130 protein-coding genes (1 of these 130 cut by a window edge) are annotated in these 108,622 nt (G+C 69.8%); 46 read left to right on the forward strand and 84 right to left on the reverse strand.

The features are described 5' to 3' along the window. The first annotated feature begins 160 nt into the window (after positions 1-160). The 4 genes from AB0C25_RS15465 (at position 161) to AB0C25_RS15480 (ending at position 2,152) form a co-directional block, all read left to right on the forward strand. Positions 161-1,117, forward strand: a complete 957-nt coding sequence (locus AB0C25_RS15465; RefSeq protein ID WP_357373519.1) for a helix-turn-helix transcriptional regulator — start codon at positions 161-163, stop codon at positions 1,115-1,117. A 3-nt stretch (positions 1,118-1,120) separates the two neighbouring features. Continuing rightward, positions 1,121-1,354, forward strand: coding sequence for a DUF397 domain-containing protein (locus AB0C25_RS15470; protein ID WP_357373521.1), 234 nt, complete (start codon positions 1,121-1,123; stop codon positions 1,352-1,354). A 298-nt stretch (positions 1,355-1,652) separates the two neighbouring features. Further along, complete coding sequence (locus AB0C25_RS15475) at positions 1,653-1,850, forward strand: hypothetical protein (RefSeq protein WP_357373523.1); 198 nt, start codon at positions 1,653-1,655, stop codon at positions 1,848-1,850. Further along, positions 1,847-2,152 carry a flavin reductase gene (locus AB0C25_RS15480; RefSeq protein ID WP_357373524.1) on the forward strand — a complete coding sequence of 102 codons (306 nt, stop codon included), beginning with the start codon at positions 1,847-1,849 and terminating at the stop codon, positions 2,150-2,152. The genes AB0C25_RS15475 and AB0C25_RS15480 overlap by 4 nt, the downstream gene beginning before the upstream one ends. Positions 2,153-2,460: 308 nt before the next feature. On the opposite strand, the gene AB0C25_RS15485 is transcribed toward AB0C25_RS15480, so the two are convergent. From AB0C25_RS15485 to AB0C25_RS15505, 5 genes are all read right to left on the reverse strand, one after another. Next, positions 2,461-2,706 carry a hypothetical protein gene (locus tag AB0C25_RS15485; protein ID WP_357373526.1) on the reverse strand — a complete coding sequence of 82 codons (246 nt, stop codon included), beginning with the start codon at positions 2,704-2,706 and terminating at the stop codon, positions 2,461-2,463. A 95-nt stretch (positions 2,707-2,801) separates the two neighbouring features. Next, the gene (locus AB0C25_RS15490; protein WP_357373528.1) at positions 2,802-4,835 is read right to left on the reverse strand and encodes a cell division protein FtsK; all 2,034 of its coding nucleotides are present in this window, start codon (positions 4,833-4,835) and stop codon (positions 2,802-2,804) included. Positions 4,836-4,915: 80 nt separating this feature from the next. Then, positions 4,916-5,359, reverse strand: coding sequence for a DUF3307 domain-containing protein (locus AB0C25_RS15495; RefSeq protein ID WP_357373530.1), 444 nt, complete (start codon positions 5,357-5,359; stop codon positions 4,916-4,918). Further along, a complete protein-coding gene (locus tag AB0C25_RS15500) occupies positions 5,356-6,306 on the reverse strand; it encodes an ABC transporter permease (RefSeq protein ID WP_357373532.1) in 951 nt (316 codons plus the stop codon). The genes AB0C25_RS15495 and AB0C25_RS15500 overlap by 4 nt, the downstream gene beginning before the upstream one ends. 17 nt (positions 6,307-6,323) lie before the next feature. Then, on the reverse strand, positions 6,324-6,734 hold the full coding sequence (locus AB0C25_RS15505) for a hypothetical protein (RefSeq protein WP_357373534.1): 411 nt from the start codon (positions 6,732-6,734) through the stop codon (positions 6,324-6,326). Positions 6,735-6,911: 177 nt separating this feature from the next. Between AB0C25_RS15505 and AB0C25_RS15510 the strand changes: the two genes are divergently transcribed. The 3 genes from AB0C25_RS15510 to AB0C25_RS15520 all read left to right on the forward strand — a co-directional run bounded on the left by AB0C25_RS15510 (position 6,912) and on the right by AB0C25_RS15520 (position 8,180). Continuing rightward, positions 6,912-7,139: a hypothetical protein gene (locus AB0C25_RS15510; RefSeq protein ID WP_357373536.1), complete on the forward strand. Its 228-nt coding sequence runs from the start codon at positions 6,912-6,914 to the stop codon at positions 7,137-7,139. A gap of 135 nt (positions 7,140-7,274) precedes the next feature. Beyond that, positions 7,275-7,427, forward strand: coding sequence for a hypothetical protein (locus AB0C25_RS15515; RefSeq protein WP_357373538.1), 153 nt, complete (start codon positions 7,275-7,277; stop codon positions 7,425-7,427). Positions 7,428-7,583: 156 nt separating this feature from the next. Next, a complete protein-coding gene (locus AB0C25_RS15520; protein WP_357373540.1) occupies positions 7,584-8,180 on the forward strand; it encodes a hypothetical protein in 597 nt (198 codons plus the stop codon). Between the two features lie 102 nt (positions 8,181-8,282). On the opposite strand, the gene AB0C25_RS15525 is transcribed toward AB0C25_RS15520, so the two are convergent. The 39 genes from AB0C25_RS15525 to AB0C25_RS15715 form a co-directional block, all read right to left on the reverse strand. Next, positions 8,283-8,621 carry a hypothetical protein gene (locus AB0C25_RS15525; RefSeq protein WP_357373542.1) on the reverse strand — a complete coding sequence of 113 codons (339 nt, stop codon included), beginning with the start codon at positions 8,619-8,621 and terminating at the stop codon, positions 8,283-8,285. 829 nt (positions 8,622-9,450) lie between these two features. After that, positions 9,451-9,744 carry a hypothetical protein gene (locus tag AB0C25_RS15530; RefSeq protein WP_357373543.1) on the reverse strand — a complete coding sequence of 98 codons (294 nt, stop codon included), beginning with the start codon at positions 9,742-9,744 and terminating at the stop codon, positions 9,451-9,453. A gap of 28 nt (positions 9,745-9,772) precedes the next feature. Continuing rightward, entirely contained in the window at positions 9,773-10,630 is an 858-nt protein-coding gene (locus AB0C25_RS15535) for a hypothetical protein (protein WP_357373545.1), read from the reverse strand. Next, a complete protein-coding gene (locus AB0C25_RS15540) occupies positions 10,630-11,478 on the reverse strand; it encodes an SGNH/GDSL hydrolase family protein (protein ID WP_357373547.1) in 849 nt (282 codons plus the stop codon). Before AB0C25_RS15540 ends, AB0C25_RS15535 begins: the two co-directional genes overlap by 1 nt. Further along, positions 11,463-11,924 (reverse strand): hypothetical protein, encoded by a 462-nt coding sequence (locus AB0C25_RS15545; protein ID WP_357373548.1) that lies wholly within the window; start codon positions 11,922-11,924, stop codon positions 11,463-11,465. Before AB0C25_RS15545 ends, AB0C25_RS15540 begins: the two co-directional genes overlap by 16 nt. Next, positions 11,921-13,024, reverse strand: a complete 1,104-nt coding sequence (locus AB0C25_RS15550) for a hypothetical protein (RefSeq protein WP_357373550.1) — start codon at positions 13,022-13,024, stop codon at positions 11,921-11,923. Before AB0C25_RS15550 ends, AB0C25_RS15545 begins: the two co-directional genes overlap by 4 nt. Continuing rightward, the gene (locus AB0C25_RS15555) at positions 13,021-14,109 is read right to left on the reverse strand and encodes a hypothetical protein (RefSeq protein ID WP_357373552.1); all 1,089 of its coding nucleotides are present in this window, start codon (positions 14,107-14,109) and stop codon (positions 13,021-13,023) included. Before AB0C25_RS15555 ends, AB0C25_RS15550 begins: the two co-directional genes overlap by 4 nt. A 9-nt stretch (positions 14,110-14,118) precedes the next feature. After that, positions 14,119-14,982, reverse strand: coding sequence for a hypothetical protein (locus AB0C25_RS15560; RefSeq protein ID WP_357373554.1), 864 nt, complete (start codon positions 14,980-14,982; stop codon positions 14,119-14,121). Continuing rightward, positions 14,982-16,829, reverse strand: a complete 1,848-nt coding sequence (locus AB0C25_RS15565; RefSeq protein WP_357373556.1) for a hypothetical protein — start codon at positions 16,827-16,829, stop codon at positions 14,982-14,984. The genes AB0C25_RS15560 and AB0C25_RS15565 overlap by 1 nt, the downstream gene beginning before the upstream one ends. After that, the gene (locus AB0C25_RS15570) at positions 16,822-17,280 is read right to left on the reverse strand and encodes a hypothetical protein (protein WP_357373558.1); all 459 of its coding nucleotides are present in this window, start codon (positions 17,278-17,280) and stop codon (positions 16,822-16,824) included. Before AB0C25_RS15570 ends, AB0C25_RS15565 begins: the two co-directional genes overlap by 8 nt. 147 nt (positions 17,281-17,427) lie before the next feature. Further along, positions 17,428-17,739 carry a hypothetical protein gene (locus tag AB0C25_RS15575; RefSeq protein ID WP_357373560.1) on the reverse strand — a complete coding sequence of 104 codons (312 nt, stop codon included), beginning with the start codon at positions 17,737-17,739 and terminating at the stop codon, positions 17,428-17,430. Next, the gene (locus AB0C25_RS15580) at positions 17,739-18,149 is read right to left on the reverse strand and encodes a hypothetical protein (protein WP_357373562.1); all 411 of its coding nucleotides are present in this window, start codon (positions 18,147-18,149) and stop codon (positions 17,739-17,741) included. The genes AB0C25_RS15575 and AB0C25_RS15580 overlap by 1 nt, the downstream gene beginning before the upstream one ends. Position 18,150: 1 nt before the next feature. Beyond that, positions 18,151-18,492: a hypothetical protein gene (locus AB0C25_RS15585; protein ID WP_357373564.1), complete on the reverse strand. Its 342-nt coding sequence runs from the start codon at positions 18,490-18,492 to the stop codon at positions 18,151-18,153. Further along, positions 18,489-19,046: a hypothetical protein gene (locus AB0C25_RS15590; RefSeq protein ID WP_357373566.1), complete on the reverse strand. Its 558-nt coding sequence runs from the start codon at positions 19,044-19,046 to the stop codon at positions 18,489-18,491. The genes AB0C25_RS15585 and AB0C25_RS15590 overlap by 4 nt, the downstream gene beginning before the upstream one ends. 39 nt (positions 19,047-19,085) lie before the next feature. Beyond that, the gene (locus AB0C25_RS15595) at positions 19,086-19,574 is read right to left on the reverse strand and encodes a hypothetical protein (RefSeq protein ID WP_357373568.1); all 489 of its coding nucleotides are present in this window, start codon (positions 19,572-19,574) and stop codon (positions 19,086-19,088) included. A gap of 37 nt (positions 19,575-19,611) precedes the next feature. Next, positions 19,612-22,704: a phage portal protein gene (locus AB0C25_RS15600; RefSeq protein ID WP_357373569.1), complete on the reverse strand. Its 3,093-nt coding sequence runs from the start codon at positions 22,702-22,704 to the stop codon at positions 19,612-19,614. A gap of 57 nt (positions 22,705-22,761) precedes the next feature. Next, positions 22,762-24,393, reverse strand: a complete 1,632-nt coding sequence (locus tag AB0C25_RS15605) for a terminase (RefSeq protein ID WP_357373571.1) — start codon at positions 24,391-24,393, stop codon at positions 22,762-22,764. Next, on the reverse strand, positions 24,326-24,736 hold the full coding sequence (locus AB0C25_RS15610) for a hypothetical protein (RefSeq protein WP_357373573.1): 411 nt from the start codon (positions 24,734-24,736) through the stop codon (positions 24,326-24,328). Before AB0C25_RS15610 ends, AB0C25_RS15605 begins: the two co-directional genes overlap by 68 nt. A gap of 87 nt (positions 24,737-24,823) precedes the next feature. Continuing rightward, on the reverse strand, positions 24,824-25,009 hold the full coding sequence (locus tag AB0C25_RS15615) for a hypothetical protein (protein WP_357373575.1): 186 nt from the start codon (positions 25,007-25,009) through the stop codon (positions 24,824-24,826). Continuing rightward, on the reverse strand, positions 25,003-25,314 hold the full coding sequence (locus tag AB0C25_RS15620; protein ID WP_357373577.1) for a hypothetical protein: 312 nt from the start codon (positions 25,312-25,314) through the stop codon (positions 25,003-25,005). Before AB0C25_RS15620 ends, AB0C25_RS15615 begins: the two co-directional genes overlap by 7 nt. Before the next feature lie 7 nt (positions 25,315-25,321). Beyond that, entirely contained in the window at positions 25,322-26,164 is an 843-nt protein-coding gene (locus tag AB0C25_RS15625; RefSeq protein ID WP_357373579.1) for a hypothetical protein, read from the reverse strand. A 15-nt stretch (positions 26,165-26,179) separates the two neighbouring features. Next, on the reverse strand, positions 26,180-26,704 hold the full coding sequence (locus AB0C25_RS15630) for a hypothetical protein (RefSeq protein ID WP_357373581.1): 525 nt from the start codon (positions 26,702-26,704) through the stop codon (positions 26,180-26,182). Further along, a complete protein-coding gene (locus AB0C25_RS15635; RefSeq protein WP_357373583.1) occupies positions 26,701-27,009 on the reverse strand; it encodes a hypothetical protein in 309 nt (102 codons plus the stop codon). The genes AB0C25_RS15630 and AB0C25_RS15635 overlap by 4 nt, the downstream gene beginning before the upstream one ends. A 172-nt stretch (positions 27,010-27,181) precedes the next feature. Beyond that, complete coding sequence (locus AB0C25_RS15640; protein ID WP_357373585.1) at positions 27,182-30,073, reverse strand: hypothetical protein; 2,892 nt, start codon at positions 30,071-30,073, stop codon at positions 27,182-27,184. Positions 30,074-30,157: 84 nt separating this feature from the next. Continuing rightward, positions 30,158-30,973: a DUF2303 family protein gene (locus tag AB0C25_RS15645; RefSeq protein ID WP_357373587.1), complete on the reverse strand. Its 816-nt coding sequence runs from the start codon at positions 30,971-30,973 to the stop codon at positions 30,158-30,160. Next, on the reverse strand, positions 30,973-31,338 hold the full coding sequence (locus AB0C25_RS15650) for a hypothetical protein (RefSeq protein ID WP_357373589.1): 366 nt from the start codon (positions 31,336-31,338) through the stop codon (positions 30,973-30,975). Before AB0C25_RS15650 ends, AB0C25_RS15645 begins: the two co-directional genes overlap by 1 nt. Before the next feature lie 74 nt (positions 31,339-31,412). Further along, positions 31,413-32,051, reverse strand: a complete 639-nt coding sequence (locus AB0C25_RS15655; RefSeq protein ID WP_357373591.1) for a hypothetical protein — start codon at positions 32,049-32,051, stop codon at positions 31,413-31,415. A 29-nt stretch (positions 32,052-32,080) separates the two neighbouring features. Next, a complete protein-coding gene (locus tag AB0C25_RS15660) occupies positions 32,081-32,995 on the reverse strand; it encodes a hypothetical protein (protein WP_357373593.1) in 915 nt (304 codons plus the stop codon). After that, positions 32,992-33,201, reverse strand: coding sequence for a hypothetical protein (locus AB0C25_RS15665; RefSeq protein ID WP_357373595.1), 210 nt, complete (start codon positions 33,199-33,201; stop codon positions 32,992-32,994). Before AB0C25_RS15665 ends, AB0C25_RS15660 begins: the two co-directional genes overlap by 4 nt. Next, positions 33,198-34,571 (reverse strand): AAA family ATPase, encoded by a 1,374-nt coding sequence (locus AB0C25_RS15670; RefSeq protein WP_357373597.1) that lies wholly within the window; start codon positions 34,569-34,571, stop codon positions 33,198-33,200. Before AB0C25_RS15670 ends, AB0C25_RS15665 begins: the two co-directional genes overlap by 4 nt. After that, a complete protein-coding gene (locus AB0C25_RS15675) occupies positions 34,568-34,813 on the reverse strand; it encodes a LuxR C-terminal-related transcriptional regulator (RefSeq protein ID WP_357373599.1) in 246 nt (81 codons plus the stop codon). The genes AB0C25_RS15670 and AB0C25_RS15675 overlap by 4 nt, the downstream gene beginning before the upstream one ends. Further along, positions 34,810-35,238: a hypothetical protein gene (locus AB0C25_RS15680; RefSeq protein ID WP_357373601.1), complete on the reverse strand. Its 429-nt coding sequence runs from the start codon at positions 35,236-35,238 to the stop codon at positions 34,810-34,812. Before AB0C25_RS15680 ends, AB0C25_RS15675 begins: the two co-directional genes overlap by 4 nt. After that, complete coding sequence (locus AB0C25_RS15685; RefSeq protein WP_357373603.1) at positions 35,235-35,825, reverse strand: hypothetical protein; 591 nt, start codon at positions 35,823-35,825, stop codon at positions 35,235-35,237. Before AB0C25_RS15685 ends, AB0C25_RS15680 begins: the two co-directional genes overlap by 4 nt. Beyond that, entirely contained in the window at positions 35,822-36,175 is a 354-nt protein-coding gene (locus AB0C25_RS15690; protein WP_357373605.1) for a hypothetical protein, read from the reverse strand. Before AB0C25_RS15690 ends, AB0C25_RS15685 begins: the two co-directional genes overlap by 4 nt. After that, a complete protein-coding gene (locus AB0C25_RS15695; RefSeq protein WP_357373607.1) occupies positions 36,172-36,366 on the reverse strand; it encodes a hypothetical protein in 195 nt (64 codons plus the stop codon). The genes AB0C25_RS15690 and AB0C25_RS15695 overlap by 4 nt, the downstream gene beginning before the upstream one ends. Before the next feature lie 34 nt (positions 36,367-36,400). Further along, positions 36,401-36,748, reverse strand: a complete 348-nt coding sequence (locus AB0C25_RS15700; RefSeq protein WP_357373609.1) for a hypothetical protein — start codon at positions 36,746-36,748, stop codon at positions 36,401-36,403. Then, entirely contained in the window at positions 36,745-37,359 is a 615-nt protein-coding gene (locus AB0C25_RS15705; protein ID WP_357373611.1) for a hypothetical protein, read from the reverse strand. Before AB0C25_RS15705 ends, AB0C25_RS15700 begins: the two co-directional genes overlap by 4 nt. Positions 37,360-37,436: 77 nt before the next feature. Continuing rightward, positions 37,437-37,709, reverse strand: a complete 273-nt coding sequence (locus tag AB0C25_RS15710; RefSeq protein WP_357373613.1) for a hypothetical protein — start codon at positions 37,707-37,709, stop codon at positions 37,437-37,439. Further along, positions 37,706-37,918 (reverse strand): helix-turn-helix domain-containing protein, encoded by a 213-nt coding sequence (locus AB0C25_RS15715; RefSeq protein ID WP_357373615.1) that lies wholly within the window; start codon positions 37,916-37,918, stop codon positions 37,706-37,708. Before AB0C25_RS15715 ends, AB0C25_RS15710 begins: the two co-directional genes overlap by 4 nt. Positions 37,919-38,086: 168 nt before the next feature. On the opposite strand from AB0C25_RS15715, the gene AB0C25_RS15720 reads away from it, so the two are divergent. Continuing rightward, the gene (locus AB0C25_RS15720; RefSeq protein WP_357373617.1) at positions 38,087-38,479 is read left to right on the forward strand and encodes a helix-turn-helix transcriptional regulator; all 393 of its coding nucleotides are present in this window, start codon (positions 38,087-38,089) and stop codon (positions 38,477-38,479) included. Here the strand turns inward: AB0C25_RS15720 and AB0C25_RS15725 are convergent. Beyond that, complete coding sequence (locus tag AB0C25_RS15725; RefSeq protein ID WP_357373619.1) at positions 38,470-39,882, reverse strand: site-specific integrase; 1,413 nt, start codon at positions 39,880-39,882, stop codon at positions 38,470-38,472. The two genes, AB0C25_RS15720 and AB0C25_RS15725, sit on opposite strands and share 10 nt — an antisense overlap. A 268-nt stretch (positions 39,883-40,150) precedes the next feature. Here AB0C25_RS15725 and murF point away from each other — a divergent pair, with 268 nt between their 5' ends. Then, on the forward strand, positions 40,151-41,548 hold the full coding sequence (gene murF, locus AB0C25_RS15730; RefSeq protein WP_357373621.1) for a UDP-N-acetylmuramoyl-tripeptide--D-alanyl-D-alanine ligase: 1,398 nt from the start codon (positions 40,151-40,153) through the stop codon (positions 41,546-41,548). Between the two features lie 3 nt (positions 41,549-41,551). Here murF and murC read toward each other — a convergent pair whose 3' ends face one another. After that, the gene (gene murC, locus AB0C25_RS15735; RefSeq protein ID WP_357373623.1) at positions 41,552-42,997 is read right to left on the reverse strand and encodes a UDP-N-acetylmuramate--L-alanine ligase; all 1,446 of its coding nucleotides are present in this window, start codon (positions 42,995-42,997) and stop codon (positions 41,552-41,554) included. Between the two features lie 950 nt (positions 42,998-43,947). Here murC and AB0C25_RS15740 point away from each other — a divergent pair. Both AB0C25_RS15740 and AB0C25_RS15745 read left to right on the forward strand, forming a co-directional pair. Continuing rightward, positions 43,948-45,237, forward strand: coding sequence for a helix-turn-helix transcriptional regulator (locus tag AB0C25_RS15740; protein WP_357373625.1), 1,290 nt, complete (start codon positions 43,948-43,950; stop codon positions 45,235-45,237). Positions 45,238-45,244: 7 nt separating this feature from the next. Beyond that, a complete protein-coding gene (locus tag AB0C25_RS15745) occupies positions 45,245-45,586 on the forward strand; it encodes a PPC domain-containing DNA-binding protein (RefSeq protein ID WP_357373627.1) in 342 nt (113 codons plus the stop codon). Between the two features lie 84 nt (positions 45,587-45,670). Here AB0C25_RS15745 and AB0C25_RS15750 read toward each other — a convergent pair whose 3' ends face one another. Further along, entirely contained in the window at positions 45,671-46,267 is a 597-nt protein-coding gene (locus AB0C25_RS15750; protein ID WP_357373629.1) for a hypothetical protein, read from the reverse strand. A gap of 45 nt (positions 46,268-46,312) precedes the next feature. Further along, complete coding sequence (locus AB0C25_RS15755; RefSeq protein ID WP_357373630.1) at positions 46,313-46,792, reverse strand: hypothetical protein; 480 nt, start codon at positions 46,790-46,792, stop codon at positions 46,313-46,315. Between the two features lie 468 nt (positions 46,793-47,260). Between AB0C25_RS15755 and AB0C25_RS15760 the strand changes: the two genes are divergently transcribed. Next, positions 47,261-47,545, forward strand: a complete 285-nt coding sequence (locus AB0C25_RS15760) for a hypothetical protein (RefSeq protein ID WP_357373632.1) — start codon at positions 47,261-47,263, stop codon at positions 47,543-47,545. Then, positions 47,542-48,000 carry a DUF2335 domain-containing protein gene (locus tag AB0C25_RS15765; RefSeq protein ID WP_357373633.1) on the forward strand — a complete coding sequence of 153 codons (459 nt, stop codon included), beginning with the start codon at positions 47,542-47,544 and terminating at the stop codon, positions 47,998-48,000. The genes AB0C25_RS15760 and AB0C25_RS15765 overlap by 4 nt, the downstream gene beginning before the upstream one ends. A 516-nt stretch (positions 48,001-48,516) precedes the next feature. On the opposite strand, the gene AB0C25_RS15770 is transcribed toward AB0C25_RS15765, so the two are convergent. From AB0C25_RS15770 to AB0C25_RS15790, 5 genes are all read right to left on the reverse strand, one after another. Beyond that, on the reverse strand, positions 48,517-49,020 hold the full coding sequence (locus tag AB0C25_RS15770; RefSeq protein ID WP_357373635.1) for a hypothetical protein: 504 nt from the start codon (positions 49,018-49,020) through the stop codon (positions 48,517-48,519). Between the two features lie 54 nt (positions 49,021-49,074). Beyond that, complete coding sequence (locus tag AB0C25_RS15775) at positions 49,075-49,944, reverse strand: hypothetical protein (RefSeq protein WP_357373637.1); 870 nt, start codon at positions 49,942-49,944, stop codon at positions 49,075-49,077. Then, entirely contained in the window at positions 49,928-50,899 is a 972-nt protein-coding gene (locus AB0C25_RS15780; RefSeq protein WP_357373639.1) for an S-4TM family putative pore-forming effector, read from the reverse strand. Before AB0C25_RS15780 ends, AB0C25_RS15775 begins: the two co-directional genes overlap by 17 nt. Positions 50,900-51,531: 632 nt before the next feature. Beyond that, complete coding sequence (locus tag AB0C25_RS15785; RefSeq protein WP_357373641.1) at positions 51,532-51,720, reverse strand: hypothetical protein; 189 nt, start codon at positions 51,718-51,720, stop codon at positions 51,532-51,534. Positions 51,721-51,888: 168 nt separating this feature from the next. Then, positions 51,889-52,398: a hypothetical protein gene (locus AB0C25_RS15790; RefSeq protein ID WP_357373643.1), complete on the reverse strand. Its 510-nt coding sequence runs from the start codon at positions 52,396-52,398 to the stop codon at positions 51,889-51,891. A gap of 195 nt (positions 52,399-52,593) precedes the next feature. Between AB0C25_RS15790 and AB0C25_RS15795 the strand changes: the two genes are divergently transcribed. After that, positions 52,594-53,217, forward strand: a complete 624-nt coding sequence (locus AB0C25_RS15795) for a hypothetical protein (protein ID WP_357373645.1) — start codon at positions 52,594-52,596, stop codon at positions 53,215-53,217. A 142-nt stretch (positions 53,218-53,359) separates the two neighbouring features. Further along, the gene (locus tag AB0C25_RS15800) at positions 53,360-53,704 is read left to right on the forward strand and encodes a hypothetical protein (RefSeq protein WP_357373647.1); all 345 of its coding nucleotides are present in this window, start codon (positions 53,360-53,362) and stop codon (positions 53,702-53,704) included. A gap of 128 nt (positions 53,705-53,832) precedes the next feature. On the opposite strand, the gene AB0C25_RS15805 is transcribed toward AB0C25_RS15800, so the two are convergent. Next, entirely contained in the window at positions 53,833-54,135 is a 303-nt protein-coding gene (locus AB0C25_RS15805) for a MerR family transcriptional regulator (protein WP_357067091.1), read from the reverse strand. A 674-nt stretch (positions 54,136-54,809) separates the two neighbouring features. On the opposite strand from AB0C25_RS15805, the gene AB0C25_RS15810 reads away from it, so the two are divergent. After that, on the forward strand, positions 54,810-55,307 hold the full coding sequence (locus tag AB0C25_RS15810) for a SigE family RNA polymerase sigma factor (RefSeq protein ID WP_357373649.1): 498 nt from the start codon (positions 54,810-54,812) through the stop codon (positions 55,305-55,307). Continuing rightward, positions 55,307-56,356, forward strand: a complete 1,050-nt coding sequence (locus AB0C25_RS15815; protein WP_357373651.1) for a hypothetical protein — start codon at positions 55,307-55,309, stop codon at positions 56,354-56,356. The genes AB0C25_RS15810 and AB0C25_RS15815 overlap by 1 nt, the downstream gene beginning before the upstream one ends. A gap of 52 nt (positions 56,357-56,408) precedes the next feature. On the opposite strand, the gene AB0C25_RS15820 is transcribed toward AB0C25_RS15815, so the two are convergent. Next, complete coding sequence (locus AB0C25_RS15820) at positions 56,409-56,759, reverse strand: STAS domain-containing protein (protein WP_357373653.1); 351 nt, start codon at positions 56,757-56,759, stop codon at positions 56,409-56,411. Positions 56,760-57,055: 296 nt separating this feature from the next. Then, complete coding sequence (locus AB0C25_RS15825) at positions 57,056-57,802, reverse strand: GAF and ANTAR domain-containing protein (RefSeq protein ID WP_357373655.1); 747 nt, start codon at positions 57,800-57,802, stop codon at positions 57,056-57,058. Between the two features lie 430 nt (positions 57,803-58,232). Here AB0C25_RS15825 and AB0C25_RS15830 point away from each other — a divergent pair, with 430 nt between their 5' ends. Further along, positions 58,233-58,556, forward strand: a complete 324-nt coding sequence (locus AB0C25_RS15830; RefSeq protein WP_357373657.1) for a plasmid stabilization protein — start codon at positions 58,233-58,235, stop codon at positions 58,554-58,556. Between the two features lie 65 nt (positions 58,557-58,621). Here the strand turns inward: AB0C25_RS15830 and AB0C25_RS15835 are convergent, their stop codons facing one another. Together AB0C25_RS15835 and AB0C25_RS15840 are read right to left on the reverse strand one after the other, a co-directional pair. Beyond that, the gene (locus AB0C25_RS15835; protein ID WP_357373659.1) at positions 58,622-59,335 is read right to left on the reverse strand and encodes a GAF and ANTAR domain-containing protein; all 714 of its coding nucleotides are present in this window, start codon (positions 59,333-59,335) and stop codon (positions 58,622-58,624) included. 235 nt (positions 59,336-59,570) lie between these two features. After that, positions 59,571-60,572, reverse strand: a complete 1,002-nt coding sequence (locus AB0C25_RS15840; protein ID WP_357373661.1) for a hypothetical protein — start codon at positions 60,570-60,572, stop codon at positions 59,571-59,573. 99 nt (positions 60,573-60,671) lie between these two features. Between AB0C25_RS15840 and AB0C25_RS15845 the strand changes: the two genes are divergently transcribed. The 6 genes from AB0C25_RS15845 (at position 60,672) to AB0C25_RS15870 (ending at position 65,588) form a co-directional block, all read left to right on the forward strand. Continuing rightward, entirely contained in the window at positions 60,672-61,142 is a 471-nt protein-coding gene (locus AB0C25_RS15845) for a hypothetical protein (protein ID WP_357373663.1), read from the forward strand. 78 nt (positions 61,143-61,220) lie between these two features. After that, the gene (locus AB0C25_RS15850) at positions 61,221-61,616 is read left to right on the forward strand and encodes a VOC family protein (protein ID WP_357373665.1); all 396 of its coding nucleotides are present in this window, start codon (positions 61,221-61,223) and stop codon (positions 61,614-61,616) included. A gap of 117 nt (positions 61,617-61,733) precedes the next feature. After that, positions 61,734-62,909 (forward strand): ATP-binding protein, encoded by a 1,176-nt coding sequence (locus tag AB0C25_RS15855; RefSeq protein WP_357373667.1) that lies wholly within the window; start codon positions 61,734-61,736, stop codon positions 62,907-62,909. Then, positions 62,899-64,107 (forward strand): hypothetical protein, encoded by a 1,209-nt coding sequence (locus AB0C25_RS15860; RefSeq protein ID WP_357373669.1) that lies wholly within the window; start codon positions 62,899-62,901, stop codon positions 64,105-64,107. The genes AB0C25_RS15855 and AB0C25_RS15860 overlap by 11 nt, the downstream gene beginning before the upstream one ends. Further along, the gene (locus AB0C25_RS15865) at positions 64,080-64,793 is read left to right on the forward strand and encodes a response regulator transcription factor (RefSeq protein WP_357373671.1); all 714 of its coding nucleotides are present in this window, start codon (positions 64,080-64,082) and stop codon (positions 64,791-64,793) included. Before AB0C25_RS15860 ends, AB0C25_RS15865 begins: the two co-directional genes overlap by 28 nt. Before the next feature lie 72 nt (positions 64,794-64,865). After that, positions 64,866-65,588, forward strand: a complete 723-nt coding sequence (locus AB0C25_RS15870; RefSeq protein WP_357373673.1) for a hypothetical protein — start codon at positions 64,866-64,868, stop codon at positions 65,586-65,588. A gap of 102 nt (positions 65,589-65,690) precedes the next feature. On the opposite strand, the gene AB0C25_RS15875 is transcribed toward AB0C25_RS15870, so the two are convergent. From AB0C25_RS15875 to AB0C25_RS15915, 9 genes are all read right to left on the reverse strand, one after another. After that, positions 65,691-66,446, reverse strand: coding sequence for a lysophospholipid acyltransferase family protein (locus tag AB0C25_RS15875; protein ID WP_357254693.1), 756 nt, complete (start codon positions 66,444-66,446; stop codon positions 65,691-65,693). 84 nt (positions 66,447-66,530) lie between these two features. Continuing rightward, on the reverse strand, positions 66,531-68,591 hold the full coding sequence (locus AB0C25_RS15880; RefSeq protein WP_357373675.1) for a glycogen debranching N-terminal domain-containing protein: 2,061 nt from the start codon (positions 68,589-68,591) through the stop codon (positions 66,531-66,533). Further along, positions 68,591-68,962 carry an SCP2 sterol-binding domain-containing protein gene (locus AB0C25_RS15885; RefSeq protein WP_357254697.1) on the reverse strand — a complete coding sequence of 124 codons (372 nt, stop codon included), beginning with the start codon at positions 68,960-68,962 and terminating at the stop codon, positions 68,591-68,593. Before AB0C25_RS15885 ends, AB0C25_RS15880 begins: the two co-directional genes overlap by 1 nt. A 196-nt stretch (positions 68,963-69,158) precedes the next feature. Then, positions 69,159-69,575 (reverse strand): CBS domain-containing protein, encoded by a 417-nt coding sequence (locus tag AB0C25_RS15890; RefSeq protein WP_357373677.1) that lies wholly within the window; start codon positions 69,573-69,575, stop codon positions 69,159-69,161. Positions 69,576-69,647: 72 nt separating this feature from the next. After that, entirely contained in the window at positions 69,648-70,337 is a 690-nt protein-coding gene (locus tag AB0C25_RS15895; protein WP_357373679.1) for a TMEM175 family protein, read from the reverse strand. A gap of 117 nt (positions 70,338-70,454) precedes the next feature. Next, positions 70,455-70,928, reverse strand: coding sequence for a PPOX class F420-dependent oxidoreductase (locus AB0C25_RS15900; protein WP_357373681.1), 474 nt, complete (start codon positions 70,926-70,928; stop codon positions 70,455-70,457). An 86-nt stretch (positions 70,929-71,014) separates the two neighbouring features. Further along, positions 71,015-72,040: an aspartate-semialdehyde dehydrogenase gene (locus AB0C25_RS15905; RefSeq protein WP_357373683.1), complete on the reverse strand. Its 1,026-nt coding sequence runs from the start codon at positions 72,038-72,040 to the stop codon at positions 71,015-71,017. Between the two features lie 203 nt (positions 72,041-72,243). Continuing rightward, positions 72,244-73,581 (reverse strand): pitrilysin family protein, encoded by a 1,338-nt coding sequence (locus tag AB0C25_RS15910; RefSeq protein WP_357373685.1) that lies wholly within the window; start codon positions 73,579-73,581, stop codon positions 72,244-72,246. Beyond that, positions 73,578-74,867 carry a pitrilysin family protein gene (locus AB0C25_RS15915; RefSeq protein ID WP_357373687.1) on the reverse strand — a complete coding sequence of 430 codons (1,290 nt, stop codon included), beginning with the start codon at positions 74,865-74,867 and terminating at the stop codon, positions 73,578-73,580. Before AB0C25_RS15915 ends, AB0C25_RS15910 begins: the two co-directional genes overlap by 4 nt. 100 nt (positions 74,868-74,967) lie before the next feature. On the opposite strand from AB0C25_RS15915, the gene AB0C25_RS15920 reads away from it, so the two are divergent. Beyond that, complete coding sequence (locus AB0C25_RS15920) at positions 74,968-75,705, forward strand: phosphodiesterase (protein WP_357373689.1); 738 nt, start codon at positions 74,968-74,970, stop codon at positions 75,703-75,705. Here AB0C25_RS15920 and AB0C25_RS15925 read toward each other — a convergent pair. Further along, complete coding sequence (locus AB0C25_RS15925) at positions 75,672-75,890, reverse strand: hypothetical protein (protein ID WP_357254715.1); 219 nt, start codon at positions 75,888-75,890, stop codon at positions 75,672-75,674. The genes AB0C25_RS15920 and AB0C25_RS15925 overlap by 34 nt on opposite strands. A 274-nt stretch (positions 75,891-76,164) precedes the next feature. On the opposite strand from AB0C25_RS15925, the gene AB0C25_RS15930 reads away from it, so the two are divergent. The 3 genes from AB0C25_RS15930 (at position 76,165) to AB0C25_RS15940 (ending at position 78,043) form a co-directional block, all read left to right on the forward strand. Next, positions 76,165-77,259 carry a 3-deoxy-7-phosphoheptulonate synthase gene (locus AB0C25_RS15930; protein ID WP_357373691.1) on the forward strand — a complete coding sequence of 365 codons (1,095 nt, stop codon included), beginning with the start codon at positions 76,165-76,167 and terminating at the stop codon, positions 77,257-77,259. 289 nt (positions 77,260-77,548) lie between these two features. Then, a complete protein-coding gene (locus AB0C25_RS15935; protein WP_357254719.1) occupies positions 77,549-77,773 on the forward strand; it encodes a hypothetical protein in 225 nt (74 codons plus the stop codon). 75 nt (positions 77,774-77,848) lie between these two features. Further along, complete coding sequence (locus AB0C25_RS15940; RefSeq protein ID WP_357254720.1) at positions 77,849-78,043, forward strand: hypothetical protein; 195 nt, start codon at positions 77,849-77,851, stop codon at positions 78,041-78,043. Positions 78,044-78,101: 58 nt separating this feature from the next. Here the strand turns inward: AB0C25_RS15940 and AB0C25_RS15945 are convergent, their stop codons facing one another. Genes AB0C25_RS15945 through AB0C25_RS15955 form a run of 3 tightly spaced genes read right to left on the reverse strand, consistent with a single transcriptional unit; the run spans position 78,102 to position 79,366 of the window. Then, positions 78,102-78,644 carry a DUF1360 domain-containing protein gene (locus AB0C25_RS15945; RefSeq protein ID WP_357373693.1) on the reverse strand — a complete coding sequence of 181 codons (543 nt, stop codon included), beginning with the start codon at positions 78,642-78,644 and terminating at the stop codon, positions 78,102-78,104. Between the two features lie 54 nt (positions 78,645-78,698). Then, the gene (locus tag AB0C25_RS15950; protein WP_357373695.1) at positions 78,699-79,031 is read right to left on the reverse strand and encodes a hypothetical protein; all 333 of its coding nucleotides are present in this window, start codon (positions 79,029-79,031) and stop codon (positions 78,699-78,701) included. Continuing rightward, positions 79,031-79,366, reverse strand: coding sequence for a DUF6158 family protein (locus tag AB0C25_RS15955; RefSeq protein ID WP_357373697.1), 336 nt, complete (start codon positions 79,364-79,366; stop codon positions 79,031-79,033). The genes AB0C25_RS15950 and AB0C25_RS15955 overlap by 1 nt, the downstream gene beginning before the upstream one ends. A gap of 131 nt (positions 79,367-79,497) precedes the next feature. Here AB0C25_RS15955 and AB0C25_RS15960 point away from each other — a divergent pair, with 131 nt between their 5' ends. Together AB0C25_RS15960 and AB0C25_RS15965 are read left to right on the forward strand one after the other, a co-directional pair. After that, positions 79,498-79,920 (forward strand): hypothetical protein, encoded by a 423-nt coding sequence (locus AB0C25_RS15960; RefSeq protein WP_357373699.1) that lies wholly within the window; start codon positions 79,498-79,500, stop codon positions 79,918-79,920. 25 nt (positions 79,921-79,945) lie between these two features. Then, positions 79,946-80,275 carry a DUF3817 domain-containing protein gene (locus AB0C25_RS15965; RefSeq protein ID WP_357254729.1) on the forward strand — a complete coding sequence of 110 codons (330 nt, stop codon included), beginning with the start codon at positions 79,946-79,948 and terminating at the stop codon, positions 80,273-80,275. A gap of 39 nt (positions 80,276-80,314) precedes the next feature. Here the strand turns inward: AB0C25_RS15965 and AB0C25_RS15970 are convergent, their stop codons facing one another. Further along, a complete protein-coding gene (locus AB0C25_RS15970) occupies positions 80,315-80,797 on the reverse strand; it encodes a DUF6232 family protein (protein WP_357373700.1) in 483 nt (160 codons plus the stop codon). 526 nt (positions 80,798-81,323) lie between these two features. On the opposite strand from AB0C25_RS15970, the gene AB0C25_RS15975 reads away from it, so the two are divergent. Beyond that, on the forward strand, positions 81,324-82,301 hold the full coding sequence (locus tag AB0C25_RS15975) for an NlpC/P60 family protein (RefSeq protein ID WP_357373702.1): 978 nt from the start codon (positions 81,324-81,326) through the stop codon (positions 82,299-82,301). A gap of 72 nt (positions 82,302-82,373) precedes the next feature. On the opposite strand, the gene AB0C25_RS15980 is transcribed toward AB0C25_RS15975, so the two are convergent. The 4 genes from AB0C25_RS15980 to AB0C25_RS15995 form a co-directional block, all read right to left on the reverse strand. Further along, positions 82,374-83,363: a sigma-70 family RNA polymerase sigma factor gene (locus AB0C25_RS15980; RefSeq protein WP_357254735.1), complete on the reverse strand. Its 990-nt coding sequence runs from the start codon at positions 83,361-83,363 to the stop codon at positions 82,374-82,376. Positions 83,364-83,815: 452 nt separating this feature from the next. Beyond that, positions 83,816-84,772: an N-acetylmuramic acid 6-phosphate etherase gene (gene murQ / locus AB0C25_RS15985; RefSeq protein ID WP_357373704.1), complete on the reverse strand. Its 957-nt coding sequence runs from the start codon at positions 84,770-84,772 to the stop codon at positions 83,816-83,818. Continuing rightward, complete coding sequence (locus AB0C25_RS15990) at positions 84,769-85,683, reverse strand: MurR/RpiR family transcriptional regulator (RefSeq protein WP_357254739.1); 915 nt, start codon at positions 85,681-85,683, stop codon at positions 84,769-84,771. The genes murQ and AB0C25_RS15990 overlap by 4 nt, the downstream gene beginning before the upstream one ends. Positions 85,684-85,758: 75 nt before the next feature. Next, positions 85,759-86,775, reverse strand: coding sequence for an NAD-dependent epimerase/dehydratase family protein (locus tag AB0C25_RS15995; RefSeq protein WP_357373706.1), 1,017 nt, complete (start codon positions 86,773-86,775; stop codon positions 85,759-85,761). Positions 86,776-86,928: 153 nt separating this feature from the next. Here AB0C25_RS15995 and AB0C25_RS16000 point away from each other — a divergent pair, with 153 nt between their 5' ends. Further along, a complete protein-coding gene (locus tag AB0C25_RS16000; RefSeq protein WP_357373708.1) occupies positions 86,929-87,621 on the forward strand; it encodes an SDR family NAD(P)-dependent oxidoreductase in 693 nt (230 codons plus the stop codon). On the opposite strand, the gene AB0C25_RS16005 is transcribed toward AB0C25_RS16000, so the two are convergent. Next, positions 87,606-88,295 carry a thymidylate kinase gene (locus AB0C25_RS16005; protein ID WP_357373710.1) on the reverse strand — a complete coding sequence of 230 codons (690 nt, stop codon included), beginning with the start codon at positions 88,293-88,295 and terminating at the stop codon, positions 87,606-87,608. The two genes, AB0C25_RS16000 and AB0C25_RS16005, sit on opposite strands and share 16 nt — an antisense overlap. Before the next feature lie 162 nt (positions 88,296-88,457). Here AB0C25_RS16005 and AB0C25_RS16010 point away from each other — a divergent pair, with 162 nt between their 5' ends. The 5 genes from AB0C25_RS16010 (at position 88,458) to AB0C25_RS16030 (ending at position 90,894) form a co-directional block, all read left to right on the forward strand. Continuing rightward, entirely contained in the window at positions 88,458-89,042 is a 585-nt protein-coding gene (locus tag AB0C25_RS16010; RefSeq protein ID WP_357373711.1) for a nucleotidyltransferase, read from the forward strand. Then, positions 89,039-89,317, forward strand: coding sequence for a hypothetical protein (locus AB0C25_RS16015; RefSeq protein ID WP_357254748.1), 279 nt, complete (start codon positions 89,039-89,041; stop codon positions 89,315-89,317). The genes AB0C25_RS16010 and AB0C25_RS16015 overlap by 4 nt, the downstream gene beginning before the upstream one ends. 11 nt (positions 89,318-89,328) lie before the next feature. After that, positions 89,329-90,105 carry a metallophosphoesterase gene (locus AB0C25_RS16020; protein ID WP_357254750.1) on the forward strand — a complete coding sequence of 259 codons (777 nt, stop codon included), beginning with the start codon at positions 89,329-89,331 and terminating at the stop codon, positions 90,103-90,105. Then, on the forward strand, positions 90,096-90,239 hold the full coding sequence (locus AB0C25_RS16025) for a GPGG-motif small membrane protein (protein ID WP_007464364.1): 144 nt from the start codon (positions 90,096-90,098) through the stop codon (positions 90,237-90,239). The genes AB0C25_RS16020 and AB0C25_RS16025 overlap by 10 nt, the downstream gene beginning before the upstream one ends. Positions 90,240-90,399: 160 nt before the next feature. Further along, positions 90,400-90,894, forward strand: coding sequence for a TspO/MBR family protein (locus tag AB0C25_RS16030; RefSeq protein WP_357373713.1), 495 nt, complete (start codon positions 90,400-90,402; stop codon positions 90,892-90,894). Positions 90,895-90,943: 49 nt separating this feature from the next. Here the strand turns inward: AB0C25_RS16030 and AB0C25_RS16035 are convergent, their stop codons facing one another. Beyond that, positions 90,944-91,717 (reverse strand): peptidoglycan DD-metalloendopeptidase family protein, encoded by a 774-nt coding sequence (locus AB0C25_RS16035; RefSeq protein WP_357373715.1) that lies wholly within the window; start codon positions 91,715-91,717, stop codon positions 90,944-90,946. A gap of 250 nt (positions 91,718-91,967) precedes the next feature. Between AB0C25_RS16035 and AB0C25_RS16040 the strand changes: the two genes are divergently transcribed. The 5 genes from AB0C25_RS16040 to AB0C25_RS16060 all read left to right on the forward strand — a co-directional run bounded on the left by AB0C25_RS16040 (position 91,968) and on the right by AB0C25_RS16060 (position 98,226). Next, the gene (locus AB0C25_RS16040; protein WP_357373717.1) at positions 91,968-93,314 is read left to right on the forward strand and encodes an ABC transporter substrate-binding protein; all 1,347 of its coding nucleotides are present in this window, start codon (positions 91,968-91,970) and stop codon (positions 93,312-93,314) included. Positions 93,315-93,384: 70 nt separating this feature from the next. Next, positions 93,385-94,431 (forward strand): sugar ABC transporter permease, encoded by a 1,047-nt coding sequence (locus AB0C25_RS16045; protein ID WP_357373719.1) that lies wholly within the window; start codon positions 93,385-93,387, stop codon positions 94,429-94,431. 1 nt (position 94,432) lies between these two features. Then, complete coding sequence (locus tag AB0C25_RS16050; RefSeq protein WP_357373721.1) at positions 94,433-95,401, forward strand: carbohydrate ABC transporter permease; 969 nt, start codon at positions 94,433-94,435, stop codon at positions 95,399-95,401. A 68-nt stretch (positions 95,402-95,469) separates the two neighbouring features. Beyond that, the gene (locus tag AB0C25_RS16055; RefSeq protein ID WP_357373723.1) at positions 95,470-96,516 is read left to right on the forward strand and encodes a LacI family DNA-binding transcriptional regulator; all 1,047 of its coding nucleotides are present in this window, start codon (positions 95,470-95,472) and stop codon (positions 96,514-96,516) included. A 30-nt stretch (positions 96,517-96,546) separates the two neighbouring features. Next, positions 96,547-98,226 carry a glycoside hydrolase family 13 protein gene (locus tag AB0C25_RS16060; RefSeq protein WP_357373977.1) on the forward strand — a complete coding sequence of 560 codons (1,680 nt, stop codon included), beginning with the start codon at positions 96,547-96,549 and terminating at the stop codon, positions 98,224-98,226. Between the two features lie 179 nt (positions 98,227-98,405). On the opposite strand, the gene AB0C25_RS16065 is transcribed toward AB0C25_RS16060, so the two are convergent. The 4 genes from AB0C25_RS16065 to xylA all read right to left on the reverse strand — a co-directional run bounded on the left by AB0C25_RS16065 (position 98,406) and on the right by xylA (position 103,765). After that, on the reverse strand, positions 98,406-99,005 hold the full coding sequence (locus AB0C25_RS16065) for a hypothetical protein (protein ID WP_357373725.1): 600 nt from the start codon (positions 99,003-99,005) through the stop codon (positions 98,406-98,408). 589 nt (positions 99,006-99,594) lie between these two features. After that, positions 99,595-101,049, reverse strand: coding sequence for an MFS transporter (locus AB0C25_RS16070; protein WP_357373727.1), 1,455 nt, complete (start codon positions 101,047-101,049; stop codon positions 99,595-99,597). A 91-nt stretch (positions 101,050-101,140) separates the two neighbouring features. Beyond that, the gene (xylB, locus tag AB0C25_RS16075; protein ID WP_357373729.1) at positions 101,141-102,568 is read right to left on the reverse strand and encodes a xylulokinase; all 1,428 of its coding nucleotides are present in this window, start codon (positions 102,566-102,568) and stop codon (positions 101,141-101,143) included. A 9-nt stretch (positions 102,569-102,577) separates the two neighbouring features. Next, entirely contained in the window at positions 102,578-103,765 is a 1,188-nt protein-coding gene (gene xylA / locus AB0C25_RS16080) for a xylose isomerase (RefSeq protein ID WP_357246204.1), read from the reverse strand. A 78-nt stretch (positions 103,766-103,843) separates the two neighbouring features. Here xylA and AB0C25_RS16085 point away from each other — a divergent pair, with 78 nt between their 5' ends. The 3 genes from AB0C25_RS16085 to AB0C25_RS16095 all read left to right on the forward strand — a co-directional run bounded on the left by AB0C25_RS16085 (position 103,844) and on the right by AB0C25_RS16095 (position 105,622). Then, positions 103,844-105,082: an ROK family transcriptional regulator gene (locus AB0C25_RS16085; RefSeq protein WP_357373731.1), complete on the forward strand. Its 1,239-nt coding sequence runs from the start codon at positions 103,844-103,846 to the stop codon at positions 105,080-105,082. 127 nt (positions 105,083-105,209) lie between these two features. Continuing rightward, a complete protein-coding gene (locus tag AB0C25_RS16090) occupies positions 105,210-105,356 on the forward strand; it encodes a hypothetical protein (RefSeq protein WP_357373733.1) in 147 nt (48 codons plus the stop codon). Then, the gene (locus AB0C25_RS16095) at positions 105,338-105,622 is read left to right on the forward strand and encodes a SpoIIE family protein phosphatase (RefSeq protein ID WP_357373735.1); all 285 of its coding nucleotides are present in this window, start codon (positions 105,338-105,340) and stop codon (positions 105,620-105,622) included. Before AB0C25_RS16090 ends, AB0C25_RS16095 begins: the two co-directional genes overlap by 19 nt. Before the next feature lie 25 nt (positions 105,623-105,647). Here AB0C25_RS16095 and AB0C25_RS16100 read toward each other — a convergent pair whose 3' ends face one another. Continuing rightward, positions 105,648-106,313: a MarR family transcriptional regulator gene (locus AB0C25_RS16100; RefSeq protein ID WP_357373737.1), complete on the reverse strand. Its 666-nt coding sequence runs from the start codon at positions 106,311-106,313 to the stop codon at positions 105,648-105,650. Positions 106,314-106,371: 58 nt separating this feature from the next. On the opposite strand from AB0C25_RS16100, the gene AB0C25_RS16105 reads away from it, so the two are divergent. After that, a complete protein-coding gene (locus AB0C25_RS16105; RefSeq protein ID WP_357373739.1) occupies positions 106,372-107,502 on the forward strand; it encodes a PP2C family protein-serine/threonine phosphatase in 1,131 nt (376 codons plus the stop codon). Between the two features lie 10 nt (positions 107,503-107,512). Here AB0C25_RS16105 and AB0C25_RS16110 read toward each other — a convergent pair whose 3' ends face one another. After that, a protein-coding gene (locus AB0C25_RS16110) for a sugar transferase (RefSeq protein WP_357373979.1) crosses the window boundary here: on the reverse strand, positions 107,513-108,622 show its 3' portion. 357 nt of this gene lie beyond the right edge of the window; only the last 1,110 of its 1,467 coding nucleotides appear in the window; its start codon lies beyond the right edge, outside the window; the stop codon is at positions 107,513-107,515.

Raw genomic sequence — 108,622 nt, forward strand, 5'->3', positions numbered from 1 at the left:
CCCACAGGATCCGGGGATCCGGGGGTCCGGGGATCCCCGGCACGTGACGGAGGGTCCGGTGACGCGTACCGGACCCCCCGCCGCACCCGACCCGCGTCGAGGGGCAGCCCCAAGGGTATCGGGACGCACCGACGCCGGTCACTACGCCGCAGCGTGCACGATGAGTACGCTCGATGCCGTGCCCAACGGCATCATTCGATTCGGCAAGGAGGCAGCCAGGGTGACCCCCAACCCGCTGGCCAGGACTCGCAGGCTCGGCGCCGCGTTGCTCGCGCTACGCACCGAGCGCGGCTACAGCCACGCTGAGCTGAGTCGCAAGAGCGGCGTCAGCGCATCCGTCATCAGCCGAACCGAGAACCCGCTCGGCGACCCGGGCCGCAAGCCCGGCTTGCTCTCCGTGCGGCGGCTACTCGACGCCCTGGACGTCAGCCGTGGAAGCCGAGAGTGGACGATCATCGAGGGCTACGCCGAGGACGCGGCCAACAGTCGATGGTGGGACGCAGCGACGTACACGCGAATGGGCGACGGGCAGCGCACCTACGCGCTCGTCGAGGCCGGCGCGAGCACCATCCGGGAGTACGCCGGACTGCTGCTGCCGGGCCTTGTGCAGACCGCCGCGTACGCCCGGCATCGTGTGCTGGCCGTTACCGGCGACACCCCGGTCACCGACCCGGACCCCATCGTGCGAGGACGCCTTGAGCGGCAACGCCAGGCGGTGGGAGCCGGCCTGGCCCGGTACCAGCTGGTGCTCGAAGAGCAGGCGATCCGCCGGCGGCCGGTGCCAGGGGACGTGATGCTGGAGCAGCTGCGTCACCTCCTGGCCCTGATGGACGGCGACGCCGTGAGCGTGCGGGTGGTACCGGTCGACGCGCAGCTCACCGCCGGCTTCGCGCCGCGGGCGCCGTACGCCCACATGACCTACCCCGACATGGACGATCCGCCGATCGTGGTGGTCGACAACGTCACCAAGGCGTTGCTGATCACCGACTCGGCGGACGTGTCGGGGTACGCGCAGCTGCACCAGCGGCTGCGTGAGGCCGCACTGTCTGACGCGGACAGCGCGGCGTACATCCGCGAGTCGGCGGCCGAGCTGGCCGCCGCGACCCGAGAGGGATAACCAATGTCCGACCCGCAGCTCAACACTGATCCCCGCTTCGTTACCTGGATGAAGTCGCCGGAGTCCGGGGGCAACGAGGGGTGCCTGTACGTCTCCGTCGCGAACGACGGCTCGGGCGATGTCGCCCTGTCCGAGAGGAGCGACGCCAGCGTCGACGCCCCGATCCAGGTTGTCCCGAGGAAGTCGTGGGACGCGTTCCTGGCGGGCGCGCGCAAGGGCGCGTTCGACCACATCTGACCTAGTTCACCGCGAGGGCCGGCACCGGGTTGGTGTCGGCCCTCTTCTATATGGCTGCACGTGTCGGCCTTGTGACCTTGGGCGAACGATGCCAGGCTGACGGATGCCGGATCGAATGATTCGGCACCGGATGCGGCGGCACGGACCCTCAGCACACACCCCGGCTGCGGTCGCGTCCATCAGCAGGGCGTGGCGTGAGCGACGGTCCCCCCGTCCGCGAGCACCGCGTCCAGGGCAGGGGGCGGCCGTGCCGGACGGGGCCGGCCGCCTCCAGTCCCCGAGGCGAGAGGGCACCGCGATGAGGAATCCGTTCCGCCGCCGGCGTCGCCGGCAACCCCCACAGCTCGACCAGACCGGCCCGGCCACCTGCTACACCGGACGCGTCGGCGCGCACCCCGCTGAGCGGCCGTCGTGGGCCGGCCCGACACTCATCACCACCGTGAGCCCCCTGATGACTCCCGGGCAGCAGCGCCGGGGCGGCGGCGGTGACCGGTGATAGAGGAACCCACCACCGTCCGGGCAGCCCGCGCGAACATCGCCCAGCGGTCGGTCAAGGCCCTGCCTGAGCGCCTGCAGGGCGAGCACCTGCCCAGCCAGCCGACGTGGGACTGCGCAAGCTGTGAGGGGCAGATCCCGTGGCCGTGCGACCCGGCGCGTGCTCGGTTGGCGGAGGCCTACGGCGAGAATCGGATCAGCCTGTCGATGTACCTGGCGTCGCTCCTGGACGCCGCGCTGGTCGAGATGCCGGACACCTCGCCGGCCGAGCTGCACGAGCGGTTCGTGTCCTGGACTCGGTGAGGGACGACCGGTGATGAACGGGCCGATCGACACGTCACCCGGTCGACCCCTTCCGACCGGCGACTCTCGATGCCTCGGGTGTATGCCCCGAATCATCGCCGGATCCCAGCACACGTGTGGTGGCAACCGCATCCCGACGGAAGAGTTGGGCTGGCGCTGTGTCTGCCCCGAGCCGGAATGCCGCCAGCGGCAGGAGGGGATTTGGCCAGCGGGGCCGCCACCGACAGCCCGCGGCAAAGGGCGAGCCCGCCCCTGATCGACGAACCGCCCCCGACCAGATGGTCGGGGGCGGTTCCCTGTCGTGGGGTCTACTGGCCGGCTTGGCGGCGGCGTTGGATGAAGTTCCACACCCGGCGGCCAACGCGCAGCTGCTTCCCGGTGCCGCCGCACCGACGGCACGGCCGCCAGTGCTTCCCCGCGGGGGACATGTTCTTGCCGGGCGTGCCGTCGCAGCGGGAGCACTTCCCCCACGGCCAGATGGCGCACTCGAGGTAGTAGGCCAGGGCCAGCCCGAGCAGCGTGGCGGCGACGATAGCGGACGACTTGAGGGTCACAGGGGCCTCCAGGGCCTGATTTCGGCGGTCAGGGGTGGTGCCCGGCTATCGGCTATCCCGGCTATCTCCGCAGGTCAGAACCGATAGCCGGGCGGCTATCGACCGATAGCCCCGATAGTCGGATCGGCGGCGTCGATTGCCGCAGTGACCGCCTCGATGCGAACCCCGGGACGGGTGTGGCCCTTGCCCTCGATCTTGCGGTGGAGCTTCACCACCTCGACGCTGGCAGCTCGCAGCGCGGCGCCCAGGGCGACAGCGTCCAACTCCCCGTACACATCAGGGCGCAGACCCTGAAGTAGCTGGAGCAGGTCCGCCAACCAGACCCCGGTCTGCCCGGCGGGCCACACCGCGCGGGCGTCCTCAGCGAGGTTGTACGACCGGACCCGCTCGGCCTGCGGTCCGACGAGCCCAGCCCGCATCTCGATCGCGCGTGCACAGATCCGCTTCGCGTCTTCGTTGTTCAGGTACGCCGCCCGCACCGGGGCGACCATGCCAGTCAGGTACGCCCAGCCCGCGTCGCGTCCGGGCCGGAACGAGGTGGGGCGGGCACCCCGCGAGTAGGCGCCGGTGCCGAGGATCAGGTCCGTCTCGATGTGCGACGTCACCGCCAGGGCGACCCGGTTGACGATGTTCGAGCTGATCGCCTTCGGGACCGACTCCTTGTCGATGCGCTGCGTGGACAAGATGAGGTGGATGCCCAGAGACCGGCCTCGCTTGACGATGCTGGTCAGCATCGCGGCGGCAGCCTTACCCAGCTCAGGATGGGTGATGAGCTCTTGGATCTCGTCGAAGATGCCCAGCAACGGGCGCAGCCGAGGGTCGGCCTCGGCGATGCGCCGGTTCAATTTGTTGTCGACGCCGTAGCCACGGGCCACCCAGCCCTTGATGAGGGGGCCCCGGGTTTCGCACTCCTGGAGCAGAAACTCCAGGATCGCCATGGTCCGGTGTAGGGATCGCTCGTCGGCGCCGGACACGTACATGCCCTCAGGGCACAGCGGCTCGAACGCGTCCAGGTCGCCGGAGCCCTTCAATTCGCTGACCAGCGGAACGACCAGCGGGTCCAGCACCGCGCCGAGTGCGACGGTGCGGGCCGCGAGGGTCTTTCCGGATCCGGGCACACCGCCAAACAGGCTGTTCCGCTCGGCGAGGACCCACGACACCGGCCGCAGCCGCGGGTCAAAACCATAGGGCAGCTCGCCGAAGAAGTCGGTAATGCCGTCCTCCAGCAGCGGCCACGCTGGCTGCTTCATCGCGCTGACCGGCTTGTCTGCCACCCAGATGGACAGCACACCGGGGTGCTCGCCGTCGACGGGGTCCGGCCACACCTGGTCGACGGGCAGTCGGAACCCTGCGGCAAGGTATTCCCGCTTGTCGACCACGTCGGTAGCGATGACTCCGGACGGCAGGGATACGAGCGCGGTGTGCCCGGGGCCGTCTCGGTAGATCTCTCGGTTGAAGCTGACCTGCCCACCGTCCTTGATGCCGGCACCGCTGGCTACCAGGGCCGCGCGGGTGAGTTCGGCTGTGAGCCTGATGAACCGGCCACCCGTGGTGACCCGGTCGATGATGGGTTTGTCGGCTGGCCGTCCCAGCCACCCGGCCAGCAAGAACAAGGCGGCCACGAGGGACCACTTCCCGCCCGGGGCGACGTTGGCGAACACGGCACCGGACACGGCGACGGCGAACCCGAGGGTGAGGACGAGGGGCCACCGCCAGGTCGCCTGCTTCATGCGACGGGCGTCGAGCTGGAGCCAGGCGCCGTAGTCGTCGCGGTTCGCGGCTTGCTGCCGCAGGTTCCAGTTGCCCTCCTCGGCGCTGGCCCATTTGCCCGGCAGGTAGAAGGCCCGCACCAGGCCACGAGGGGCCCACTTCGCCATGCGGGCCAGGTAGACCGGCATGTGCCAGACGTGATAGGCGGCGTAGTAGCCAGCGAGCCGGCCGGTGTCGACGACCAGGGAGCGTCGGCCGGCGGCAGATCGCAGGCTGGCGGGCACGATCGGCCGGAGGTGCCGGTCCTCGGTGATGTCGGCGAACGTGGTCGGGTGCGGTGGCGGATCGACCGGGCCGCCTTCGCGGGTGGCCTCGATCGCGACCGTCTCGGCGTCGTCCCGGTGCGTCAGGTCCGTCATGCTGGTGTGGCTCTCCTTCGAGGGTGGCGGTGCCCGGCCGGGCTGTGGAGGCGTTGGCCGGGCACCGCGCTTGTGTCGGGTCAGACCGCGATGATCAGGGCGGCCACGAACAGCCACCCGACGTGCCAGGACTGGTCAAGGGCGTACGCCCCGGTGCCCAGCGACGGGTTGTCGTCGCGGTCGGCGCGCGGTGCGTCGAGCATCCAGAACGCTCCCGAGCCGGTGGCCAGGGCCAGCCGAAACAGCGGGGTCCGCCGGTCAGCGATGTAGTGGGTGGCCAGGTTGACGGCCATGCCGAGCACCATCGGGGCCAGCGCCGGCCGCCACCCGGTGACCGCGGCGAGCAGGGCCAGGGCGACGAGCTGCGTCACGCCGTACGTGGCCACGTGCTTGACGCAGTTCCACCGACCCACCCAGCCGGCACGGCCCTTGCAGTCCGCCTGGTGCTGAGTCTGGATCCAGTGGTCGGCCACCTGGTGAGCGGCGTAGAGGGCGACGAACACCGCCGCGAAGGTGCCGCTCATCGCTTGACGTCCTCTCGCACCAGGTGAGCCAGTGCAGCGCCCATGCCGAGCACCGCCACCGGCAGGCACGAAACAAGGGTGGTGATCCACCACGGGGCCGAGGTGACCCCGTAGGCGACGAGCAGGTGATAGGCGACCTGGCCGAGCGCGCCCACCGCGAGGGAAGCCAGCGCCGACCACTTGGCGAACGTGCGCGCCCGGTCCGGCACCCGGCCCGACAGCCACACGTACAGCGCGTACGCCGCGTACGCCTCCACGCCGATCGGCAGGGTGATCGCGCTGTCGATGGTGGCCCACGAACCTGGCTCGACGATGCCGGGCAGCAGGTCCACCATGCCGAACCCAGTGAGCTTCCCGAGGCCAACCCACCCCGACCAGACGGCTACGAAGGCGCCCAACGCCATCAGCACGACGGGCCACACGACTGCCTTGCGGGCCGGCTCGTCCGGGGTGGTCGTGCCCGGGTGACTGACCGGCGCGACCTGCTCGACCGGCTCGGCAACCACCGGCGTAACAACGGGGGTCGGATCCGGTGCGACCATCGGCGCGGACTCGGGCACGACCGGGTCCGTCCACGACGCTCCGGCGGGCGGGAGGAGCGCACCCCGGGAGATCATCGCCGCACGCAGCGTCTCCACCCGCTCCGACTCAACCGGTGCCGGGTTCGGGCCGATCGGCTCGGCGTAGTCCCACGGGTCGACGGCCCGCTCGTCGGTCCGCTCGTCCGGCGGGGTGTAGTCGAACTGCTCGCGCATCCGGCGCCGCATGTCCTCTTCGGTCAGCAGGTTCCGCAGCTCGCCGGCCTTCGGCGCACCGATCCGGAACCGGCGCATCAGCTCGTTGCGGGCCGGCACCTCGCCCAGTTCCTTGAGGATCTTCCGAGCCTCCGGCAGTAGGGCCTCGACGGGCTGCGGGTACTTCGTGCCGTTGACGGCAGGTGCGGTCATCGTCGTCGTCCCTTCGGTCAGTGGTGGCGGCAGCCAGGGCCGTGCATCGTCACGCACACGACCCGGGATCGGGCGGACCCGGACAGGGTCGCGACGAGAGCAAGCACGGCCAGGACGGCGAGGATGGCGGGCAGGGCGTCAATGAGCGCGTCGACCAGGCGGATGAGCGCGTAGACGCCCATCCCGCCGGCGGTCACCGCGGTGGCCACGCCGGCGACGACGGGCCAGCGTCGACGACGACGGGCCAGCGTGGCCACGGTCGGTCGAGGCCGGTCGAGGATCCGGACGACGACGGTCACGCCCTCGGGCGCCCACTCCGGCTTGCTCGAGTAGACGAGGCGGGCGTTGTTGCGCAGGTGCGCGATGACGCCGGCGACGTGGGCGGGGGTGCCGGTGACGCGCCGGTCGAGGTACCTCCGGTGTACCACGGCTGGACTACGATCTTGCATGGGTCGGGCTTCCTCCCGATCAAGGCCCTCGGTCAGCGGCGGAATCGCGGACCGGGGGCCGACTTCGTCTCTCTGGCAGCTTGCGAGTTTGTGTCTCTAGTGAGACGCTAACCCCCTCACCGACCGTGTGTCAACTGAGACAGGGGAGCTGCTACCGTGACCGACGTGGTCCGCCCAAAGAAGGTCCTCACCGAGGAGCAACATGCCCTCCTCGCCCAGGCCGTCGCCGACGCCAAGGTGGCCGACGCCGCGGTCGAGAAGGCGTGGGCGTCGATCAAGAAAGCCAGGGATGCGGGAGTCGGCGACACGCTGCTCTGCGATCCCAGCCAAACCGGCTGGAGTCGGGCCACCCTGAACCGTCGATACGGCCCCCGCACCGACTAGCCCAACCAGCACGAAAAGGCCCCATCAACCCCGTGCGGGATCGATGGGGCCTTTTCCGCGTCTCACTTGACACACCATCCTTGGAGACATTAGTGTCTCAGGTGAGACAAGAACTGGCGAGCAGGGGAGATGGAAATGACCTACACGGTGAGCATCGAAATCGAGTCGGCCAAGGGCACCACCCGCCGGACCGTCCGCAACACCACCTCCGAGCACGTCGCGCACCTGCGGATCTGGGCCCGGAACAACACCCCGGCCGGCGCGAGCGCCACCGTCACCGTCAACTGACCGAGCCGGGGGCCGGGCAACCGGCCCCCGCCCCCTGAGACGAACAGAGCCCCCCTCAGCCGGAAGGCCAAGGGGGCGGCGCTCTTCGGTCGGTTTCGCGGTCACCTACCCGACGATCTTGATGGCCTGTCGCCGCTGGTCGATACGGTGCCCGACATGATCCGTACCCGCCTGAGCGTCGCCGCCGTTGCGCTCGCTGTCGCCCTGACCGGTTGCGGTGGCAACAGTGACCCTGAGCCGGCCGCCGCCGCCGTAACGAGCGCGCCCCCGTCACCCACGGCCGCGTCGCCCTCAGCCTCGCCATCGGTCAGCCCCAGCCCGACCGTGGACCCGAACGCACCCCTGACCCTGGGCAAGAGCAGGGAGTCCCCGGACGGAGCCGTCGTCTCCACCGTGTACGCCTACAAGCAGCCCGTCGCGAAGACAGCACCCCGCCCCGATGAGCAGAAGGGCTTCGAGTGGGGCGCCGTCGACGTGAAGGTGTGCGTGAAGAAGGACTACACCGCCAACAAGATCGCGGTGTCCCACTCGCCGTGGGTGCTGGTGTACGCCGACGACACGCAGATCGAGCCGTCGAACACCGGCTACGGCCAGTTCCCGCAACCGGAGTACCCATGGGGTGAGAAGGTGCTGGCGCCCGGCCGGTGTGTGCGCGGTTGGATCACCTACCCGGTGCCGGCGAAGTCGCGGCCGGTGGCGGTGGAGTACGCGGCGGAGAGCGAGCCGGTGCCGCCTCGGTGGGTGGTGAAGTAGTTCGGCAAGCACGAATGCGCCCCACCTGGCCAGCCAGGTGGGGCGCATCTGCGTCTGGTCGGCGCTGCCCGGGACGTCACCGGGAGCACCGCGCCGACGATCCTACCGACGGGCCGCCGGGTCGGACGCGGGGATCACCTGCGGGCGGATGCCGAACAGGGCGAACCCGGCTAGCACCGCACCGGCGAGCGCGCCCGTTACACCGTCGGGCACGTCCATGCCGTACTCGGCGACCAACGCCACGCCTGCCGCGATCACCGCCGTGAACAGGGCCGGAGCGACTGGCCGGGTGGTGATGGCGATGATGCTCGCGGCGACGAACGCGGTGATGGCCGCCGCGGCGCCGGCGTCGAGGCCGGGCACGTTGAGGCTGGCCAGCACGGTGAGCAGCGCACCGACTGCACCGATGACGAGAGCGGGCTCACGACCGAAGATCTTCACTGGGTCTCCTAAGGTTGAGGTGTGCAGGAGTACGTGCGGACGCCAGCCGGTGAGCTGGCGGAAGTCCCCCGGCCGTGCCCGGCTGGGCACGCCGAGACGAATCCCGGGTGGGGTGCCTGCAAGGTGCACGGCTGTTGGGAGATGGGCAGGCAGTGGCGCTGCAGACGTCCCGACTGTGGGCTGACCACGCAGCATGACCACCGACACCGGACGGTCTAGTCGACGACGCATGCCGCAATCTCCTGTACGCCATCGGCCGTGACCACGGTGAGCGTCTGAGCGGTCGTCCCCTCCGGGCACTGAGCACCAGCCGGCCCCGCTTCACCCTGCGGTCCGGCCGGACCAACCGGCCCGGTCGGGCCCGTCTCGCCGCGAGGGCCTGCCTCGCCGGCGGGACCCTGCGGTCCAACCGGCCCAACCGGGCCCGCCGGGCCATCGGCTCCGGGCTTCCCGTCCGCCCCGGGCCTGCCGTCGGCTCCCGGCCCGCCCTGGCCGCCAGGAGCACCAGGTGCGCCGGAAGGCCCCGGCACGCCCGCCACACCGAACCCGTCGGCGCCGTCCCGCCCGGGCGGACCTGGAGGCCCTGACGGACCCGCCGGGCCAGACACGACCTGCGGGTCGCGGATGATGTCCTCGGGTGCCGGCGCGACCGGCTCTTGACCGGCGTCCTGCGCTTGGCGCCGCTGCTGCTCCAGCGCCGTGGCCAAGGCGTCGTTCTGGGCACGGATCAGACCGATGTGGTACGTCGACCAGGCGATCGACACCGCCAACGTGATCGCGCCGGCGACGACCGCCCAGTCGCGCCAGCCGCCCCACCGTGCCAGCCGGATCATGTCGGCCCCATCAGGTTGAGCACGACCGTCGCGACCAGGGCGACCGTCGGGATGATGACGGCGGAGATCAGCCAGCGGGACTGTGCCCGCCGCTGCTCGTCGCCCTGGTCGACGCGCCGCTCCAGTACCCCGATGCGGGTCTGGTCGGCGAGCCGTTCGGCCTGGTACACCTCGCGCAGCACGTAGGCGTCCATGCGGCGCGAGATGTCGGACAGGTCGTCGTGCACGTCTCGCCGGAACGCGTCGAGGCGGCGTGCCAGCTCGGCGTTGGTGATGTCGTCACCGGACACCGGCGGACCTCCCCCGTGTTGTGGTGAGTCAGGAGGCCAGTCGACGGGTCAGCTCGTCGACGAGCGCCTTGGCCTGATCGGCGGGGAGCGCCTTGACCACCTCGTCGGCGATGGCCGCCGGGGTGAGCGCCGCCATCGCTGCGGTCGCCGCGTCGGATGCACCCTCACGGGCAGCCGCGGCGATGGCCGCCAGCTCGCCCGCGTCGACGCCCACCTCGTCGGCGACCTTGCCCATCCACGCGGCGAAGTACGCCCCGGAGCGGTCAGGGCCGTTGACGATCGGCCACGCCATGTGCCGGAGCACCTGGTGCAGGGCCGTCGGGGTGCCGCCGACCTTCATCCCCAGGTCCGGATTCAGCAGCTGGTCGGCCATTTTGGCCGCCTTCTCCAGCCAGTTGCGCTCTTCGGGGGTCAACTCGGCCACCTCTCCCATCTGCTCGATCCCCGCCCAGGGAGACGAGTCGTTGTCGTACGCCGGATCGCCCGAGAAGTGGGCGTGGTGGTCGTGCGGGTTGCTGCCCGTGTAGGGCCGCTGCGCCCAGTCCGAGGACGCCGACCAGATCCGCCGGTTGTAGATCACGTAGATCAGGCGGCGGCGCAGCGCCGGGGTACGCACGACCTTCTGCACGACGGCTTCCATGTCGTCGCCCGGGATGTGGTCGATACGCAGGTCCCGGTCGACGTCGCCCGCGCGGACCTCCGGGATGCTGTCGGCGTCTTGCCGTTCGGCCTTCACCCCCGGGGTGTCGTCGGGGTTGTGGCCCGACGTTCCGGTGGAGTGGGCCAGGTCGCCGACCGTGCCGTCGGTGGTCCGGTCCCGCTTCGGGGCGATCTTGTTGATGGAGGCGAACAGCGCCTTGATGTTGGGCGCGACCACCCAGGCCATCAGAGCACCATCCGCTGGCACGGCGTCCAGTCGCGTGTCAGCGCACCAGGACGCCGCCCCGTCAGCCCACACGGCAGCGGTGCCTGCGGGACGCCCAGCCGAGGGGCGATCGTGTTGTAGGCCAGCCGACCCATCACGTCGTAGCCGCCGGGGGTCGGGTGCACCCCGCACGCATCCAGGTAACCCTCAGGGATGACCTGGTAGTCAGCGACGGCGGGGATCCGGTGCCCGGACTCCGGCAACGGCGCGAACGCCCTGTGGACGCGATCGTTGACGATCGCCTCGTAGCCGGGCTGCCACGCGGGCGACGACCCCTGCCACGACGGGCACCCGCTGCCCCGGACACCGGTGGAGTACTGGACCCACGCGGGGTAGACCAGCACGTCCGGGTCGGCGGACAGGGCCGTGGTGAGCAGCGCCCGGTACATGCCCTCCCACGCGGCGACCTGCTCCGGCGTCTTGTCGTCGAGCCGGTCGTTGGTACCACACGCCAGCAACACCACGTCGGGGCGGTGGGTGGCCATCAGCCCGGCCAAGCGGTCCGTCCAGTAGGTACACGGCGACCCGTTCAGTGCCGCGTTGACGAGGGTGTGCGGCACGCACGCGGCAGTCAGCAGCCTGCCCAGCTCCGCTCGATATCCGGCGGTCGGCGTCTGGTCGATGATGATGCCGTCAGTGATGCTGTCACCGACCGTCATGATCACCGTAGGGGGCGGCGCCGGGCTCGGACACTCCACTGTGGCCGCGGCGCCCGCCGGGGCCGACGACGGGATGCCGGTCACCATGCCGGCCGCCAGGACCACCAGGACTGCCACGACCAGACCACGCCTACCTACTGCTGCGTCCATGCCCCTGCCACCATCGCTCTCACAGATCCGCTGCCCGCCGTGCGACGGGCATCAACAGTTAGGCCGACCACGGCCGCGTACGTGCCCGATGGAAGGGCTACCGGCCCGATCGTGGTCGTAGCTGCACCGAAAGTAACCGCCACGGTCGAGTCCAGCGGCTGGCCGTTGGCCATCACCCGCAGCTCGCCGAACGTCCCAGCCAGTTCGGTGGTGTGCCGAATCCGCACGGTGATCCGGGGCTGCTGGCGCGGCACCGATGCCTCCAGCAGCGACACGAACGCGCTGGATGTGGTGCCGGGCCACAGCGTGCTATCGGAGGCCACCCAGGCGAGCGGGGTCGCGGGTGGCTGCCGCCCGGCCAGTAGCTCACGCACCTGCCGATCCAGGTCAGCGAGCCGCCTCGCGATCCAGTCGGGGCCGGGTGGCAGCTGGTCAGAGGGGATCACTCGATCACATCCTCACCATCAGCGAGCAGGATCGGCGACACGGTGCCCATCGTCGGGTCGAGGGTCCAGCCGAGTGCCCGCCTCACCCCGACCAGCCCGGCTGGGTGCCGGTGCCCGGTCAGCTCGTGACGGACGTCGTCGCCCGCCGACCAGTCTCTGCCCAGCAGCGGATACGCATCAGCGCGGGCGGTGATCGTCAAGGCGCGCGCCCCATGGGCCATCAGCGCCAACGCCCGCTGGGCATGGCCGTCGAGGGTGGCCACCTCAGTGATCGAGCTGCCCGGGGAGTAACGGTGCTCCCAGCGCGGCCACCCGGCGGCGAGCAGGGGCTCCTCGCGGGCCGGCGCGGACTGCGGCCGGACCTCACCCTCAGCGGTGCTGGTGGCGACCACGTGGTCCGCGCCGCGGCCGGCGGTGTAGTCCTCGCTGTACTCGTAGCGGGCACTCGACGTCCCGCCGCTGGAGAACACCGCGTTGGGTGTGGCGGAGGCGACGCCGATCCGCTTGCGAACCCGCACCGTCTTGGTGACGGCGGTCTGCGTGGCGCTGGACCAGCCCAGAGCCACTGTCCACTCCGGGCCGTCGATGACGCCCATCAGCTCCCGCAGCCGCGAGTACACGGTGGCGTCGTCCTGGTCGGTATACGTGCGGTCCCGCAGCGTGCCCGTCGACGGGGCGTCGACCAGCAGGCCGATCCCCTCAACCGCGGCATCCGCGAGCAAGCCTGCAGCGATCACCGACGACTCGTCCTGCTGCGCCCACGTGTGCGTGCCGACGTACCGGCGGTCCAGGTAGCCCTCGGGCGACACGCAGCCCAGGCGCACGGTGGCGTCGGTGCCGCCGCTGCGGGTGAGCACGATGCCCGCCCAGATCGGTGTCTCACCGAGGACGGCCACGATCATGCTGCGGCCCGGCTCGGTCGCCGACTGCCAGTTGCGCGGCGGCGCACCGTGCCCGCCCAACGGGATCGGCAGCGCGAAGCTGGCGCTCGTGTATGCGCCGAGCAGGGCACCGATCGTCCCCGACGGCACCAGTTCAGGCAGCTCCTCCACGATCTGGCCGCTCACCAGATCGCAGCCCAGCCACTGCACGACGGTCACGGCACCACCGTCAGCAGCGTCGGACCGATGTCGATCACCTCAGCGACCACGGGGGATGTGGCCGAGCCCGCGTACCACTTGTGGCCGCCAGACAGGGTGGTCCCGGTCAGGATGAAAGTCCTGCTCTCGGTGACCGTGGCGTCGAAGTAGCCGAGGATCTCGTTCTCCCAGGCCGGGCTGGCGTTCGCTGGCGTCTCCACCGCTTTCGCGCCGCGCTCCGTGCCCGTCACCGCGCCGAGCCCAGCGTCATCCCGCACCCGCATGATCAGCGCCGCGCTGGCGCTGGTCACCACACGACCCGACATGCGGATGTGATACGACCGGCCAGCCACCACCGGCACGCTGCCGGTATGCACGTTCGTGACAGCCTCCGAACCTGTGTTATCCGCGAGGAGCACGCCGCTGCCCGCCTGGTACCGGCGCCCACCGACCCGACCCCACGACGACCACCAGTCGGCCCTCCGCCACACCGTGCCGGTGTCCTGCTCCAGTTGGCCCGTGGCGAGGTTGTGTCGGTACCGGCCAGCGACGGCTGCGCTGATGTCCGCATCCGCCGCGACCGGCACGATGCCCCCGGCGGCGGCGGTGTACCGGCGGCGGTCGGTGACCGCCGGCGACCCGCCCCCCACCTTCGGCACATCGATCGTGGCCAGCCGGGTCGCCCCCGCAGGCACGGACGGCTCCGCCGGGGACGGGTTGGCCACCCCAGCGATGTACTCGGTGCGCGCCAACCGCAGCCCTGACGAGTCTTCGACGGTGTCGTACACCCTGGCCACCACAATGTCTTTGCGGGGATTGCTCGCGTCGGCCGCGGTGAGCGTGTGCGTCTCGGCCGCCGGGATCGCCACCCAGTACGGGCCTTGCGGTGTGGACAGGCCCGGGTCAAGGCACAGCACGCCCGGCTGCGCGGTGATCGTCGACCCGGCCAGCGAGACCAGCAGCTGGTTGCCGCCCGGGCGCACACCGGCCCGGGCGCCCATGTTCCGACCGTCGAACATCAGCGCCAGCGCCATGTTCTGCCTCAGCTCCGCCGCCGAGTACGCGGGTGCACCCGACGACGCATCGATCCACAGCGGATCAGGCATCTCGTCTCCTTAGTTCCATGCGTCCCGCCACCTGGCGGTCAGCAGCGCCGACGAGTTGTAGGCGGTCGCGTCGAAAGCCAGCTCGCCGGGCAGGCCGCCCGGCAGCACCGGCCAGCCGATGCCCTCCACCGAGGTCAGACCACGCCGCGACACGCTGCCCTGCAGGTAGACGGTGCGGGCGTCGGTGTCGATGTCCAGCCACTGGCCGGCGTCGAGCATCAGCCAGAACCGCAGGATCGCCGTGCCGAAAGACGTCAGCAGTGAGATCCGCGGTTCGACCACCGGACCGTCGATGCGCAGTCGCAGGCCGGTCGCCTTCGTGCCCACGTTGGTGATCGTCTGTCGGCCCGAGGTGACCGTCGCCCCGATGCTGAACGGGGTGGTCAGCGGCACTGTGAGGCCGCCGGTGGTCGACGGCAGACCCATCGTCACCGAGTGCTCAGTGCCGGAGTAGATCGTCGGCGTGAGCGCGGCGAACGCGCACTTGGTGTACGTCCAGCCGGCGGGCGCGGTGTCGACGTTGGGCTCCACCATTCGCGGCCGACCGACCATCACGTACTCGGTGCCGCCGGTGCACCACCGCAGTTCGAGGTCGGTGTGCGACGGGGCGAACGCGGCGGCCAGGCGCTGATGCGCGGCCAGCCACCCGCCGGGCGACCGGTTAGCCGCGTCCTTGACCCGGACCGGGATCGGCACGACCGCCTCAGCGGTCCACTCCGCGCCCGACCACGACCCGTCACCCCACGCCCGAGGGTCGCTCTGCTCGACGCGCGCCTGGCGGCTGTACGGGTCGAAACCCCGCAGCGTCTCGTACATGGTGCCGGGACCCATCACCAGGTCCCGCACCATGATCTGGCCCTCAGTCAGCGGCATCAGTGCACGCCCTGCAAGGCCAAGTCCTGCATCACCTGGCGCAGAGAGAAGCGGTCGCTGTACGCGGTGACCGCGACGTTGACGGTGGTCGGACCCCCGCGGGCGCCACCACCGCGGCGGTCACCCCAGGCGACCTCACCGCCCAGCCAGTCCCGCACCACCGTCTCGGCGATCGACCGGGACCGGCCCAGGTCACCCACCCGCGGGATGTACGCCTCGCCGCCAGTTTCCCGTTCCCCGTAGAGCACGGTGGGCGCCTTGGCGAAGTGGGCCTGGATCGCGCCGCCGCGGGCCATGGCGTAGTCAATGCCACCCCATCGGCGCACCTGCGTGCCCTGCCCGACGATGCGGTGGTCGCCGTTGGACTGCACCGTCACGGTGACCGTTTTCCCCCGAAGTCCGTTGATCTTCTTCTGGAAGGTCTCCAACTTCGAGGACGCATTCTCGGTGTTCACGCCGACGTCGGTGTGCACATTCGCCGGGATCCGGAGCAGCGACGCGGCGAGCTTCTCGGCCTCAGCCTTGGAGAAGTTGGCCTTCTCCGCCATCTTGATCAGGGCTTCGCGGTTCGTCGAGTACGCCGCGCTGGCCTTTCCGGCACCGAGGCCCGACTTCTCGCCAGCGATCGTCTCCTGGTTGAAAGCGTCGGCCATCGACAGCAGCGCCAGCTTGTTGGCGTCGGCGCGCTGCTGGTTGGTGAGCTTCTCTTTGCTGTTCTCTTTGATCGACTCCGCCGCCTGGCGGGTCGCGTCCCGCGAGGCGATCTGCGACCGGGCGAGCCCAATGTTCGAGTCGACCAGTTCGTCGGCTTTCTGCTTCGCGTTCGTCAGCCCGGCGGCGGCGGCATTGGCGTCTCCGGCCAAGGCTTGGAACCCGCCGGACAGGTTCAGCGCCGACGACTTCGCCCCGTCCTGCGACTCGGTCATCGAATCGAGCAACTTTTTGCCGCCCGGGATTTTGTTGACGAAGTATTCGAACGCCTCGGTCAGAAAATTGAGGACCATTCCGACGTTCTTGATGCTGGATTCGATGAGGAAGAAAACGCCTTTTAGCGCCAGGGCCATGGAATTGCCGTTATCCGACAGGCTGGCAAAGGCTTTGCCGACTTCCCGGCCAATGCCCTCAACCCCCTTGCCGATGACCGTGATGATGGGGCCGGCTTTGGTGATCGCCTGAGTAATGCCAGCCAGGGCAAGCTGGGCACCTCGGCCTACGGATTGAGTGAATGGGGCAAGCCACGTCGCGGAGACGTCAAAGATCCTTTTCAAGTCCGGGAGCATCCCGGCGAACGCGCTCTTGGCCACCTTGATCGCTTCGAGAGAGGCAGGCACGAACCGGCCCGCCGCCTCCTGGAGCTGCTTGCCCGCCTTCTCCTTCAGGTCACCGAAAGCCGCAGCGACCCGGGCGTCCTTCGACGCGATCATCACCCCGCCGACGAGGCCACCCAGACCAGCGCCACCAACCACGGCGGCGCCGATCGCCGGAGCGGCGGCGAGCGCCGCACCGACGAGCACGGCCGACACCGCCAGCGCCACCTGCGGGCCCGCCGCGGTGACCGCCTTCGAGATGCTGCCGCCGACCGCACCACCCAACTCGGCGACCTTGCTGAGTCCGTTGCCGATACCTCGGGCGAACCGCTTCCCCGCCGAGTCGCCAGAGTTGGCCCACTTGCTGGTCGCCGATCCCAGCTTTTGGAAGCCACGCCCCCACTGAGCGGCGCCCTCTTTGAGGGCCGCGGTCATCTTGTTGGACTGGTCGGCGGCCTTCTTGAGATTCCGCTCAACGGACTGGATACCCGGGCCGGTCTTGTCCCGGACGAGGATGTCTGCCTCAACGTCCCTAGCCACGGCGGATCACCTCCAGGGCGTCGTCGAGGGCAACGTCGGCGGCCTGCCGCCACTGATCGACCTCGGTCGCCGGGTCGCTGAAGAAGCCCGGCGTCACCGCCTGAAAGTGCCAGCTCGCGGCCGTGCGGTGGCCCCACGACGGAGCGGCAGCGCGGCCCTGATCAATGCGCCGCAGGTCGACCTTCGGGTCCTTGTCCGGGTAGCCCTTGCGTCGGCCGACCAGCTTGACGCCGGCGGCCCGCCCCTGCAGCTTCACCCGGGCGGTGATGGACAGCTTGGACACCCACTCGCCGAACCCACCGCCCTCGGGCAGCACGGCCAGGGCACGGTTCCGGATGAGCTGCCGCACGGCGGGGACCGGCTTGCGTAGCTCGCGCGCCAGCCGGTTGGTGACCTCCTTGCGGTTCTCGAACGCGCGCAGGTCACGGATCAGGTCGTCGAGCGAGCCCATCCCGTCACCCCCTCTGCGCCCGCCGCCGGGCCGCTGCCTCTTCAATGAGCAAGTCGGTGAGGGTGGCCACGTCCCTCGGATGCCACGACTCCAGCCCGGCCGGCCCCGTCAACGGCTGACCCGTACGCCAGGCCAGCACCACGAGGTCTAAGCGGACGGAGCCGGCTGGCCAGGGTCCTCGGCATCAGCCGGCACGGCCGACTCCTCGTCGTCGGGCATGTCGATGACCTCGACGCAGGTGGCATCGAACTCGGTCCACTTGAGCTTGATCTCGCCTCGGCGGGTCAGCGCTGACCAGGCCATGAACCGGTAGGCGGTGGCGACCCGGGACATCAACTCCCGCGCGGAGCAACCGAAGTCCTGGACCTCGAACCGAGCTGCGTCGCGCTGGTCGGCGACCACGTCGTACGTGGTCTCGTCCTCCATCACCGCACGCAACTCGAACCGGCTGGTGGCCATCAAGCACTCACCCCGAAGACGGGCTGACCGACAACCGGCAGCGACAGTTCCGAGGACAACCAGTTGCCCTGCTCGCCGCCGAACGCGGGCATGAGCGCCCTGACCGTGAAGGTAGCGGTGGCCTGCGCGGAGCCCACCTTCGGCTGAAGGATGATCTCCAACTCGCCGCCGTCCGCGTCCCGTAAGGCCTTCGCGAGGCCGCCGGCGATGTTGATCTGAAGACCCGAGATCTCGAACATCCAGGTGGCGGTGTCGACGTCCTGGAGGGTGCCAGTCGGGTCGAGCGTGCGCATTGTCTGCACCGGCTGATCCGGCACCAACCGGGCAGTCGTCAGTTGGTTGGCGTACTCCACTTCGTCGATCTCGACGGAGGCGTTCCGGTAGATGTGGGCACCCGCAGCAGCCGGCATGTCACTCACTCCTCATGGTGATCTGTACGGCCAGCTGGTCGCCGGCCTCGGTGGTCACGGCCACCGGCAGGAACTGGTCGACGAAGCCCACGGGCAGTAGCGCGTCGACGAGCGGCTCTACGTGGCTGTCGAGCCACTCGCTGGCTGTGACCTCGTCCTGAGGCAGGACCAGGAACACTCGCCAGGTCGCGGTGAACGACATTCCGCCGGCGCGGTCGAGCGGTCCGAGCAGCGGCCACGCGTCACCGGGCCGGAGGATCTTCGGTTTACTCGCGTACCCGGTCACCTCGTCCACCGTGGTCAGCGCGGTTGCGATGGCAGTGCGGTCCCCAACGAGGCTCATCCGATCGGCATCCTTCGGTGCGGTGCCTCCAGGCGGCGGACCTCAGGGTCCCGGCCCGGCAGCACGGTCGTCCCGGCCTCGGCGTCACCGCGCAGCACCGCCAGGGGCAGGCTGCGCAGCGCCAGGTTGCGGGCCACCCGGCGCAGCAGCGCCTCCCGCAGATCCGGCGGGTACACCGCGCGCACCCGGCACACACCACGCTGCGCGGCCAGCTCGGCGTCGAGCGCGTTTTGGACCTCGTCCTCGGTGGCGCTGGTCTCGCCGAGGTACTCGACGACGGCCGGCACGTCGGGCATCTCCGCCCCGGTGGTGACCGCCAAGACCTGCGCGACGAAGTCGACGACGTCCTCGTCGACGACGGTGGCCCGGGCGACGTAGCGGCCGGGAGCCAGCACGAGGTACGTCGCCTGCCACCGCCCGGCGGCCGTCTGCGCAGCCAGGACCGGGACTGGCTCACCGGTGGGAGGGGTGACCACCACAGTCGGGACGGTGTCGGCATCGACGTCCAGCCGCCAGTATCCGCCGACCGGCAGCAACACTGACGTCGACGACACCGCCCGCATGATGGTCACCCCCTTTCCCCTCCGCCCGGATTACTGCTTGTCGCGCGCCGGCGCCTGTTGCTTGGCCGGCGTCTTCGCGTGCTCGGCGGCCGACACCGCCCGCGGCTTCTCGCCCGGCTTCCCGGTGCCGAGCTGCGGCGTGCCGGTGAACGGGCTGGTCGTCTTGCCGGTGGCGAGCAGCTCCTGCCGCTGCCCCTCGGACAGCCCGAACGACGGCTCGACCGGGCGGTTGGTCAGCCGACCCGCCGCCCGCAGCCGACGCTCAACGTTCTCCGGCACCGTGGCACCGTCGGCCAGGGCGTCGACGAGCGCGGCGACGTAGGCCGGCTCACCGCCTTCGCTCGTCTTGGGTTCCCGGGCCTCGGCCAGCTGCTCGCGCAGCTGCTCGACCTCCGCCTCCAGCTCGGCGACCCGGCCGGCGTCCGCCGACTGCTCCGGCTGCGAGACCGGGATGGTCTCCGTCTTGGCGGTCGCCGGGGTGCTCTGCGCCCCCGCCGACCGCGATCCTGCCTGCGCCATCTGCGCCTCCTGCTCGATTCGGTCAGTCCGGTTCGGCTCACGCCACCGGGTCGTAGGTGATCTCACGGACACCGGCCAGGTCGGAGATCGCGGTGGCGCCGTAGCCCCAGATCGCGATGTCGATGTGGGCGACCTGGTACTCGAAGTCGAGCCGGTTTGGCGCGGACGCCCAGCCGTGCACGCTCTCCGAGTCGAACAGGTACGAGGAGGCGACGACCGCCCCGGACGCCGCGAGCGCCCACGCGGGCAGCGCGGCGATGCCGTTGATGTCCAGCGCCGACCAGCGGGCCCGCGAGGTGCCGGACGCGTTTGCAGGGCCGAGCGCCGGGAACAGCGGGCGACCGGTGGTGTCCTCGGCGGCCGCGAGCGCCTTGTAGAGGTCGACCTGCGTGAACAGGTTGTCCATCGAGAACCCGCCGCGGACGAACTGAAGCAACACCATGGCCGCGGTCAGCTCGTCGGCGAGGACGTCGTCCTTCACCCCGGCGGTCAACGCGATGGCCGTCGGCGTGGCGGCGTCGAGAACAGCAACGGCGCGGGCCTCCAGGGCCTCGTACCAGCCACGCTCCATCTGCCGCCAGATCAGGCCGGACACCTGCGGGTTACCGCCCTGGTCCCACACCTCACGGGTGATCTCGGCCTTGCCCGACACGGCGGTCGGGGTGACGGTCTGCGTGGTGATCGTCAGCGTTCCGGGGGTCGGCTCGACGCCCTCGGTGTGGTTGTTGACCAGGCCCGACGCGGTGTTGAACTTGGGGAACACGAAGGGGGTGACGTCAGTAAGGGTGCCCTTGTTGATGGCCTCCCAGACCGGGTACCGGTACTGACGCTGATCGACGTACATGTCCGGCCGCTGCCGGGTCGGGTTGAGGCCGGCGGTGTCCGCCCGGTCGGTGTCGAACGACGCGACGTTGCTGACGTCGAACCGCTCCTGCACGACGGAGAGCGCCCGGTCGTAGGCGGCCTGGTCCTTCCCCTTCAGCCCGAGGATCAGGTCCGAGCTGAAGTCATGAGAGCCGCGCATGATGTTGCCGCGGCTGTCGAACCGGTACGGGGCCGGCTCGGTGACCGAGGCGGTCAGCGACACGGCGCGGGTCGGGTCGACGGTCTGCCGCTGCTCCGGAGCCGGCGCGGCGGGCGCCGCCGGGGCCCCGGGCGTGAGCAGCGCGGCCAGGCCGGCCAGCCCATCCGGGCGACTGAGCAGGACGGCCAGCTGGTCACTGGACAGTGTCAGGCCGCCCGGGGCTGGCGCCACCGGCGTGGCCGGTGCGGCGTTCATCTCGACGGCGGTCGGCTGGGTGGCCGGCGCGGTGGTGGGAGCGGTGCACGACGCCACGCCCTCCGCGTGGACCTGCCCGCAGGTGGCACATGGCATTGATCGATCTCCGTTCCCTCGCGACGCCGCCACCTTCGTGACCCTCGCGTCGTCAAATGCAGGCATGGGCGTCGACGACGTCTCGCGCCAACTGGCACGCAGGACGTCGTAAACCTTGTCTTTCTCGTTCCACTCGACGTCGCCAACGTTGGGGTCGAGGCTGAAGTCGACGCCGATGGACAGGCCGTCGTACAGGCCGTGCTCCGCGTCGTAGAGCAGCTGGTCGCGTTCGAGCTTCGCCGGGGAGCCCTCCGGGCCGTCGAGAACCTTCAGCTTGACGACCGGGCCCCGCTTCGTCTCCTGCACCGACTCGTGCACACCGACCGGGACGTAGTGGTCTTTCAAGTGCTTGATCCGGGAAACGTCGCTGTACTGAAGGCACCCAGGTCGGAACCGGAACGCCAGGCCGTACTTGCGGGCGATCTTGTTGTAGGGCACAGCCAGGCCGGTGATGGTGCGCTTCCCCGCATCGACCCTGGCCGGCTCGCTGTCGCCAGCGAAGTCGAAGATGGAGAACGTCATGCCCGCGCCCTGGTCGTCAGCGAAGGTCATCGGGGCGCCATGAGCGGCCACAGCACCGGCCGTCTCCTTCGGTGCGGGCTTGGCCGAGGTGGGTAGCGGAGGCTGCCGCTCGTCGTGGCGTACCTCGTCGGCCGTCTTGGTACCGGTGCGGATGCGGATCTCGTCGACCTCGGCGCGGGTCTTCGGGTCGGCGCGCAGGTAGTCGTTCAGCTGGAAGCGCACGAGGTGCCCCTTCTTGGTGACGTCGCCCATCGACAGCCGATCGGTGATCGCACTCATGTACGGCGAAAGCACCTCATTGATCCGGTCCTGCCTCCGGTCCGTCGCGTTCTGGTACGTCCGCGACGTGGTGCTGATCCCGAGGTCTTCCGGGTCCAGGCCGAGAGCGTTCGCGATGTCCAGCGCCGCCCGCTTCTGCTGCTCCACGATCTGGAGATCTGCGGGGGTGGGCACGTCAACGGTGTTGTACTTCAACGCGGCCGGCACATAGCCCGTGGCGCGTTCCTTCCGGGCTGCGATCCACTTCCGCAGGATGCCCTCGACCTCGTCGTCACCGACAGGATCGGCGCCCTCGGTCGGGGTGAAGTAGTCCAGCGGCCGGGGGTCGTCGGCATATAGCTCTGCGGCCCGGTCGAGCAGGATGGCCCGGCGAATCGCCCGTCCGGCTGTCTTGAGCAGGCCCGGGTTCGGACTGTCAAAGCGGATGATCTTCGACGCAGGAACCTTCTCGCCGGCGACGTACACCACCGCGCCACGCGGTTCCTCCCCCGACGGCAACGGCGCCGGCGGCGGCCGGTTCCCTGGCGGGTTCAGCGACACACTGTTGACGTCCAGGTGCCGTGCGGCGGTCGGGAAGCCCTGGTCGTCGGAGGCGGTGATGAGCCACCAGGAGATGGCCTCGAAGAGCAAGTCCTCAACGGTCTGCGAGAGGGTCACGACGTTGGGCACATCGGGGTCGATCTGCTCCAGCAGCAGCAGTTCCTCGACCCGCCAGTCTCGTGCGTACTGCACAAGCGGCAACGTCGAGATTGAGCAGATCAGGTTCCGCCCCCGCAGGACCGCCGGCACCGACAGTGCCGCCTCACGGTCGACCTTCGGAACGGCGCCGCGGCCCATCATCTTGACGATGACCCGGTCGAGCGGCTCCGGGTCGGTCTCGGCGGCGAACTGGCTGTACCCGGGCGGCAGGGAGGGCAGCCTGAACAGCTCCCTCACCTGCGCCCACAACCCCATGACCGGCAGAATACTCGACAGTCAAGAGGTTCAACACTCAACCGTTGAGGTGCTTAACTACTTCGTGACGACCACCACGCGCGGCTTACCCACCGGTGCCGGCAGCGTCCGCGCGAGATGCACCGCGCCGGCCGCCGCGTACACCGCGTTGACGTGGCCCTCGCCCTTGCGGCTGAACACCTTCGTGTTGCCTCGCGCCAGCCACTCCGCCCCGGCGACCTGAGCGTTCAGCAGCGGGTCGTTCGTGTGCAGGATCTGGAGCGCGTCGACCAGGTCCGCGAAGCCCATGCACACCGCGCCGGTCCCGGCAGTGCGGATCTCCTCGACCTTGACGCCACGGGGCGGCCACTCGGCGCGGCCAGGGGTCGGGTTGCCCTTCTTCGCCGGGTCCGCCAGGTCGGCCGCGAGCGCGGCGGCCGGTCCGTCCGGTAGCCAGCCGAAGGCCTGCGGCCGGGTCCGCGCCAACAGCTTCGGCAGCTCCCGCCGGACCTTCACTGTGCAGCCTTGCCCCTCCCAGGACTGGACGAAGTCGATGGTTACCCGTCCGTCGGGCAGCACAGCTGCGGCCCACAGCACCGCGTGCCGCAGGTCCGGCGCGACGTCCAGGACCATCGCGACCCGCGACCGCACCTCGTCGAGGCCGGTGCCCGTGCCGCAGTCCCGCCAAGGCTTGGGGTCGATCGCCGGGTTGAGGTTCCTGACCCGGATGCACATGACCTCGGTCTTGAACTCGGTCAGCGCCTCCCCGCCGGCCTTGACCGCGCGCCGCGCATCCGCCAGCAGATCGCGGGACTTCTGCCCGCGCCGGTTCATGTTGGGGTTGGCCTGCGCCAGGGCGTACACGTCTTCCGGATCGGCGTCCTTCGCCGACGAATACTCGGCGAGGAACAGGTCGGTGTCCGGGTCGTCGACCGCCACCTCGGTGCCGTCGGGCAGCTCGGTCACCGCGGCGTCGCGTAGGTCGTTGAGCACGATGCTGCGGTCCGAGCCGGCGTTCGAGAGCAGCCAGGCTTGCGCGTTGTCGACGGCGCCCATCGTGCGGACGAGAGCACCCCATGCCGAGTAGTCGTAGTGGTGGCGCAGCTCGTCGATGATCAGGCGTTCGATGCTGAGGCTCCGGCCGCCCTCCTCGTTCGACGCGTCGATGCCGTAGTGCGAGTCCCACGGCCTGCCGTCTGCGGTCTGCTCGGGGGTCCACATCTCCACTTCGCCGTTGGCCTCCCGGTACCAACGGCGGTCGAGCAGCTCCTCCAGCCCCGAGGACGACACCAGCTTCCGCGACTTCAACCACAGCTTCTTTGCCATGTTGACCTTGGTCGACGTCGCGAGGGCCTGCCCGACCTTCTCGACGAACAGCCAGTACGGCACCAGCCCGACGGGGATCTCTGACTTGCCGTTCTGCCGGGACGCCAGGATCAGCCGGTACCGGAACCGCTGCGAGCCGTCGGGCAGCAGCTCACCACCGTGGATGACGCACCAGCGTTGCCACGGGTCGTACGGATGGTTGAGGACCTCGTCGGCGAACCGGACCTGGTCGAAACCGACGGTGGTGTCCTCAGTGAACGCGCACCCGCACCCACACGGCCCCGGCGGCCCCTTGACCAGCGGTGGCGTGAAGAGCCTAGGAACCGTGCTTCCGAGTACGACGCTCGGTGAACTCGTCGAGCTTGCGAGCAACTGGACTGACACTCTGGCCACCTCCCCCCTTCACGCCGCGGCCCGCAGCCGTCATGCCCAACGACGTCAGCACCGCGAGCAGCTTCGGGCCAAGATCCGACATCACCGAGTGTGCCGCCAGGGCCTCCTCGACCTTCGTCATCGCCCGCTCGACCGCCGGGTTGTCGACCATCTCGTCGTCCAGGGCGTTACGCAGCGTCCGCAGGTGCTCGGCGTACGTGGCCTTCGGCACCGCCTCGTCGATCAGCGCCGCGTACCGCCGAGCCAACGCCCGAGCCCCGCCATCCTGCTTCGACACATCCGCGTCCCGTAGCGCCGCCGCAACAGCCCGCAACATCGGCCCCTGAGCCACCATCGCGAAAACCTCTCAATCAATCGGGGAGAGAGAACGGACACGTACCTCGGGGTGTCCAGGCCTCCCCCATAGGGGAAAAATCGGACATCATGACTCGTCCTCGAAGCCGAGGTCGCGGAGTTCGTTGCATCGGTCGCACGAGTCGGGCGCGTACTCGTGCACCTCCAGCTCGAACGTGTCGCGGTCCCAGTGCTGGACGATGCCCGGCTCCGGCCCACCAGTCACCTCGCCTGTGCTCATGTCGACCACGTACATCTGCGGCTCGATCACCATCGGGTCACGCTCCTGCCTGGTGGGTCGGGTGCTTGGGTGGGGTCTCCGATGTGGAGGTTGCAGGGGGCGCACGCTGCCACGATGTGGGTGGGGTCGTCGCCTGTGACGGTGCGGCCGAGGGTGTGGTGGGCGTGGCCTGCGTCCGGGCCGGCCAGCAGTGCCAGGCCTGTGCAGGTGTGGTCGCCGGGTACGTGGTCGCACCATCCGTCGGTGTGGGCGCGGCAGCGGTAGAGGTCGCGGGCGAGCACCAGGGCGCGGGTGTTGCGCCACGCCCTGGTGCTGCCCTTCGCCCACGTCTTGCTCATCGCTGAGTCAGCCCTGCTCCGGGACCTCGGTGATGGTGACGCCGGGGGTGTCGTCCCGGTCGGTCAGCGCGCCCTCGATCCACTCCCGCAGCACGTCGACGCGCTCTTCCCGGCCGTAGTAGTCGCCGTGCCACTCGACGACGACCAGCAGCCGCGTCACCTCGGCCTGCGCGCTAGGCGACATGGGGCCGAGGTGCGGTTGGTCGCCTCGGCCGATCTTCTCGGCGAGGGCCTGGAGCAGTTCGGCGTAGCTGGTCGGTAGGGGCTGGCAGGTGGTGAGCCAATCGCGGAGCAGTGGGGGGTCGGCGGCGAGCATGGCGATCTGGCGGGCGATGTCGCGGTTGGTGTCGGCCTTCGCGGTGTGGAGGTCAGCTGCGGTGCGGTCGCGCTCGTAGGCGAGGCGGCTGATCAGCTCACCTACTCCGGCGACCGGGTCGCCGAAGCCTGCGGCGTTGAGTGCAGCCCAGGCGGCGGTGATCTCGGCGCGAGTGTCGTCCAGTTCGCGGTTGAGTCGCCGGCACTGGGCGTTGGCTTCATCCCGCTCGGTCCGGGTGCGAGTGAGGTGTTCCCGGAGCCGAGCCGACTCCTCGACAAGGTGAGTCTTGAATCGGATAGCGTCGGCGTTCGCCTGGTCGCGTTCGGCCTCCAGCTCGCGGATCGCCTGGTCTTTGCTGCGGTCGTCGGCGGCCTGGCCGTCGTCGTTTCGGTGCTGCTCGGGGGTGTGGCCGCAGCCGGGGGCGGTGGTGATCCGCTCAGCCATGGTGGGCACCCGGCGGGGTGTGGCGCGGTCCTCGTCGTCGGTGTCACGGAGTGCGCCGAGGAGTTCCTGAACGTCGCGGTCGTTGGGCATGGCGATCCTTCCGGGTCAGCTGGCGGTGTCGAGGACGAGCGGCCACTTCACCGCGGCGAGGGCTTTGCGCTGGCTGGCGGGCATGACGGTGTCGGGGTGGCCGAGGTGGTCGAGGCCTGCGGCCCGTAGCCAGAGGGCGTCTACCTGGTTGTCGTCGGTGAGCTCGCGGCCGAGCCGCTTGTAGAGGGCGACGGCCATCGCTGGCTTGCCGCAGTTGCCGTTGCCGGTGGCGTACTTCTTGAGGCTGGCCGGTGCGGCGAGGGCGTAGGGCACCTGGTGGTGGCGGAGCCAGGCGCGGACCACGCCTTGGACCATGCCGGTGATGCCGGCGGACTTGGCGTTGGTGGGCAGGTCCTCGATGACGACCAGGTCGATGGCGCGGCCTTCGATTGCGCGAGCGATCTCGGATTCAATCTCGAACAGGCGGGCGTCGCCGTCCTTCTTCGGCTTGATGGTGTAGGTGGTTCCGTCGCACCAGGCGATTCCGGTGGCGGTCATGGAGAGGTCGAGTCCGACTACGCGTGGAATGGTGGCGCTCATTTGGTTCCCATCATGTCGTCGAGGGTGAGTTGGGTGGGGCCGTTGCATTTGTGTTCGGCGTGGGTGGTGCCGCGTAGCAGTCCGGCGGTGATGCGTTCTGGTGTGCGGACGACGAGGTGTCGGTTGTTGGTGTGGGTGTAGGTCCATTGGCCGTTGAGGAGTGCGGCGATTTCGGCCTGGCGGTCGGGCAGCGGGGTGGCGTCGACGCGGGCGGCGAGGCCTTCGTCGAGGGCCGTGAGGAGCGGCGCGTGGCAGCGTTCGCATCGGGTGGGGGTGGTGGCGGTGGACTTGAAGGTGTCGGGCATCGGTGCCGCCTCGTTTGAAGATCATCCGGGTTTCCGGGTTTCCCGGGTTTTCTGCGGCCATCTCGGGTTGGCCGCTCCACGATTTCGTTACGCTCTGTAGCTGCTTGGTTTTTCGCGGGCGCGCGGGGGACCCAGAGAAACCCGGAAAACCCGGAAACCCGGATGATCATGGTCATGGGGTGTCCGTTCTGCCCTGACCCACATGGATTTGCCACTGCTGGACCTTGTGGACGTCGACCCCGGCTCGCCGGACCGCCAGACCGCCGGCCCACCGGCCCTCCCGGTTGCGCAGCCACCATCCGAGGCTCTTGCTGATCCCGGCCGGCCCCTTCGGGTGCTTGGCAGCCTTGGCCGCGAGCTCGTCGGGCAGCGCCTCCAGGGGCACTTTGCCGGGGGTGATGAGGATGCCGGTGTCGACGTCGGCGAGCAGTTCCTTGGCGGTCCATTCGCGGCCCTGGTACGCCTTGTGCGCGGCTTCGAGGAACACCGACCATTCGTCGTCATCGGTGCCGACATCAACCTGAGTGGAGGCGTGGTCGAATTGGCCGCCGATTCCGGCGTTGCCGAGAATGCCTTCGACGGTGCGGACCCAGAGCGCGTAACTGTCACTGGCCCGCTCGACCGGCAACGGTCTCCCGGCCGCCACCCACGCGCGAACGAGCGTGAGTAGCGCGTGGAGGAGATCGCCGCGCCGCTGCGTTACCCAGCCTTCAAGATTGCCAATGGCGAAACCGGTGCGCAATTCCGGATTCGGCTGTCCGGGGTCGATGACGGTGCGGATGGTGCGGCGCGGGAGGTCGCCGCCGATGCTGATGTTGTTGCCGGTGACGGTCCACAGGCGGTCGTTGGTCGACCGGGTCCAGGAGGTGGAGCCCAACGGCCGGTCGTCCCACAGTGACGTGGTGAGCAGGCCGGCAAGGGTGCTGCTCTTCAGCGCGCCGGAGACGTTGTCGAGGATGACCACGGGCCCGGTGGTGATGGACAGGATGGCGGTGATCTGCTTGCGCAGCTCGGCGTCGTCCTCGGGCAGCTCGGCCCTGAATACACCGCCGTGGATGAGTCGGGCGAGCTGGGCGAGGAGGGTCTTCCCGGATCCGGGCTGGTGAGCCTCGATGGCGTGCAGCTTGTACGGCGGCGGGGTCAACGACCGCAGCAGCGGGGTGAGCAGGGCGCCGAGGTAGTTGGCCCGGTAGTGCTCGGACACGAACGGGAACCCGTCGATCATCTCCATGAGCAGCTTGACCGCGTCGGCAACGTCGCTACTGGTGGGCTGCTCCGGCACCCGGGGCACGATCAGGCCGGGCTCCGGGAGGTGGAGTAGTCCGGTGGCCGGGTCGTATCCAGGTTCCTCGAGGAGGCTGCCGTCGGGGCGGACGATCGGGGTGTGGACGACACCGCGCAGCGTGCGGAGGTTCGGCAGCATGTCGGGCACGTCGAGAGGGATCCGGGCGGCCGTCCTGGGGAACGTGGCCTGGACCGGCTCCCAGTCCTCCCCCTTCTTGACCATCCGGTAGCAGCCGTAGGTGTAGGTGATGCGGCTGGCGAGGGTGGAGTCAGTGACGGGGCGAATCTGGGCGGGGCCGTCGTCGTTGGCGGCGTCGTCGGTCAGCGGCACGTACCCGTCCTCGCCGACACGGGGGGTGTGCACGACGGCGTCGACGCGGCGGAACATGCCGGACAGCCGGCCGCGGCCGAGTTCCTCCCGTAGCCAGTCGGCGGCGACGGCCGGGTTGGTCACTTCCTGCTCGGGTGCCCAGATGCGCAGCGGCGGCGTGTTGGGCGGTGCCGCGGCCGGTGGCTGGGTCGGGGTGGCCGGCGCCGCGATGCCCACCGAGGCGTCCGGGTCGTGGCCGAGAATGCCGCGGATCAGCTCGGCTTGGTCGTGGCCCGGCTCCGGCAGCGGCGAGCCGTAGCCCTGGTTGCCGAGCGCCTTGGCCGCCTGCTTGTGGTCGCCACCGAAGTGCAGCGCCGCGTACGCGCCGAACTTGGAGTACGACTCGTCGCCTTCGAGGGGGCTGGCCGAGGTGGTGAAGACGTGGAGCTTGTCCGTGCCGAGGGCGTTGGTTGACGCGCTGATGCCGGTGGGTTTCCCGGGGCGGGTCCAGTAGGTGACGTCGTCGTCGGATCGGTAGTGCTCCCGCCAGCCGGCTGGCGTCAAGATCTGCGACCACTCGGCGCGGACGTTGAAGTCTTCGCCGGGGGCGACCTGGCCGGCGGCCCGGGTGCCGGTCGGCGCGGCGATCAGCGACGTACCGACGGCCGGGGCGGGCTCGGGCGGGGCGATACGAGCCATGACGGTGTCGAGTGCGGCCTGGAGCTGGGCGACGGTGTACCGGTGCGGGCTCGCGCCGACGATGCGGCATGGCCGGGCCAGGCTTTCCTTGCGGTTGACGGTGCCGGGGATGCGCAGGACGCGGGCGAGGTCACCGACGCCGCGGCCGTACCACCATCCGTGTGACGCGGCGGCGTGCTCGATCACGGCCTGCCACCGCTTGGCGAGGTCCTTCGCCTGGTCGAGGTTGGTGCCGTCGAGGTGCCACGGTTGGTCGAGGAGCCAGATCGGGTAGAGGCCGCCGCCGGAGTGGACCCAGATGGTGGGTTCGGGCAGGCCGGTGGCGGCGATGACGGCGCGGCCGGCGGCCTCGTCGGGCGGCAGTTCCCGGGTTGTGTGGCTGTGCTCGGTGGCGCAGTCCGGTGGGCAGATGTGGACGTGCGCGGTGGTGCAGTCGGGCTTGCACCACAGGTTGTGGCCGGGGCCAGCGAGGTCGAGGTCAGCCCAGAGGGCGGGGAGCGCGGCGGAGTCTGCGGCGCCACCACGGCCGCCGATGGTGCGGTCGGTGGCGAGGCTCGTGATCCGCAGGTAGATGCCCTCGCGGCCTTCCGCGTCGAGGTGCTGCACGTAGCGGGTGGCGGCGTCGAGGTCGCCGAAGATGCGGCCGGCCCAGTCGCCGGTGGAGCAGATGTGCACGTGACCGGGCGAGTCCCCGTGGAGGATGCCGAGCCAGCGGCGTACGGCGGTGAGGTCGAGGGTGACGTCCACGCCGTGGCCTGCCGTGACGGTCATCGATGCTCCGATCTTGGTGGGCCGGCCCCCACCCCGACAGGCGGGGCGGGGGCCGGTGTTGAGCGGGTTGGGCAGGTGGAACGGTCAGGCCGGGGTGCCGCGAAGAACGGGCACGGGCACCTGGGCGTCGATCTCGCTGATCACGCCTTCGAAGGCCGTGGCGATCACGTCGGTGAGCTGGTCGAGGATCACGCCGATACGGAGCCGGCCCTCGCCGTCGATGCGGTACCGCAGTCGGGCGGTGACGGTGTCCGCGACGGTGGCGCCTTCGTAGACCGCGATGGCCAGCTGGAGGTAGTCGGGGATCAGGAGGTCGCCGCGCTGGCCGCCGGCGGCGTCGATCTGCTCGACGTAGGCGAGCTGCCGCTGACCCGACTTCAACATGGTGCTGCTCTTGAACGACACCTTGGTGGTGGCCTGGAAGGTTTGGGCCAGTTCCAGGAGGTCCGCGGCTGTGGGGTCGTGCACGTCGGCGCGGTGATCTTCGATGAACTCGGCGAACTGGGTTTGCGTCAGCAGGTTGCCGCTGATGCCCTGCCACGCCTTGAAGGCGTCGCTGTGGCGCAGGGTGAGGGTGACCCGGTGCTGTTGCCACTCCGGTTGCCCGCCGTGCGCGGTGTGGGCGTCGAGGATGGCGGTGATGGTGTTGCGGTCCCGGTCGGCGTACACCTCGGCGGTCGGGCTGGCGTGCTTGTCGTAGTAGGCCAGGAACGACGCGGCGTCGCGGACGTTGACGGTGCCCTTCTTGCGGCGGGGCTGGTCGCGGTGCTGGTCGCCGGTGAGGTCGATGTGCTCGACGCCGTGCGGGGTGTTGACGATCCAGTAGGTGCCGAGGGCCAGGGCCTGCGGCATGGCGGCGGTGCGGGCGTTGTCGATGATGGCCTGGGCTTCGGTGGACATCAGGCGCTGGCCCTTCCGGGGGTGTCGAGCCCGCGCAGCGGCAGGCTGGGCTGGTTGGGGTCGTTGCGGGTGAGGTTGCCGGTGGCGTCGGGGAAGAACACCGACGACGGGGCTGCGTCGTCGCCTTCCGGTGCCTTGCAGGTGGTCTTCCCGGTGACGATGAGGGTGCTGGTGTTGCCGGCCTTGATGGGCGCGACCGTGACCTGGAGGGTGAGGGTGCCCTTCTTGCCGGTGGAGGTGACCGCCTCGACCAGGTCGGCGAGCTGCTCGGAGAGCCGGTTGTGGGTCTTACCGCCGCCAATTTCCTGGAGCACGGCGCCGAACGGGCGGATGGTGCGTCCGTCGGCGGGGGTTGCGTCTGTCACGTGCGTTGTTCCTTCCTGCGTGCCCACGCCGCCGGGTGACGGCGTGGGCTCCTCTACTGGGCGGGTGGGGTGGGTCAGAACGGGACGGGCTGGTTGGCCGGCTGCGCCATGGCGGCGGCGATGGCCCGCTGCTGCATCTCGGGCAGGGCGGCCCACTTGACCGGGTCCATGCCGGGCGGGCAGGGGATGCCGACGGCGGCGGGCTGGGTGATGCCGAGGGACTGCGCCGCCGACGGAGCAGGGGCCGCCGGTGCCGCCGGCTGGGCGGCGGTCGGGGCCTGGCCGCCGAGGAGACTGCCGGGGTCGACGGTCGGGGCGCCGTACTCGGCGGCGAAGGTGTACGGGTCGCCGACCGCGCCGGTGCCGCCGATGCGGCGCACGGCGAGCCGGCCGCCGATCTCCAGGCCCTTCGCGCCGATCTTCTGGATGGCCTCGCGGACCGGCGTCATCATGCGCGGCGAGATGTGCAGTCGCCGCTTGCCGTCGTCGTCGGCGTTGGCCGGGTCCCGCTGGTCGGTCTGGAGGGTGACGATGATCTGCATCTTCGGGTCACCCGACGGCCAGAAGTCCAGCTCGTCGGAGTTGTACTTCTTCATCTGCTCGACCTTGGGTGTCTCGGTGATCGAGCCGACGACGGTGTAGCCGACCGGGTTGTCCTTCCAGTTGATCGACTTGATGCCGCCGCCCATGAGCAGAGCGTTCGCTGCGTCCATTGCTGGTGTTCTCCTTTGAGTGAGGTGGGCTACGCGATCAGGCCGCGAAGCTGCGTGTTGATCTTTTGGTCGGTGTCACCCGGGCAGCCGGTCGCGTCGGCCGGACCGCCGACGCGGCGGAACGGGCACCAGTCGCAGGCCTTGCCGGGGGTGGCGGGTACGGCGGGCCACCGGTCGGGGTTGGCGGCCAGGTCGAGGCCGTATGGGCCGATCAGGTCGTGGGTCGCGTAGTAGCGATCCACCGCCCAGTCGGCGATTTCGGGCCGGTACTCTTCGGTCCACTCGGCGCTGTCGGAGTAGTCGTGCGACCGGGCCAGAAACACCAGGCGCACGTAGCGGACGTCGCGGCCGGCGCGTTCGTGCCCGCGGCCGTAGAGGTGGGCTTGCACCCTGTACTCGGGCTTGACCAGCTGCTCGTTGGGCACGGTCTTCCGCTTGACCTGGCGTAGCGCGGTGACGCCGGTGTACTTCCAGTCGACGACGGTCGCGTAGTCGGTGTCGAACGCGTCGCCGTGGCCGGTGATCGGGTCCACCCCGGGCAACCCCGGGTCGACCGTCAACGTCTCCTCGACCACCCACCGGTCGCGGCCGAGCTGCCGGTTGTGGTGGTGCAGCGCCTCCTCCATGAGCGTGTGCATGGCGGTGCCCTGCATCGGCGCCCACGGTGGCCGCTTGTCCTCCGGCTGGCGCACGATCCCGACGAGCTTCATCGCGATCTGCCGCTGGCATGGGGTGCCCAGCTCGGACGGTCCGAGGCGGGTTTGCTTGCTGCGGGCCCGGGAGGCGTCGAGGGTGGCGAGGACCTCGCGCATCTCTTCGACGGTCGACGGCGGCGGCCCGGCCGGCACGGTGACCCGTGGTGCTGGCTCGGCCGCCGGTGTCGGGGTGATGCGGAGGTCGGCGATGAGCGCGGCTAGCTCGGCGTCGGACACGGCGGCTGTCACGCTGCACCGTCCGTGTCGATCGGGATCTGGCAGTCGTAGGTGACGTCACGCGCGTCATCGATTGCCTGAGCCAGGGTCCCGAGCGAGCTCAGGTTGCGGCGGTGTTCCCGTGTCTGGATCCAGATCGCTTCGAGCGCCATGTCGTTGAACTCGGCGCGCAGTGCCGCCACGAGCGCGACGTAAGAGGGCCGATGCTTCGCCGTCATGCGAGCACCCCGTTCAGGGACGGAACGATGACGGCGCGCTCGGCGGCCCGGGTGACGGCGGTGTAGAGCCACCGGCGACCGTTGACGTGCCCTTCGATCGACGCGACGGCCGACCCGAGGTCGCCTTTCATGGCCTCGCGGTACGCGGCGCCGTAGAAGACGGACGCCTCGTCGACGACCAGGACGCGCGGCCACTGCGACCCCTGGGACTTGTGGGTGGTGATGGCGTGGGCGTAGGTGGCGGCGACGACGGTGCCGCGGCCGTCCCGCTTGGCCTGCTTCTCCCCCTCCAGATCGGTGAACCCGGACGCCCACGCGGTGAGGGTCCGCTCGTTGCCTTCGTCATCGCGGACAACCAGCTGGTACCGGTCGGTGCGGGTGTCCTGGTGGGCGTCGAGGACCTCGAACTGTTGGCCGTTGAACACCTCCGCCTCACCAGAGTTGGCCAGCACGATGATCCGGTCGCCGGCCTGCGGGCCACCGATCAGGCCGCGCAGTGCCCGGAGCAGGTGCACGGCCTGCCAGCGGGTGGCGTTGCGGCCGACCAGGATCTGGTCGAAGTCGAGCAGTTGCGGGATCGTCAGCCGGTCGACGCGGCCGGAGTCACCGTCGCGCCCCGGCACCCCGTAGGTGCGTTGCCCCGGGGCGCTGTTGCGGATGGCGGTGGCCATCCGGGTGACCGGGCTGTCGAGGGCCGACCGGTGAATCTCGGTGAGCAGGTGGTCGGCCGGGGCGTTGATGAAGTAACCGCCACCGTCCACGGGCGGGAGCTGCGCGGGGTCGCCGAGGCACAGGATCCGGGTGTTGTAGGAGAGCAGGTCTTTGGCCATGCGTTCGCCGACCATCGACACTTCGTCGAGGACGAGGAGGTCGGCGTACTCCAGGTCGCTGTCTTCGCGGAGGATCCAGTCCGGGGAGTCGACCTTCGACTGCTCGCGGCGGATCTCGGCGAGCAGCTCCTCACGCTCGGCGGGGTCGTCGCTCTCACGCATCTGCTTCCTGAGCTTCTGCAGGTGCTCGCGGACCTTTTCCACAGGCTGGTAGATCAGGCTGTGGACGGTGCGGGCGTCCTCGCAGCCCTTGCCGCGCAGCACGTACGCGGCCTTGCCGGTGAACGCGGCGTAGAGCACGTCACGGACGCCGAGCTGGTCGACGATGTGTCGGGCGAGGGTGGTCTTGCCGGTGCCGGCGTACCCGAACAGGCGGAACACCTGCTGGTCGCCGGACCGGTACCAGTCGGTGATCTTCTCGATGGCTTCGGTCTGCTGCGGGGCGAACTCGAGTTCACCGGACCGGGTCGGCACCGGGTCCACCGCGGGGGTGGTCTCGGTGCCGACCAGGTCGGCGAGCCTCACGTCGAGGTCGGTCATGCCGGGCCTTCCGGGGCGGGGTGGGTGGGGAGCAGGCCGGCGCGGATGGCGATGGCCACGGCGTGCGGCGCGTTGCGGGCTCCGATTCGCTGGTACAGGACGTGGAGCCGGTGTTCGACGGTGCTGCGGGTGATGCCACGGAGGCGGCCGATGGCGGCGTGGGTGTGCCCGTCGGCGATCTGCGTGAGGAGCGCGAGCTGCTCGGCGGTGAGCGCTGGGCGGGTCGTCGTGGGCGCGTTCACCGGTCGGCACCGGTCAGGTCGGGGCAGCCGGCGGCGGTGAAGATCTCCGCGACGACGGCCGCCGGGTCGCCGAGGTCGCCGCGCATCTCGGCGAGGACCTGGTCCCGGTCGGCGGGTTGCTCCGTCGGGGGCTGGCCGTGCGCGAGGACGACCTTGGTGTCCATGCGGCCGGTCAGCTCTTGCTCGGGCGCGGGGAGGTGCCGGTCGGGGTCGGCCCAGTGGTGCGGGGCGAGGCCGACGCGGACGGAGGAGTGCAGCGGGTTGTACGCCGGCGTGACCGGGTTAGTGATCTGCTTGCGGCCGTTGGTGACCGGGCCGCCCTTGTCCCAGCGGTGCCGGCCACCCTGACGGGGCTGCCCGGTGGTGGCGGTACCGGTGGCGGTCCAGGCGCCGGCTCGACCAGGGTTGTTGAGGTCGGTGGTCACTGGATCACCGCCGGGCCGTCGATGCGGTCGCCGATGAATACCCGGTCCCAGAGGCCGTTGGGCTGCACCTCGTACTGCCCGGCCGGGATCTCGGCGGTGGCGCTGGCCATGGCGGTGTGCATGAGCGCGAACATCGGGCACTCGCCAGTGCAGCTGTCCGGGTGGCGCAGCTTCCACACTGCCGGCTCGGTGACGACCAGGACGTGCTGGGTAACCGGCCCGCCGGTCTGGTTGGCGTACTCGGTGAGCCCGCGGCGCGCGGAGCGGAGGTCGGCGGCCGTGCCGTCAGCGCGCCGGTTGGTGGCGGTGAGCTGGGCGCGGACCTTGGTCAGTTCGTCGAGCAGGTCGTCGCACCGCCGGTTGGCCTGGTTGAGGCGGATGACGGCGAACGCGGCCACGCCGGCCAGGGCCATCCGGCCAAGGATGTTGGCGTTGAGGTCGGCCGCGAGCTGGGCGCCGTAGACGGGCTCGCCGACCGCCGCGAGCCGGCGGGTGGTTTCCGGGTCGGCGGCGAGCTGGTCGACGTCGGCCAAGGCTTCGGTCGCGGCCTGCTCCAGGCGCCGGATGTCGTCGGGGCTGAGGTTCACCGGTTGTCCTTCCGGTCGAAGTCGGCGGGGCTGGCGGCGTTGCAGATGTCGCGGAGGGTGCGGTAGCCCCAGCGCGGCCAGGGCTTGTCCGTGGCGGGTGTGAGCCCGGCGGCAGCGTTCTCGGTCAGCTGGCGGTTCGCCGCGATGACTTCGTCGAGGGCCTCGGCGAGCAGCTTGTTTTCGGCTGTCTTGTCGGCCAGCTCTTCGCGGTAGTGGCGGATCCGGTCGGCCTGGTGGTGCAGCCGGACTGCCCGGGACTTGAGCGTCCGGTCGCAGATGACGAGCACCCAGGTGAGTGCGGTGCACAGGAGTAGCAGCACGGAGATGGCGGTGAGGAGGAGGGCGATCACCGGACCTCCCCGCGGACGGTGCGGCGGACCGGCGGGGCGGACTCGACGAGCCCGAGGATCTCGGCGACGTCGGCCAGGTCCCGGTCGAGGAGGAACTTGCGGGCCTTGGCCTGCCGCTCCTCGCGGTAGGCCTTGTCCTGCTCGGCGGCGGAGAGGTGGACGGCGGAGGTGTTGCCCTGAATCTGGCTCACTCGACACCGACCCGGGTCTTGGTGGGGTGGAGACTCATGCGGCACCCCGCTCCTGGTCGGCGGCGGTGCGGTGCTGCGCGAGCAGTGCCCGGAGGTCGAACGCGGGCATGATGATCACCGGCTTGCGGCGGAGCTGCCGGCGCATGGCCCGGCAGTCGCACCGCTCCTTGACGAGGACGGCACCGCAGCACGCCTTCGTCTTGACGGTGATGCCGCGGCCGGTGACCGCCCACCCGTCGCGGCCGGCGGGCAGGCCGGTGGTGGGCTGCTCGTCGAGGTCGCCGCGGTCGTAGCGCAGCCCGGTCGGGTCGTCAGTGGTGCGGGGGCCGGTCGGGTACGGCACCGGGAACGGATCGGCGGGGGTCGGTCGCGGCTGCGTCATCGGGTCGCACCACCCTCGGCGAGCTGCGCCTGGAGCAGGGCGTTCTCGGCCCGCAGCCGCTCCAGCTCCGACTGCTCCGGCGGCATGTACGTACCGATGTGGGCGTGGAGTTTGGCGAAGTTCCGATCGGCCTTGTAGACCGAGTCACCAGCGGGGAACGTGTGGGAGAAGGCCGAGACGCCAAAGGCCACCGCGGCCGCGTCAGTCAGCGCGCTGGCGGAGCGGTCAGTGTTGCCCGGGTACGCGCCGGTGATATCCAGCGTCGCCTTGACTGGCGCGGTGGTGCCGGCGAGGGTGGCGAGCAGGTCGGCGGCCTGGCGCAGGTCGTCGGCGAGGGTCAGCCAGTAGTCCGGCTCCGGCGCGGGGCCGACGCCCGCCCCCTCGATCCGGGCACGCTCGATGACGTCCCCGTCCGTGTCCTCAACCGCAACGGTGCCGGCGGTCAGGTTGATGTCGATCTCCCCGACGGTGATGTCGATGGCGTCGAACGCCTCCTGGATGCGGTCGGCGATCTCGGAGGTCTTGGCCGGGGCGGGGATCTTCAGCGGGTCGACGCCGGCCAGCGGGTCGAAGGTGACGAGGAAGCTCTGCGGTACGGTCTGGTCTTGCATCGGGACTCCTAGCTGGTAGGTGGGTGTCCGGGTGGGAAGCCCCTGAGCCGTTCGCGGCGGCCGGGGGCTTCGTTCGTTCAGGCCGCCGGGCGGCGGCGTCGACCGACCCGCGCGGCCGTCGCGGCGAGGTCTTCCTCGCGCTGGCTCTGCGCCTTGCCGACGACCGTGGAGCCCTGGAGCAGGCTCAGCACCTGCTCGTCGGTCAGGAAGCGCTGCTTGCCGATCTTGATGTGCGTGAAGCCCTTCGCGCGGGCCTTGCGCCGCAGGCCGATCAGCGACAGCCGGTACTTCGTGGCGACCTCTTCGAGCAGGTGCAGTTGGGGCAGGGCCGGGGGTGCCTGGGTGGTCATCGCGTCCTCTCTTCCGCGCTGACGGTGTGGTTCTCGATGTAGGCGTTGAGGCTGCGGAGCGGGATCCGGACGGGGCCGTTGCGGCCGTCGCCTTTGATCGCGTGGAGGGCGCCCGACGTGATGTAGCGGCCGACGCTCCAGCGGGAGACCCGCAGGACGCTCGCGACCTCGTCGACGGTCAGGTAGCGATCCGTCTCCAGCTCCGTCACCAGCAACCACCTTGTATCGAGTCGTAGCGTGTCCGTGCGTTAAGAGACGCTAGACGACGAACGGAGACGATGCAAGACGCTACAACGGCGGATTCGGCGAAGTGCGTTGACCAGCACATTGCGCACCGGGTCTATGTCCGGATCGTGCAGTCGTGCTACAACATGCACGTGACTGAACGGGGCGTGGCGTACGACTTTTGGGTGCGCGTGCGCGCCGAGCAGAACGCTCGTGGGTGGACGGACGATGAGCTGCGCGACCAGTCCGGCATCGCGCGCACGACGGTCGACCGACTCCAAGTCGGCAAGCGGCCACCCACCGCCCGGACGGTCAACGCTCTGTCCCGCGCTCTCGGTATCGACGAGACCGAGGCACATCAACTGGCGGGACGGCTCCCCCGCGATACGCCAGCCAGCGGCACGGCGACCCCATTCCAGCAGCCCCGGACGCCGTCAGTGCGCGAGGCGATCCTCGCGGACCCGATCTACGACGACGACCAGCGGCGAGCCATGCTCCAGCTCATCGACATCTTCGAGCAGGCCAACCGCAACCGTCAGGACTGACTACGGCCGCCGCGCTGGGCCTTCTTCGCGGCACCCTTGGCCTTCCGCCGGCCAGCCTTGCGCGCGTCGGCGATCACGTCGACCACCGACTCCTCCAGGTCCGGCATGAGGTCGCCGTAGATGTCCGAGGTGATCGCCAGCGTGGCGTGACCGAGCCGCCGCGAGACCATCAGCGGAGTCATCCGCCGATCGGAGAACATCCACATCGCGCAGCTGTGCCGCAGGTCGTGCCACGACGGCGGCTGATCGACGACCAGGAGACCGGGACAGCCGCAGGTCGATACGGCGTCACGAGCCGGCCCGAAGTGACTGGCGCAGCGATCGGTGCCACGAACCAGCCGCGCACCGCACGGCTTGCCGTGGTCCGTGGTGCCGCCGTAGTCCCGGCAGCGACCAGACGGGGCAGCCTCCAGCAGGGACCCGCGGTTCGGCGGCGGGTGTTGCTCACACCGCCGGGCGCGGGTCAGTGACGGCGCCCACACGTCGTTGTACATGTCGCTGTAGTCCAGCTCCCGACCGTCCGCGCGGCGGAAGATGAACGTGTCGTCGGGCTGGTCGTCGACGAGCGCGAGCAGGACTTTGTACAGGTCACGGCCGATCGGCAGGGATCGTTTCTGGCGGCCCTTGGTGGTGCCGAGGTACCGCTCGCCGCCCTTGCCGCGTTTCCACGCCCGCCACACCCGCACCCGGGCCGGCTTGCCCTTGCCGGGTGCCACGAGGTGCATCTTCGCCAGAGCGGTGACCTCACCCCACCGCACGCCGGTTTCGATCAGTGTGTCCAGCAGGGCGCGCCAGCGCTCGTCGAAGCCGAGGCGCAGCTGCTCGAACTGCTCCGGCGTGAGGTAGACGGCGGCGTGCTCGCCGGTGTCGTCGTCGGCGCGCTGGTCGCGCTTGAAGTCGGTGCCTCTGCAGGGGTTGACGGGAATGATGCCCTGGTCGGCGGCGGCCTTGAGCGGGGAGAACAGAGCGCTGTAGTAGCGGGTGACGGTCTTCTCGGAGCCCACCACGGTTCGCATGTGGTTGACCCAGGTGCCGACCGCGATGGAGGTGATCTCGCCGATCGGGGTGTCGCCGAACTCGGGGAAGATGTGGTCGCGCCACTGCTGTTCGTACCGGTCTCGGGCGCCGGGGCCGAGGCGGGTCTTCGACGCGAGCCACTTCTCGGCCCACTCGCGGAAGGTTGGCCAGGATGGTCCGGCGGGCGCCGGTGGCTCGTCGAAGCCGGGCATGCCCATGTCGGCGTAGACCCGCTCGGCGGTGATGTGGCCCCGGTGTCCCTCGACGATGGCACGGGCCTGCTCGGCGTAGTCCTCGGTCGGCCAGGTGGTGTACTCCTTGCCTGGGTTGCCCGGGATACGCCACACGACCCGGACGGAGCTGGCACGGTGCTCGATGCTGGCCATGACGGAGAACGTATGTCCCCTTGGGGACAGGGATCAAGCGTTCTCGGGTCGCCCAGGGCATGCAGCGTCACGCAACGCACAACATGAATCCGGACAACATCGGACACCGCAGGTCAGGCCAAGGTGACGAAGTCGACTTCTAATCCCAAGGCCGCAGGTTCGAATCCTGCCGGGCGCACCCTGAAGAGACGAGCCTGACGTCAGCGACACCGGCCAATGGATCGGGTGCGGTATCTGCTCGGCACGATAGGTTCATCCCGTGCTCCCAATGACCCTGGAAGAGATCACAGCTGCGATCGGCGGAGCCGTCCATGATGCCCCTGACGCGGTGATCGTCACGGCCCCGGCGGTGTTCGATAGTCGGCGCGTGGAGCCCGGCGGGATGTTCGTGGCGCTGCCGGGTGAGCGCGTCGACGGGCACGAGTATTCCGGTCAGGCGATCGAGGCCGGCGCGGTGGCGGTGCTGGCGTCCCGTGCGGTCGGCGTGCCGGCGGTGGTCGTCGAGGACGTTCCTGCCGCCTACGGACGCATCGCCCGCGCGGTGATCGACCGGCTTCCGCAGACCACGGTTATCGGTGTGACGGGCTCGGTAGGCAAGACCTCAACCAAGGACATCCTTGCCCAGGTGCTTTCCGGCTGGGGCGAGACGGTTGCTACCCGGGCATCCAACAACAATGAGCTTGGGTTGCCGTACACGGTCACCCGCGCCACTGCCAACACCCGCTATCTCGTCTTGGAGATGGGCGCACGCGGGATCGGGCACGTGGCCTATTTGACCGGGATTGCCCCGCTCACCGTCGGCATCGTCACCCGCGTCGGGCACGCGCACCTTGGCGAGTTCGGATCAGTGGCAAACATCGCCCAAGCCAAGGGCGAGATCGTGGAAGCCCTGCCAGACGCAGGCGACGGCGGATTGGCAGTGCTCAACGCCGACGATGAGTTGGTGGCCGCGATGGCGAGCCGCACCCGCGCCCGCGTACTCACCTACGGCATCGACAACCCGGCCGACGTGCGGGCCGAGAACGTGACGTTGGACGAGCTGGGCCGGGCTGGCTTCCGGCTCGTGCACGGGGGCCAGGCCGCCGAGGTGCGGTTGCGCCTGTACGGATTGCACCAGGCGTCGAACGCGCTCGCCGCCGCGACCGTCGCTCTCGGGCTGGGCCACCCGATCGAGGCCGTGGCCGAGGCCGTGTCGCAGGCCGAAGCGGTGTCGCCGGGCCGGATGCAGGTCACCACCCGCGCCGATGGGGTGACGGTCATCAATGACGCCTACAACGCTGCGCCGGACGCCATGCGCGCCGCACTACGCGCCCTGCACGCGATGACCGGCGATGGTCAGCGGGCGGTCGCGGTGCTGGGCGAGATGAATGAGTTGGGCGAGCACGCCACAGAGGTGCACCACGAGATCGGTCAGCAGGTAGCCGAGATCGGGGCCGGGTGGCTGGTGGCGATCGGCGGGACGAACGCCGACCAGTACGCGGCCGGGGCCGCCGGCAACGGCACGGCGGTTGATCGGGCGGCGGACGTGGCCCAGGCGTGGGAACTGCTGCGCGGTGGGCTACGGCCGGGCGATGTGGTGTTGGTGAAGGCATCGAACAGCGCCGGGCTCCTCGCGCTCGCGGACAAGCTGATCGAGGAACCCGGCGCCGTCACCGCCCAGGCTTAGGGATCACGCGGACAACGCGACCTCGGAACGCTGGCTCAGGGCGTCCAGGATCGCCGCACCGTAGCCGGTCACATCACCGGTGCCCATCGTCAACACCACGTCACCGCGACCAGCCATCCCCCCGACGATCCGGGCCACGTGATCCGCGCCAAGCGGCAGGCAGTACTGGCCGTCACGCAAGTGGGTCACGATCACTGTTGCGTCGGCCGCCGGTCGCCCCTGAGGCACGGTGCCGTGCACGTCGAGCAACAGGACGTAGTCGGCCTGGTCCGCCAGGAGTTGGCCGATCCGCCTACCGAAGGCCAGCACCCGGGCATGTCCGGACGGCTGGAACACCACGATGACCCGGCCGCGTGCCAAGGTGCGCGCGGCTTCCAGGTCAGCGGCGATCTCCTTCGGGTGATCGGCGTAGGAGTCGATCACCGTCACCCCGGCCCGAGTGTCGACGTGCTCGAAGCGACGGCGTACCCCCGAGAAGGTGCATGCCGCTCCCGCCACGTCGGCGGGGTCCAGGCCCAGGGCCACCGCACACGTCACGGCCGCAACCGCGTTCTCCAGGTGGTGCGCCGCCGGGGTCGGCAGAGTCAGCCGCACCGTCGTCCCGTTCGGCATCCGGACGGTCGCCGAAACGCTCCACCCCTCGGCGTGCACGTCGAGCAGGCAGATATCGGCCGTGCGGCTCCGGCCGTAGCGCAGCACCGTCAGGTCAGGTCGCTCGTCAGCGATGACCTCGGCGGCCACGTTCGCGCCCACGCAGTCGGCGTTCGCGATCAGGAACCCGCGAGGAGCGATCCGGCAGCCGAACTCGACGTAGGCGCGCATCACCGCGGCATGGTTGACGAAGTTCTCCGGGTGGTCGTCCGTGACGTTGGTGATGACCGCGATCGACGGGGTGAGGAAGTGGAACGACCGGTCCGACTCGTCGGCCTCAGCGACCAACAGCCGGGACCCGCCGAGACGGGCGCCAGAGCCCGGCCCGGTCAGGTCAGCCCCGATCAGGTAGGTCGGGTCCTCGCCGAGGGTGCGCAGGATGTGGGCCAGGATGCCGGTCGTGGTGGACTTGCCATGCGAGCCGGACACCGCGACGAGCCGCCGGTTGGCGCTGAGCGCGTCGAGAACCTGCGCCCGGTGCACCACCGGGATACCGGCGGCACGGGCCACCTCGATCTCCGGCGCAGTCTGGGCAACGGTGGTGTAGACGACGCAGCTCGCGCCCTGCACGTGGGAGGCGTCGTGCCCGACGTGCACGCGCACGCCCGCAACGCCCAGAGCCGCGAGTGTGGCGGAGTCGTTCAAGTCGCTGCCGCTGACCTCATGGCCCAGTTCGGCCAGCAGCCGGGCCAGGCCAGACATCGCCGACCCACCGACGCCCACGAAGTGCGGGCGGGACAGGTCAATCGGGCCGGTGTGAGCCTCGATCGTCGGGTTACCAGTGATCGTGTCGGTCATGGTGCCGTGTCTCCTTCGAGGTAAGGGCTGACGGGGGTCGCGCCGTGAGCTGACATGCGGGGGCTCTGCTCCTTCCGACGGGTGCGATTCCTTGCGCGCGGTCGAGGTGTCCTCGGGTCACCGCCTCGGCCGCGCGGGTCCAATCGATCTGCGTCGGCTCGTCGGCCTGCCCTGTCCCAGCCGGCCAGGTTGCAGGGGCGGGCGCCGAGCCGGGCCAGACCGCCGCAGACCCGCGAGGTGAGTGCTTTTCGTTCCGGGCGGTACGGCACGCCGGGCACGCGCATGGCCGACCGCCGGGGAACCGGCGGGATCGATGCGGTCGATGCCGAGGCCGGATCAGATCAGCGTCGTCATCCATGAACAACTTCGTTCGGCCCATTGCCGTGGCCTACCGAGCTGAGAACAGCGTCGGCATAGCTACGCGACGCGCGCCGATCAACTCGGGACGAGTTGCCCCGGGCCGTCGACTCGGCAGGCGAAGCGTTCGCGTGAAAACCAGTACAGCGGCCTCTCGCTGAGCGCACGGCCCAGTCGATCGGCAGCCCAGGCACCGGCCATCCGCGCTCGACACCGCGTGCCGTTCAAGCACGTTCTGCGCGGCATCGACCTGTTCACCACCGGGGTAGATCGCCATCTTCAACTGCCTTCCAGGCTGCATCGGCCGAGCACGCCGCACGAGGAGACTTGCCAGCTGCCCCGGTTCGTGCGGCGAGCCAGCCGTCACCGGTCCGCACGGAGTTCGCCACTCGCGTACGGACAAGGAGCTTGAGCGCCGTAATCGAACGATCGCCTATCGTTAGCGACACGATGCCGGTGATTCGACCTTGAACGACATGCCAGAGGGCAGGTATCGATATGCGCCCGATGCATGGCCAGAGCCAGCACTCGAATGGGATATTGGAGTGGAACCACCTACCATCGAGGCTCGGCAGCCACACAAGGACGCCAAGATGACAGCTACCCGCAAGGCCCGCTATTGCCGCTGCGGCGCACGGCTCGCACGCGACAACAAGGCCGGACGCTGTTCGCCCTGCTCGGCCTATGACCGGCACCACTCAGGTACGGCACCCGAGGTCCCAGCCGACTTCTGGGACGAGGTTGTTTTAGCCCAAGCGCTGCAAAGCCGCCACATGGGTCGGGTCATCCGGGCTTGGCGAACGCATCCCTACCATGGCCGACATCCGATCTCCCAGGGCCAGGCCGCCGCATGGGTCGGCATGAGTCAAGCGCAGCTAAGCCGAGTCGAGACCGGTCCACCCATAGTCCACCTTGACCGCCTAGCGCAGTGGGCAGCAGCGCTGCACGTCCCGGAAGACCGGTTGTGGTTCGCCCTCCCTGCTGCTGACGGCGAGCTGGACAAGAAAGAAGCCAACGTGAATCGCCGCCACTTCTTCACCTCGGCCCTAGCTACCGCAGCCACTGGTGTCCTTTATGATCATTCCGGCCCGGTGGAGCTAAGCGCCGGGCACGAAGCCGTCCAATGGCTAGCGTGGAACCTCTGGCAGCAACGCAAGGACGAGCTGGATCCCTCTCTCATCCCAGGGTCAATTACCCGATTGCTGAACATGCATCCACACGTCATCAGGACAGCAGACGGCGCATATCGCTTCACTGACCCCGCACTGACAGACGTTCTGGTTGCCCATCGAGTATTCGGCGATATAGCGCAGGGCAGCGGCCACCTCCTCGCGACCGCGCAGACCAGCCACGCCACTGATCTCACCATTGGCGCGCTGGCAGCCGAGCACGAGACGGCTCGACGGGGTTTGTCCGCCTGGATGCGGACCGGCGCAACGGCAGTCCTCAGGGTCAACGCAGCCGGCATCCTCGCGAAGGTGGGAGCGGCCGACCTGGGTGACGCAGCAATTACCGCACTCCGCGCCGACCAGGACGCGCGACAACTCTACCTAACCGCCGTTGCCAGCCGGGTACTGGAACTGCCATGGGAACCAGCAGCACACCTCTCCGGCGCTACAAGCACGCAGGCCACCAACTGGGCACCTAACGAGAGCAGCGACCTGAGAGGACGGGTATCGCAAAGACTTGCGAATGAGCTAACCAACAACCGTGATGCCGCCGCCCGATGGTGCAGCGCCGTACTGCTCGGCAACTTCGTTGATGCCGGCGACACTAGAACCCGGACCACCCTGATGCTTGCTGTAGAACAAGAAAAGTGCCGCGAGAACTTACGGGCATATGCGGCAGTACTAGCCGGCGTCACCCCTCTAGCGATCGGATAGACAACAGATGAAGATGCTAACAGTCACGCCAGGGGAAGAAGTAATAGAGACGCTTACCAAGCAGGCCGCAGATCAAGGAATAACGGACGGAGCGATTGTCTCTCTCATTGGCGCTGTCGATGCGTGCGCAATCAGCAACATGCTCGCCGAGGACGCCGGCACAGACATCGTCAGCGAGTACCGACAACCGTTCGAGCTAAGCGGCACTGGCGAGATCCGCAACGGAAAGGTTCACGTCCACGTGGTTCTTGGTCGAGAAGGCGACAGCGCACTCACCGGCCACTTGCACTGGGCGCGTGTCGAAACCTTCTTCGTCCACGCATACACGCTCGCGCTGGAGGACGGGTGATGTGTGCGTGACTGGTTAGCGTGGAACATTTGACGACCAATCACCGAACCGTTGATCTTGTTGCGTGGATTGCCAGAAAGCCAACTAGCGACGCAACCGAAGCTCCTTGATTAAAGCCGTCAACGGCCTTCCATCTAGCTGCGCATCGAAGAAGCGGAGCGCCCAGTCCGCCTTCCCCACCGCTCCTGTCATTGCGTTCACGTACTTGCAACATAGTGGATCTGAAACGCTAAGCAGCACGCGGCTAAATCTGCCGGTCTGGCAGTCATCTAATGCCTCGTTAACAAAATCCAGCTCTTGAGACAAGGCGGGATGCAGGAACGGGCTGTGAATCAGATCAACCTGGGTTACCTCATCCCGAAGGGACTTGAAATCCAAATCACCGGTAGTCGGGTCGGGACAAGTCCCGTGCTCATCTTTCGTGGTGTGATCGCGGTGTAAGTCTTGGAGGTCCCAGAACATGTGGAGCTGCCTGTGAAGCAGCGGATAATGTGCCTTAATCGCTTCGTACTCGCGCTCTTCGCGACGGAGTAGCCGTTGACCCTCCAGCGACTGTTGCGCCTGGATCTTTGACAAACGGATAGCGCCGCGCACTTGGATCCAGGCTGCAAGCCAACTCGCTGCTCCGCCAACAACCGCACCTACCAGAGCGCTGACCGCTCCGCTCCAGAAATCATCCACCGCTCGATGATGGCAGGACGAAGCAACGACACCACTCCACTCCTGCTACACCGCCCGCCTACGAAGTCGGCCCCGAGTACGCATATCGATAGCGAGCAGCAATTCCATTGTTAGCTCTACTCGCAACTGATCCTGCGGTGTTTCCTCTACTGCGTAATGCCGATGCAAAAATTCAGAGAATACCCTCGGATCTTTCTCACGACACATCTCTGACCACACAAGCAATTCATCTCGCCTCCTTATCAGTGCAACTCTTGCCGAGATGCCTTTCTCTACACAGGCGCGGTTGGGATTAGCCAAGAGCTTCGGCAGAATCCCTGGTTCTTCAATCCGATTTTGCAGTTCGCGCAAAATTTCAAGCTCAAAGGCAACGCGCCCTGCATTCTTAGCGGCACGATATGCAACCAATGCGACCACAAGAGCCAACAAGGTTCCTGAAGCGGCAACGACATCAATTCCAAGGGAGAGCCAATCCCGTTCCACAGTCCCGCCCTGGGCTAAGTATCCCGGCAGTTCAATTAGCACAGATCAAGTGAAGCACCCCTGCGCCAGTGACTTGCCATCCCGTCTGCACTCGACCCGCCCTCCTGGGGAGCCGGCCGCCGCCCGACCCGCCACGTCAAGCGGAGCATGACAGGCCAGCGCGAGGGCCACGGCAGTCAGCCCCGTGACCAGCCAGACAGCGGGGGACGTTGCGATGTGGCGCTGGGCGTTATCATCAGCGGACGACCGAGCGGGAGGTGAGGGTTGGCGAAGCATCGTGGGGGCGTGCACTCGGTGTTCGAGGGCGTCCAGTGGCTAGCAGACTTCTCTGGCGCTCGCTATCGGTCACGTCGTCCTCGTGGCACGATTCGTGCAACATCCCCGAGCCGGGATCGGGCATCAATCAGGGGTGATTTCCGGGCATTACGGCGCGACATCCTTGAAGGAATCCGCCTAGTTATCGGTGAACGCTGGCTACGGACGACCGCAGCGGAGACTTCCGGTTCATACATGCGTGAATTCCTCGACCAGGGCGGAAACTACGAACTCGCGATGCGCTGGACGGACCGCGAGGGGAGGGTCTGGTACACGGGTATCGATCCGCCGCCAGCCGATGACCGAACGCCTATGTTCGATGAACTCGAACCAAATTATACAAGAATTGAAAATTCTTATCAGCAGTCGTTCATGACCCGTGAATCGTTCGAGGGCCGCCGAATCAGCGGAGAAACTCCGCCGTCGGCAGATTACGGAGATACCGGCCCCGGAAATGGCCTACGCGGAGACCAACCATGAGGCCAGAAGAGGTTACATCGCCCGATACGGCTAATGGACAGCTTGAGCCCACAATCCCGGCCCAGCGAGAGCCGGTGGAGCTTCTAGACCTCCGAGTCAGCCGCGAGCAACTTGAGCAGTGGTCCTCTCCTTTCGTCCCCTCTCATGAGCTACAGCGCTTGGGCGCCGTCGTGGACAACGGGGCCGAGCGGGCATTCAAGTACGCCGAGCGGGAACAGGAACATCGCCTCAGCATGGACGACCGGCAGGCGAAAAGGTTGGAGCGGGCCGACTCGCGCGAGTACGTATTGGCCTGGGCTGGCATGGGTTTCGCCTTCGTGCTTGCTCTACTGGCAATTGGCGCTGGCGTAGTTTTGGGCCTGAAGGGTCAGCCGATCGCTGGGACCATCTTGGGCGGCGGCGGGCTTGTCTTGATCGTCGTGGCGTTTCTTCGCAGGCCAACGCAAGAGCCGTAACCTCGCGCTCAGCTATTCCGTATGCCATCGCCCCCTCGCCAGTAGCTAGCGAGCCGATGCCCGGCCCGACACGTCAGCTATTGCAGCCATCTATCAGCTCACCGGCGCGCCAGCACCCGGACGCCCTAACCGGCTCGCGTCCGGCTGACCGCTAAGCAGTGCCGCAATGCCGTCTCCCAATTTCACCATAGCGTTGGCGTACCGGCGGTGGTCGTCGAGGACGTGCCCACCGCCTACGGACGCATCGCCCGCGTGGTCGTGGACCGCTGCCGCAGACCACGGTGATCGGTGTGACCGGCTCGGTAGGCAAGACCCCCACCCAGCCCTCCGATCCCGCTGCTCCATCAGACGTCAAGATCCGCTTGGCAGTCGCGTTGGTGAAGCTTGGGCGGGGCATAGTCGAAGGGCGTGCTATCGCCGCGAGCACGACCTACCTAGTACGAGCCATGCTGTAATCGCCTGCAGGCGCGTCGTCGCTGGCAACGACCGAGGAAGGTTCTATCCGTTGTCTGCGCACTAACCCTGTGGAGTTGAGTCGGAACGGTTTCGCCCAAGATCGCTGAACAGCGATGGCAAGAATTGACCGAAGCTTTCCCGCACGTGTTTCGGCAGGGGTCCCTGAAACAGCGGAAGACCAAGCTGCACCCCATTCTCGTACTGTGCCAGGACTCGTCCGTCTGGTGGCCAATAAGGGTCCCGCATGTCCCCCCAAGCCTCGTGGTCACCACCATCCACGGAGAGAACACGGAGTTCCGAGCGAGGAAAGGCAGTTACGAAAGTGCCGCCGCTTGGTTCGCTGTTTCGCACGGCCCGCACCACCGCATTCTTGGTAAAGACCACCACGTCAAGTTGCGGGCCAGGAGAGCCTACATGCGCCGAGCCCCAGACGATCACTTGTCCAGCGGTTATGGCCCCAACCCTCATTAGGACGTCGAGTGGCGTCCGTGCGTAACCGACATCTCCGCCTTTAAGCAGTTCGGAAAGCTCCGCCAGGTGCCGCTCGTAGCTCTTGGCGTCCATGACTTATCTCCTCTCGTCTCACCCGGCTACTCGCTCTTGGCCGACTGCTCGTGGTCAGCTCGGAAACGAATCACCCAAAACCATCCGCCAGAGCCTCTTCGCCTCGTCATGATCACCTGAGCTCTCAGCGTCGATCGCCCGGCTCGCCTGGTCAGCAGCCGTATCGAAGGACCTGCGCACGTCGTCCCGAGTGCTCCCCGACAGATAGCCGCTTATGAGACCTGATTGGCCACCTGGGTCGTACACATCAAGGTGACTACCTGCCCACTCGAAGAACTTCTGCAGCCCGGCACGACGATTTGAGCCCAATGCGCCGAACGTGTGTCCAGCGATCGTTTCCAAATGGAAAGATCTCAAGCGCTTGGAGTGGGCACCGTTCCACTTCTTCAGCATCCGCACCAATGGCGCTAGGTTGTAGCTCAGCTCTGCATTCTTATCCGCAAACCATTTGTTGGCGATGAACGGCGAGGTCAGAAGCCACGAACCGTCGCCGCTCGGTAAATGGAACACGTCGGCGGATTGTCGGAATACCGGGGCCACGTCAACGTGGCCTCCCGTCTTGAAGAAGACGCGGACTGCCTGCCCCCGTGCGCCGACTTGCACTGCCTCCAGACCGTCGTACGCCCGCCTGATTCGGTAAAGAAAAGGCTGTGAGTCGTATTGGTACCTGCTCCAGGCTTTGTTCTCGTTGGAGAAGACGGCGAGCACGTCGATGTCATCGAGAGGTCTGATAATTGTCGCTTTCGATGCCGATCCGATTAGCTTTGCCTCTAAGAAAGGCAGGTCCGACGTCTTGGGGAAGGCAGCGGTTAGGTTCTCGACTACCGAGTCCTTGCGCCCTTGGACGATGCTTGTCTTCTGATAGTCAGTGATCGTGATGTCGGTCAAAAACTGCTCAAAAGCCTGGTTAGTAGTCAGCCCCATCAATTCCCCCTGATAGAGTGCCGTCCCGATGCGCCGAACGTAGCGCAGCATCAGCCAGTTCGGCAGCTGCGGCCTTCATAGCCTGCTCGTTGCGCGCCCTAGTCCGCTTATAAACAAGATTTGGCACCTGCGGTGACCCACGGCGCAACTCGTAGAGCCGATCCTGCCAGAGCAGCAAGTCTTCGGGGGCCATGCCGCGCTTGGCCTGGCCTCTTACGAAGCGCTCGATATCCTCAGCCATCGAGCGACGGATAGCGCCGGCCCTCTTGGTCGATCGATACTGCTCCCAGACATCGAGCAGCGCAGGCAGTAGAGGCAACGCGACACCGAGCAGGAAAGACGGCAGACTCAGTCCGACCATGAGACCGGCGATTACCGCCACGCCGACCCATAGCAGTGTGGCCGAAATCCACGCCTGGGCGTTCGCATTCAGCAAGCGCTCTGAGTAAGCCGCATTAGCGCGTTGCGCAATAGCGATGGAGAACATGCCATCGAGCCGATCATCGAACGGATACCAGCCCTTTAGTGCCTCTTTCTCGGCCTGCCCAACAACGGCGGCATCATCTCCGACTAGTGTCGCGACCTCCTCCATCGTTGCTGAGGGCGCCCTAGTAACCTCCGGCATGCCAAACACCAGCTGATCGAACTGCTCCTGAATTCCAGCAGCCTTCGCGGCCAGCCTTTGCTCAGCACCGCTGAACCAGGTGCGCGAGAGAAAAATCCACACACCCGCGAGCGCGCCAACCATCACCGACGCCTTAGGTACGATCACCGTTAAGATGGGAGCTGCTACGCCGATGATGCTGAAGCCGACCCAGCGTAGAAAGCTCCATCTCTTCGCACGGTTGTAGAGCCTCCGCTGTGCAACCAAGAGCCGAAGGGCTCGTAGATCGTCTTGGGCGATGAGCATCGACGAGGTTGCTCGTGGTCGGTAAACCGGAGTCTGGCGATTCATGGCGCGATTAGCTCCCTGCTTCGGAGGCAAGTTCGCCAGACACGCAGCAAAATCCCTACAGTCGGTGACGCAACAGGGTGTCAACGTAACGGCATCAATCCATTTACGGGCTCAACCATACGGCCAGAGCGACCGAACCCCTGGCTGACATCGATACCGCTGCAGAGGTCCGTCGCCATCCTCATGTCTGCCGTCGACCCGGTCTTCCGGGGAGCAGGGCACCGCGCGACCCGTCACGTCAAGCGGACCTTGACGCGCGTTCAGACGCTGGCGGGTTCGGGCGGCCTGCGTGGATTCGAATCTCACCCCTTCCGCCCTCTGGGCAGGCAAAATCCCGACCGGCGCGTTCGCCGGTCAGGGGTCGACCGCTGGATGGCAAACTCGGGGAAGCTAATGCCTGCCTAGCCAGGTCGACCCGTGGTCGTTGGACAGCAAGCTCATCCGCTGGCTCAGCTCACTCGTGTCAACCCCCCATGAATACGCTGATCTCTGGGGAGGGTGAGCCCGCGGCGAGCCCGGACGCCTCCGGATCCGGCGTCACGACCCGACATGGATCGACAGGGATAGGGGTGTCTACCTGGACAGATAGACACCCCTAGCAACTCACGATCACGAGCTAACCCGTATCCGATTCAACTTCTAATCCCAAGGCCGCAGGTTCGAATCCTGCCGGGCGCACCCACCGCACCGCAGGTCAGCGGCTTGCCGTGCCCGGTCGGGTCGATCACCTGTTCCAGCCACTCCCCGGCCGTCCGAGGAGCGGCGGCGAGGATCTGCCCCTGCTCCTGGCGGCGGCGAAGGTCGACCAGCTTGCCGAGCACTTCTCGCTCCGTCTTGCCGTCGACCCACTTCCGCGACCGCTTGCCCGCGCCCCAGCCCTCATCAAGGCATCAACAACCCGGGCGTTGCCCCGGGCCCCGGCCCTCTCTCGGAGATCAGGGAAAAGGGAGCAGGGGCGGGAGCGGGATCTCCTCGCTCGTGCGGCCTCTTCAGCCGTCGCACACCGTCTTGGCGTAGCGGGCAAAGCCCCCGAGCGTATGGAATGTGGCGACGTAGCCGCCGTGCTCCTCGCCCTCCCACCGCTTGGTGAGGATCACGGCGGAGCCGGTCCGGCCGCGCATCTCGCTGATCCGAAACGGGAAGTCTTCCACTGGCCCACCGCCCTCGTTCCACGAGCGCAGGTCGTAGATCTGGTCGTCGTCCAAGGTGGGTGGTGCCAGCTTCGTCTGCCAGCCGGCCGCCGGGTCGAGCAGGACGACTTCCTCTGCGGTACGGGCGTTGCGGCCGGGATCCCGATCGAGCTGAATCACCTTGTCGGTGACCCCGCCGTCTTCGTCGCCGAGATAGAGGGTGATCCGGTCAGTCCCCTTGCCCCGGCACCAGTCGAACACCCCAACCAGCCGTCCGTCGGCGTCCAGCCGCACCCCGACCGCGCCCTCTTTGACCGGGCTGCAGCCGGTCAGCCCTGCCAGCACCAACGCGCAGATCAGTCCCAGCATCCACATCCGTCGCATCCCTTCAGCGTGAGCACCGACGGTCACCAGGTGGTCACGACGAGAGGACGGCTTGACGGCATCGAGGATCGGCTTCCACCGGAAGGGAGTGCCAGTCGCGTGCCCTGCCGAACGAGAGGATCCGGCTCTAGGTCGGTGCGTGCCGTAGGTGAGCCCTCGGTGTCGTGTTGAATGCGGGCCATGTCGCTGATCATCGGGGCCGCCTTCACGATCCCCGGCTACACCACAATGGCCGCGCCGGACTACGACGTTGAGTGCGATGCGACCGTGTACGAGGCGGACGGTGTGGTGAGACACCCCGCCTTCTGGTTGCACTACCTGTCCGGACCGCTGGGTGCCCACCGGGAGGCGGAGATCGCCTTCGCCGTGCAGGCTGCGGATCACCGCGCGATGTGGGCCATCCTCAACGACCCGGAGCATTGGCCGGTCGTCTCGGTGCGGCTTGACGGAGAAGCGTGGCTACGGATCGTGTACCGCAACGTCGAGGATGAGCAGGGACTCGACTTCGTGGAGGAGTGGCCGGGTCGGTCGGCCGAGGTGGTTGCCTCGGTCGAGGGTCACGGTTTCTCGTCCGCGCTGACCTGGGCGGAGCTGTTGGCCGCGGCGGCGCTGCCGGATGAGCGGCTGACCTGGGCGCAGCGGCTCATCCTGATGCTGCCGATGCTGGGTCCGCAGGAGATGCCCGAGGACGCCCCGGAGGTTGTGCACAGGGCACTGGACGGGATCGGGGCGACGAACCGGTCGGCCCTGGTCGGGGGCCTGCTCGACGCCATGGGTTGGCGTACTCACCGAACTGGAACCTGACCAGCCTGCCACCGGGTGCCGACCGAAGGTGAGCCGGGCGGCGGTGATCCAGTCTTGGCCTCCGACACCGACGCACCTCCGTCGGGGAGTCGGCCCGAGGCTGCGCTCCGCCCGGGACGCGAGCCGACTGAGTGGAGGAAACATGGGGTACGAACTGCACGTCACCCGGGCTGCGGAGTACTACGACAGTGAGGAGCACCCGATCGCTCTGGACGAATGGCTCTCCTACGCCGAACGCAGTCCGACGCTCACCCAGGGCGGATGGATCTGGTGGGACGAGGACCGACACCCCTTCTATGTGTTCACCTGCGCCGACGGAAGCGTTGTCTCCTTGACCTGGTTCGAGGGTGCCATCGACATCAAGGGCCACTTCGACGGTGACGCCTACCGGGAATTCGGGAGCCTCGCCGAGGATTTTCAGGCACACCTTCAGGGCGACGACGGCGAGCGGTACACCCCGAGTGGTGTCCTTCCCCGCAGTGCTTAGAGGTGCGGGCGGATCCTCTTGATGCCAACGAGGTCCACCCCGTGGACGACGAACGGTCCCTGCCCTGGCGGGAGGGACCGTGTGACGCTCGGCGTACCTGTGCGGGCGATCGCAGCGTGGGCGTGTGTTCAGCCCTGCTGGTAGCGCTCGTTACGTCGAAGAGCCTCTTCGAGTTGGTCCTCAAGAATGATGATCCGGCAGGCCGAGGCGATGTCGGTGCCCTGGTCGCACATCTCCCGGGCTCGCGCGGCAAGGCGCAGCTGATAGCGGGAGTAGCGGCGGTGCCCGCCACTGGAGCGCTGGGGGTCGATCAGTTTGGCGTCGCCGAGCCGACGGAGGAAGTCCTGCGAGCAGCCGAGGATCTCGGCGGCCCGGCCCATGGTGTAGGCGGGGTAGTCCTCGTCGTCGAGCATGTCGTCCGATTGGGTCAATGAAACCTCCATCACGAGGGCCCCGGTGCTCGAAAGCACCGGGGCCCAAGGGTTGTGGGTCAGGAACACCATCTGCCGACAGAGCGTCGGCTTGTCTTGTCCGCACCGGCCGTCAACGACGGCATCGGGTGCGAGGATCGCATATGCGTGACCGGAGACCACCTCTCGTTCGATGGAAACTGCGGTGTCCGCGCCCAGCCCACGACTGCGGCTGGCTGCGGGCGATCCAACGGTGTAATGCCCTCCCTTGCCTCTGATTTCCTCTGCCATTCCTCGTGCTGTCCGTCGGTGTCCGAGCCCCACGCGACTTCCTGGCCCTGACACGTACGACGAACCCTTCGGGTGAAGCCCTGAACGAGCCTCGGCCTCACCCGCAACTCCTGGTACGTACTACCCAACTGAGCGGGCCGACGAGCTTCCTGGCCCAGCTCCTTCGCCCTCGGGTGGGGCGGCACGTCAGCGTCTTTACTTGCTCCGTCTTCGACCTCAGGAACGTTAGCGCACGACAGCAAGAATATCTAGCGCTTCGCACAGAGATTTTCTCTGCCGACGTGAGCAACCCCGTCGGCCGTGCGGCGGAGGGCGACGCCGGCGGGCCGGGCCGACGCCGCGCGGCCGACCAGAAACACCCGGCGGATGTCTACGGGCCGGCCGACCAACGACGTTAATAGGGCGTGACGTTCGAGGAGTACGCGTTCGCTCGCACTTCGGCGCTGATCCGGCTCGCCCGGCTGCTGACCGATGACGAGCACCGAGCCGAGGACCTCGTTCAGGAGGTCCTCGCCATGGCGTACGCCCGGTGGGGGCGCATCTCCCGGACGGACCGACCGGACGCCTACGTCCGTCGGATGCTCGTCAACGCCCACCACTCGTGGTGGCGTCGGCGCAGTAGCCGGGAGGTCTCGGTCGCCGCCGTGACGGACCGGGCGGGCACCGCCGACGAGGCCGCCGCGCTCGCCGAACGCGACGCGTTGTGGCGGCTCGTCCGTGAGCTGCCGACCCGTCAGCGCACCGTGATCGTGCTGCGCTACTACGAGGATCTGGACGACGCGATGATCGCCGAGATCATGGCCTGTTCGGCAGGCACCGTCCGCACCCACGCGAAGCGTGCCCTGGCCGCGCTGCGGAAGCGGCAGGAAGCCACGACCCCCGCCCGGACAGGAGGGTTCTGATGTTCAGCGACCTCGATCAGCAGCTCACCGCGACGCTCAGGCAGCGCGCGGGTGGCGACATCGACCCGACACCGATCGTGGAACAGGCCCGTCAGCGGGGTCGACGGCTTCGACGCCGTCACCGCGGGTTCGTCGCCGGGGGTGTGGCAGCGGCGTGTGTCGCGCTCACCGCGGTGGTGGTGGCGCTGCCCATCGGCGGGGGCACCGATGAGCCGATCATGCCGGTCGCGGCGCTCCTGCTGCCGGAAGCGTCTGGGCAGGCCGGCGCCACCGCACGCCCGGAGGATGTCGGCGCCGATCCGGACGTGGTGCACTTCTCGGCCGCCCCCCTGGTCGACGGCGCCGAGTACGCGACCTGGCGCGCCGGGCGCGGCATCGAGAGCGTCGAGTTTCGGGGGCCGGCAGGTCAGGCCCGGTTCGCGCTGGCGCGCACCGGGACGTCGTTGGACGAACTACAGCAGACGTTGTCCTCGGCTGGACGGCCACAGGCCCGCACCGACGTGCGGGTCGGGGACCGCCCGGGGGTCGCCTGGTTCGACACGTCCGGTGACCGGAAGCTCTGGTTCGTACGCTGGCAACCCGGCGACGGGCTCTGGGCCCAACTGGACGTGTACGCCGTCAGCCGCGACGAGGCGACAGCCACGGCGAGCCGGGTCCGGTTCGACGCGGCCCACCGCTGTGTCGTGCCGTTCCGCCTCACTTCGCTGCCTCCCGGCGGACGGCTGCTCGAGTGCGAGGTCACGCTCGGCCGGTCGGAGCATGGCTCCTTCGTCGAGGGCTCACTCGTCGTCGGCGACGAAACCGGTCGCTGGCTGACCGTCCGTGCCCAGCCCGCCCCGCACGGCTACGAAATCGGGTCCGGCCATCTCGTCGCGGGCCCGTATCGGGCGCGTCGACAGGGGAGCGATGTCCTGCAGATGGTCGCCGAACCCTGCGTCGTCGAGGCGTTCCTCAAGGGTTGGGGGAAGGGCTACGGCGAGTCGGACGGCCTGGTGGTCCTCGGCGGTTACCAGCCGACCCGCGACCTGGACCGCCCCGACACCTGGTGATCAACAACTGGAGACTGATCAGCCTGCCGTCGCGCTGCTGGCGCCGCACCCCTCATTCGAGGCCGAGGAGCAGGGGTGCCACCCCGGTGATCCGTAGCACCCGCAGAGTGACTCCGCTGGCACCTCGGACCGAGAGACGGGAACCGACCCGATCCGCCCGCTCACGCGTCAGCAGGAGTACGTGCACACCCGCGGCGCTGAAGAAACTGACGCCGGTCAGGTCGCAACAGACTTCCGGATGGCTGTCGACCGCGTTGAACAATGCCGTCGCCAGGCGCGGCGCGGTGTCCATGTCGACATACCCGACCGGGGCGACGACCATCCGGTCGGCGGAAATGGTCGCGGACAGGTCGAGGGGCTCGATGAAGCGGGTCACCTGGAACGGCAGCTCGGTGGAGCCCACCTCAGGGGAGCCGATTGCCGGACGGATGCCGAGTGTCGCTGGTGTGGCCTGCCCGGGGCTGATTGCCGCAGGGGGACGAGCGAAATGGGTCTGGAAAAGTGAGTGACGTTCGATCACAGGCTCACGCCTCCTGTCATGATCCGTAACAGGACGGGCGCGTGGCTTGACCCGAACTCAACGGTAATCGCAGGGACCGCCGACCGCCAGTCGACTCGTACACCGGTGCCAGAATCAGCCGGAGCTACGACTGCCGGGCCGCCACCTCGGGGCGGCACCAGCAGCCGGTTGTCGAGCGCTCACGGCAGGGAGCCCGCGTCACCGCGATCACGCTTGGGGCTCGCCGGCCGGGCCGCCCTCTCGACGAGCGCGGCAGCCACGTCGCGCAGTTTGCGGTTGGAGTCCTGGGACACCTTCGCGAGGACGGCGAATGCCTCGTCCGGGGTGCAGCGGCGTTCGCCCATGATGATGCCCTTCGCCTGCTCGATGACGGCGCGGCTCTGCATGGCCGACTGCATCTGCGCGGCCAGGGTGACGGTGGTGTCGTACAGGTGGGCGTTGGCGAGGGCGACGGCGGCATACCCGGCGAACGTCTGCGCGAGGGTGACCGCGTCGTCGTCGAAGGCGCCCGGTGCGATGCCGTAGATGTTCAGCGCGCCGAGCACTGTCTCCTGGATGGGGAACCCGATCGACAGTGAGCTGAGCGCTCCGTCCTGCACGGCTCGGGCCGCCCACTCCGGCCAGCGAGCCTCCTGGGCCATCTCCCGAACGGACACGACGGTGGCCCCTCGGGCCGCGTCCAAACACGGACCGTGGTCAAACTCGTACTGCAGCTCGTCGAGCCGGAGCGCCATCTCGCCGCTGAACGCGGCGGTGTGCGCCCCCTCCTGCTTCAACAACGTCACCGACACCTCCTCCGCGCCGGGGATCGTTCGCCGTGCGAGTTCGGAGACCTGGGTCAACACTCCGGACAGGTCGGTCTCACCGAATTTGATCTGGCCGAGTTCGATGATCGCCGCATTGGGATCAATGCGCTGCTGTGCCATGACTTCAAAGTCCTCGTGCCCGGGGCGCGTACCGGTTGCAGGAGGCGACGGCAGCGCGCGTGGTGATGACGCACCGCGAGCACGGAGCGCCGCACGGGCTCGCCAACCGAGCCCGGCGCCCGCTGCTGGACGCTGAGTGGCCGACGCCCAGGCGCCGGCTGCGGCAACAACTATACGACGCCGCGCGGAGCGGCCCCGAAGGTGCGGCCCGGCCGGGCCCGGCGCGGATACCGGGACGACGAGTGGCGTGGACGGCGTGTCGCGTGCCGTTCGGGCCGGCAGGTCAGCGGCAGTCGTTTGACCTCTGCGGCGACTGGGCATGGTGGCACGGAAAGCGTGAGCGCGATGCCCGGCCTGGGATGTCTCGATCCCACCCAGGGTGTGCGAGCCGGGTCTCGTCCTCACCCGACAGTGGCTACGGGAGGCACCGATGCCAGCAGGATCAAGCCCCAAGAGGGAGCGGCAGTACGAGCACATCAAGGACAGCGCGCAGGAACGCGGCGCCTCGACCGGCCGGGCCAAGGAGATCGCCGCCCGCACGGTGAACAAGGAACGGGCCCGTTCAGGTGAGGCGCGTACGTCGAGCCGGTCGTCCCGCAACGACGTGTCGTCCGGGCATCGTGGCGGTAAGCGCTCCCACAGCGGCGCGCAGGGTCGCACAAAGGAGCAGCTGTACAACGAGGCGAAGCAGCATGGCATCAAGGGGCGCTCTTCGATGTCGAAGGCGGAGCTGGAACGCGCCCTGTCGAAGTAGCGATCCTTCCGGGTGGGCGGTGCCGGCGTACCTCGGGTGCCGGCACCACACCGCGGTCGAGGTCGTCAGACCTCGGACGTGCCGGCCGCCCGGTCGACCAGGGCCTGGGCGACGTCGCGGACCTTGCGGTTGGAGTCCTGGGAGACCTTCGACAGGATCGCGAACGCCTCGGCCGGGGCACAGCGCCGCTCGCCCATGATGATGCCCTTGGCCTGCTCGATGACCGCCCGGTTGGCCATCGCCTCGCGCATCTGCCGGGCGAGGTTCGCGGTGCTGTCGTAGAGCTGGGCGTTGGACAGGGCAACCGCGGCGTACGCGGCGAACGTCTCCAGCACCTCCACGGTCTCGTCGTCGAAGGCCTCGGGTGTGTGCGCGTAGACGTTGAGCGCTCCGACGACAGCTTCCTGGATCGGCAGGCCGATCGACAGTGAACTGCCCAGGCCCTGCTGCCGGGCGCGGTCGGCCCACTCGGGCCACCGGTCCTCGTTGACGAGATCGGGGACGGACAGGACGTCGCCGCTGGCCGCCGCTTCCAGGCAGGGACCCCGCCCCTGGGCGTACTGCCGCTCGTCCATCTCGCGGGCCACCTCGTTGGTGAACGCCGCCGTGTGCCCGACCCCGCCGCGGATCAGGGTGACCGATGCCTCCACCGGCATGGGCAGAACGCGTTTCGCGAGCTCGGCGACCCGCTGGAGGACCTCGTCGAGATCCACCTCGGAAAGCTTGATGCTCCCGAGTTCGGCGAACGCGCTGGCAGGGTCGGACGGCAGGCGGGGCATGTGCACCAGATCCTCGGGGCCGGCGCACGCTTCGCGGCGGAGCCGGCGGGCGCGCGGATGGCAGCACGTCGAGCGCGCTGCTGCACAGATCCTCGGACAGACCTGGGACCCACGCCGATTCCCTGACGCCGGCTCGCCTCGCCCCATCCGGGAGCAGGGGCTACAGAATTTTCACCCTACTCCCCCGGCCGCGAGGCGGCCCGCGACAACGACCGAGGGCGGCCGGCGGGCGTACTCAGACGGGCCTCAGCAGGGCGGCCAGCGCCTCGTCGCCCTGGCCGAGCTGCCCACCACCGGTCGACCCCGCGACCAGGAAACGCCGACAGCCGTCGAGTTCCACGTACCGGTCGGGACCGGCGGTGCCGTCCAGTGGACGCAACACGGCGAAGCGGGACGCCGGGGCGGCGCAGTCGACCACCGCCCGGCGGTTGCCCAGCGCTCGCAGCACACCCGCCTGACGCTCGGCCGGCAGCGGCCCGCCGTACACGAAGTCGCCTGCCGGTTTGCCACCACCCCGCTCTGCCGGCGGCACCTGGTAGACGCAGAGGCGCAGCGGCCCGGCAGCCGGCGAGGTGCCCGGCGCGGGCGGCCCGGGCCGGCCGTTGCTGGTCTCCACCCACACCAGGTCCGTCCACCGCTGCGCGCATCCGGCGGTCTCCGCGGCCGGGTCTTCGACCCGCTCGACGACGCGGCTGTCCACGATGGTGGTCGACAGTTCGGCCAGTGCCGTCCGCACCTCCGCGCGCGGCTTGCCGCAGGTGTCCGTGGGGAGGTACGGCCGCAGCCAGCGGCCCCGGTCGTCGAGCAGGGCCAGCCACGGTGGGACGATCATTTCCAGGGTGCAGTTGGTGTCCCGGTCGGAATCCTGAGCGGGCAGACGCAGTGCGGTGAGCAGCTGCGCGATCTGCGTGGCGCGCCGCTCGGTGGCGACCTGGTCCTGCCCTCCACCTCGACCCGGACGCAGTTCCCGGCCGCAGAGCACGGCCGCGACCGGGGTGAACGCGGGGTCGACGCGCCCGACCCTCGGGTCGACCCCGGCGGGTGTCGGCGCCCCCGTGTTCGGCACGTGCATGATCGCGCCGGCCTGTGGTGCCGTTTCGGCGCAGGAGGTCCACGCTTCGAGGATCTGCGCCGGGCCGGGCTCATCGGCCCCGCCCGGACCGATGGTCGTGCCACCGCAGCCACCCAGGGCCACGCCGAGCAGTGCCACCGCCAGTGCCGTTCGACCAGAGCGCATCCGGCTCACCACCTCTCCACCCGAGGATGGGACGGACGACGGCCACCCCCGGTTCCGACAGGACTGGAACCGGCACCATCCGTCGGGCGTCACAGTGGGATGGACAGACTCCGTGCCGCGATCCTCAGCACCACCACGTTGCTCGCCATGGTGGGGTGTTCCGGCCCCGCACCGAGTGCCCCGACGGCAAGCCGGACCGCGCCGCCGAGCCCAGCGGCGCCCACCGTGCGTGTCGTCGAGGAGGACCGAGCCGACCTGCACCTCTGGGTGACCAACCAGTCGTTCCGCGACGATCCGGTCGTCCTCACGGTCAGCATCGACGGCACCAAGATCGTCGATCGACACTTCGCGGTCGAGAATCAGCACAACTTTGTCCTGTTTCCGGTGCAGGTCCCACCGGGTCGCCATGTGGTGCGCGTCGTCTCGGGCACGGGGGTCGAGATCCAGGAGACCTTCACGATGCCCGAGGCCGGGCGCCAGTACGCGGCCATCGACTACGAAAACGCCATGGACGATGCTGGTCGGAAGGTCAACTGGTTCATTCGGTCCACCCCGATCGCGTTCGCCTGACCGAGCGACGGCGTGACGCGGGTGACCGGCGGGGACGCCACCGGGCGAAGGGGCGACGCCCACCGGCATGATGACCGAATGGCACATCTGGGACTTGTCGCGCTGCTGGTCAAGGAGTACGACGAGGCGATCGACTTCTACGTCGGCGACCTCGGTTTCGAGCTGCTGGAGGACACCGCCCGACCGGACGGTTCCCGCTGGGTGGTGGTCCGCCCGGCGGGCGCCCGCGAGACGGCGTTGCTGCTGGCCCGGCCGAGCACCGCCGAGCAGCGGGCACGGGTCGGTGACCAGACCGGCGGCCGGGTCGGGCTGTTCCTCTACACCGAGGACTTCGCGCGTGACCACGCCCGGATGGTGGCAGCCGGGGTGCGTTTCCTGGAGGAGCCACGGCACGAGGCGTACGGTTCGGTGGCGGTCTTCGTCGATCTCTACGGCAATCGGTGGGACCTGCTGCAGCCGCGCAGTACGCCGTGACACATTAGCGACACCGCGCGCACATTAGGTTACGCTCGGCACCACCCATGCTATTCTCCGATGTCGATCTCTGCCGCGCGGACCCCTACCGGGTCGTTGTCGGAAGGACACCTCCCGATGCCGGCCGTTGCCGCTCCCACCGTGCCGCCCACGCTGGACAATCCCGCCGGTGGTGCGCTCGTCCTCATCTTCACCACCATCCCGGCGATACTGCGTCTGACCTGCGGTGTGATCGGTGGGGCGGTGGCCCTGTCGGTGCCGGCCCCGTCGGTCGAGCTCGCCGTGCTGCTGCCCGGTGTGGCAGCGCTGACCGGCTGGTCGATCTGGTACGCGTACCGCGCGATGCGCAAGGGAATCACCCCGAGCCTGGTCGCCGCTGACGTCACGATCACCGCGCTGGCCTGTCTCCTCATCCCCGTGCTGGTCGCACCCGGGGTGCTGCCCGGCGAGGGCAGTTGGATCGCCGTGCTGGCCAGCACCACGGTGATCAACGCACAGGCCACCGCCCCGGCGCGCTTGTCGATTCCGGCGGGGCTGCTCGTCACCGTCACCTACGCGACGGGCGCGCAGGCCGCCGGCAATGCCACCGAGGCACGGGCACACGCGACCACCCTGCTGGTACAGACCGCCTGCACGGCGATGATGGCGGCGGTGATGCGCCGACGCATCGGTCGCGCCGACCGTGCGTTCGTCGAGCATCAGCGGCTGACCCGGCAGGCACTTGTCGCGCGGGCCGCCCGGGACGCCGAACGCCAGCAGAACCGCGACCTGCACGACACGGTGCTCGGCACCCTCACCATGGTGGGACTCGGTGCGGTGACCGGGTCCTCGGCCACGTTTCGCGACCGGTGCGACGCCGACCTGCGTACCCTCGTCGCGCTCACCGACGTCGGCCCGGTGGCCGGCGACGGCCCGGTGCCGCTCGACGGTCGGATGCGGGCGGTGGCGGGCCGACTGCCCGAGCTGTCGGCACAGCTGGACCTGACGCCGTGCGCGGTGCCCGCCGGGGTGGCCGACGCGATCGGCGAGAGCACCTACGCGGCGCTGTCCAACGTGGTCCGTCACGCGCCGGGCGCGCGGGTCACGCTGCGACTGAGCAGGCACGCGGTCGGCGTCGTGGTCGAGGTCGCCGACGACGGCCCCGGCTTCGACCCGGCCACCGTCCCACCCCACCGGTACGGGCTGCGCGAGTCCATCCACGGCCGGATGGCAACGGTCGGCGGGCGGGCCGGCGTGCGATCGGCACCCGGAGCCGGCACCCGAATCCGACTGGAGTGGCCCGGTGTCGGCTGATCTCGGCGCCGCGGCGCCGCACACCGTCGCGATGGAGACACCGGAGCGGATCGGCGTGCCCGTCCCCCGGGAGCCGGCGTCCACGGCGGGGCTCGCCGCGCCGGCCGCGGTGGCGCACGCGTCCGACCGGGGCGCCCGGATCGTCGCCGTGGCCATCGCACTGGCCTGGCACGTCGCGATCGGGCTGCCGGCGGTGTTGGCCGCCCGAGCGGAGTTCACCGCGCCGACGGTGGTGCTCGGCGGCTGGGCGCTGGTCGCGGTGGCCGGCGCGGTGGCCGGGGTACGACTGCTGCGCGGCTCGCCGCTGCCGCCTGGGCTGCTGGCCGGGCTGCTGCTGGCCGTGGACGTGGCCGTCTTCGCCGCGGTCGGCGAGGAGCAGTTGTTCACCGCCGCCAACTGGGTGTGGGGCACGCTCGGCTGGTTCTTCGTGCTTGCGGTGTGGGGTCGGCGGGTGGTGGGGCTGGTCGCGCTGCTGAGCACACACGCGATCATCGCGCTGCTCGCGGTGCTCGGGCACGGCCCCGACCCGACGGACGTGGCCCGCTACGTGATGTACGTCTACGGCACGTTCTCCCTCCCGGTGGCGGTGTTCGTGGGCAGCGCGACAATCGTGAGCTTGGCTCGCGAGCGGGCCGCCGTCTCCGCTGCCGCCCACGCGATGGCGGCGGAACGCGATGCCGCCGAGCGCGGCCTTCGGGAACGCCGGGACCGGCTCGCCCTGGTCAGCTCGGCTGCCGGGCGTGTGCTCGGGGAGTTGGCCGCCGGCCAGGCCGACCCGGACGACCCGGAGGTGCAGCGCCGCTGCGTGTTGGCCGCCGCCCGGCTGCGCCGACTGATCGCCGAGTCCGACGACGTGCCCGACCCGCTGCTGCACGAGTTGCGAGCGGCCGCCGACCTCGCCGAACGCAACGGCCTACCGATCGACCTGGTCACCATCGGCACCCCACCGCCGCTGCCGGTGGAGATTCGCCGTCGGCTGGCCGACCCGCTCACCGGCGTCCTCGCCGACGCCCGGCACTGGGCCCGACTGACAGTGGTCTCCGGCCCGGACGAGGTGGTGGTCAGCCTGGTCACACCGGACCGGGAGGGTCCCGACGCCACCGGCCCACCCCCGGGGGAGCACGACGACGGGCAGGTGGAGCACCTCTACGAACGGGACGGAAGCATCAGATGGGCGCAGACCCAGTGGCGACGGTGAGCGGTGACCGGCCGATCGGGGTGGCGATCGTCGACGATCATCCGGTCGTGGTCGAGGGGGTCCGTGCCTGGCTCGCCGCCGAGCCGCGGCTGACCGTACTGGCCACCGGGGACGACCCGGACGAGGTGCTGCGGACGGCACCGGACGCCGACGTCGTCCTGCTCGACCTGCGGCTGCACGGGCGGATGGCCCTGGACAAGCTGGCCGAGCTGAGCGCCACCGGGAGGCGGGTGGTGGTCTACTCGGAGCACACCGACCCGCCGACCATGCTCGCCGCGCTGGACGCCGGGGCGGTGGCGTTCCTGGCCAAGCACGAGGGCCGGGAGCACTGTGTGGCGACCGTGCTGGCCGCCGCGAGTGACCGCCCGTACGTGCCGCCCGCGCTGGCCGGGGCGATGGTCGGCGACCCACGACCGGACCGGCCGATGCTGTCCGACAAGGAGCGTGAGGCGCTGCTGCTCTGGTTCCAGTCGATGTCGAAGGCGTCGGTGGCCCGCCGGATGCAGATCAGCGAGCACACCGTGAAGCAGTACGTCGACCGAGCGCGGATCAAGTACACCCGGGCGGGGCGGCCAGCCGCCACAAAGGCGGCATTACTCGCCCGCGCGATCGAGGACGGACTCGTTCGCCCGGAGGAGATCGGCATCTACCGGTCACACGCGACGCACGACCGGACGACCCCCTAACAGGCGTCATGACAGCGGCCCTCCGATCCGACAGGCTTCATTCACAAGCCAGCTGACCGGAAGGTCGTGACGATGCACGCCGACACGTCCCCCTTCTTCATCGGTCCCCACCGGTTCGACGCTCCGGACGACGACGTGGGGCCGACCCTGGACCGCCGCTACAACCTGCGGCCCGAGCCCGGTGAGCGGGTGCTCGGGCGGCACCAACTGCTGGTCGCGGGCTACCTGCTCGGGCCGAGCGAGGCACGGCGTCGCTGGCAACTACCCGCGCCGGTCTCGGTGACCGTCACCGACCAGCGGGTCTGCTGGGTGGGCAGCGGCGCGCAGCTGGCGCTGGTCGTCGACGACACGCCCCGGGCACGGCCACCCGCCCGGCTCAACGGCCTGATGAGCGGGCAGATCCGCTGGCAGTGGCCGTCCCGGTTGGAGATGCTTACCGCCGATCGGGACGCGCCGACGCAGTTGTTGGTCGTCTGCGACGCGTTGCGCACCATTCAGCAACCGGCACTGGCCCTGGGTGGACCGTCCGCCGCGGTGGCGGCGCTGGCCCAGCAGGTCCGCCGGGCGGTGGCCGAGTTCCGGCTCACCCGCCCCCAACTGGTCGACCTCTCGGCCCAGGAACGCGACGTGCTGCTGCTGCGCGCCGGCCCCAGCCTGCTCGCCGGGGACACCCGGATCACGCTGCCCGGTTCGCTGCCGGTGGAGTTCCACTCCCGAGACGACTACTACCGCTCGGGGCCGGAGCCGGCGCCGTGGGGCGGGTTCGCGGGCGGCGCGGCATCCGGGCATCGGTGACGCCGACGGCCCACGCGGCGGCTGCCCACGGTGACCGGACGACGGCGTCCGCACCGGCAGACCTCGGCACGCCCGGGTGCGGAACCACCCGGCACCGTGACGTCAGACGCTTGACGCCCGTTGCTGCTCCTCGGCCGCGTCCAGGGCGGCGGCCTCCTCCGGCGTGGGAGCGCTGCCGCCCAGGTGCGCGGGCAGCCACCAGGTGTCGTCCGGGCCGGCCGGCGCGTCCGGGTATTCCCGCTGGGCCCGTTCGACGAGCGCGCTGAGCCTGGTGTTCAGCTCGGTGGCCAACAGGTTCGGGTCCGGGAAGTCCGCCGGGTTGATCGGCTCGCCGATCAGGATGGTGATCGGCGTGTGCCGGCGGGTGAGGGTGCGCGGGCGGCCCTTGGTCCAGAGCCGCTGGGTCCCCCACAGCGCGACCGGCAACACCGGGACCTTCGCCGAGCGGGCCATCCGGACCGTGCCGCTCTTCAACTCCTTGACGGTGAACGACTGGCTGATCGTCGCCTCCGGGAAGACGCCGACGATCTCGCCGCGCTTGAGGGCGGCGACGGCGGTGCGGAACGAGGCCGCGCCGGCCTCCCGGTCCACCGAGATGTGCCGCATCCCGCGCATCAACGGGCCGGAGATCCGGTGCGAGAAGACCGACTTCTTGGCCATGAACCGCACCAGCCGACCCGACGCGTTCGCGCCCAGACCGGCGAAGATGAAGTCGAGGTAGCTGATGTGGTTGCCGGCCAGCACCGCCCCGCCGGTACGGGGCACGTGGTGAGCGCCCTCGATGGTGATCTTCAGATCGAGAAGACGGAACATCGTCTTGGCAGCGGCGATAACGGGCGGGTACACGAGCTCCGGCATCCGCAGAATCTACCCTGCCAGCCTGGGTGACGGACCGGCGGCGGCGCGGGTCGCGCGCCGCCGCCGGCTCGACGGGTTGGTCGATCAGTCGGCGAGCTTGTCCAGGTCCAGTCGGCCCCGGGCGAACGCGTCCACCCGACCCCAGCGACCCGGGATGTCCAGCACCTCGATGCGGCCCATACCCACCGGCAGTCGTGGCTCGACCGACAGGTGACCGTCGTGCGGCTCCAGACCGAGCATGGTCCGCAGCAGCAGCAACGGGGTGCCGGTCGACCAGGCCTGCGGGCTGCACGCGGTCGGATACTCCACCGGGAACTTGGTGAGGTCCCGGGGGTAGCCGCCGAACGCCTCCGGCAACCGGCCGTCGAAGTACGTGGCCGCGTCCAGGATCCCGTTGGCGATGGTGGCGGCCTCCTCGGCGAAGCCGTACCGGCGCAGGCCCCAGGCGATGAACGAGTTGTCGAACGGCCAGATCGTGCCGTTGTGGTAGCCGATGGGGTTGTACCGGGCCTCCCCCTCGGCGAGCGTCCGCACACCCCAACCGGAGAAGAGCCGCGGCCCCACCAGGTGGTGCGCGATCTTCTCCGCCCGCTCGGAATCGACGATTCCGCTCCACAACAGGTGGCCGATGTTGGAGCTGAGGATGTCGCACTGGCGGCCGTCCGGGTCCAGGGCCAGGGCGTAGAACTCGCCGTCGGCCACCCACCAGTCCCGGTTGAACCGCTCCTTCAGCGCTGCCGCCTCCCGCTCCAACTGGTCGGCGAACTCCGGGTCATCCCAGAACTGGCGAGCCATCCGGGCAGCGCGGATCTTCGCGTCGTACGCGTACCCCTGCACCTCGCAGGTGGCCCGTGGGAACGGCGGCAGCGTGCCGTCGGAGTAGGAGATGGAGTCCCACGAGTCCTTCCAGCACTGGTTCTCCAGGCCGGTGTCGGTGTTGCGCCGTTCGTACCAGATGTAGCCGTTGCCGACCAGGTCGGCGTAGTTGTCGATCCACCGCAGCGCCGCCCGGGCCTCCTGCTCCAACTCCTTGACCAGGGCGACGTCCCCGGTCCACCGCTCGTACTCGTCGAGCAGCACGACGAACAGCGGCGTCGCGTCCACCGAGCCGTAGTACGGCGAGTGCGGTTGTTCCTCGAAGGCCGCTGTCTCGCCGTACCGCATCTCGTGCAGGATGCGCCCCGGGTCCTCGTCGCGGAAGTCGTCGAACCGGCTGCCCTGCAACGAGGCGAGGATGCGCAGCGTCGTCTTCGACAGCTGCGGGGTGAACGGCAGCGTCTGCAGGCAGGTGAAGATGCTGTCCCGACCGAACATGGTCATGAACCAGGGCAGGCCGGCGGCCGGCAGGGTGGCGCCCCCCAACGACAGGGGCGAGAAGCGCAGCGCGGCCAGGTCGATCAGGCTGCGCCGGTAGGTGCTGGCCACCCGACCATGCTGACTGTTGACCTTCGGAGCGTCCGCGATCCACTGCTCCAGGTCGTGCTCGAGGGCGAGCCGCTCGTTGCCGTGCACCCGCAGCCCGAACCGCAGGTCCCGGCCACCCGGACCGACCGCGTGCGTCTGGACGTCGATCGAGGTTTCCCACTGCTCGTTGGGTTCCAGATGAACCGTGTACACGAAACCCTCGCTGTCGTACCGGGCCGACATCGACGAGGAGACGACGGTCTCCCGCCGGAAGTTGCCCCGGCGATAGCCCAGCCGGAGCCGGTCGGACTCGACCTCGGTGTAGATCTCGCCCTTCTTGTTGAGGATCTCGTCCTTGACCTGGAACAGGTCGGCGAAGTCCGACGCCGCGTCCATCCGGACTTCCAGATCGACAGGTTTCTCGTCGTGGTTGAGGATGGTGAGCTGCTCGCAGAAACTGCCGCCCACCGTGCGCTCGCGGATGATCGACAACTTCGCGTCGATGTAGTGCGTGGCCATCCCCGGGACGAGGAAGAACCGGGACTCGAAGTACTGGAGATCGTCGTAGGAGAGCGAGTTGAGCCGCTCACCGTTGACGGTCAGCACCCAGGTGGACAGAAACCGGGTGTCGATGGAGAAGAGCCCGGTCGGCTCGCTCGGAGTCGCCTCGATGTCGCCGGTGTCCTGGCAGACGACGAACGTGTTGCCGTCCAGGATCCGGACCGTGTTGGACTGCCCCATCAGTACCCCTCCCCGGCAAAGCGTCGACGGGGTCCCCGGGCGTCCGGCGAACTCGGGAAGATCCGCTCCACCTGCACCACCAGCCGGGCGTCACCGGTCACCGTCATGTCCCCGCGCAACAGTGCGGCGAGGCCGTGCTCGCGGCCCGCGGCGATGTCGTCGAAGAGGATCGGGCTCGCACCGATGACGGTGTCAGCTTCCCGGTCCTCCTGGCTCACGTTGACCCGGCCGTGGTCGATTCTCAGCAGCCAGTGCCGGGTCTGCGCCCCCTCGTGCAGGTCGATACGCAGTGTCCCCGAGGTCTTCGCCAGCAGGGGTTCGTACCCCCGCCGGTCCAGGTCCTCGAAGAACCTCGTGGTCGCGTCCACCATCGAGTCCACTCCTCCCAGTTGCCCGGGCTCCCGCGCCGCGCTCCCGTCGCGCGGCCGGCCGGCGTCGCACGTCCCGGCACGGGTCCCCGAAGGCCCTCCGGCCAATCTCGCCCGGATCGGGTGAGTGGCGGCGTCCCGACAGCGCAGCGCCGGCCCTCCCGGAAGGGGAGAGCCGGCGCACGTCCGCGGCGGACGGTCAGTTGTTCGGGTCGTCGGCGCTGATGTCCGCGAGCACCGACTGCGGTTCGCGCTCCACCGCGAGGTCACCCATCGAGATCAGACCGACCAGGCGCCCGTCGTCGATCACCGGAAGCCGGCGTACGGCGTACGTGCGCATCAGGTCCGCAGCGGCCACCGCGTCGTCGTACTGACTCACGGTGATCACATCGCGGGTGGTGATCTGGTTCAGGTGGGTCGAGCCCGGATCCATGTTCTCCGCGACACCACGCACCGTGATGTCCCGGTCCGTGACGATGCCGACCACGTTGTCGCCATCGGTCACCACCACGTCTCCAATCGCACTGTCGCGCATCTCCTGCGCGGCGGCGATGAGCGTCTCGTTGCCGTCCATCGTCACCAACCGGGTCGTCATGAACTCTCCGACCGTTGTCATGGTGCTCCCCTCTCGGTGTCGGCACGGCCGTCTACCCGCCGCCCGGGAGGGGGTAACGCCCAGCGCCGGTGTCTATCTGCGCGGGTGCGGGTGCCGCAGCCGCCGCAACTCGTACAGGCCGCTGCTGGTCACCGAGAAGAAGATCGGCAGCAGCAGGAAGACCAGCAGTGCGAGCAGCGGGTTGACCAGGTATCCGACGAGGATCGCCAACGCATACCCCAGGACGCCGGCCGCGGCCCGCAACCGCTCGCTGGGGAAGAACGAACCCGACACGGCCTCGTGCAACAGATCGCGACGGCGGGCCAGGTAGTGGTACAGCGCCAGCCAGGTCAGCGAGAGAAACGCGCCGGCCAGGCCGTAGAGGACCACGCCGGCCCGTTGGTCCGCCCGGTCCCCCTCCCGCAGTGCCTGCGAGAGCACCGAGGTGGCGAACGGCAACAGCGCGGTGCTGAACAGCACCCCGAGGTTGTACCACTGGAGGCCCTTGCCGCTGCTTGTCACCCGGTTGAAGGCGGACCGGTGGTTCAACCAACTGACCGCCACGAACACGTACGACGTGACGTAGGCGAGGTACGCCGGCCACTGCTCGAAGAGCGCGTCCAGCAGCTGACCGCGTCCGACCCGGGGTGGCTGCAGGTCGAGCACCAGCAGCGTGATGATGATGGCGAAGACACCGTCGCTGAACGACAGCAGACGGGACGTTTCCCGCCGCAGGGACGGGCCGCCGGGGCGGGCCTCGTCGCCCGTTGTGTCGGCGCCCAACGGTTCCTCCCCGCTCTCCGGTGCCGGCGGACTCGGCACGGCAGCGCGGTATACCCGCCGACGGGCGGCACACCCGCAGGCCTCGCCTGCGCCTGCCGACCGGCAGCGACGAGCGCGTCAGCCTCGGGGCGGCATCCCGTAGACCCGCTCCACGTGCAGCCGCAACACCAGCCGCCCGTCGTCGACCATGGCCTGGCGGTACTCGTTCCAGTCCGGGTGCTCGCCACTGAGCGCCCGGTAGAGCGCCACCAACTCCTCCACCGTGTCGTCGCCCGGCTCGGCGGCTGGCGCGGTCAGCTCGGCGCGGCCCTCGACCACCGCGTACGCCCAGCCGTCCGCGCTGCCGACGTGGAAGCTGGCGCGCGGGTCCCGACGCAGGTTCGCGGTCTTGGCCCGGCCGTCGGTGACCGAGACCCGGATCAGGCCGGCGTCCCGGTCGAAGGAGTAGACCACTGTGGACATCTGCGGTCGCCCGTCCCGCTTGATCGTCGCCAGCACGCCCATGGAACGGCTGGAGATCAGGTCGGTCAACGCCTGCTGGGTGCTGTCATCCGGCACGGTTTCCTCCTCCAGAGGTCGTTTTCGTCCCATCCAAGCACGCCCGTCCGACCGGCGCGGCGCTCAGACGCGACCGAGCCCCCGCCGTCGTCGGCGAGGGCTCGGGGTGAGGGCGACGGTCAGCGACGCTCGGCGGCGACCAGCTCGGCGAGTTGCACCGCGTTCAACGCGGCGCCCTTGCGCAGGTTGTCGTTGGAGCAGAACAGGGCCAGCCCGTACTCGACGGTCTCGTCGGCGCGGATCCGGCCCACGTACGTCGGGTCCTGGCCGGCGGCCTGCAACGGCGTCGGAACGTCGGTCAGTGCCACCCCGGGCGCGTCGGCCAGCAGCTCGTGGGCGCGCTGCGGGGTGAGCGGCCGGGCGAACCGGGCGTTGATCTGGAGCGAGTGCCCGGTGAAGACCGGCACCCGGACGCAGGTGCCGGACACCTTCAGGTCGGGGATCTCCAGGATCTTGCGGCTCTCGTTGCGGAGCTTCTGCTCCTCGTCGGTCTCGAACGAGCCGTCGTCGACGATCGAACCGGCCAGTGGGAGGACGTTGAAGGCGATCGGCTGGCTGAACGAGCGCGGCGCGGGGAACTCCACGGCCGACCCGTCGAAGGCCAACCCGGCGGCGTGCTCGGCCACCTTGCGGACCTGTTCGTCCAGCTCGGCGACGCCGGCCAGCCCTGCGCCGGAGACCGCCTGGTACGTGGAGACGACCAGCCCGATCAGACCAGCCTCGGCGTGCAGCGGCCGCAGCACCGGCATCGCGGCCATCGTGGTGCAGTTGGGGTTGGCGATGATGCCCTTCGGGCGGTCGAGGGCCGCGTGCGGGTTGACCTCGGCGACCACCAGCGGCACCTGCGGGTCCATCCGGAACGCCGACGAGTTGTCGATCACCACGGCGCCGGCCTCGGCGACCCGGGGAGCCAGCTCCCGTGCCGTGCCCTTACCGGCTGAGAAGAGCACGATGTCCAGTCCGGAGTAGTCCGCGGTCGCGGCGTCCTCGACGGTCACCTCGCCGTCGCGCCACGGCAGCGTCCGCCCGGCCGACCGCGCCGAGGCGAACAACCGCACCTGCTCCGCCGGGAACTTCCGTTCCGCCAGCACCTGCCGCATCACGCCACCGACCTGGCCGGTGGCCCCCACAATGCCGATCCTCATGCCCGCGAGGCTACCCAGACCACCCCCAAACCCGGGAGCCCTTTCCCACCCCCCGGGTCCCGCATCACACGAACCCACCCCACCCACCCACCTTTGGTCGATCATGAGGTTATAGCCGCGACACGCCGGGGCGCGTCACTACAACCTCATGATCGACGAGGGGTGGGCAGGGCTCGGGCAGTCGGGCGGGGGGACTGGGGTGGTTAGGGGAGCAGGTCGCCCAGGGATGCTGCGGTCAGGTCGTCGCGGATCACTGCGGCGTCGCCTTCGATGACCAGGGTCAGCGCGTCCGGGTGCAGGTGGGTGGCCGCCGCGGCGGAGACCTGGTCCACGTCCGCGGCGAGCAGCGACTCACGCAGCCGGGCGTGGTAGTCGTCCGGCAGGTCGTGCACCACGAGCGTGGTCAGCGCGGACGCGATCGCCCGAGGGCTCTGCAACTCGATCGAGAGCTGCCCGGCCCGCCAGGACCGGGCCACTTCCAGCTCGTCCTCGGTCACCCCACCGGCCTGGGTACGGCTGATCTCACCCACCGCCTCGATCAGGGCCGGCACGGTGACCGCGGTCTGCACACCGGAGCTGACCCCGAACCGACCGAAGCGGCGGGACGAGGCGAAGTCACCCCGAACGCCGTAGGTGTAGCCGTGCACCTCGCGCAGCAGGTGGTTGAGGCGGGAGGTGAACGCCCCGCCCAGGACCGTGCCGGCGAGGGTCATCGGCACGTGGTCGGGGTGCGCCCGGTGCGGCGACGGGTGGCCCAGCCGCAGCGTGGACTGCACCGAGCCGGGCCGGTCCACCAGGATGATCCGCCGTCCGGCGTGCAGCGGCACCTCGATCGGGCCACCCCGCTCGGCCGGCCCACCACCGGTGCCGGCGAACGCCGCGGCGGCCAGCGCGTCCAGGTCGATCCGGTCCAGGTCGCCGGCGACGATCAGGGTGCCGGGACGCAGGAACCACTCGGAGTGGAAGACGGTGACGTCCTCCACGTCCAGGCCGGCGACCGACTCCGGGTCGCCGTACATCGGCCGGCCCCACCGGTTCTGGGCGCCGAACAGGTCACCGCGCAGCGCGGCGTCGGCGCGGGGGCCGGGATTGGCCCAGTCCATCCGCAGCGCGGTCGCCTCGTCGTCCCGGACCCGGCGCACGTCGGCGGGGTCCAGCTTCGGCGTCCGGACCGCTTCCGCCAGCAACTCCACGGCGGCGCTGAGTCGGTCCACCGGGATCACCACGCTGGCCTGGAACGAGTCCCAGTCCAGCCCGGTCGACAACGAGGTGCCCAGCCCTTCGACGGCGAGCGCGTACGCGGCGGCGTCCCGCTGCGCCGTCCCCTCCTCCAATGCCTTGGCCAGCACACCGGACAGGCCCTCCTTGCCAACCGGCTCCTGGCCCGCGCCCACGTCGAGCAGCAGCAGGGCCACGGCGAGGTTCTGCCCCGGCAGGTGCGCGGCGACGACCTGACCACCGGCCACGGTACGGCGAACCACCTGCGGGAACCGGTACGGACGGGCGGCACCCGGGCCGGGACGGTCGGCGATCAGCGTCATGAGGTCTCCTCGGGCAAGTAGGTCAGCAGCACCCGGTCGGTGGCGAGCACCTTGGCGGCGGCCTCGGCGATCTGCTCGGCGGTGACCGCGAGCAGGCCCGGCAACTGGTCGGCGACGCGGGCCGGGTCACCGAACTGCGTGGCGTACCGGCCGAGCAGGTCCGCGCGACCATCCACCGTGGACAGCTGACGCCACCACCCGGTGCTGAGCATCGCCTTGGCCCGATCCAGCTCGGCGGCGGTGACCGGCACGGTTGCCAACTCGTCGACGACCTCGGCCAACCCCTCGGCCAGTCGCTCGGCGCTCACCCCGGGGCGGGCGGTGGCGGTGGCGATCAGCGGTGCCGGGGCGTGCGCGAGATCCACCCCGTACGCCCCGACCAGGTCCGGCTGAGCGATCCGTTCACCGTCGGCGAGTCGCTGGTAGAGCCGGCTGCCCCGCCCGCTGCCGAGGACGGTGGCGAGCACGGTGACCACGTGGTACTCCGGGCTGCCGAACGGGTAGGTGCGGTGGGCGAGGTAGACCCGCGGCGCCGGTACGTCGGCGCTGACCGACTCGACTGCCGTCTGCCCGGTCGCCGGGACGTTTCGGCCGTCCGGGGCGGCCGGGATGTCGTCGCGTGCCGGCAGCGCCCCGAAGTACTTGTCGGCGAGCGCGAACACGTCGGACGCGGTGGCGTCGCCGACCACGGTGAGCACCGCGTTGTTGGGGGCGTAGTAGGTCTGATGGAACGCCTGGAAGGTGGCCAGGTCGGCGGCGTTCAGGTCGGCCATCGAGCCGATCGTCGCGTGGTGGTACGGGTGTCCGGCCGGGTAGAGCAGCGGCAGCAGACGCAGCCAGGCGTCGCCGTACGGCACGTTCTCGTACCGCTGCCGGCGCTCGTTCTTGACCACGTCCCGCTGGTTGTCCAGCGTCTCCTGGGTGAGCGCGGGGACCAGGCCGCCCATCCGGTCGGCCTCCAGCCAGAGCGCCAACTCTAGGTGCTCGGCCGGGACCGTCTCGAAGTAGTTGGTCCGGTCCGGGTTGGTGGTGGCGTTGAGCGAGCCACCGGAGCCCTGGATCAGCTTCATGTGCTCGGTCTTCGCCACGTTCACCGAGCCCTCGAACATCAGGTGTTCGAAGAGGTGGGCGAAGCCGGTCTGCCCGCTCGGCTCGTGTCGGGAACCGACGTCGTACCAGAGGTTGACGGCCACGGCGGGCGCGGTGCGGTCCTCGCTCACCACCACGCGTAGGCCGTTGTCCAGTCGGGACGTCTCGATGGGCCAGGGGTAACCGCTGTCGGGCATACCCCGACGCTATCCGATCTCGCGGGCGGAAAGGTGACGTGCGGTGGGTCGGCGAGCCGGCCCCGGGCATCGAGACGGCCCTCCGGGGTACCGGAGGGCCATGACCGTCACCTCGCCCCCGTCCCGGTCCGCCGCCGTCGTCGAACGTGCCAGCTCCGCACTCGGCCGGCTGCGCCACGGCCGGCTGCTGCATCCGGCCGGTCGCTCGTTCGCCGGCGAGGTGGTGATCTGGGGTACGCCCGGACCACCCACCGGGGTCGCCCTGCTGGACGAGCCCGGCCGGTACCGGGCCACCGTCCGGCTCTCCAAGGGAACCCCCACGCCCGGCGGCTGGCCGGACGTGCTGGGCGTCGCGCTGCGCCTGCACCGTGACAGCGGTCGACCGTTCGACCTGCTGGTCAGCTCCAGCGGCGCGGCCCCCCTGTTGCGGAACCTGCCGCTGCCCCGACGGCGCTTCACCGGGACGTACAGCACGATCGCGGGTTATCGCGTGGGACCGCGCCGGGTCTGGCTGGCCACGCTGGCCGACCCCGACTCCGTGGACCTCGGGAGCAGCCTGCACACGGTGGCCGCCGCGACCCGGACGGACACACCGCGCCTGGTGCTCGCGGTCGCGTCCGCCGTCGGGCCGTGGCGGCCGGTGGGGCAGGTCGGGATCGGTGCCCCGCTCAGCGCCGAGGAGGACGCCGCGCTCGCGTTCGACCCGGTGCGGAACCTGCCATCCGAACTGCGGGCGGCAGGTCCGCTGGCCTGGCTGCGGGAGCACACCTACCGGGGATCCCGCCGGGCGCGTGGGGCCACCGCTCAGTCGGGTGGCTCGACCGCGACCACTGTCTGATCCGAGGTACGACGTTCCAGCACCGTGTCCGGCGCCGCGTTCTGGTCCGCCTCCCGGAGGTCCGACTCGGCGAGGATGGCCTCGGCCTGCGCCTCCGGATCGTCGCTGCCCGCGGCGATCTCCTCGGGCAGGAGGTGGTGGGCGCGGGACTCCACCCGCTCCTGATCGCTCTGCTCGTCAGTCATGGCTCCCCTGTTACCCCGACCCCGCCTCCGGCACGCGGTCTCCGCCCCGCATCTTGGGACGACGGGCCGGAGGTTCCCGTCCGGTCGGGTACGCTTGCCCCCGTGACGCGTTCCTATCGATGGTTTAGGCAGCCGGCTGGCACGCCGGTGACTTCACCATGAACTGACGTCACCACGGACCGAGCCGGCTGGGCAGGAGCTGTCGTTCCTGCCCTTTTGCGTACGAGCAGCCGGCTCGGCTCGGGCACCGGCCCCGGGCACGGTCGGCGGAAGGATGCCCACCGTGACGACCCCGGAGACCGATCGGGTCAGCGATCAGCGGATCGACCGTGTCGTGCCGCTGACCACACCCGCCCTGCTGCACCACGAGTTGCCCCTGGACGCCTCGCTCGCGTCGGCCGTGCTGACCGGTCGCCGCGCGGTGGGTCGCGTGCTGGATCGCGAGGACGACCGCCTGCTGGTGGTGGTCGGCCCCTGCTCGGTGCACGACCCGGCCGCCGCCCTCGAGTACGCGGGGCGTCTGCGCGCGGCAGCCGACCGGCTCGCCGACGACCTGCTGATCGTCATGCGGGTCTACTTCGAGAAGCCGCGCTCCACAGTCGGTTGGAAGGGCCTGATCAACGACCCGGGCCTGGACGGCAGCGGCGACGTCAACACCGGCCTACGGCTGGCCCGAGCGCTGCTGCTCGACGTACTGCGGGTCGGTCTGCCGGTGGGCTGCGAGTTCCTCGACCCGATCACGCCGCAGTACATCGCGGACACGGTGGGCTGGGGCGCGATCGGCGCCCGCACCGTGGAGAGTCAGGTGCACCGCCAACTCGCCTCGGGTCTGTCCATGCCGATCGGCATGAAGAACCGCCCGGACGGCAGCATCGGCACCGCTGTGGACGCGATCCGGGCCGCCGGCGTGCCGCACGTGTTCCCCGGCATCGACTTCTCCGGTACTCCGGCGATCATGCACACCCGGGGCAACACCGATGGTCATCTGGTGCTGCGCGGTGGGGGCGGGCGACCCAACTACGACGCGGACTCGGTCGCCGGGGCGCTCGACCTGCTCCGCGCCGCGGAACTGCCGGAGCGGCTGGTGATCGACGCCAGTCACGCCAACAGCGGCAAGGATCACCGCAACCAGCCTCGGGTCGCCTTCGACGTCGCCGCCCAGTTGGCCGCCGGCCAGCGCGGGATCACCGGCGTGATGCTGGAGTCGTTCCTGCTGCCCGGCCGGCAGGACCTCGACCCGACCCGGACGCTCGAGTACGGCCGGTCGGTCACCGACGCCTGCCTCGGTTGGGACGACACCGTCGAGGTGCTCGACCACCTGGCCTCCGCGGTACAGGCCCGCCGGGCCACCCTGCCGGCGACGGTGTGACCGCCGACACTGCGGCTCGCGGAACACGGGTGAGGGTCGGCTCGTTGACCGAGGTGTCGGTGTGTCATGTGTCCCCGGGCCTCACCTAAATAGCCTTCGCGGAATACCGTCCGGCTGGAGCCGCGTAGTGCCACTCGCCGAGAGGCGACCTGCACACCGACACCAGCGCCGCCCCCGGCCCACCCGGCCGGGGGCGGCGCTGTCTGTGTGCCCTGGGGGCCGACCAGGGGACGTGGGCCGAGCCACCGGCGTGACGTTTGACCGATTCCGCCCCGGGTAGCTGATCGAGGTGACCGACGACGCATTCGTGCCCGACGAGCCGGACACCCGGGCCCTCGATGACCTGCTGAACGACGTCTACCGGGCGCAGGAGCGGGTCACCCAGGCGGAGATCTACCGCCAGGCGGTGGCCGCCGAGCTTCCGCCGGATCTGCTCGCGCGTATCGACGCGCTGCCCGAGGGCGAGTACTCGGTGGACGAGGCCAGCGACCTGCTGGGCGGTTCCATCGGCTGAGCGACCTGGGCGATTTCATCGGCTCACCGACCTGGGCGGTTCCACCGCTGGGGCCACCGCAGAAGGGACACCGACATGACGCACCACGAGGACCACGACGAGAAGGTGCCGGCGCTGGGTCAACCGCCGAAGGGCAGGGACACCACGCCCGAGCCGGACTTCGCCAACGAACACGACCGCACCGCCGTGGACCGGGACATCGTCACCGGTGCCGACGAGGACGAACGCGAGCCGGAGTCGCCGCACGGCTGGTCCGGTATGGAGCGCTGAGACAGGTACGACAAAGGGGGGCCGGCGTCCGTCGGCCCCCCTTTGTGCGTGCACTCGGTCAGTCGTCGTCGTGGTGCCCACCCTCGGCGGCCTGCTGTGCCGTCGCGTACGCCATCTGAAGGAAGTCCGACGCGGCGACCGCCGTCAGCGCGGTGGCCACCAGCCGGGTCAGCCGGGGTGCGAGCACCAGGCCACCGGTCAACCCGGTGGCCACCCAGACCGCCAGGCAGAACGGGCAGCTGAGCAGCTCGCCGATGGCATGCCGGGTCGGGCTGCCCGAGTCGCGGACCTGCTCCATCACCTCGCCGCTGCCGATCGGACGGTCATACTGGGTGAACGGCGCCCGCAGGGGGCTGGTCACCGCGTCCTTGGACAGCAGCCGGCTCAGCTTGTGCGTGGCGATGGAGAGCAACACCACGTCGGACGGGGCGGGTCGCTCCGGTACCGGCCGGCCGGTCGCCTTGACCAGGCCGGCGAGTGCCCCGGTCACCCCGGCGTAGGCACCCATGGCCACCAGGTAGCCGCCGAGCGGCCGGTGTTCGTGCGGCGCGTACGCCCGGCGCAGCCGCGCCGCCTTCTGTCGCAGGCCAGTGTCGCTCACCCGGTCTCCTCACTATCTCGTGGTGGTGCGGGAGCGGCGTCCCGCGTGGCCGCCTCAGCCGGCCTGGAGGTTGTCGGCGACCTCGCGTGCCAGGTTGGTGAGCGCCTCGTCGGCCAACTGGTCCGGACCGGAACCGTCCGAACCGTCGGCCAGATCGAGCTGGATCCGGGCGCCACCGGAGTCGGCCGACTCCACCCGGATCTCGGCGGACCAGTCGGCGTCGCCACCCCACCGGGCGCGCAACTCCGCGCCGCTGATCTCCGCGGTGGGGTTACCGCCGCCGCGCAGCGGTTCCGGCAGCCAGGCGGAGGCGCGGTTGGGGTCGGTGGCGGTATTGAAGACCACCTCGGGTGGCGCGGACATCCCGCGCACGGCGCGCGCCGCCATCAGGAGTCCCGCAGACGGTTGGGGTCGACCTCCCGGCCTGGGTGACGCGCCAGGTATTCGGTCTCCAGCTCCGCGGTGCGCCGCAGGTGGTTGGCGAGCGCGGAGTCCGCCGCGTGCCGCAGGGTGTCCAGGCGGGTGCGGTGCAGGCTGTGCATCTCGCGGATCAGATCCTCGTCGCTCAGCTCCGTCGGGTCGACGCCGGGCAGGTCGCCGTCGAGAGCGCCCGCCGGGTCGGCGAGGTGATCGCCACCCCACTCGGGCACCCGCTGCTCCGGGCTCATGTCCGTGCTGCCGCTGGACGCAAAGCCGTCCTCACGTACCGATCCGGTCATCATCGCCCCCCTTGATCTCGTTTGGGCTGGCGTCTAGACGATTGCCCAGGCGTGGTGTCGCCAAACCCTCCCGGCCACGCGACGACTACGACACCGTGTCGGAGACCGGCGGCGCCCCCGGTACTCTCGGTGCCATGAGGCGGCTCTGGACCCCGGCGTGGATCGCACGTCACGTGGCCATGGTCGTGCTGGTCGTGGGCTTCCTCGGGCTGGGCTGGTGGCAGATCAGCCGGGCCAGCGCCGGCAACAGCCTGAGCTGGGGGTACGCGGTCGAGTGGCCGATCTTCGCCGGCTTCGTGGTCTACGTCTGGTGGCGTGAGGTGAAGTTGGCCCGTCGGCGGGCGACCGACACCGACGCGCCTTCGGCGGAGCCGGCCACCGAGCCCGCGCCGACGGTCACCACGGGGTCCCGACCGGTGGTACGCCGACCGGTGCGGGTGTCCCGTGGGCCGTCCGGCGACGACGCCGTCGAGGACACGGACCTGGCCGCCTACAACCACTACCTGTCATGGTTGAGCGCCAATCCGGGCGCCCGACCCGGTGACTATCCCGGCTGAGCCGGGCTCGGAAGGACGGACGAAGGTGGGCGCTGCCCTTACCCGTTACCGCGCGATCGCCTGGATCGTGGGTGTCGTGCTGATCCTGCTGGTCGTGATCGGCATGCCGCTGAAGTACGTGTTCGACAACGCGGTCGTGGTGGAGACGGTGGGGCCCGCCCACGGGTTCCTCTACATGATCTACCTGGTGGCGGCGTTCGACCTGAGCCGTCGGGCCGACTGGCCGCTGAAGCGGATGCTGCTGGTGATGTTGGCCGGCACCGTGCCGTTCGTCTCCTTCTACGCCGAGCGCCGGGTCAGCGCCTGGGTGGCCGCACCGCAGGAGACCCGTACCCCGGAGCCGGTCGCCCGCTGAGCGGCCGACGGGGCCGACGGGCGCTCGGCGTTCGTCGGCTCAACGGGTGGGCCGCCACGGCTCGGCCGAGGCGAGCGGGTCGACCCAGCCGCCGAGTCGGTTCATTTCCCGTGCGCGCAGCAGCGCCCGGGTGACCTGGCCGAACTGCCGCTCGTCGTCGGCGCTGAAGAGCAGCATCTCCGCTCCCCCGTACCATCCCCACAGTTCGTGCGGTGGTGGGCGCCAGCGGTCGCCGACCAGGGCCAGCGCGGCCGGCAGCAGGAACACCGCACCGAGGATGAGGTACGCACCGGCGGTCAGGCGGTGCAGCCCGCCGGTGAAGCCGAGCAGCAGCCCGACGCCGCCGAGCATGCCGGCGGTGATGACGACGGCCCGGACGGCGATCCGGTCGTGCGGACCCCGGATGGTACGCAGATGGGTCAGGTCGGCGACCCGGTAACTGGTTCGGCCGACGGTGAACCGGTCGGCGGTGACGATGATGCCGGGCCGCGCGTAGAGCAGGGTCGAACGGCCGCCTGGCACCGATCGCGGCGGTCGCACACGTGCGCCTTCACGATTCACGGTTCCTCCCGTGGGGACGGGTTGACCGAGGTGACCGGCGGTGACGGCTGCGGCTGTCTGCCGACGGGATTCCCGGCGTCGGCCCCCATTGTGTTGGTGCGTCGCCAGCCGACCTGGGCATTTGCCGGTTGTCGACAGCCACCCCCGCGAGGGACATCACCGGGAAACAGCATCCATTTCAGTTTTTGTCGGGTATGGCGACCAGCGATCCGACGGGATACGCCCGGAACGACGAAAGTCGCATATCCGTCAGCCGGTGGCGAACAGGCCTTTTCACGCTCCCGTAGGTCTCAGCAGCTCCACGCCGCGCAGGAACATGAGCCGCCACTCGCCCAACTTTCGCCCCTGCTTCAACTGCGAGCGACATCCGTCCCGGGTTAGGTTGGGTGCGCCGGTCCGGCTCAGTGCCGTCCGCCCGGATGGCCCCGGCCGGTGTCGCCGAGGGCGTCAGCAGCCCCGGCGGCCGTGGGAGAGGGGCCTTCCGCTCTTGTCATCCCTGAGAAACCTGCTGCGTACCGTGGCGCTGGCCGGCATGTCGGCCGCGCTGATCGCCCCGACGGCGGTGGCGCACGCCGAGCCGTCCCCCGCCGACCTGACCCGCCGGATCGAGACGTCCTCGGCCGAGTTGGAACGGGTCGTGGAGTCGTACAACAAGCTGCGTGAGGAGATCAAGACCAACGAGGCCACGGTGGCCCGATTACAGACCCGCATCGGCCCGCTGGAGCAGCAGGTCGAGCAGAGCAGGGCCGACGTGGCGGAGCTTGCCTCCACGGCGTACAAGAGCGGCGGCCTGCGGACCGCGGACGCCCTGCTGCGTCCCGGCGGGTCCGCCGCGTTGCTGGACCGGCTCGGCACGCTGGACCAGTTGACCCGCCAGCGGCAGGAGCGCATCTCCGGCTTCACTGCCGACCAGCGGCGACTGCTGGACGAGAAGGCCAGCCTGGACGTCACCCTGACCCGGCAGGCAGCGCGGGCCCGTCAGCTCTCGACGGGCAAGAAGCAGATCGAGCAGGACCTGGCCAAGCTGTACGAGCTGCGTCGGCAGGCGTACGGGGCGGCCACCGAGCGACCCGCGCCGAAGGCGGCGGCGGCCGAGGCCAAGAACGTGCCCGCGGTGGCCGGTGACGCCGGCGCCGCGGTGCGGTACGCGTTCGGCGCGGTCGGCAAACCCTACGTCTGGGCAGCCGACGGACCGAACGGCTACGACTGTTCCGGGCTGACCTCGGCGGCCTGGCGGGCGGCCGGGAAGTCCCTGCCACACAACACGCGGATGCAGTGGAGTGCCGTCGCCCACATCGGGCGGGGCGACCTACGCCCAGGCGACCTGGTCTTCTACAGCGGGCTCGGGCACGTCGCCCTCTACGTGGGCGACGGCCAGGTGATCGACGCGCCAAGCGCCGGCCGGAACGTGCTCAAACGGGGCATGAACATGATGTCCATTCAGGGCTACGGCCGGGTCCGCTAGCGGACCCGGCAACGGCGAACGGCCGGCGTCCCCCTATCGGACGCCGGCCGTTCGCCGTTGTTACCGCCAAGCTCAGGCTGCCTGCAGCCCCTCCGCCCGGGCCAGCTCACGCAGCCGGCCGAGGGCCTGGATCTCCAACTGCCGGATCCGCTCGCGGGACAGCGAGAACCGGGACGCGACCTCGGTGAGCGAGTGCTCCCGGCCGTCCTCCAGCCCGTAACGGGCCCGCATGATGCCGGCGGACCGGTCGTCGAGGTGGTTGAGCAGCCCTTCGATGCGCTGCCGCTCCAGGCCGCTGAGGACGATGTCCTCCGGCGACGGCGCGTCGCTGTCGGCGACCAGGTCGCCGAGGCTGGTGTCGCCGTCGTCGCCGACCGGGGTGTCCAGCGAGACGGTGTCCTGCGACCAGCGGCGCAGCTCGTTGACCCGCTCGACGGTGACGCCGAGGGAGGCCGCGATCTGCTCCGGCTCCGGGTCGGAGCCCAGCTCACGGGTCAACTGCCGGGCCACGTTGCGCATCCGGTTGACGTCCTCCACGAGGTGCACCGGCAGACGGACGGTGCGCTCCTGCTGAGCGATCGCCCGGCTGATCGCCTGACGGATCCACCAGGTGGCGTAGGTGGAGAACTTGTAGCCACGCTCGTAGTCGAACTTCTCGACCGCCCGGACCAGGCCGGTGTTGCCCTCCTGGATCAGGTCCAGCATGGGCATGCCCGACCGCACGTAACGGCGGGCGATCGACACGACCAGTCGGAGGTTGGCGCGGATGAAGAGATCCTTCGCCCGCTCCCCCTCGACGACCAGCCACTCCAGGTCGGCCCGGTCCACACCGGCGGGGACGGCTTCCTCACCGAGCAGGTGCTCGGCGTAGAGGCCGGCCTCGATCGCCTTGGAGAGGTCGACCTCCCGGGCGGCGTCCAGCAGTGGCGTCCGGGAGATCTCGTGCAGGTAGACGCCGACCAGGTCGCGCTCCTCGGCCACCTGATCGGTGCGCATGCCGATGTTCTTGTCCACGTTGCCCACGGTCCCCTCGCTCGCGCCGGTTGCCCGGTTCCTAGCCATTCCCCACGTCCGTCAACCCCTGGTAACTTCTGCTGTGCCCATCGGTGCTGACACCTACACAACAGATGAGAAGTGCCGGGGATTCCGTGTGGTGAGTCGAAAGTGTCACGAATGCCTGAGTAGTAGCTGAGAGCACGGTCCACGTTTGCTGTCAGCATCCCGTCGGATGGCTCGCCGCTGGGCACCACGCACGGGTTACACACCATGGCAACACCGCCCGCCGTGGGGGCACAGCGACCCGGGTCACCACCACGCTGCGATCCTGGTCACTGCCAGATACGCGTCGAAGGACCGGTCGGTTCATCCTCGGGGGTGTTATTACCCCCCGGCCAAGTGAACAATCCGAGGGCCCGTTCGCTTCCCGGGCGCGTACGGCCAGGGCGGGTGTCAAAGTCCTCGGTCGAGCCGAGGCGGAGTCCAGGCGGCGGTCCGGCAAGGCTTTGACACACGCCCTACGGGGCGAGCAGTGCGAGGGCCCCGCGTACCTGGTCGGCGGAGCGGGCCAGCGCGGCCCGCGCGGCGTCCACCTCGGCACCGGAGACCAGGGAGACAAGCGCCGTCTTCAGGTCACCGTCGGCCTCGGCGAGCGCCTGCCGGCAAACCTCCTCCGAGCAGCCGGTGGCCTCGACCAGAATCGAGATCATTCGTCCCCGGAGCTTCGCGTTGGTGGCCACCATATCGATCATGAGGTTCGAGTAGACCCGACCCAGGCGCACCATGACGGCGGTCGAGAACGTGTTGAGCACCAACTTCTGCGCCGTGCCCGCCTTCATCCGGGTCGACCCGGTGACCACCTCGGGTCCGGTGTCCACCCCGATGAACACGTCCACCGACCGGGCGGCCTCCGCCTCCGGATTGGCGCAGAGCAACACCGTCGAGGCGCCCTTGGCACGGGCCGCGGCGAGCGCCCCGAGCACGTACGGGGTGCGTCCGCTCGCCGCCAGACCCACCACCAGGTCACCGATGCGCACACAACTGGCCGCCTCGACCGCGCCGGCCCGGTCGTCGTCCTCGGCGTCCTCCACGGCCCGCCACATGGCGTCCGGACCACCGGCGAGGTGGGCACAGAACCAGTGCCGGGGCGAGTTGAAGGTGGGGGCCAGTTCGGCCGCGTCGAGGACGCCGAGCCGACCGGAGGTGCCGGCACCGAAGTAGTGCACCCGGTGGCCGCCGCGTAGCGCCTCGACCGCCAGGTCGACGGTGGTGGCGATCTCGTCGAGCACCCCGGCGACCGCCGCCGGCACCCGCCGGTCCGCCTCGTTGATCACGGTGAGCACGTCCCGGGTCGACATCAGGTCGAGGTCGACGCTCAGCGGGTTACGCCGTTCGGTGGGTGCGCCCACCCGGACTGTCGGGCGGGCGTGCGCTGCTGGCAGGTCTGCGTCCGGTTCCACCGCACCGGCCGTCACGGCCGCCTCCGGTTGGCACCCACCCGGTGCGACTGGACCGCCTCGGCGGTCGACTCCAGGGCCTTGCGTGCCCGAGCCCGGTTGCGGGCCGCCACCCCGACGAAGAGGCAGTCGACAACCGTGAGCTGGGCCAGCCGGCTGGCCGTCGCGCCGGAGCGGTAGGTGGTCTCCCGGGCCGCCGTGGTCAACACGAAGTCCGCCACGTCGGTGATCGGCGAGCGCGGGAAGTTGGTGAGCGCCACGGTGACGGCACCTCGCGTACGGGCCTGCTCCAGCACCTCGATCACGTCGGAGGTCGTGCCGCTGTGCGAGATGCCGATCGCCACGTCGCCCCGGCCGAGGAGCGCGGCCGAGGTCAGCGCGGTGTGCACGTCCGGGAAGTAGAAGGCGATCCGGCCGATGCGGTGCAGCTTCTGCTGGAAGTCCGATGCGACGAACCCGCTGGCGCCGGCGCCGTAGATGTCGATCCGACCGGCGCTGTTGATCGCCTCGACCACCTGCTCACAGACGGCGGGGTCGAGCTGCTCGGCAGTCTCCTCGACCGCGCGGGCGTCGTTGAACGCGATGGTGGCGATGATCTGGGCGAGGTCGGCACCGGGCGGGATGTCGCCGCCGACCACCCGGGCGTCCGGTGGCTCGATCCGGCGGGCGGCCTCGGCGGCGAGCCGGATCCGCAGTTGGGGGTAACCGTCCATGCCGACCGAACGGCAGAACCGGATGACCGTCGCCTCCGAGGTCTCCGCCGCGGTGGCGAGGTCGGTGATGGTCCGCCGGGCCGCGGCGGCCGGGTCGGAGACGACCAGCCGGGCAACCCGCTGCTCGGCGGGCGACAGCGACGGCAGCAGCCCACTGATGTGGACGATCAGCCCACCGGGCTCCTGACTCGCAGAAATCTTCGGACTTTTCGCCACGGATGAAACTTACTTTCACCTGGCGTGAGCGTCAACCATGACTGGCCGGTACGAGGGAAACAGCCGACGGCTGAATCACCGGTCCCGCACAGCCTGCCACTCCCGCAGCACCGCCGCCTCATCCGCCGGGTCCAGTCCCCCCTGCCGGACGGCCGCGGGGTCCGCTGCCATCCAGTTGGCGGTCGCCCGAACAGTGTCCGACAGTGGACGGATCGCCAGCCCGGCACCCAGAGCCGGTGCGGAGTCCCGGTCCATCAGACCACCGGTCTCCGGCAGCCGCACCCAGAGTGGCAGAGCCCGCTCCCCCGACCACTCGCGGACGTCGTGGGCGAGCAGGAACTCCTGGTCCACCCAGGTGAGGACCGGGTCGGCGACGCCCAGCCCGGCGGCCACCCCGTGCAGCAGGTCGGCGCGGGACATCGCCGGCCCGGTGCCGTCGTACGTGCCGGCGAGGCCGGTGCCGGCGGCGTGCAGCAGCCAGCCCGCCAGATCGGCGACGTCCACGAACTGCACCCGGTCGGTCGGCCGACCGGGCGCGAGCACCTCTCCACCTGTCGACAGCCGCCGCACCCAGTACGGAAAGCGGTCGCTCGGGTCCTCCGCGCCGACGATCAGCCCCGCCCGGCAGATGAACGAGCGGTCCACACCCATCCGCTCCCGGACCAGCCGCTCGATGCTCACCTTGCACTCGCCGTACCAGCGGTGGTCCGGGCCGACCGGGCCGTCCACCTCCGGCGGGGCCGGTGCCAGCACCGGCGCGTCCGACGCGGTCTGACCCGGGGTGGTGTTGTCCGCGTACACCGAGATCGTCGACACGAAGGACCAGTGGCCGACCCGATCGGCAAGCGCGGCCAGCGCGTACCGGGCGTGACTGATCTGGCGGGTCACGTCGACCACGGCGTCGAAACCCGCGTCGGCGAGCGGCGCCAGCGCCCCGGGGTCGTCCCGGTCCACGGGCACGAAACGGACCCCGGCCGGTACGGTGCCGGACACCCCCCGGGCCGCACACGTCACCTCGTGCCCGTGCTGGACGGCGAGCCGGGCCGTCGCCCGGCCGAGGAATCGAGTGCCACCGAGAATGAGGATCCGCATCCGCCGATCCTGCGCCCCCAAGGTCCGCCGGAACGACCCACTCTGCCCACGGCAGACCGCGATCATGAAGTTATTGCCACTCACCCCGGCGTGTCGCAGCTATAACCCCATGATCAACCGAAGAGGGGTGGGGTGGGGGTTAGCGTGGGTGCCATGGTTGCTCGCAGTGTTTTGGTTACCGGGGGTTCTGGTGGGCTGGGCGGGGCGGTGGTGGGCGCCTTTGTCGAGGCGGGTTGGCGGGTGGTCGTACCGGAGCGGACCGCCCGGCCCGGGTCGGAGCCGGCGGCGGACCAACTGGTCCGGCTGGTCGCGGACCTGACCGAACCGGAGGGGGCCGCGCGGGCGGTCCAGGCCGCTGCCGACGCGCCGGCCGCGCCGCTGCGGGCGGTGGTCAACCTGGCCGGCGGGTACGCCAGTGGCGGCCTGGTGCACGAGACGCCGGTGGCGGACTTCGAGCGGATGCTCACCGTCAACCTGCGGCCCACCTACCTGGTCACCCAGGCCGCGTTGCCCCACCTGGTGGCGGCCGGCGGCGGCGCGGTGGTCTGCGTCGCGGCGCGCGCGGCGATCACGCCGTTTCCTGGCGCCGCCGGCTACGTGACGGCCAAGGCGGCGGTGCTCGCCCTCGCCAACGCGGTCGCGGTGGAGTACCGGTCCCACAACGTGCGCTGCAACACCGTGCTGCCAAGCGTCATCGACACCCCGGCCAACCGGGCCGCCCAGCCCGATGCCGACCACTCCCGCTGGGTGGCCCCGGCCGAGATCGCGTCGGTGATCCGGTTCCTCGCGTCGGCCGACTCCGCGCCGACCAGCGGCGCCACCGTGCCGGTCTACGGGCGGGCCTGAGCCACCAACGGGTCGCCATCCCCCTCCGCCGGCCCCGCAGACGTCGGCAGCCAGGTCTCCAGGTGCGCCTGGATCTGCTCGGTCACCTCCTGGGCCGGGCGGCCCGCGTCCACCAGGACGAAGCTCGGGTACTCGGGCAGGGCCCGGTAGGCGGTGTCCGCCGCGGTGAGCCAGCCCATCGTCTCGTGGTCGGTGCCGCGCTCCTCGATGCGCCGGTACGCCTCCGCCGGGTCGACCGCGAGCAGGAAGGTCACCTGCGGGGTCGGGAACAGCCGGTAGCCGGCGCGGGCCAGCCGCTCCCAGCGGTGCCCCCCATGCGCGCGGATGCTCGCGTACTGGCAGGCCGAGTAGCGGTCCATCACCGCCGTCCGGCCGGTGAGCAGGCAGGTGACCAGGGCCACGGCGATGGCGAGCCAGCGCAGCACGGACTCCACCGCCAGTACGCCGTCGCGCCCGACGAGCCGCTGGGCGTCCGGCCGTCCGAGCCGATGGGCGAGCCGGCCGAGCCAACGGCGCCCGCTGGCATTGCGTCGGTAGGTGGCGGGGCGCCCGGCGGCCGTCAGTGCGTCGGCCAACCGGTGCGCCTGGGTGGTCTTGCCCGAGCCGTCGATGCCGATCAGGGCGACGGTGCGCAACCGGGCCCCGTCGCGTCGCATCCCCGATGATCTGGCCACCCTCCACAGATTATCCGACCCGCGCATCGGCTCCGCGAGGTTTGTGATGTTTCATCCCTGTTGCCACCTGACCGCGTCTCATGGAGGTGTGGCCGACCGGAATGCCGGGTACGGGAGTCTGAAACCCAAACCGCCGGTACACCAACACGACGGGAGATCCAGATGGCTGAGCGCGGGGACGAGAGTCTGGTGCACACCCTCAAGAAGGTCGCCGCCGTGCTCAAGCAGTCCGAGATCCCGTTCGCCCTGGGCGGCAGCTTCGCCGTCTACGCCCACGGGGGCCACTCCAGTGAGCACGACGTCGACTTCCTGATCCGGGAGGCCGACGTGGAACAGGCCCTGGAGGCCCTGGTGGCCACCGGCTTCGTCGCTCAGCGACCGCCGGAGGACTGGCTGGTCAAGGTCTTCGACGACGGCCGGATGGTGGACCTCATCCACCGGCCGATCGAGACGCCGGTGACCGAGGAGACGTTCGCCGACACGGTCATCCGGCCGGTGGACGCGATCCAGATGCCGGTGCTGTCCGCCACCCAGCTGATGGTGCACAAACTGCTCAGCTTCTCCCAGCACTACTGCGACTTCGCCCGCGGCCTGCCACTGGCCCGGTCGCTGCGGGAGCAGATCGACTGGGATCGGGTACGCAAGGAGACGCAGCACTCGCCGTACGCAGAGGCGTTCCTGGTGCTGCTGGACCGGCTGGAGGTGGTGCCGGCGGTCGGCACCCAGCCAGGAGAGGGGACATCGTGACCCATCATCGCGACATCGGCGCCGGGCCACCACCCGACGAGTACGTCGAGGCGGAGATCCAGCGACTGCTCGCCGAGGACCCCGCCGTCGCCGAACAGGGGATCACCGTGGTCCGACGGGAACGCGCCCTCGTCCTCTACGGCGAGGTGGAGAGTCCGCACCGGCGGGCGGAGATCCTGCGCCGGGTGTCCGAACGCTTTCCTGACGTACCGATCGCCAGCGACATCGGGGTGATCCGCGCCCAGGCGCCCACGGAGATCGAGCAACTGCCCTGAGGGAGGGTTCCATGGTGATCCGGATCGCCGCGGTGGGTGACGTGCATCTGGACGAGGACGTGGTCGGACGGTTCCGACCGGCGTTGGAAGAGCTGCCGGAGTGCGCCGACGTGCTGCTGCTGGCCGGGGATCTGACCCGGCACGGCACCGAGGCCGAGGCGCGCTGCGTGGCGGAGGAGTTCGGTGGGTTGGCCGTGCCGGTGGTGACCGTGCTGGGCAACCACGACCACCAGTGTGACCAGGTGCCCCAGGTGGTCAAGGTGCTCGAGGACGCGGGCATCACCGTGCTGGAGGGCAACGGCGTGGTGTTGGACTGCGCCGGCGGTCGGCTCGGCATCGCCGGCGTCAAGGGCTTCGGCGGCGGGTTCGCCGGGCGGTGCGCGAGCGACTTCGGCGAGCCGGAGATGAAGTCCTTCGTGCGGACCACCACCGACAGCGCGGACCGCCTCGGCGCCGCGCTGCGCTCGCTGGACTGCGACATGCTCGTCGCGCTCACCCACTACGCACCGGTGCCGGACACGCTCGTCGGCGAACCGTTGGAGATCTACCCGTTCCTCGGGTCGTACCAGCTGGGGCAGGCGATCGACTCGGCACCCACGGCGCTGGCCCTGCACGGGCACGCGCACGCCGGCACCGAGCGCGGCACGACCCCCGGTGGGGTACGCGTACGCAACGTCGCGCACCCGGTGATCAAGCAGGCGTACAGCGTCTTCCACGTGGGCGATCAACTTGACACCGACCAGGTTTCCACGATCAGTCAGTCGGGTATTCAGAGGTCATGGAGCTGATTCTTTGGATTCTCGCAGTCGTACTCGTGGTCGCCGGCATCCTCGCGCTGTTCCGCCGGCAGATCCTGTGGGGCATCGTCCTCATCGTTGTCGGGCTGTTGGTCGGCCCGGGTGGTGTCAGCATCTTCAATTAGCGTTCGCACGTCGTCATAACCGGGACCCGTCGGGGTCGCCGCGACCGGAGCTCCGTCCTCCCGACAGGAGCACCGGCCGGGGCGATCCCGGCGCTTTTTTGTGGGCGGTCGTGCCGCCGTCGACGGTTTGAGCGGACGCCGCTGGGAAATTATCTCGACCATGGAGATAACTCAGATCGCCTCGAGGACCTCCGGACGGCGACGGTGGTGGGCCCTCTTCGGCTTCGCCGCGGCCGTCTTCGTCGCGGCCGCGATCGGCGGGCTGGGGGTGCAGGGCACCACCGACGAGTACGCGAGCCTGCGGCAGCCCGACTGGGCGCCGCCCTCCTGGCTGTTCGGGCCGGTCTGGTCGCTGCTCTACGCGCTGATCGCCGTGGCCGGCTGGCTGGTGTGGCGGCGGGTCGGCTTCTCGGCCGCCCTCTGGGCGTGGACCGCGCAACTGGTGCTCAACGCCATCTGGACCCCGCTGTTCTTCGGCGCGGGACAGTACGGTCTGGCGTTCGCCGAGATCGTGGTGATGTGGCTGGCGATCGGGCTCACCGTGGTGCTGTTCGCCCGGGTGTCCCGGGTGGCGGCCGCACTGCTGCTGCCCTACTGGGCCTGGGTCACCTTCGCCGCCGCGTTGAACCTGTCGATCTGGCAGCTGAACTCCTGACCGACAGGTCCCGGCGGCGCCGACCGCCGGGACCGTGGCCGTTCCCAAGTCAGCAGCGGGGCACGCCGGGGATGTAACCGTCCGAGCCGGTGTACACGTACGCGTCGGCGATGTACCTACCGGAGCCGATGCGGTCCCAGATCGAGCTGGTGCCGTACGTGCCGGTGACCGTGGTGCCGCTGGTCTGGCAGGCGATGGTCACCCGGGTGCCGTCGGCGACGGTGCCCACCGAGGCGTACCCGGTGCCGGGGCCGGAGCGGACGGTCAGCGGGGTGCCGCTGGTGTCGACCGTGCCGTTGCCGCTGCCCGAGGAGCACCCGTTGTCGCTGGTGTAGGTCTTGGTGCCCCAGTAGAGGCCGAGGGTGCCGTTGAAGCGGACCTGGATGTCGCTGCCGTTGAGGCGCTGCTCGTAGTGCAGGTGAGGGCCGGTCGAGCCGCCGGTGCTGCCGACCCAGCCGAGCACCTTGCCGTAGGCGACGGACTGCCCGACCGAGACGTTGAAGCCGGTCAGGTGGGCGTAGTAGGTGCTGTAACCGCCACCGTGGTTGATTCGGACATATTTGCCGTAGCTGGTGCCGCCGAGGTCGGTCACCCGGTCGACGGTGCCCGGGGCGCTGGCCACCACCGGGTCGCCGACGTCATCGGTGCGATTGAAGTCGACGGCGTACGCCGGGCTGTGATCCGACCTGGTCTGGCCGGACCAGGACTGGCCGCACGGGAAAGGCACCTTGAAGGTCGGCGCGGCCAGCGCCGGGCTCGCCGGCACCAGTGCTCCCCCGACGAGCAGACCCGTCGCCAGCAGGCTCATCCACCGCTTGCGCATGCAGCTCCTCCTATGTCGAAAACCTTCGATCCGGTGCGTCCAGCCTGACAGATATCGTCAATCTTCGAAAGAGTCCAGGATTCGGGACAGCAGCGCGCCCACCAGGCAGCTCGCAGGTTTCCGGATTGTTACTCGCTCGTGTCTGACAGGGGGTGGACCGGAGCGAATGCAAGCGCTTACATGTGTGCACGCCCAATCGGACCGGCGACGGGTCACCAGCACGACCGCGCCGGCTAGGAAGGAGGACGGCATGGCGGTCTTTACCAGACCACGCCAGGCCTTCGTGATCGCCGGCGTACTCGGGCTGGCGCTCAGCGCCACCGCCTGCGGTACCGGCGACGACAAGAAGAGCAACAACGCGGGCTCCGCGGAGTGCGCCCCGTACGACAAGTACGAGGGCCACGACGGCAAGAAGGTCTCCATCTACGCGTCCATCCGTGACGCCGAGGCCGACCTGCTCCGGACCTCGTGGAAGACGTTCGAGGACTGCACCGGTATCGAGATCGACTACGAGGGCAGCGGCGAGTTCGAGGCGCAGCTCCCCGTCCGGGTCGACGGCGGCAACGCCCCCGACATCGCCTTCGTGCCCCAGCCCGGCCTGGTGAAGCGCTTCGCGGACGCCGGCAAGCTGAAGAACCTGAGCGCCGACACCAAGGCCCTCGCCGAGCAGAACATGCCGGCCGACTGGCTGAAGTACGGCACCGTCAACGGGACGCTCTACGGCGTGCCGCTCGGCGCCAACGTGAAGTCCTTCGTCTGGTACTCGCCGAAGACGTTCAAGGAGAAGGGCTGGGAGGTCCCGACCACCTGGGACCAGCTCATCACCCTGAGCGACAAGATCGCCGCCAGCGGCATGAAGCCGTGGTGCGCGGGCGTCGAGTCCGGTGACGCCACCGGCTGGCCGGCCACCGACTGGATCGAGGACGTGCTGCTGCGGACGGGCGGCCCCGAGGTCTACGACCAGTGGACCACCCACGCCATCCCGTTCAACGACCCGAAGGTCGTCGACGCGGTTGACCGCGCCGGCAGCATCCTCAAGAACGACAAGTACATGAACGGCGGCTTCGGCGGCGTCAAGAGCATCACCACCACCGCCTTCGGCGACGCAGGCCTGCCGATCACCACCGGCAAGTGCGCCCTGCACCGACAGGCGTCGTTCTACGCCAACCAGTTCCCCGAGGGCACCAAGGTGGCCGAGGACGGCGACGCGTTCGCCTTCTACCTCCCGGCCATCGACCCGGCCAAGGGCAAGCCGGTGCTGGGCGCGGGCGAGTTCGTCGTCGGCTACGCCGACCGCCCCGAGGTCCAGGCGGTGCAGACCTACCTGGCTTCGGCCGAGTACGTGAACAGCCGCGCGAAGCTCGGCAACTGGGTCACGGCGAACAACAAGCTGGACATCGCCAACGTGGCCAGCCCGATCGACAAGCTCTCCGTCCAGATCCTCCAGGACAAGACGGGCACCTTCCGCTTCGACGGATCCGACCTGATGCCGGCCGCCGTCGGCACGGGGACGTTCTGGAAGGGCATGGTCGAGTGGCTGAACGGCAAGCCGACCGCCCCGGTGCTCCAGGGCATCGAGAGCAGTTGGCCTAAGTGATCCCGGCGGTGGCCCGGTCCGCGCTCGCGGGCCGGGCCACCGGCCGAGGTGGACCCGGAAGGGAGGGTTGATGAAGTTCGACTTCGCCGATCAGCAGCCGAAGTTCCTCATGCTGATGTACGGGCTGGTCGCCTTCGTGGTGGTCGTTGGTGGTCTGCTCCTGCTGCTCGACGTGGTGCCGGCCTGGTTCGCCCGTCGGCGGGAGGCACAGCTCGTCGCCGCCTCCGTGGGCGGGGGCCCGCTGCCCCGCCGACCCAAGCAGCGGGAGGGGCTCTTCGCGTTCTTCTTCCTGCTGCCGACATTGCTGCTGCTCGTCATCGGCCTGGTCGTGCCGGCCATTCGCACCACGCTGCTCTCCCTGATGGACGGAAGCAGCACCAACTGGGTGGGTCTGCGCAACTACGGCTGGATGTTCTCCGACGACTCGATCGTCCGGGTCCTGATCAACACCCTGGTCTGGGTGCTCCTCGTCCCGTTGGTGGCGACCGGGTTCGGCCTGCTCTACGCCGTACTCGTGGACAAGGCCCGGTTCGAGGCGGTGGCCAAGTCACTGATCTTCCTGCCGATGGCCATCTCCTTCGTGGGCGCCAGCATCATCTGGAAGTTCGTCTACGCCTACCGGGGTGACGGCGACCAGATCGGTCTGCTCAACCACATCGTGGTCAGCCTCGGCGGCGAGCCGAAGCAGTGGCTGCTGGAATCGCCGCTGAACACGCTGCTGCTGATCGTCATCATGGTCTGGATCCAGGCCGGTTTCGCCATGGTGGTGCTCTCCGCCGCGATCAAGGCCATCCCCGGCGACATCGTGGAAGCCGCCCGGCTCGACGGCGTCAGCCCCTGGCAGATGTTCTGGCGGATCACCATGCCGAGCATCCGGCCGGCGCTGATCGTCGTGGTCGTGACGCTCACGATCGCCACGCTCAAGGTCTTCGACATCGTCCGGACCTCGACAAACGGCAACTACGACACCAGCGTGATCGCCAGCGAGATGTACAACCAGGCGTTCCGGTACGGCCAGAACGGGCAGGGCTCGGCGCTCGCCGTCTTCCTCTTCATCCTGGTCATCCCGGTCGTGATCTACCAGATCCGCAACCTCCGTCAGCAGCGGGAGGGCTGAGATGACCACCGCAACGCCCACCGTCGCCGCCGGCGCCCAGAAGACCGACGGCACCCCGACCACCGCGGCCGGACGGGTCCGCAAGCGGTTGAACAGCCGCACCGCGACCCTCGTCTCGGTCATCATCGCGGTGGTCTGGACCATCCCGACCTTCGGCCTGCTCGTCTCCTCTTTCCGGCCGGAGGACGAGATCAAGACCACCGGCTGGTGGACGGCCTTCACCAACCCGCAGTTCACGTTCGAGAACTACCAGCAGGTCCTGTTCGGGCGGTCGTCGTCCTCCGGACAGCTCGCCGGTTCCTTCGTCAACTCGCTGGCGATCACCATTCCGTCGGTGCTCTTCCCCCTCGCCTTCGCGTGCCTGGCCGCGTACGCGCTGGCCTGGATCAACTTCCGCGGCCGGGACTGGGTCTACATCGCGATCTTCGCGTTGCAGATCGTGCCGTTGCAGATGGCCCTGGTGCCACTGCTGAAGTTCTTCTCCACCGGCGTCACCCTCGGTGGCGTCACCCTGATGCCGGCCTGGGACCTGGTCGACGAACAGAAGTTCGCCCAGGTGTGGTTCGCCCACACCTGCTTCGCGCTCCCGTTCGCCGTCTTCCTGCTGCACAACTTCATCTCGCAGCTGCCCGGAGACCTGATGGAGGCGGCCCGGGTCGACGGGGCCACCCACCCGAAGATCTTCCGCAGCATCGTGCTGCCGTTGATCACCCCGGCGCTGGCGGCGTTCGGCATCTTCCAGTTCCTCTGGGTCTGGAACGACCTGCTGGTCGCGCTGATCTTCGCCGGTGGCGGCAACGAGACCGCCCCGCTCACCGTCCGCCTCGCCGAGATGGCCGGGACCCGGGGCAACGAGTGGCAGCGGCTCACCGCCGGCGCGTTCGTCTCCATCGTCGTACCGCTCATTGTCTTCCTGTCCCTGCAACGCTTCTTCGTGCGAGGTCTGCTCGCCGGCAGCGTCAAGGGCTGACCCGCTTGCCCGCCGTCGCCTGACCCCTCGGGCGGCGGCGGGCGCATCGGGCACCGAGCGGGGGAACCGTGACGAGGATCGATGATGTGGCCCGGCTGGCCGGTGTGTCCACGGCCACCGTCTCGCGGGCCCTGCGCGGACTACCGACGGTCTCCGCCGCCACCCGGCACCGGGTGCTCGCCGCCGCCGAGCAACTCGACTACGCGGTCTCACCCAGCGCGTCCCGGCTCGCCGGTGGCCGAACCGGCACGGTGGCGGTGGTGGTCCCCCGGATCACCCGCTGGTTCTTCAGCACCGTCGTCGAGGCGGTCGAGGAGTACCTCCACCAGTCCGGTTACGACCTGCTGCTCTACAACCTGGGCGGGCGGGAGCAGGTCCGCCAGCGGGTCCTGCGCACGGCCAACCTGCACAAGCGGGTGGACGCCATCATGCTCGTCGCCACGCCACTGCGGCCGGCCGACCTGACCGCGCTGGCCACCCTGGAACTGCCCGGGGTCACCATCAGCTCGGGCAGCAGGGTGCCCAACTGGCCCTGCGTACGGATCGACGACGTCGCGGCCGCGCGGGCCGCGACCCGGCACCTGATCGACCTCGGCCACCACCGGATCGCGCACATCTCCGGCGACCCGGACGACGAGTTGGCCTTCACCACCCACCTCGACCGACGCCGTGGCTACCGGGCGGAGCTGCGCGCCGCCGGCCTGCGGCCCGACCCGAGCCTGGACGTCGAGTCCACCTTCACCATCGACGGCGGCAACCGGGCCACCGCCGAGTTGCTGGCCAGTGGCGAACCGCCGACCGCGATCGTCGCCGCCTGCGACGAGATGGCGATGGGAGCGATGACCGCGGTACGCGACGCCGGGCTGCGGGTGCCGCAGGACGTCAGCGTGATCGGCATCGACGATCACGATCTGGCCGGCGTGCTGGGGCTCAGCACCATCGCCCAGCCCGCCGCCGAACAGGGACGGCTCGCCGCCCGAATGTTGCTCGACCCGCTCGGGGCTCGCCCTGCGGGCGCCATCGTGAGTCAACGGACCGCCGGCCGCGACACACCGGTGATCCTGCCCACTCGGTTGGTCGTCCGGGACTCGACCGCACCACCCCGGGCACACTGAAATCCACACACCGCGACACGGGAGAAGACCCTGAACACCGATCCGACGCAGCAGAACTCCTCCGGTCACCCGGTCACCGGCTGGTGGACCGAGGCGACCATCTACCAGATCTACCCCCGCTCGTTCGCCGACTCGGACGGCGACGGGGTCGGCGACCTGCCCGGCATCACCGCCCGCCTCGACCACCTGGTCGAGCTGGGCGTGGACGCGGTGTGGCTCTCCCCGTTCTACCCGTCGCCGCAGGCCGACGCCGGCTACGACGTGGCCGACTACCGCGACATCGACCCGCTGTTCGGCACCCTCGCCGACGCGGACAGGCTGATCGCCGAGGCCCGGTCCCGCAGCCTGCGGGTGATCGTCGACCTGGTCCCCAACCACACCTCGTCCGCGCACCGCTGGTTCCAGGCGGCGCTGCCCGCCGCGCCCGGCAGCCCGGAACGGTCCCGGTACATCTTCCGGGACGGCCGCGGACCGGCCGGTGACCAGCCGCCGAACGACTGGCAGAGCGTCTTCGGTGGCCCGGCCTGGACCCGGACGGTGGACGCCGACGGGCAGCCCGGCCAGTGGTACCTGCACCTGTTCGACACGGGCCAGCCGGACCTCAACTGGGACAACCCGGAGGTGCACGCGGAGTTCCTGGACGTGCTGCGGTTCTGGCTGGACCGCGGCGTGGACGGCTTCCGGGTGGACGTGGCGCACGGCCTGATCAAGCAGGCCGACCTGGCCGACTGGCAGGAGCCCCAGGAGATCCTCTCCGGCAACGAGATCGACAAGCCGCGCCCGCCGATGTGGGACCAGGAGGGCGTGCACGAGATCTACCGGCAGTGGCGCCAGGTTCTCGACAGCTACCCCGGTGAGCGGGTGCTGGTCGCCGAGGCGTGGGTGGAGCCGGCCGAGCGGCTGGCCCGCTACGTCCGCCCGGACGAGATGCACCAGGCGTTCAACTTCGAGTACCTGCTCGCCGCGTGGACCGCGCCCGCCCAGTACGCGGTGATCACCCGCTCGTTGGAGGCGACCGACTCGGTCGGCGCGCCGACCACCTGGGTGCTGTCCAACCACGACGTGGTGCGACACGCCTCCCGGCTCGGCCTGCCGATCGGCACCGTACGGCCCAACGGCATCGGCATCGGCGATTCGCAGCCGGACGCCGCGCTCGGCCTGCGCCGGGCCCGGGCGGCCACCCTGCTGATGCTCGCCCTGCCCGGCTCGGCGTACCTGTACCAGGGCGAGGAACTGGGGCTGCCCGAGCACACCACGCTGCCCGACGAGGCCCGGCAGGACCCGACCTGGGCGCGCAGCGGGCACACCCAGCGCGGCCGGGACGGCTGCCGGGTGCCGATCCCGTGGGAGGCCGACGCCCCGTCGTACGGCTTCGGCCCGACCGACGCGAGCTGGCTGCCGCAGCCGCCGCTCTGGGCGGAGTACGCGCTGGACCGCCAGCGCGACGTGCCCGGCTCGACGTACGAGCTGTACCGCACGGCGCTGCGGCTGCGCCGCGAGCACGGGCTGGGTCGCGGCACCCTGGAGTGGGTGTCCTCCGGCGACGAGGCGCTGACCTTCCGCAACGGTGAGCTGACCGTGCTGACCAACTTCGGTGCAGCGTCGGTGCCGGTGCCGGCCGGTGCCGAGGTGGTGCATGTTAGCGCGCCGCTTACCGACCGCGGGGCGGTCCCAACCGACACCACGGTGTGGGTGCGCCAGCCGGCCTAAACTGTTCGGAAGAGTTCCGTGGAGTCGTCAGAACGCTAGGGTGAGTGAGCTTTTTAGCCGACGAGCCAAAACGGGGGGTGCGCAATTCTGCGCACCCCCCGTTGGTCGTCGCCGGGCGTCGAGGAACGTCCAGCCACAAGCCTCCCTCAGCCTGATGCCCTACTGGCCGAGGACTTCGTTCAGCAGTGCCCGGAAACCGTTCCGCTCTGCGTCTCCTTTACGTCGATCCCCGGACCGAAGCGAGTGTCGAAGAGCGTCGCTTTTGCGTAGTACCTCTTGTTGGTCTGAACATCTGAGCACGGCTCAGAGGTCGAGAGATAGGTGTAACCCGAGGCGTGGTAACCCTTGTAGGCGTGTGCAACCTGACCGTCGGGGCCGGTATCTTCCCGATAAATATCCACGTCAATGGCGAAGTGTTCCTTGTTGCTGCAGTTGACCTCGGCGCGGGCGTACATGGATCCCGGGTCCGGGCTGATCCTCACGGTCAGGCTGCAGTCCTTGGGACGAGCTGATGCAGGGGAGGCCGGCAGCAGCACTCCCGCGGCAGCAAGAGATAGGGCGGCCATAGACGTCGCGGCCAGCCGGATGTTTCGCTTCCGTCGCAGCAAGAGCTTCTCCAATGGGTTCGTCACCTGCAAAAAGGCACGCTGTACCACGGCAGCCGAAATGTTGGCGGTGTCGAATTCAGCGTGGACGTTTTGACAACGTCGCAGGAACCGTGGGCAAAGAATAGAGATGGCCACCTTTACGTGCAACCCCGCATATACAAACCAGCTCATACACCCCTTTTGCTAAGTTATGGTTACGCGACGCCGTAGACGGCGAAGATACGGTTTCCCTGCCTGTGCGGCACCATCGAGGCGCCAATGTCGAGGGCATGGCCGGAAAGCCTGCGGGGCCCCAGGAAAACAGCCGACGCCGACGACCCTGCGGATCATGCGGATCCGGCACCTGCGCGAGCCCGCGCCAGCAGCGGCGACGCCACCCGGGAGAGGCCGTCGAAGGGAATACTCGAATCCGCCAAGTCAAGGAGGCCCGCGCTCACAGATGCTCGGCCCTGCGGTGCAGCAGCTCGTGCCTCCGCCTCACACACCTCGTCGCCGAGGACGCCCACTCCCCTCCCGTGCCGAACCCCCACGCGCCCCCTCGCCGAGGTCGACGCAGTCGATTCGCCGCATTTGCGTGCCAAGATCGCGCAAAATCCTGGATTTAGTGGTGGCCTCAAGATCGCAGGACACCACTAAATCCAGGATGTAGCGTGATCTTGCAGGTGCGGGCGCAGCCCGGCGTCACGGCGTGCCCGGCGTCACGGCGTGCCCGACGCCACGGCGTGCCCGACGCCACGGCGAGCCCGACGCGACGGCGGGGTCAGAGGCGGTTGGCTCGGGTGTGCAGCAGGTCGTGCACGTTCTCGATGTCCGCTGGCGACGTCCGTGAGGCGAGCCAGTACATGACACCTGTGGGAATGAAGAAGAGCTGGAACGCGGCCAACCCGACGGCGAAGTTCAACGGCGGCGGGAAGGCCACCCGCAGCCCCTGGAAGGCCACCCCGACCAACCCGTTGCCGGCCGCGCGACCGACCCCGTTGACCAGGTTGCCCAGGCTGTAGACCGTGCCCCGGTGCTCCGGCGGGTTGACGTCGGCGATCAACGCGAACCAGTTCGGTGAGTTGGCCGAGGTCAACGCGAGCGCCACGATCGCGGTGAGCAGGCTCAGCCCGACCGACGGCTCGGTGAACACACTGGTCAGCACCGCGCCCACGACCGCGCCGCCGCTGGCGCCGTCCGGCACGTCGATGGTCACCGGGACGAAGAACAACACCAGGTAGAACGGCAGCGCGGCGAGGATGCCGACCGCGGCGACCAACGCCCGCCCCCGAGGGGTACGCCGCTGCACCGCGTCGCCGATCAGGCCGCCCACGATGGAGAACACCCCGCCGAGCTGGAACAGCGTGGCGAAGACGCTGCCCACCACCACGGCTGTCGACGTCGAGTAGCCCTGGGCCTCGGCCCGTTCGGCGAAGAGCACCGGCAGCCAGACCAGCGAGCCGAACGCGGCCTGCGCGGTCAGCCCCTGGAGGATCAGCCACCTGTTGGTCCGTCGGGCCAGGATGCGCGGTAGGTCGGCGCGACTGATCCGGTAGTCGTACTCTGCGCCGGCATCCAGCCGGTCGGCCAACTCCGGCTCGCTCTGGCCGCGCCGGACGTCGTACGTGAAGAGGTAGGCCAGGGTGGCGACCAGGCCGACGCCGGTCAGGATCAGGAAGGGTCGTCGCCAGTCGGTAGCCCCGAGCAGGCCGCCGACGAGCGTGCCCGCGAGGGTGCCGATCCCCTGGGAGAGGCCCCAGAAGCTCATCACCAGCCCTCGCCGGGACGGTGAGATCAGGTCGGTGACCACGGAGAAGCCCACCGAGCCGACCGCGCCGAGGCCGACGGCCGCGACCAGCTGCGCGGCCAGGAAGGTCAGGTACCCGCCGGCGAGCGCGCTGCCGCCGGTGCCGGCCGCCCAGAGCAGCGTGCCCACCATGAGCAGCCGTTTGCGGTTGGCCCGGTCACCGACGTACGCCCAGCCGACCGCGGCCACCGCGCTGACCAGGAAGCTGACCGCGGTGACCAGACCCAGTAGCCGCCCCGACACGCCGAACGCGTCGGAGATCGGGCCGTAGAGCGGCGGTACCAGCCCGATCGCCACGTTGTCCAGGGAGGCGAGCAGCACGAACACCACGACGCTGTACAACCGGTGGGCCGGACCGCCGCCCCGACCGGGCGGGCGTGAGCCGGGCTGTGCCCGTCCCCGGCCGGGTCCGCCACTGGTCACCGTCATGCCGGCAGCCAACCAGACTCGGCGGAGGGGGCCGTCACGCGGGTGGGTGCCGGTCGACGTACCCCGGCACCCACCTCGTCGATCCGGACGGTCAGCGTCGGTCGAGAACCAGCCCGCGAGCCGCCGCGTACTGGTCCCGCACGGCGGGGACCGGCTCGGCGGCGTACTCCTCGGTGCCCTCGACCGCCCACTGCGGTGGCGTCGGGCCGCCCAGGGCGACCCAGGCGGCCTGGCGGGCGGCACCGTCGGCGACGTACTCCCCGGCCGGCGGGACGACGACCGGGCAGCCGAAGACCTGCGGGGCGATCCGACGCACCGCGGCCGACCGGGCTCCGCCGCCGACCAGGATGACCCGGCGGACGGTGGCACCCTGTGCGGTCAACGCGTCCAGGCCGTCGGCGAGCGCGCAGAGCATGCCCTCCACGGCGGCCCGCGCCAGGTGCGCGGGGGTCGACGTGCGCAGGGTCAGCCCGTGCACGGCGCCGGTGGCGAGCGGTCGGTTCGGCGTCCGCTCGCCCTCCAGGTAGGGCACCATGACCAGCCCGTCCGCGCCGGCCGGCGCGGAGAGCGCCAGATCGGCCAGCTCGTCCAGGCTGACGCCGAGCATCGCCGCGGCCGCGTCCAGCACCCGGGCCGCGTTGAGCGTGCAGACCAGCGGCAGGAACCGACCGGACGCGTCGGCGAAACCGGCGACGGCACCGCTCTCGTCGGCGGCCGGCACGTCGGCGACGCTGAACACGGTGCCGGAGGTGCCGATCGAGACGACCACGTCACCCGGGCCGGCACCGACGCCGAACGCGGCGGCGGCATTGTCCCCGGTGCCCGCGCCGAGCAGCGCGCCGCCCGACCCACCCAGCTCGTCGGCCAGCTTGCCGGCCGACTCCGCCGGACCAAGCACCTCGGGCAGCACCAACTGCCGGCCGAAGCCCCGTTCCAACAGGTCCGGTCGGTAGTCGCCGGTCGCCGGCGACCAGTAGCCGGTGCCGCTGGCGTCACCGCGGTCGGTGCGCAGCGCGCCCAACCCCGGGGCGCCGGCCAGCCGCCACGTCAGCCAGTCGTGCGGCAGGCAGACGGCCGCCACGCGGGCCGCCGCCTCCGGCTCGTGGGTGGCCAGCCACCGCAGTTTGGTGATGGTGAAGCTGGCCACCGGGACACTGCCGGCGGCTTCGGCCCAGAACCGACGCCCGGCCGCGCCGCCGCCGGCCTCTTCGACGAGATCGGCGGCGGCGTCGGCGGATCGGGTGTCGTTCCACAGCAGTGCCGGGCGGACCACCCGGCCGTCCTCGTCGAGACACACCATGCCGTGCTGCTGGCCGGCGACGGAGATCGCCGCCACGTCGGCCAACCCGCCGGCCTGGTCGACGGCGCTACACAGCGCCTGCCACCAGGCTTCCGGGTCGACCTCGGTGCCGTCCGGGTGCGGTGCGCGGCCCTGCCGAAGCAGAGCCCCGGTCTCCGCGTCCCGGACGACCACCTTGCAGGACTGGGTGGACGAGTCGACGCCTGCGACCAACGGCATGGCGGGGCCTCAGCGAGCGCCGAGCAGGTGCTCGACGGCGAGCTGGTTCAGCCGGACGAAGGCGAAGCCCCGCTCGGCCACCGCGTCGACGTCGACGTCCTCGAACGCGGACCGGTCGGCCAGGAACTCCTCGTAGCCCTCGCCGTCGTTGAGCGTCGGCGTGTTCAGGTCGCCGACCTTGCTGGCGGCGAGCGCCTCGACCACCTCGGGGTCGGCGCGGAACGCCGCGGCCCGCTCCTTGAGCAGCAGGTAGGTGCTCATGTTGGCCGCCGCCGACGCCCAGACACCGTCCATGTCCTCGGTGCGGGAGGGCTTGTAGTCGAAGTGCCGCGGCCCGTCGTAGGCCGGCCCGCCGTTGGGACCGCCGTTCTCCAGGAGGTCCACCAGGGCGAACGCGTTCATCAGGTCACCGTGGCCGAAGACCAGGTCCTGGTCGTACTTGATGCCGCGCTGGCCGTTGAGGTCCAGGTGGAACAGCTTGCCCTGCCAGAGCGCCTGGGCGATGCCGTGGGCGTAGTTGAGCCCGGCCATCTGCTCGTGGCCGACCTCGGGGTTGAGGCCGACCAGCTCCGGGTGGGCCAGCTGGGAGATGAAGCCGAGCGCGTGCCCGATGGTCGGCAGCAGGATGTCGCCGCGCGGCTCGTTGGGCTTGGGCTCCAGGGCGAACCGCAGGTTGTAGCCCTTGTCGATGGAGTACTGGGTGAGCAGGTCCACCGCCTCGCGGTAGCGGTCCAGGGCGGCGCGGACGTCCTTGGCGAGGTCGTACTCGGAGCCCTCGCGGCCGCCCCACATGACGAACGTGCTGGCACCCAGCTCGGCGGCCAGGTCGACCTGACGCAGCACCTTGCGCAGCGCGTACCGGCGGACGTCGCGGTCGTTACTGGTGAAGCCGCCGTCCTTGAAGATCGGGTGGGTGAAGAGGTTGGTGGTGACCATGGGCACCACGAGGCCGGTCTCGTCGAGGGCCTTGCGGAACCGGGCGATGTGCTGGTCCCGGGTGGCGGCGTCGACGCCGAACGGGATCAGGTCGTCGTCGTGGAAGGTGATGCCGTACGCGCCCAGCTCGGCGAGCCGGTGCACCGCCTCGACCGCGTCGAGCTCGGGACGGGTCGCGTCACCGAACGGGTCACGGGCCTGCCAGCCCACGGTCCAGAGCCCGAAGGAGAACTTGTCGGCGGGGGTGGGACGGGGTGCCATGAGCGACCTCCGGGGTGGTGTTGTCCGCTATTTGTTCAGCGATTGAATTATTTGCTCAGCCTATGGCACTGTCAAGGGGTGAGCCTCACCCACGCCCCGGCCGGCGCAGTCCGTCAGGGCAGTCTGCGCGAGCTCAACCTCGCCCTGGTCCTGGGCCGGATCGCCGCGGCCGACCGACCTCCGTCCCGGGCCGACCTGGCGACCGCGACCGGCCTGACCCGAGCCACGGTGTCCGCGGTGGTCGAGGACCTGCTCGCCGGGCAGTTGGTCAGCGAGTCCGAGCCGGCCCCCCGCGCCGGCGCCGGCCGCCCGGCCCGCGGTCTCGTGCTGGCCGACCAGGGGCCGGCGGGGCTCGGCCTGGAGGTCAACGTCGACTACCTGGCGGTCTGCGTGGTGGACCTCGCCGGACAGGTCCGGCACCGCACCGTGCACCGGGCCGACCTGCGCCCGGTGGCCCCCGCGGACGCCCTCGCCCAGCTTGTCGAGATCGCCGGGACGGCCCGCGACGTCGCCGCCAGCGAGGGCCTCACCCTGGTCGGGGCCGCACTCGCGGTGCCCGGCCTGGTGGACGACGACGGGCTGGTCCGGCTCGCGCCGAACCTGGGCTGGCGCGACGTGCCGGTACCCGCGCTGCTCGCCGCGCACCCGCCGCTCGTCGAGCAGGTGCCCGGCGTCCCGGCGCTGATGGTCGACAACGAGGCCAACCTCGCGGCGCTCGGCGAGCTGCACGCCCGGCCACCCGGCCCGGCCAGCTTCCTGCACATCTCCGGAGAGGTGGGCATCGGCGCCGGCATCGTGCTCGACGGCGCCCTGTTCCGGGGCGTCCGCGGCTGGAGCGGTGAGATCGGGCATCTCCCGGTGCACCCCGAGGGCCGTCCGTGCCGCTGCGGCGGACAGGGCTGCCTGGAGCAGTACGCCGGCCAGGAGGCGATCGTGACCGCCGCCGGGCTGACCCGGACGGAACTCCCCGCCGACACCGCGACAGCGCGGCTGGCCGAGCTGGCCGAGGCCGGTGACCCGGACGCGCTGCGGGCGCTGCACGATGCCGGGACGGCGCTCGGTGTCGCGGTGGCCGGTGTCGTCAACCTGCTCGATCTGGACACCGTGGTGCTCGGTGGCGGTTACGCCGCGCTGGCGCCCTGGCTGTGCCCACCGGTGCTCGCCGAGATCGCCAGTCGGGTGCTCACCGCGGCCTGGTCGCCGGTCACGGTCCGACCGTCGAGACTCGGCGCGGAGGCCGCCGCAGTGGGTGCCGCCGGCTCGGTGGCCCGCCGGATCGTCGCCCAGCCCGCCGGCTGGCTGGGCCGCTCCGGCTGATCGACGCCCCGCGCTCGGTGGCCCGGTGCCCGTCTGGCTCGGTAGCCTTTCCCCAGCCAGCGATCCGCGGCGAGGAGGCGAGAAGCAGGATGCGCACAGGTCGTCAGACGCGCGGTGGCGTCGGACGGTGACCTCGACCCGGCACCCCAGCGGCACGACCCTGCCAGCCGACGCGAGACTTGCCCGCGAACTGCTCGACGGGCTCGCCGAGGCCGTGCTGACCACGGACGGGACCGGCCGGGTCACCCTGTCCAAATGCCGGTCGGCGCGCTGACCGTCGCACGATTCGCCGAGACCCGGCTGCACCTCGACCCGGGTGACCTGCTGTTCGCGTACACCGATGGGGTGACCTCGGCGCACGGGCCGCGTGACCTGACGACGTTCGGTGTGGCCCGGCTGCGCGCCGCGCTCGCCTCGGCGGCCGGGCGGTCGCCGGCGGCGCTCGTCGAACGGGTGCGGCAGGCGGTCGACGACTGGCTGGCCGGGGAGTCCCACGACGACATCGCGATGCTGGCCGTGGGTGCCTCGACGCCGCAGTGATCGACGGCCGGTGCCTTCGGGGTGATCAGGCGGTCCGCGCCACCGGCGGTCCGCCGGCCGGCCGGTCCCGGTTGCCGCCGATCGACCGTCCCGGGTCACCCGACAGGTCCGCCCAGGCCGTGCGGGTCTGCCGGTCCTGGTCGATAGACAAGTCTCCCGAGCGCCCACCGGGCCGGTCCGGGTCGTGCGGCCAGTCCCCCGGATCCGTCGGGTCAGCCGACGAATCCGTGATCTGCGGCCGCTGCTGGCGAGCGACGTTGTCGAACTCCCGCATACCGTCGAGCAGCGCGTCGCGGCCCGCGGGGCTCATCCCGGCCAGTACCGCGGCGAGCTGCGCCTGACGGTCGGCCCGCAGCTCGGCGAGGAGCCGGCGGCCCTCCGGAGTGAGGTGCAGCGAGATCTCTCGCCGGTCGAAGCGGCCCGGCTCACGCTCCAGCATGCCGGCGGCGACCAGCCGGTCGCAGAGGCGGCTGGCGGAGCTGAGCAGCATGTCGAGCCGGGTGGCCAACCGGCGGAGGTTGATCCCGTCGTGCTGCTCCACCACCATCACCGCCCGTAGCTGGGCACCGGAGACCCGGCCGGCGGTCCCCTCCCGGGCGGATTCCCAGATGCCGAGCAGGGCTGCGGCCGCCACATCCAGTGCGGCAGCCATACTCGTCTCGGGGTCCGTCGGACGGTGCAGTTCAGCCATGGTGGCCCGAGACTACTCCGAACCCACTGGTGGTCGAGCTTTCAGCGAGGGAGCGACGATGAGCGAACCGGTCAGTCAGGCACGACGTGCCCTGAATGAGACACCGGCGGACCGGCTCGTCGGTGGAATCGGAGAGGTGCTCACCCGGTCGTACGGGATCACCGACGTCGAGCTGTACCAGGTCGACTACCGACTCGCGGAGCTACTGCCACTCACCGAGGGTGATCCGATCACGAATCCCGGGCATCCCGCCTGGCGTGCCTTCGACCACCAGTCGCCGATACTGACCGACGGCACCGCCTGGTTCCCGGTGACCATGCGTGGCGAGCGTCGAGGGGTGCTGTGCCTGGCGCCCGTCCCGGACGACCGGACGGTCCTCGCCGAGCTGGCCGACATCGCCACCGCGCTCGCCCACGAGGTGGCGGCGGTCGCCGCCGGCACCGACGTCTACCAGGCGGCGCGGCGCACCCAGCGCCTCACCCTGGCCGCCGAGATGCAGTGGGACCTGCTTCCCGGCCGCAGCCGGATCCGTCCCTCGTTCAGCCTGGCCGGGCAGTTGGAGCCGGCGTACGCGGTGCGCGGCGACAGCTTCGACTGGTCCGACGACGGGCAGCGACTCTGGTTGTCCACGATCAACGGCACCGGCGAGGGTGTCGCCGCCTCCCTGCTCACCTCGTTGGCCACCCACGCGCTGCGCAACGCGCGTCGCGCCGGGTTGAGCCTGGCCGACCAGGCCGCCCTCGCCGACCGGGCCATCTACGACCTGTACCGGGGCGAGCAGCACCTCTCCGCGTTGCTGATGGAGCTGGACCTGCGGTCCGGGATGATGACGGTGGTCGACGCCGGATCACCCCGGCTGGTCCTGCTGCGCGACGGGGAGGTCACCGAGCAGCCCCTGGAGGCGCAGTTCCCCCTCGGCATGTTCGAGGAGACCGACTACCACGAGCAGAAGTTCCCGCTGGAACGCGGCGACCGGCTCTTCGTGGTCAGCGACGGGGTGGTGGATGCCGCCGGGCAGCACGTGCGCTACGGCGAGACGGCACTGGACCGGTTCCTGCGGCGGACCGGGCCGATGGAGCCACTGGACGCCGTCCGGTCCCTGATCGGTGACCTGCGCGCCTTCGTGGCCGGTGACCTGGTCGACGACGCGGTGGTCGTCTGCCTGGACTGGTCCGGCCCGCAACCGTGACCGGCGGTCGTCAGTACGCTCCGCGGCCGTTCAGGACCGCACCGAAGGTCTTCCAGAGGATGGTGAGGTCGGCGGCGAGGGACCAGTTCTCCACGTAGTAGAGATCGAGCCGGATGCCGTCCTCCCAGCTCAGGTCGGAGCGACCGCTGACCTGCCACAGCCCGGTCATGCCGGGCTTGACCAGCAGCCGCCGGGCCACGTCGCCGTCGTAGCGGGCCACCTCCGAGGGCAGCGGCGGCCGGGGGCCGACCATGCTCATCTGACCCAACAACACGTTCACCAGTTGCGGCAGCTCGTCCAGCGACCACTTGCGCAGCAGCCGGCCGACGCGGGTGACCCGGGGGTCCTGGCGCATCTTGAACATCAGGCCGTCGGTCTCGTTGCGCGCGGTCAGCTCGGCGAGCAGCGTGTCGGCGTTCACCACCATGGTGCGGAACTTGAAGACGCCGAACTCCTGCCCGCCCCGGCCCACGCGGACCTGCCGGAAGAGCACCGGACCCCGGCTGTCCAGTTTGATGGCCAGGGCGATGACCGCGATCAGCGGCATCAACAGCGCCAACGCCAGCGACGAGGCCGAGCGGTCGACGAGGCCCTTCACCAACTTGCGCGCACCGCGAAACTCCGGCGCCTCGACGTGGATCAGCGGCAGGCCGGCGACCGGGCGGGTGTGGATCCGCGGACCGGCGACGTCGGTCAGCGCGGGCGCCACGACCAGGTCGATGCCGGTGCCCTCCAACTGCCAGCCGAGGCGGCGCAGCCGGGTCGCGGTCAGCTCACCGGAGGCGGTGACCGCGACCGTGTCCGCGCCGATGGCCGTGGCGGCCTCCGGGATGCCTCGGAACGACCCCACCACCGGTACGTCGCCCAGTCGCTGCGCCACCGGCGCGAGCAGCGCGTCCGGGATGCACGCGCCAACCACCTGGTAGCCGGCGTACGGCTCGCGGCGCAGTGTGTGCACCAACTCCAACACGTGGGCGGTGTCGCCGACCACCAGCACCCGGCGGGACCAGCCGGCACCCATCGAGCGGGCGCGGTGCAGGCGCTTACGGGCGGCGAACCGCGCCACCTCCAGCCCGACGGTGCCCACCGCGAAGGAGATGCCGAGGAAGCCCCGCGACAC

The sequence above is a fragment of the Micromonospora sp. NPDC048839 genome, from assembly GCF_040649915.1.
In the GTDB taxonomy this organism is placed as follows: domain Bacteria; phylum Actinomycetota; class Actinomycetes; order Mycobacteriales; family Micromonosporaceae; genus Micromonospora.

Bases quoted from the DNA above. Each gene is read 5' to 3' on its own strand.
- AB0C25_RS15635 (WP_357373583.1), bottom strand. From the start codon at position 27,009: ATGCCCGACACCTTCAAGTCCACCGCCACCACCCCCACCCGATGCGAA.
- AB0C25_RS15900 (WP_357373681.1), bottom strand. From the start codon at position 70,928: ATGGGACGAAAACGACCTCTGGAGGAGGAAACCGTGCCGGATGACAGC.
- AB0C25_RS16065 (WP_357373725.1), bottom strand. From the start codon at position 99,005: ATGAGCTGGTTTGTATATGCGGGGTTGCACGTAAAGGTGGCCATCTCT.
- AB0C25_RS15585 (WP_357373564.1), bottom strand. From the start codon at position 18,492: ATGAGCCTCGTTGGGGACCGCACTGCCATCGCAACCGCGCTGACCACG.
- AB0C25_RS15765 (WP_357373633.1), top strand. From the start codon at position 47,542: ATGAGGCCAGAAGAGGTTACATCGCCCGATACGGCTAATGGACAGCTT.
- AB0C25_RS15630 (WP_357373581.1), bottom strand. From the start codon at position 26,704: ATGAGCGCCACCATTCCACGCGTAGTCGGACTCGACCTCTCCATGACC.
- AB0C25_RS15470 (WP_357373521.1), top strand. From the start codon at position 1,121: ATGTCCGACCCGCAGCTCAACACTGATCCCCGCTTCGTTACCTGGATG.
- AB0C25_RS16000 (WP_357373708.1), top strand. From the start codon at position 86,929: ATGGTTGCTCGCAGTGTTTTGGTTACCGGGGGTTCTGGTGGGCTGGGC.
- AB0C25_RS15515 (WP_357373538.1), top strand. From the start codon at position 7,275: ATGACCTACACGGTGAGCATCGAAATCGAGTCGGCCAAGGGCACCACC.
- AB0C25_RS16095 (WP_357373735.1), top strand. From the start codon at position 105,338: ATGCCGGTCGGCGCGCTGACCGTCGCACGATTCGCCGAGACCCGGCTG.
- AB0C25_RS15620 (WP_357373577.1), bottom strand. From the start codon at position 25,314: ATGAGCAAGACGTGGGCGAAGGGCAGCACCAGGGCGTGGCGCAACACC.
- AB0C25_RS16040 (WP_357373717.1), top strand. From the start codon at position 91,968: ATGGCGGTCTTTACCAGACCACGCCAGGCCTTCGTGATCGCCGGCGTA.
- AB0C25_RS15670 (WP_357373597.1), bottom strand. From the start codon at position 34,571: ATGACCGACCTCGACGTGAGGCTCGCCGACCTGGTCGGCACCGAGACC.
- AB0C25_RS15800 (WP_357373647.1), top strand. From the start codon at position 53,360: ATGGGGTACGAACTGCACGTCACCCGGGCTGCGGAGTACTACGACAGT.
- AB0C25_RS15790 (WP_357373643.1), bottom strand. From the start codon at position 52,398: ATGCTGGGACTGATCTGCGCGTTGGTGCTGGCAGGGCTGACCGGCTGC.
- AB0C25_RS15780 (WP_357373639.1), bottom strand. From the start codon at position 50,899: ATGAATCGCCAGACTCCGGTTTACCGACCACGAGCAACCTCGTCGATG.
- AB0C25_RS16045 (WP_357373719.1), top strand. From the start codon at position 93,385: ATGAAGTTCGACTTCGCCGATCAGCAGCCGAAGTTCCTCATGCTGATG.
- AB0C25_RS15645 (WP_357373587.1), bottom strand. From the start codon at position 30,973: ATGTCCACCGAAGCCCAGGCCATCATCGACAACGCCCGCACCGCCGCC.
- xylA (WP_357246204.1), bottom strand. From the start codon at position 103,765: ATGGCACCCCGTCCCACCCCCGCCGACAAGTTCTCCTTCGGGCTCTGG.
- AB0C25_RS15520 (WP_357373540.1), top strand. From the start codon at position 7,584: ATGATCCGTACCCGCCTGAGCGTCGCCGCCGTTGCGCTCGCTGTCGCC.
- AB0C25_RS15930 (WP_357373691.1), top strand. From the start codon at position 76,165: ATGCCCACCGTGACGACCCCGGAGACCGATCGGGTCAGCGATCAGCGG.
- AB0C25_RS15830 (WP_357373657.1), top strand. From the start codon at position 58,233: ATGCCAGCAGGATCAAGCCCCAAGAGGGAGCGGCAGTACGAGCACATC.
- AB0C25_RS16105 (WP_357373739.1), top strand. From the start codon at position 106,372: ATGAGCGAACCGGTCAGTCAGGCACGACGTGCCCTGAATGAGACACCG.
- AB0C25_RS15870 (WP_357373673.1), top strand. From the start codon at position 64,866: ATGCACGCCGACACGTCCCCCTTCTTCATCGGTCCCCACCGGTTCGAC.
- AB0C25_RS15910 (WP_357373685.1), bottom strand. From the start codon at position 73,581: ATGACGCTGATCGCCGACCGTCCCGGCCCGGGTGCCGCCCGTCCGTAC.
- AB0C25_RS15540 (WP_357373547.1), bottom strand. From the start codon at position 11,478: ATGGACGCAGCAGTAGGTAGGCGTGGTCTGGTCGTGGCAGTCCTGGTG.
- AB0C25_RS15995 (WP_357373706.1), bottom strand. From the start codon at position 86,775: ATGCGGATCCTCATTCTCGGTGGCACTCGATTCCTCGGCCGGGCGACG.
- AB0C25_RS16070 (WP_357373727.1), bottom strand. From the start codon at position 101,049: ATGACGGTGACCAGTGGCGGACCCGGCCGGGGACGGGCACAGCCCGGC.
- AB0C25_RS15595 (WP_357373568.1), bottom strand. From the start codon at position 19,574: ATGGCGCAGGCAGGATCGCGGTCGGCGGGGGCGCAGAGCACCCCGGCG.
- AB0C25_RS16020 (WP_357254750.1), top strand. From the start codon at position 89,329: ATGGTGATCCGGATCGCCGCGGTGGGTGACGTGCATCTGGACGAGGAC.
- AB0C25_RS15580 (WP_357373562.1), bottom strand. From the start codon at position 18,149: ATGCCGGCTGCTGCGGGTGCCCACATCTACCGGAACGCCTCCGTCGAG.
- AB0C25_RS15885 (WP_357254697.1), bottom strand. From the start codon at position 68,962: ATGGTGGACGCGACCACGAGGTTCTTCGAGGACCTGGACCGGCGGGGG.
- AB0C25_RS15955 (WP_357373697.1), bottom strand. From the start codon at position 79,366: ATGATGACCGGATCGGTACGTGAGGACGGCTTTGCGTCCAGCGGCAGC.
- AB0C25_RS15855 (WP_357373667.1), top strand. From the start codon at position 61,734: ATGCCGGCCGTTGCCGCTCCCACCGTGCCGCCCACGCTGGACAATCCC.
- AB0C25_RS16100 (WP_357373737.1), bottom strand. From the start codon at position 106,313: ATGGCTGAACTGCACCGTCCGACGGACCCCGAGACGAGTATGGCTGCC.
- AB0C25_RS15950 (WP_357373695.1), bottom strand. From the start codon at position 79,031: ATGGCGGCGCGCGCCGTGCGCGGGATGTCCGCGCCACCCGAGGTGGTC.
- AB0C25_RS15555 (WP_357373552.1), bottom strand. From the start codon at position 14,109: ATGCCTGATCCGCTGTGGATCGATGCGTCGTCGGGTGCACCCGCGTAC.
- AB0C25_RS15495 (WP_357373530.1), bottom strand. From the start codon at position 5,359: ATGAGCGGCACCTTCGCGGCGGTGTTCGTCGCCCTCTACGCCGCTCAC.
- AB0C25_RS15700 (WP_357373609.1), bottom strand. From the start codon at position 36,748: ATGACGCAGCCGCGACCGACCCCCGCCGATCCGTTCCCGGTGCCGTAC.
- AB0C25_RS15840 (WP_357373661.1), bottom strand. From the start codon at position 60,572: ATGCGCTCTGGTCGAACGGCACTGGCGGTGGCACTGCTCGGCGTGGCC.
- AB0C25_RS15705 (WP_357373611.1), bottom strand. From the start codon at position 37,359: ATGCAAGACCAGACCGTACCGCAGAGCTTCCTCGTCACCTTCGACCCG.
- AB0C25_RS15725 (WP_357373619.1), bottom strand. From the start codon at position 39,882: ATGGCCAGCATCGAGCACCGTGCCAGCTCCGTCCGGGTCGTGTGGCGT.
- xylB (WP_357373729.1), bottom strand. From the start codon at position 102,568: ATGCCGTTGGTCGCAGGCGTCGACTCGTCCACCCAGTCCTGCAAGGTG.
- AB0C25_RS15920 (WP_357373689.1), top strand. From the start codon at position 74,968: ATGACCGTCACCTCGCCCCCGTCCCGGTCCGCCGCCGTCGTCGAACGT.
- AB0C25_RS15865 (WP_357373671.1), top strand. From the start codon at position 64,080: ATGGGCGCAGACCCAGTGGCGACGGTGAGCGGTGACCGGCCGATCGGG.
- AB0C25_RS15915 (WP_357373687.1), bottom strand. From the start codon at position 74,867: ATGCCCGACAGCGGTTACCCCTGGCCCATCGAGACGTCCCGACTGGAC.
- AB0C25_RS15535 (WP_357373545.1), bottom strand. From the start codon at position 10,630: ATGGCCTGGGTGGTCGCGCCCAACATCAAGGCGCTGTTCGCCTCCATC.
- AB0C25_RS16025 (WP_007464364.1), top strand. From the start codon at position 90,096: ATGGAGCTGATTCTTTGGATTCTCGCAGTCGTACTCGTGGTCGCCGGC.
- AB0C25_RS15465 (WP_357373519.1), top strand. From the start codon at position 161: ATGAGTACGCTCGATGCCGTGCCCAACGGCATCATTCGATTCGGCAAG.
- AB0C25_RS15775 (WP_357373637.1), bottom strand. From the start codon at position 49,944: ATGGGGCTGACTACTAACCAGGCTTTTGAGCAGTTTTTGACCGACATC.
- AB0C25_RS16030 (WP_357373713.1), top strand. From the start codon at position 90,400: ATGGAGATAACTCAGATCGCCTCGAGGACCTCCGGACGGCGACGGTGG.
- murF (WP_357373621.1), top strand. From the start codon at position 40,151: ATGACCCTGGAAGAGATCACAGCTGCGATCGGCGGAGCCGTCCATGAT.
- AB0C25_RS15500 (WP_357373532.1), bottom strand. From the start codon at position 6,306: ATGACCGCACCTGCCGTCAACGGCACGAAGTACCCGCAGCCCGTCGAG.
- AB0C25_RS15665 (WP_357373595.1), bottom strand. From the start codon at position 33,201: ATGACGGCGAAGCATCGGCCCTCTTACGTCGCGCTCGTGGCGGCACTG.
- AB0C25_RS15925 (WP_357254715.1), bottom strand. From the start codon at position 75,890: ATGACTGACGAGCAGAGCGATCAGGAGCGGGTGGAGTCCCGCGCCCAC.
- AB0C25_RS15770 (WP_357373635.1), bottom strand. From the start codon at position 49,020: ATGGACGCCAAGAGCTACGAGCGGCACCTGGCGGAGCTTTCCGAACTG.
- AB0C25_RS15655 (WP_357373591.1), bottom strand. From the start codon at position 32,051: ATGGACGCAGCGAACGCTCTGCTCATGGGCGGCGGCATCAAGTCGATC.
- AB0C25_RS15825 (WP_357373655.1), bottom strand. From the start codon at position 57,802: ATGGCACAGCAGCGCATTGATCCCAATGCGGCGATCATCGAACTCGGC.
- AB0C25_RS15815 (WP_357373651.1), top strand. From the start codon at position 55,307: ATGTTCAGCGACCTCGATCAGCAGCTCACCGCGACGCTCAGGCAGCGC.
- AB0C25_RS15610 (WP_357373573.1), bottom strand. From the start codon at position 24,736: ATGGTGGCTCAGGGGCCGATGTTGCGGGCTGTTGCGGCGGCGCTACGG.
- AB0C25_RS15625 (WP_357373579.1), bottom strand. From the start codon at position 26,164: ATGCCCAACGACCGCGACGTTCAGGAACTCCTCGGCGCACTCCGTGAC.
- AB0C25_RS15905 (WP_357373683.1), bottom strand. From the start codon at position 72,040: ATGAGGATCGGCATTGTGGGGGCCACCGGCCAGGTCGGTGGCGTGATG.
- AB0C25_RS16050 (WP_357373721.1), top strand. From the start codon at position 94,433: ATGACCACCGCAACGCCCACCGTCGCCGCCGGCGCCCAGAAGACCGAC.
- AB0C25_RS16035 (WP_357373715.1), bottom strand. From the start codon at position 91,717: ATGCGCAAGCGGTGGATGAGCCTGCTGGCGACGGGTCTGCTCGTCGGG.
- AB0C25_RS15475 (WP_357373523.1), top strand. From the start codon at position 1,653: ATGAGGAATCCGTTCCGCCGCCGGCGTCGCCGGCAACCCCCACAGCTC.
- murC (WP_357373623.1), bottom strand. From the start codon at position 42,997: ATGACCGACACGATCACTGGTAACCCGACGATCGAGGCTCACACCGGC.
- AB0C25_RS15960 (WP_357373699.1), top strand. From the start codon at position 79,498: ATGAGGCGGCTCTGGACCCCGGCGTGGATCGCACGTCACGTGGCCATG.
- AB0C25_RS15875 (WP_357254693.1), bottom strand. From the start codon at position 66,446: ATGCCGGAGCTCGTGTACCCGCCCGTTATCGCCGCTGCCAAGACGATG.
- AB0C25_RS15640 (WP_357373585.1), bottom strand. From the start codon at position 30,073: ATGACCGTCACGGCAGGCCACGGCGTGGACGTCACCCTCGACCTCACC.
- AB0C25_RS15615 (WP_357373575.1), bottom strand. From the start codon at position 25,009: ATGGTGATCGAGCCGCAGATGTACGTGGTCGACATGAGCACAGGCGAG.
- AB0C25_RS15560 (WP_357373554.1), bottom strand. From the start codon at position 14,982: ATGCCGCTGACTGAGGGCCAGATCATGGTGCGGGACCTGGTGATGGGT.
- AB0C25_RS15745 (WP_357373627.1), top strand. From the start codon at position 45,245: ATGAAGATGCTAACAGTCACGCCAGGGGAAGAAGTAATAGAGACGCTT.
- AB0C25_RS15570 (WP_357373558.1), bottom strand. From the start codon at position 17,280: ATGGGCTCGCTCGACGACCTGATCCGTGACCTGCGCGCGTTCGAGAAC.
- AB0C25_RS15575 (WP_357373560.1), bottom strand. From the start codon at position 17,739: ATGGCCACCAGCCGGTTCGAGTTGCGTGCGGTGATGGAGGACGAGACC.
- AB0C25_RS16010 (WP_357373711.1), top strand. From the start codon at position 88,458: ATGGCTGAGCGCGGGGACGAGAGTCTGGTGCACACCCTCAAGAAGGTC.
- AB0C25_RS15600 (WP_357373569.1), bottom strand. From the start codon at position 22,704: ATGGGGTTGTGGGCGCAGGTGAGGGAGCTGTTCAGGCTGCCCTCCCTG.
- AB0C25_RS15980 (WP_357254735.1), bottom strand. From the start codon at position 83,363: ATGGCTAGGAACCGGGCAACCGGCGCGAGCGAGGGGACCGTGGGCAAC.
- AB0C25_RS15850 (WP_357373665.1), top strand. From the start codon at position 61,221: ATGGCACATCTGGGACTTGTCGCGCTGCTGGTCAAGGAGTACGACGAG.
- AB0C25_RS15845 (WP_357373663.1), top strand. From the start codon at position 60,672: ATGGACAGACTCCGTGCCGCGATCCTCAGCACCACCACGTTGCTCGCC.
- AB0C25_RS15740 (WP_357373625.1), top strand. From the start codon at position 43,948: ATGACAGCTACCCGCAAGGCCCGCTATTGCCGCTGCGGCGCACGGCTC.
- AB0C25_RS15835 (WP_357373659.1), bottom strand. From the start codon at position 59,335: ATGCCCCGCCTGCCGTCCGACCCTGCCAGCGCGTTCGCCGAACTCGGG.
- AB0C25_RS15940 (WP_357254720.1), top strand. From the start codon at position 77,849: ATGACGCACCACGAGGACCACGACGAGAAGGTGCCGGCGCTGGGTCAA.
- AB0C25_RS15490 (WP_357373528.1), bottom strand. From the start codon at position 4,835: ATGACGGACCTGACGCACCGGGACGACGCCGAGACGGTCGCGATCGAG.
- AB0C25_RS15890 (WP_357373677.1), bottom strand. From the start codon at position 69,575: ATGACAACGGTCGGAGAGTTCATGACGACCCGGTTGGTGACGATGGAC.
- AB0C25_RS15795 (WP_357373645.1), top strand. From the start codon at position 52,594: ATGTCGCTGATCATCGGGGCCGCCTTCACGATCCCCGGCTACACCACA.
- AB0C25_RS15880 (WP_357373675.1), bottom strand. From the start codon at position 68,591: ATGGGGCAGTCCAACACGGTCCGGATCCTGGACGGCAACACGTTCGTC.
- AB0C25_RS15760 (WP_357373632.1), top strand. From the start codon at position 47,261: ATGCGTGAATTCCTCGACCAGGGCGGAAACTACGAACTCGCGATGCGC.
- AB0C25_RS15710 (WP_357373613.1), bottom strand. From the start codon at position 37,709: ATGACCACCCAGGCACCCCCGGCCCTGCCCCAACTGCACCTGCTCGAA.